Raw genomic sequence first — 113630 nt, 5'->3', positions numbered from 1 at the left:
GACTCTCCTGCGCGCCGCCCAGGCGAGCCTTGCGAATGTCTGGCTGCACGCCCACGCCACGTCCGCCGTCGTCAGCCTGGCGTTTCTGGGCAGCGAAGTGACCCTTGACGTGTTCGACGACGGTCGCGGCTTTGAGCCCGGGAAGCTTGCGGACACTGTGGCGGACCGGGCGGACGGGAGCGGCTTTGGCTTGCGGTCCCTGCGCGAGCGAGTGGAGGCGCAACGCGGAACCCTGACGATCGAATCGGCACCGGGCGAGGGAACTGTGGTGGCCCTCCGTCTGCCACTGGAGATCAGTGGCACCCAGGGGGCGGGCGCATGAGCGAGATCCGTATTTTGTTGGTCGATGACCACCCGGTGGTGCGGGCTGGGCTGCGGGCCATGTTGACCGAATTCGAGGGGTTCACAGTGGTTGCGGAGGCGCCCGAGGGAGGCTCGGCCGTCAAGGAAGTGGAACGCCGGCACACCCTGGGGGAGCCTGTGGATGTTGTGCTCATGGACCTGCAGATGGGGGCTGGCATGGACGGGGTGAGCGCCACGCGAGCCATTAAGGCGTTGCCGGATGCGCCCCCCGTGCTGATTCTGACCACCTATGACACCGACTCAGACATTTTGGCTGCCGTGGAGGCTGGCGCCAGCGGATACATGCTCAAGGATGCCCCGCCGGAGCAAATTCGCGCGGCCGTGCAGTCCGCGGCGGCCGGGCAAACGGCACTGGCCCCCGAAGTGGCCGCCCGGCTCATGGGGAGGATCCGCAACCCGGCCCCCGTCTTGTCCGCCCGGGAAGTGGAGCTGGTGGAGTTGCTGGCCACGGGCATGAGCAACAGGGCAATCGCCAGGGCCCTGTTCATTTCCGAGGCAACAGTGAAAACCCACTTGGTGCATATTTACGACAAATTGGGCGTGGACAACAGGACAGCCGCCATCGCTGTGGCGGTGGTGCGGCGGATCATTCGCAGCGCCGGGTCGTAGATAGTTTAGCTCGGGACACATTCTCGTCTTAAAGGCACCAACTTTGCTTAATAGAGGCGTCAAGAGCCACAATGATTTGCTGTGTGATCTCCATAACATTTGCATGAAATGGTAAAAATCTCGGGTTCCCTATTAAATCAAGTCTTTTTTGTAAAAACGCTGTTTGCTTGTGAGGAAGCGGCGTAGGCTCGTCAATACCGCGTGCAAGGAAGCAGGAGGACTCCGAGTGACGTTTTCACCAGGCAAATCACGGCACTATCAGTTGAACATGTCGGTTGTCTGCACACTGTTGGCCTCGGCGGGATTTGTGGGGGCTGGTTATGTTGGTACGTCCACAGCCGACGCTGCCGCCGCGCTGAGCGCCCAGGAGCTCGTACAGACGGGCGAAACCATCGAGGCGGACACGCCCGTGGGGTTCGACGCCTTCGAGACTCAAGGTCTTGGCGTGAAAATCTCCTTCGCAAATACTTTGATCTTGGCCAAGAAGCCTGCCGCCAAGAAGATCATTGACCTGACCGACCCCACGGCAAACACGCCGCACTTGGGCCGTTCCGTCAATGCCATGCGTGGCGACATCCCGGAAATCTCCGCAGAACTGATTTCAAGGGTTCGCAGGGATATTCTTGTTGCCGCCTACCAGGGCCTGGGGCACAGCTACGTCTGGGGCGGCACCAGTTTTGAAAATGGCTGGGACTGCTCCGGATTTGTTCAGTGGGCGTACGGACAAGCGGGAGTTGGCCTGCCGCGCACGGAGCAGTGGTTGCCCATGGTGGAAACGACCAATCCCCAGCCGGGCGATCTTGTGGTTCAAAACCCGGACGGCCCCAACCACTGGTCGCACATCGGGATTTACCTTGGCAATGGCAGGATGATCAGCGCACTGAACCCCTCGGTTGGCACCATTTTGCACACACCGGAGTCCACGAGCAGCTCCTCGAGCTACTTCACCATGGCGGCATTTGCCGCCGCTGATGAGAAGGCAAAGACTGAGGCAGCCAAGAACAAGAACACTTCCAGCGCGGGCGCTAGCAAGAGTCCCACCGCCAAGCCAAGCGCCAAGCCCACGCCGAGCAAGCCGGGCACCACCGCGCCGGCTACCACTAAGCCGGGCACCACGCCACCGGCTACCACCAACCCGACCACCACGCCACCATCTACCACTAAGCCGACCACCACGCCGCCAGCTACCACTAAGCCGACCACCACGCCGCCGGCAACCACCAACCCGACCACCACGCCGCCGGCAACCAGCAAGCCGGCAACCACGCCGCCGGCAACGGTAGAGCCCGCGCCAGCGATCACGGTACCGCCGGCAAAGACAGTTCCGCCGACCACCGAATCGAAAACGGTGCTGCCGTCTCCGACAGTTTCACAACAGATGAGCACCCCGGCGATCGAACCCCAGGCAACAGAGAGCCCGTTCCCCACTCAGTAGCTTTCCTCGCCACAGGTCTTCGGCGCGGCGCCTGCCACCAGCTTTTGGGCTGAGGCGGGCGCCGCACCCTTTTAAGCAAGAGAATGCCCGCAACTCAAGCAAATCACCCTCCCGTGGGCCGACCCGAGGAGCGTCGCGCGCTGCCCTTATTGCGTCATCCCCGTGTCATAAATCCGATGGTATCGATAACAAATCTCATTAAACTTCACCTACGTCACACTAAGGAGTGATTGTTAATGAGTGTTTTGCTAAGTGTTTAGTCACGAATCATCGTCAAGGCCTGAAGGAGAGTTCCCATGACATTGCTCCATGAGACAAGCTCGGCGAGATCGCCGCTTAAACCACCCGGTCGGCGGGCAATGAGCCGGCGCGCCACGGCCGTTGCCGGCTCTTCGATCACTGATACCGCCAAAAATCTGGCTGCGGGTGAGTCCTATGAACTGTGGATTCACTCCGAGCCGGTCAAACTGGCCACAGTGAAGACTAGCGCCAACGGCACAGTATCGGTAACGGCAACCATTCCGGGCGCACTTGCCGCCGGAGCCCACGAGCTGACACTTCAGCTGGCGGGCACAGTGGTGGCCCGCACCGCACTTGTGGTTACGGCTGCCGCGGTGGACCCCACGCCCACGATCCCTGCGACGGCGACGCCCACGGCGAGTACACCGGCGAACAGCACTGGCGGCAACAACGCCGGTGACGCTGACGACTTGGCCAACACCGGCGCGAAGGCCCTGCTTCCGGCAGCCCTGGCCTTGCTGTTGGTGCTGGGAGGCGCCGGCGCTCTGGTCGTCACCCGGCGCCGTCGTGCCTAAGGTCCAGCACGAAGGTGACAGCAGCTAAGTAAAGATGCAGTAATGAAGGGCCCGTTCGCATGGCGCGGACGGGCCCATCACTTTTGCTCGAGTCGAGTTCCCGCGCCAGCTAGTGGCTGCGTTGTAAGAAGCTGAGCACTGCCAGTACGCGGCGGTGGTCGTCGGCGCTTTGGTGCAGGCCCAGTTTGGCGAAAATGGCGCTGATGTGTTTCTCCACGGCGCCGGCGCTGACAACCAGCGACCTGGCGATCCCGGCATTTGTGAGCCCCTGAGTCATCAGCGCCAACACCTGCGACTCGCGGGGGCTGAGGGTGTTGATCGGATCGGCGACGCCGCGATTGGCCAACAGGGCGCCAATGACCTCCGGGTCGATCACTGTCGCCCCGGCTGACACGCGCTCAATGGAGTCGGCAAAGTCTGTAAATCGTGCCACCCGGTCCTTGAGTAGGTAGCCGAGGCCTGCGCCGCCCGGGGCCCCAGCCAACAGCTCGCTGGCGTAGCTCAACTCCACATACTGTGACAAGACAAGGACGGCGACGGAGGGGAACCGTTGGCGGACCTCAATGGCCGTCTTGAGCCCCTCATCCCGGTGCGAGGGCGGCATCCGCACGTCGGTGATCAAGAGATCCGGGACGTGCTCGGCAACGGCCAGTAGTGCAGCCTCGCCATCGCCGACGGCGGCACACACCTGCGCCCCCGTCTCCTCGAGTAGACGGATCAGGCCCTCGCGGAGCAGTACGGAATCTTCAGCCAGAACAACACGCATAACCTCAGGGTAGCCGGTGGTCGCTCCGAGACCGCCCAGGTTCAAGCGCGCAGCGGGATGCAGGCGCGCAGTGTTGTGGGGCCGCCGTCGGGGCTGACAATTTCCAAGGAACCATCCACGCCAGCCAATCTGTCCACCAAGCCGGCCAAGCCATGCCCCTTGCCCACATGGGCGCCACCGTTTCCGTCGTCAAGAACCTCAATATGCAATTCGGCGGCTTCGGCATTGACAGTGATGGCAGCCTGGCTGGCCCCCGAGTGTTTGGACACATTGGCCAACGCCTCGGAGACCACAAAGTATGCGGCATTTTCAGCGCTTTCGGCCAGTCGGGCGCCCTGCTCAAGATTGCTCGTCACCGCCACGGGAACAGCCGATTTCCCGGCCAGCGACTCCATGGCCGCACGCAGGCCCCTGTCTGCAAGCAATGGCGGGGCGATACCGCGGGACAGCGACCGTAGTTCCGCCAGTGCCTCCCGACTTTGCGCCAAGGCGCCGTCCATCAGTTCCCGGGCAGCAGCCGGATCGGAGCTCATGCGCCGTTGGGCTGCTTCAACATCCATTTGCAAACGAATAAGGCGCTGCTGGGGGCCGTCATGAAGATCCCGCTCAATTTTTCGCAAGGTATTGGCTTCCTCGGAAACCACCCGGGCGCGGCTGGCGGCAAGTTCCTCGCCGCGGGCACGCAACGCAGCATTTTCATTGGTGAGCAATCCGCGGGTCATGGCCGCGTCGGTGTGTGCCAGCACATGCGTCACGAACGGGAGCAGGAGGAGAAAAACTACACCGTAGCCCAGCCCCAGCCAACCCTCGGCTGCCGCGGGGCTCAGTCCCCACAATTGGTCCAGGCCAAGGAGTTCCGCCAGCGAAGTGTTATCTGCCGGCAGGAACCTGCCCCAGAACCATTGCGTCAGCCCGCCAAAAGTGGTGGCGAGCCATGTTACGGCGATGCTGAAGGAGATGGTCCGGAAGGCAAACGAGACAACTGTGCCGTGCAGGAGGTCCCGCCAGGGCTGGGGATCTCGCAAACTCCGGAACATGCCGCCAATGGAATATTTGGGGTGCTCTTGGTAGTGCACTGGCGGGACGACGCCAGCCCAACGCACCAACAGCCCCCGGTTGACGTTGGCGAACCAGCGGGCAATGCCAAAACACAGCACCAGGATGGGCAGCCCAATCCAGAGAATGAGTGTGGAGACACCCAATGAAAAGAATGTCACTAAGGCGATGAAGGAGGTCAGGGCCACGAAGAAGCCGGGCAGGATGTAGGCCAGGTCGGATCCGATCTGGCGCCAGGTGGTGGGGCGCAGGATCAACCATGATTTGCGGGGCGTGGTAGTTGCTGAGTTGTTCATAGTCCCAATCCTTGCCGCTGCGCCATCGTGAAACCATCATGCCACCCGGTCAATGCGGGGTGGGGAAAACCCCACCCCGCTAATCCTCGAGCTTGAGTGCCTTGCGCCAGGAGAGGGCACCGCCGGTTTGCATGATGGCCCGCCGGTAGATGCGCTCGCCAAGCAACACCATGGCCCACGCCGCAGCCACCGCCACGGCCAATGCAGCGATTGGTTCCCAGAGTTGCACGTCGGTGCTCAGCAACCGGATGGGCATGGCCACGGAGGAAATGACTGGAACATATGAGGCGATCACCAGAAAACTGTCCTTGGCGTAAATACCAATAAACAACACGGCTATGAGCACAGTAACCACAGGCCCGGTGGACTGTTGCAGGTCCTCCACACGGGATGCCATGGCGCCCAAGGCCGCCCACACGGCCGCAAGGATGAGGAAACCGGCAAGGAAGAATGCCAAGAACCATCCGGAAGTTCCAATGACCACCGAGAGGAACGGAATCGTCGTGGGCATCAACGTCAAGGCAAGCAGGCCGATGCCAACAAACAAGCAGAGCTGACCCATGGCCAGTGTCAGGTTCCCCAGAATCTTGCCCGCCAAGAGTTGCCGGATGGGAATGGCCGTGGCCAAGATTTCCACCACGCGGTTCTGCTTTTCCTCCACCACCGAGTTGGCGATGGGCATGCCGAAGATCAGCGTGGACATGTAGAAGAGAAACGAAAAGATGAAACCCATAACCTGGGCCATCGAGTTGCGTTCCTGACTGCCCTCGAGCAGGACAGTTGAAATGCTCGAACCTGCCGTAAGTGTTGCCGGATCAACGCCAAGCTTTTCGGCGTTGACGCCCAGTGCGTGGCTGGCCGCGGCATCGGAAATTAGCTGTTCCACTGATTGCGGAACGTCGCTCAGCCCGGTGAGACTGTAGCCGTCAGCTGTGGGAACCAGCACCAGGTCAACGTCGCCCGAGCGGAGTGCCGTCATGGCCTGACTGTTGACAGGAAACGATACTGTCGCCAAGTTGATCTTCTGCGAGTTCTCAGCGGCAAGCTCGCTGGCTGAGTCAACGAGCGCGCCAGTGCTGCCGCCCGCAACAATGCCAATCGAGGTGTCGGTGGTCCTATTGGCCAGAAAACCTGAAACGACCACGGATCCCACTATCAGTGCCAACGTCACCAGCGTGGAAATGATGAAGGACTTATCGCGGGTCCTTACGGAAACTTCTCGCAACGTCACTATCAGCCACGGCGGTGACGGTGGTGAGGTCTTCTTTGCAGGTGGCGTGGCGTTTATGGTGCCGGTCATCGGACAGCTTCCCGGTAGATGGTGGCCAACGAGGGGCGCAGTGGCGCAAATTCGCTCACGTCACCACGTTCCAGGGCGAGGCGCAGCGTGCGTTGGGCCACGACGTCGTCGGCGAACTCGACCACAGCACGCGAACCAGCCACGTCAAGAACTTGCACGCCGGGTTGTTCACGCAACCACCCGGCGTCGGGCGGGACTACCACCACATGCTTGTACCTTGCCCGGGCACGCAACTGCTCAGCAGAGCCGGACGCCACAATTCTGCCGTCGGCCAGCACCACCAAGTGGTCGCAGAGCTGGTCCACAAGATCGAGCTGGTGGCTGGAGAACAGGATGGGAACCCCCATGGCGGCGCGTTCGGCAAGCATGGTGGCCATGGCGTCCACCGCCAGCGGGTCCAGCCCGGAAAACGGTTCATCGAGGATCAGCGCCACGGGGTGGTGCATCAAGGATGCGGCCACCTGCACGCGTTGTTGATTGCCCAGCGAGAGGGATTCGAGCTTGTCCTTGGTGCGGTCGCCAATGCCGAAGCGTTCCAAGAGATTCATGGCCTCGACCCGCGCATCGCCGCGTGTCATACCGTGCAGCTGACCCAAATACTGCAGCTGATCCAGGACCGGCTGCTTAGGATAGAGGCCGCGTTCTTCGGGCATGTACCCGAAGCGGGCCCGATCCTGGCCGGTGATCTCCGCCCCGTTAAAACGCACTGAACCGGCATGAGATTTCAGTACACCCATAATGATGCGCATGGTGGTGGTTTTGCCGGCCCCGTTGGCGCCGACGAACCCCGTCATGCCATCGGCCGGGACGGTGAACGAGACGCCCTCCAGCACCGTTCGGTCACCAAAGCGTCGAGTGAGGCTCTCTACTTCTAACACCAGCGGATATTCCTTCGATTGATGCAGCCCCGAACGGGGAAGGTCTTGCCTCCCAATCTATTGGAGGGCAGCGGCCCAACAGATCGGTCAGATGAATGAGATTTTCGCGCGGTGCCACATCAGCCCTCCGTCAAAGGGATGAGCCGGGCCCTGTGGGCGAAGATCACGGCCTGAACCCTGTCCCGCAGCCCTGCCTTGGCCAGGGCATTGGACAGATGCGTTTTGACTGTAGCCTCCGAGACTGAAAGCGTGGACGCAATTTCGGCATTGGACAGGCCCCGGGCAAGCTCCACGAGCACGTCACGTTCGCGCGCCGTCAGCGCATCAAGAACCAGCTGATCCTTGGGCGCAATCCACACGCGGGTCTCAGGCGGGATCCGGGAACCGGTCTGGAGGGCCCGTGCCGTGCCTCGGCGAATAATGCGCAGCGTTACTTCCGGGGAAAGCAGCGCCTGCCCGTCGGCAACGGCGTGAACGGCGTGAAGGAGGACTTCTGGTTCGGTGTTTTTGAGTAGGAAACCGCTGGCGCCCGCGTCGATGGCCGCGAAGAGGTAGTCATCACGGTCGAATGTTGTCAACACGATCACCTTGGCCGCACACGTGGCGGTTATTTGTCCCGTGGCAGCCACCCCGTCGAGAATCGGCATCTGGATGTCCATCAGGACGACGTCGGGATTCAGCGCCCTGGCGGCCGCGACCGCCAGGGCGCCGTTGGTGGCCGAGCCAACCACCTCGAGCGTGTCATCGGTCCCCAAGATCAGCTCCAGGGCGGAGCGGATCAGCGCCTGATCGTCACAGACGAGTACGCGGGTTCGGCTCATGTCAAGGTTTCCTCGGCCTCGGCCTCGGCCTCGGCCTCGGCCTCGGCGTTGGCGCCGGCGTGCTGTTGTGCTGTCCGTGGAATGCGGAGCCGGGCGCGGGTACGCCACCCGGTGGGGGAACGCGGGCCGATGTCCACCATTCCGTGGTGCAGCTCGGACCGTTCGCGGATGCCACGAAGTCCGAATCCGGTGCCGTGGCTTCCCTGACGGGGATTGCCGTCGTCCGTCACCTCGACCTCGACCCAGAACCCGTCACTGCTTTGGCCGCTGCGCAGCGAGAGCACAGCTTTGCGGGCGGTGGAGTGCTTGCGGACGTTGGCCAGAGATTCGGCAGCAATTCGATATACCGCCAAACTCAATCCCGCTGCCAATGTCTCCAGGAAGCCGGGCTCATGCTCCACCACAATCAAATCCACCGACACTCCCGCCCGGGCCGACTGCTGCACGAGCGCCGGAATGTCGGACAATGATGGCTCAGGCGCCCGCCCCGGCACGGTGCCGACGGAAGGCTGGTCAGCGTCCTCGTGGCGCAGCACCCGCAGCAGCGACCGGGTTTCCCCAACAGCCTGACGTGCCGATTCTTCGATGCTGTGCAAAATAGTTGCCGTCCGTGCCGGATCCCGGGGTTGAACCAGGCGGGCCGCGGCGGCCTGCACCCCGACAGCCGAGATGTGGTGCGCCACCACATCGTGGAGCTCCCGGGCAATGCGCAGACGCTCATCGATAACGGCGCGGCGGGCCAACTCGATGGATTGCTGGCGCAGCTGGTCCGACTGGGCCGCCACCAATTCATGCTGCCAGGCGCTTCGCCAGGACATGAGCCCCAAGAAGATGGCCCCGCCAAAGTAGAGCAGGTTCACCAGAAAGTTGTACCCGGCAAAAGCGAGAACAGGGTCAAGGAAACCCGGAGTTTCCGTGGCGGCGGGCAAGTCAAGGTCTGAGCCGTAGAAAAGCTTGGCGTTGGTGATCGAGACCACCAACCACAAGAACATGGCCAGAATAATCCCTGTCATGGCCATGTTCAGGGCGCGCCTGTCCCGCGCCCACGCGACGCCGGAGTAGAGGCCCACGAAGTAGGCGATTTGCGGGGCCAGCTGAACGGTGACTTGCGGCAGCCAGATGCCGAAGCCAACGAAGCAGGCGGACAGCAACAACATCGAACTGATGGGGAAGCGACGGCGCAAGGCCAAAGGGGCCGTCATGGCGCACATGGCCAGGTAGCTCATGGTGCGATCCGTGGCCTGTTCACCGTCTGAAAAGCTGAGAATCATCTCCATGCCCAGGATGGCCAACAGCATCAGCAGCAGCGTTGCCCACACGTCGCGGCGCAGCAGGGCGGAGTCCGGTTGCGGACGGTCCCAGTCCGACGGCGGGAAATTGCCGGGCAGGAAGCGTTCGCGCCATGCCAATAGTTTCATGTCCCCATCCTCACGCGGCTCACAGCGGGCCAGTCCCTTCACGAACCTACAGTATGCAAGAACGACGACGGGTCCGGCAGCCGCTGGCCCGTAGTTCTTGGGTTTTGCTCCTAGATGGGAGACTTGCTGGGTGGGACATATAGACGTTGCAAACATTGACTACTTCCTCTCCGACGGCCGGCAGCTGCTGAACGGGGTGAATTTCCGCGTCTCCGACGGCACCAAGACGGCCTTGATCGGCCCGAACGGCACAGGTAAAACGACCCTGCTGCGCATCATCTGCCAGGACATCAAGGCTGATGAGGGGGCCGTGTCCCGCTCGGGCAGCATGGGGGTCATGCGCCAGTTCGTGGGCCAGGTGCGCGACGACAGCACAGTGCGCGAGCTCCTGCTCTCTGTCGCCTCAGCCAACATTGCCGCCGCCGGCAAGGCCATTGATGAAGCCGAGCTGGCCATGATGGAGCGCGACGACGAGCCAAGCCAAATGGCGTACGCCCAAGCGATCGCCGACTGGGGCGACGTTGGCGGCTACGAAATGGAAACCACCTGGGACGAGGTCACCATGGCCGCGATGGGCGTGGACTTTTACACGGCCCAGTACCGCAAAGCCTCCTCCCTCAGTGGTGGCGAGCAGAAGCGCCTGGTGTTGGAAGCCTTGTTCTCCGGACCCGATGAGGTCCTGCTCCTGGATGAGCCCGATAACTACCTCGATGTTCCCGGCAAGCGCTGGCTGGAGGCGAAAATGGCGGCGTCGGAGAAGTCGGTGCTGTTCGTCAGCCACGACAGGGAACTGTTGGCCAACGCTGCGGACAGGATCGTCACGCTGGAGCCGGGCATCAATGGCGCCTCGAGCTGGACTCACGGCGGCGGCTTCGAGTCCTATGTGAAGGCCCGCGAGGACCGCAACGCCCGTTTTGAGGAGCTGCGAAAGCGGTGGGACGAGGAGCACATCAAGCTCAAGGAACTCGTCATCATGTACAAGACCAAGGCCGCATTCCGCTCCGACATGGCCAACAGGTACCAGGCCGCGCAGAGCCGCCTGGCGCAATTTTTGGAAAAGGGCCCGCCGGAAGCCCTGCCCATCGAGCAGAACGTGAAGATGCGGCTCAAGGGCGGACGCACGGCCAAGCGGGCCGTTGTGGCCGCCAAGCTTGAACTCACGGGGCTGATGAAGCCGTTCAGCACTGAGATCTGGTTTGGTGACAGGGTAGGGGTCCTTGGCTCCAACGGGTCAGGAAAATCGCACTTCCTGCGGCTTTTGGCGGCGGGCGGCTCGGACCCGGACAAGGAACACGAGCCCGTGTCCGACGTCGAGATTGCCCATGTCCCGCACGAAGGGTCGGTGAAGTTGGGCGCCCGCATTCGGCCAGGCTTCTTCGCCCAGACCCATGCCCGCCCGGACCTTTTGGGCAGGAGCCTGCTGGACATTTTGCACCGTGGGGATGAGCACCGCTCAGGGTTGGGGCGAGAAGCAGCAGCCGGCGCCCTGGACCGCTACGGCCTGGCGTCCAGCTCCGAGCAGAAATACGATTCCCTCTCGGGTGGGCAGCAGGCGCGGTTCCAAATTCTGTTGTTGGAGCTTTCCGGCGCCACATTGTTGTTACTTGATGAGCCAACAGACAACCTTGACCTGCACTCCGCGGAGGCGCTGGAAAAGGCCATCGACTCCTTCGAGGGAACAGTTCTGGCCGTTACCCACGACCGCTGGTTTGCCCGTTCCTTTGACAGGTTCCTGGTGTTTGGCTCCGACGGCAAAGTGTACGAATCCGACGAACCCGTCTGGGATGAAAAGCGGGTCGAGCGCGCCCGTTAACCCCTCCTCGAACTGACCCGCAGAAAACGCCGAAAATCACGGGAAAACCGTGAATTTTCGGCGTTTTCTGCGGGTCAGTTCGAATTGGGGCGTTAGAACTGGCTGAACGTCTTCTTGGCCAGGCCAAAGGAGATGGTCATGCCGATTCCGGAGGTGACCGAGACCGCCGTGACGTTCGGTGCAACGTCCTTGATCAGGAAACTCTGCTGCGGGCTCGAGGCGTAGATTCCCTGCCAGCGTTGGAGAACCTGGAAGTCCCCCGCACCAAGGAGCTGGCTGGCTGCGTTCAGCAAGGTGTCCTGGGTTTGTTCAATCAGGAAGGGATCCTGGGTGGTCTCCGTGTGGTGACTGTCGCCAATCAGCAGCGTGCCGTCGGGGCGCTGGGTCAGCATTACATTGGCGTCAATGGCCAACAGCTCGGGGTTGCTGGCGGCCAGTTCCTTCTTAAGCTCCGCGGCTGCAGCCGTTTCAGCGAACGCCGGGTAGCGCAGCATGGAGGTCCCCGTGAGGACGGCGCGCCTGATGGTCAGCGGTGCGCTTGGGCGCACTAGCGCCATCTGCAAGGAACAGCGGTTCACCTTAAAGGGTTCGGCAATTTCCGGGTGGACGTAGTCAAGATCGTGGCCAACGCAGACGATGACCCGCGACGCCGTGAGTGTGCCGCGGGAGGTGCGCACGGTGACGTCGGAAAGGTGGGAGGTGCCGGCGTCGAACGCGGCACTCGGAACAGAACCTTGCGAATCAGTGCCGAAGTACGAGGTGCGCCACGAGATGGTGACGTTGGGCTGCTTTGCCAGCCAGGCGGCCAGCTTGGCAACCGCCTCACGGGGATCTACCCGGATGTCATCACGGATCAGGGCGCCGGCCAGAATTGCCGGATCGCCACTGCCGGAGAGCTCCTGGCGGACCTGCGCGGCATTGATCAGCTGCACCTGGTCGGAGCCGCGCGTGGCGGCAAGCTCCTCCAGGACGGCAAGCTCCGCACTGCTGCGGGCCACGCCCAGACCGCCGGACTCCACGGAGAAGAAGCCCGCAAGCTCGCTGTGGCGCAACCAGCCTTCGCGGGCCACCGTGGCGAGCTCGCGCAGTTCACCGGTCTGGGCGCCCACGCAGCAGTGCCCAAAGTTACGGATGGAGGCGCCGACCGCCCGGGCGTCCCGGTCAATGATGTGCACACTTAAACCGCGGGCAACAGCCTCGGCGGCGTGTGCCAGCCCGGTGATGCCGGCCCCCACAATCAAGACGTCTGTGGGCTGCAGGTGAGTTTTGGATTGGTTCATGACAACGACTGTGCCGTGGAGTAATCAGCTAAATCAAGTGGAAATGGCACTTGTATGGACAAGTTCTTTAACGGTTCATTTTGCTCCCCAAGTGTTTGCCACTTGTTCAATGAGTGCGCCGGATTTTTAGCGGTTTTTAGCCATTTTCCGCTTGTACACTCAACGTATGAAAATGGCCATGCACGAACAGCTTCGAGACGAATTTAGGCACCGGATTGACTCCGGGAGCTGGCCCGAGGGCGCTCCCTTGCCGTCCGAAGCTGTGCTGTGCCAGGAGTTTGGCGCGTCCCGCGGACCTATCCGCCAAGCATTGGCGGCGCTTCGCTCCGACGGCGCCATTTCCGGCGGGCGTGGTAAGCCTCCCGTGGTGCGCCGGGCGGTGATTTCCCAGTCAGTGGAGACGTTCCTGTCCTTCACCGAATGGGCCGAGTCCATGGGCAAGGTGCCGGGCCAGCAGACACAGGAGATCACCCGCCGGCCGGCCGGGCCCATTGTGGCCGCGCAACTGGGGTTGCAGGGCGGCGATCCCGTGGTGAGTCTCTTGCGGTTGCGCTTGCTCGACGGCGAAGCTGCCATGGTTGAACGCTCACACTTTGTGCCATCTGCTGGGCGGGCGCTCTTTGATTTTGACACCGACTCCGGCTCAACGTTCAGGTATCTTTTGCGCGCCGGTGTGGACCTGCACAGCGCCAGACACACCATCGATGCGGTGGCAGCTGACACTGTGGACGCCGATCTATTGGGCGTTGCCGTGGGAGCGCCGCTCCTGCGTGAACGGCGTGTGACGTTTTCCAGTGACGGTGACCCGCTGGAGTACGCCGATGACAGGTACCGGCCAGAACTTGCCAACTTCATGATCAACAACACCTTGCACGGCCGGACCCCCGTGGCCCGCGTCCAAAGCACCACCACTTCCTAAGGAAAGAACACCATGATTGAACTTGCCGTCTTTGATATGGCCGGAACCACTGTGGATGACCACGGCATCGTCTATGTTGCGCTGCAGGACGCCGTGGAGGAAGCCGGGGCTCGGGTGGCCGCAGCTGCGCTGCAGGAATGGATGGGGGCCGATAAGGTCAGTGCCATCACCGCATTGCTGGAGCTCGGCGGCCAGGAGGCCACCGAACAGCGGGTTGCCGCGGCGTTTGTCCGATTCCGTGAAATCCTGGCCGAACGCTACGCAGCAACACCGCCGGTGGCCTTGCCCGGCGCCGCGGCAGCCATTGCCACGCTGCGTGGGCGGGGCATCAAAGTTGCCCTGACCACCGGCTTTGACGACGACGTTGCCTACCCCTTGCTGGAATCGTTGGGCTGGACGGTGGGTGCCGACGCTGGCTCCACGGTCGATGCTGTTGTCACCACAACCGAGGTGGCTGCCGGACGCCCTGCCCCGTACATGATTCACCGCGCCATGGAGAAAACCGGGGTGCTCAATGTCCGCAACGTGTTGGCTGCCGGTGACACAGTGGTGGATGTGCAGGCCGGGCGCAATGCCGGGGGCATCTCGGTGGGCGTCCTGACGGGAAAATTGAGCCGGGCAGAACTTGCCGCCCATTCGCACGACTACATTCTCACCGGCGTGGTGGAAGTGCCCGAACTCGCCGAGACTCAGCTTCCTGCCTGAACAGTCGGGCCGGCGACACTAGAGTGGTTCTAAGGAATTTTGCCGCCCATCGTTAGAAGCGTAACTCCACCATGAACCAGCAAGCGGTCCGTTCCGCGGCTATTGCCACCTTTGCCATATTTGCCATCAATGGCTTTGTGTTTGCCAGTTGGGCAGCACGCATCCCGGCCGTGACCCGCATCCTGGGCCTCACGGCCGGTGAAATGGGCCTGCTGTTGCTCACCATTGCCGCCGGTTCTGTGGTGGCGCTGCCCCTGGCCGGATCTGTTGTGGCTCGGATAGGTACGGCGAGCACCGTGCGGACCGGCGGGTTCACCTCGGCCTTTGGCGGGTTGATTGTGGCGTTGGCTTTGGGCCAAGGTTCGGTTACTTTCACCGCCGTTGGGCTGGTCTTCTTCGGTGTGGGCATTGGCTTGTGGGATGTGGCCCAAAACATTGAGGGCGCTGGTGTGGAACGCCATCTGGGCAAGACGGTCATGCCCCAGTTCCATGCCGGGTTTAGCGGTGGGGCACTCATTGGCGCGCTGGTTGGTGCGGGGTTGTCAGCCATCAACGTCAGCATGTCCTTGCACCTCGCTGCCATTGTGGTCTTGGTCAGCACCGCGATGCTGCTGGTGCCGCGCTATTTCCTGCCGGAAACCGCCGCCAGCGCAGCTGCGCTTGTGAGTACCTCGGGGCTGGAGCCCAAGGATCCCATGAAACCAGTGGTCAGGGGGCGCAGCGCGTGGACGGAAAAACGCACACTGCTGGTGGGTCTGGTGGTCTTGGGTGCCGCGCTGACAGAAGGTGCCGCGAACGACTGGATCGCCAAGGCCACAGTGGACGGGCTCGGCGCCACGGAAGCCGGCGGGGCCATCATGTTTGCCGTTTTTGTTGCCTCCATGACCTTGTTCCGTTTCTTCGGCGGCCGGTTCATTGACAGCTACGGCCGGGTGCTTGTCCTGTACTTGAGCCTTGGCGCAGCCCTTGCCGGTCTGGTCACCTTTGTGCTGGCGCCGAACATGCTGGTGGCGGGGGTGGGTGCGGTGTTCTGGGGTGCCGGTGCGGCCATGGGCTTTCCCATGGGCATGTCGGCGGCTGCCGATGATCCGGCCCGTGCTGCGGCCAGAGTCTCGGTGGTGTCAACCATTGGCTACGTGGCTTTCCTGGCCGGGCCGCCCCTGCTTGGCTTCCTCGGTGACCACGTCACCATCCGTTGGGCCCTGCTGGCCATTGGGGTGGCCATCGTGGCCTCCATCCTCACGGCGCCGGCAGCCAAACCGTTGGCCGAGTCGGAGTTTGAGCCGGCCAGTCACTAACGTCGCAAAAACATTCCCCTCAAGGCATTCATGGTTGAGCGTTGACCACAACAAAAGGGTGACGCCCACACCCAGCAACACCCCAGCAACGGTGTCCGATGCCCAGTGCGCGCCAAGGTAGGTGCGGCTGTACATCATGGCCACGCTCAGGATGGCGCCACTGATCCACATCCACAGTCGTCCCAGCACGACGGCGGTTGTCACCGTGGCTGCGACGGTGCCACTTACATGCCCCGAAGGGTATGAACCCGAATCAACTTGCACCAGGCGGCCCTCCGGCCGGGGCCGGGCCACCAGAAACTTGATCAAGTGGGTGAGGACCAACGCGCCCAGATTGGCGCCAGCGGTAAAAAACGCCAGGCGGCGGTGGCGGTTCAAGAGCACCAGAAAAAGGACCGTGCAATAGATGACCATCCCGGCGTTGCCAACAAAGTTCAGGACCAGGTTCGCGGAGGTGAGCCACGGGGTCCGCGAGTCCAGCATGAGCCGGTACCAGCCGCCGTCGAGCGTTTGAAAGGGTGGGTGGTTGCCGGAGACAACGAGCACCACCGCCCCGGCGAGTAGGACCATCAGTGCCGGCACGGAGGCCCACAGCAGACGGCCGCGGGGCCAATCCGCGGGCCGCGGGCCGCGGATTGCCTGAGATTGAGTGGGCATCTGGCTATTCTATTGTGCTGGCACGGAGCCGGGTGCCGGGCGCGGCATCATCCTCAGGGACGACCCTGAATAGACCCCGATTCATCCCTGAGGTAGAGGAATACTGGCCTGTGGTTGCGTACGGTGGTAAGTAGTAGATTCGCAAACCACGCACGATCCGTTCTGAGACCATCCAAAGGGGATGTCCATATGATTGAGGCAGTAAATCTTGCCAAGCACTACGGTGCCAAGACAGCTGTTGGCGGGGTCACCTTCACCGTCAAACCCGGCATTGTCACAGGTTTCCTGGGCCCGAACGGGGCAGGCAAGTCCACCACCATGCGCATGATCGTCGGTTTGGACAAGCCTTCGGCCGGCACGGCCACCGTGAACGGCAAACGCTACGCCGACCACCACGACCCCCTGCACCAGGTGGGTGCGCTGCTCGATGCCAAGGCCGTACACACCTCCCGCAGTGCCTACAACCACCTGCTGGCCATGGCAGCCACCCACAACATCCCCACCAGCCGCGTCAATGAGGTCATCGACATGACCGGGCTGGCTGCCGTCGCCAAGAAGAAGGCCGGCGGTTTCTCCCTCGGCATGGGGCAGCGACTGGGCATTGCCTCGGCACTGTTGGGCGATCCCCAAACGCTGATCCTGGATGAGCCGGTGAACGGTTTGGATCCCGAAGGTGTGCTGTGGGTGCGCAATTTGGCCAAGCATTTGGCCAGCCAGGGCAAAACAGTGTTCCTGTCCTCGCACTTGATGAGTGAAATGGCGCAGACGGCGGATCACCTGATTGTGATTGGCCGTGGCCAGATCATTGCAGATGCCCCCATCGCCGAGATTTTGGCTGGCAGTCAACAGGCAAAAGTGCTTGTCCGCACCGCGGAGGTCACCCGGCTGAGCCAGCTGTTGGGCGGCAACGGCGTCAAGGTTGAGTGCCACGAGAATGAGACCCTAGAGGTTTCCGGCCTGGATGCCCGCCAAGTTGCCGCCGTTGCCATGGATAACAGGGTGCTGGTTTATGAACTGACGCCGCTGACAAATTCCCTCGAGGAGGCGTATTTCAGCCTCACCAAGGATGCAGTGGAGTACCACTCGCAAGAATTTACCGACAATGCGCCGGCCATGGCCGCTGTGAAGGGACGCTAAAGATGAGTACGACGACGATTTCCGCACCCCAGCGGGCGGCTGGCAGCTCACTGAACTTTGCCGGAGTGTTGCGCAGCGAATGGATCAAGTTCCGTTCGTTGACGTCCACCCGCCTCCTGTTGATCTTTACATTTGTGGCGGTTGTGGGTGTTGCAGCCATTGTGGCCTGGGTTCAGGCCATGATGCTTGAAGGTGTCATGCAGAGCACCACCGGCGCACCCGGGGCACCCGCGGTCTCCTTGGCTGAAGCCCAGCAGATGATGGGCTTCTACCTTTACGCCATTCCCAATGCTGGCCTACCAATCGGGGTGTTGATCCTTGGTGCACTGTCGGTCCTGCTGATCTCCTCCGAGTTCGGCACGGGCATGATCCGCTCCACCATGACAGCAGTGCCCAAGCGGTTGCCGGCGTTCTTTGCCAAGGCAGTTGTCCTCGTGGTTGTTTCCTACCTCCTGACCCTGGTTGCCGCTACTGCCTCGACTTTGGTGGCCATGCCGATCTTCAACGCCTATGGCCTTGAGGTGAACTTTGGCACCGAAGGCGTCCTCCACTCGATCCTGATGGGCGGGCTCTATGTAGCAGGGGTATCCCTGATGGGGTTGTCCCTTGGCACCCTGCTTCGCAGCTCGGCCGGCGGCATCCTTGTCCTGATGGCGCTGCTGTTCCTGCTCGAGATGGGTGCCAGCTTGGCGAGTCTGGCGCCCGGGGAATTCTGGAAGCACATCGGCCAGTACATCCCCAGTGTTGCTGGCGGACGCATGTTGGAGATCCATGACAAGGAGGACTTCATCAGCCAGCTCTCCGGCGGCTTGATCTTCCTGGGCTGGATTGCTGTGATGATGATCCCGGCAACCATTGCCCTCAAAAAGCGTGACATCTAAGACACAGTCCTGAGCCCGAATACCATTTCGGGTCCGAGACTCACCCAGATGCGCACACACAGCCAGCCGGGGGCCGCGGAACGAACGGCCGGGGCCCCCGCCGAATTACCTTCCGCAGAGCGGCGGGCCGAGGAGTTTACGGCCCGCCGCCGTGGCAGGCTGCGCACCTACTTGTACAGCCACCCCCGCATCATGGATGTGGTGGTGGTTCTGTCGTACCTGCTGGCCGGGTCCGGGATCTTCCTCAGCTCCCGCGCCGGCGTGAATGTGACCTCCAGCCTTGTCATAGTGTTGGCCTCGGCCACGGTGCTCATGTTCCGCCGCGACAAACCACTGGCCGTGCTGGGGATACTCTCCGTCTTTGAATTGCTCAACATTGCCATGGTGCCCAATTCCGGCAACATTGGCATCAGCGTCTGGTTTGCCTTGTACGCCGTGGCAGTCGCGTACCGCCCGTTGCTGAGCTTCACATTTGCTGTGGTGTCGGCGATTCCCTTGAGCCTGTACACCCTGTTTATCTACCAATATCCCAGCGAATACCTTGTGGCGGATGGACCCACGGCGGCTCAAACAACAGTAATTTCGGCCATCATGTTGCCACTGGCGAACATTATTGCCACAGGGATTGGCGCCTCGGTCCGCAGCGGACGCAAACACGAGGCGGAACTGCGCCTGTGGGCAGTTCGCAACGCCGAGCTGGCCTCCGTTGCCGAGCGCAACAGGATTGCCCGGGAAATGCATGACGTGGTGGCGCATTCGCTCACAGTCATGGTGGCACTTTCCGACGGCGCCGCCGTGGTGGTCAAGCGTGATCCTGCCGAGGCGGGGGAGGTGCTGAGCCAGCTGTCCCAGACGGGGCGCACAGCCCTGAACGACATGCGGCGGGTTTTGGGCGTTTTACGCGCCGACGGCGGGGCCCACCGTTCACCGCAGCCGGACCACACGGATATGGGCGCCCTGATTGAGGGCTTCCGGCAGGCGGGTCTGCCGCTGCGGCTCACCCAATCGGGACCGCCGCTGCCAGCAGACCCGTCCCTGGAGCTGACTGTGTACAGAATTGTGCAGGAATCACTGACCAACGTGCTCCGCTACGGAACAGGTGTTTCCCGGGTCACTGTCACCATCGAAAATAACCTGGCCGACGGGGAACTTTCCGTGCGGATCAGCGACAACGGGCACGGAACCATGAATGCCTCCATGGGCACCGGCCGTGGCATCGTGGGAATGCGTGAGCGTGCGGGGATTTATGCCGGCACTGTCCAAGCAGGGCCGGCACCACAAGGCGGCTGGTTGGTTGAGGCAACTTTGCACCCGAGCGAGAGTGCGTCATGACAGAGGCTTTAGGGGAGAGCACAGTGGATGTAGATGCAATAAGGGTCCTGCTGGTGGATGACCAACCACTGTTGCGGATGGGCTTCCGGTTGATCCTTGAGGGTGAAACGGATCTGCACGTTGTGGGCGAGGCTTCCAACGGCATTGAAGCCGTTGCCGCCGTGGACCGTCTGGCCCCCGATGTGGTGCTGATGGATGTCCGCATGCCACTCATGGACGGCATTGAGGCGACAGGGCAGATCAGTGTCTCCGCCTCGGCGGCCAGGGTCATTATCTTGACCACCTTTGATTTGGACGAGTACGCCTTTGCCGGCCTGCAGGCCGGTGCCAGCGCATTCCTGCTCAAGGATGTGGCGCCACAGGAATTGGTCCAGGCGGTGCGGTTGGTGGCCAGTGGCGATGCCGTGGTGGCGCCGCGTGTCACTCAACGGTTGTTGGAGAACTTTGTGCGCAACCGGCCACCCCGCGCGGCGCATCAACCCGACCCGCTGCTGGAGGACCTCACCCCGCGGGAGTTGGAAGTGGCCCAATGCATTGCGCAAGGGCTCTCCAACGCCGAGATTGCGCACAGACTTTTCCTCTCCGAGGCCACTGTGAAGACGCATGTGCGGCGGATCCTGACCAAATTGCATCTCCGTGACCGCGTCCAGGTGGTTGTGTACGCCTATGAAACAGGCATGGTCGTCCCCAGCAATCCCGACTACTAACAGCTTCATGGTTGAATCAAGCTATGACTTTCGTTGAGCACATCCTGGACCTTCGCGACTTCATTGAGGCGTCGCCGTCGAGCTTTCACGCGGCGCATGAGGCTGGGCGCAGGCTGGAGACAGCGGGCTTTACCCGGCTCGCGGAGGAGGCGCACTGGCCCACGCACGGTAAGTTCTTTGTGATCCGCGACGGCGCCATCATCGCCTGGGTGGCGCCGGAAGACGCCACCGCCACCACCGGCTTCAACATTCTGGGGGCGCACACGGATTCGCCGTCGTTCAAGCTCAAACCGAAGCCCACCACCGGCCGCTTTGGCGCCCTGCAGGCGGGGGTAGAGGTCTATGGTGGTCCGTTGCTGAACTCCTGGCTGGACCGGGAACTCCAATTTGCCGGCCGTTTGGTGGACCGCGACGGCACCGAAACGCTGGTGGCGACAGGGCCCTTGCTGCGCTTCCCGCAACTGGCCATCCACCTGGACCGTGCCAGCAATGACGGGCTCAAGCTCGACAAACAACAGCACATGAACCCGGTTTGGGGGCAGGGGGACCCCGCCGACGACGATCTGCTGGGCCTGCTGGCGAGCCGGGCCGGCGTGGCCGCCAGCACGATTGGCGGCTATGACATTATGGTGGCCGATACCCAGCCGGGCCAGATCTTCGGTGCTAACGACGAGTTCTTTGCGGCAGGGCGGATGGACAATCTGACCTCGGTGCACGCTGGACTGGTGGCACTCATTGCCAGCACGGCGGTGCCGGTGGTGGCCGGTGCGCGGTCCGTGATCCCCGTCCTGGCCGCCTTTGACCATGAGGAGATCGGCTCAGCATCGCGCTCCGGTGCGTGCGGACCGATCCTGGAAGACATCTTGACCCGGGTCTCGGATGGTCTGGGCGCGGGCGTGAGTGAACGGTGCCGCGCCTTCGCCAACTCCTTGTGCATCTCGGCCGACGCCGGCCACGCCGTCCACCCGAACTATGGTGAGCGGCACGATCCGGTGAACCTTCCTGTTCTCAACGGTGGCCCGCTGTTGAAAATCAATGCCAACCAGCGCTACGCCACTGATGCTGTGGGCGCCGCGATCTGGGCGAACCTGTGCGCCAGCGCTGGCGCGCCGTACCAGGAGTTTGTTTCCAACAACGGAGTGCCTTGCGGTTCCACGATTGGGCCGTTGACGGCCACGCGGCTGGGTATTCGGACCCTCGACGTGGGGACGCCGCTGCTTTCGATGCATTCGGCCCGGGAGTTGTGCGGCGTGGCCGATCCCTACTACTTGGCCCGGATCACGCAGACCTTCTTCGGCGCTGCCGTCTAGGAACGCTAGGCGGCGAGGCTGACCACCAGGTTGATGGTGGTGGCCAGAATGCCGGTGCCAAACACAAAGGCCAGCAGGCTGTGCCGCAACGCCGCCGACCGCATGGGCCTACTGGTGATGTTTGTATCGGAGACTTGGTAGGTCATGCCCACGCTGAACGCCATGTACGCAATGTCAGTGTACTGGGGCGGCTCCGCTTGGTTGAAGGAGATGCCGCCGGGCTCCCCGCCATAGTAAATCTCGGCATACCGCAGGGTAAACAAGGTGTGGACGATCAGCCACGACATGGCCGTGCTGCTCATGGCCAACAGGGCCAGCAGCCACCGTCCGGCTCCTGCCACGTCCGTGCTGCCCACAATGACCAGCACGACGGCGGCCAGGGAGCCTAACGCTGCTAACAAAATTAGCAGATCCGAGGTGCGCAGCCCAGGGTCCTCCTCCACAGCATGCGCAGCCGTTCGCTGGGCGTCCATGGGGGCAATCGTGAGCCAGACCGAGGCGTTGTAAATGAGTGCCGCGACAGTCCAACCCACTGCCGGGGCGTAAATCCACGCACCCAAGAGGCCCGTTATCGCTGTGGCGAAGGCACCAAAAACGATCATGCTGAGGATACGAAGTTGCCGGTGCCGTCGGCGCCTGGAGGTCAAGTGGTCCATGCTGTGATCATGCCATGCTGGTCGGTTTCTCGTCTGGGGACGCGCGTGGAATCCCTGGTGCTCCTGGACTCATTTCAGGGCGTACGGTGGGCGTGCGCCATGAGCAGAGATCATCGTTTTGACTCCGTGAGCGCCCTTATCTGGTGGTGAACGCGGCGATTCGTCGGGCCCGCCCTGTCATGGCGACCCACTGCCGCGGCGTCCCCGCCACCAGCATCACCCTGCGCTGCCAAAACGCCAGCGGCCACGGACGTTTCCCACGTCGACGAATGTCCCAGCTTTTGGTTAGACTTCTGAGTGATTCCATTAAATAGTAATTACATCAATTTGAAATAGAAATTGGGGGGGATTCGAGTGACGCAGTCACCTAACGAATCAAATCTTGAACAGGGGTCGTCAGCGCCGCCGGAGCCGGGCCTCGTGCCCGCACCTGCTGTATCCGACGTGCCTGCTGTGCCCGCACCTGCTGTGCCAGGTATGACCGTGCCAGACCTGCCCGGCGTGCCGCCCGCACCGCCCGCACCGCCCGCACCGCCAGCGGCCCAGCCGGTGGCTCAGGCTGGAGGATTGCGATTGCCGGCAAGCATGAAGCCGGCTTCGTGGTGGACCGGCGCAGTGGCTGGAGTAGGAGCCTACTTTGCCGTATTGATCGTCTCTCTCGTGGTGTCCTTGCTGGCCGTCATTGGAATGGCAACCGGCGGATCAGGCAGTTCCGTGGCTGTCCCGGACAACCCCTTCATTTCTGATGGGCAGCTTCCCTCGCCTTGGACCGTGTTGTTCCAGCTGGCCGCGCAACTTCCGGCCATGGGCATGATTGGTAGCTTGGGTGGCAGGATCGACGCTGATCTGGGTGCGTTCGGTGCAATCAATATGAGCGTGGGGATCATCGCGCTACCGCTGCTCATTACCGCGGCTGCGATCGCAGCATTGGTCATCGCCGGACGTTTAGCAGAAAAGCGGTTGCCGTCGACCACTACGGCTGATCGCGTCATGCAATCAGTGGTCTCTGGCGCGGCCTTCTCGCTGTTCCTGAATGTGGTGGCAACAGCTGCGTCTTTGCGTATTCCGGTCATGGAGGACGTTGTTCTTGGCTTCAATGCAGTAGATTTCTCATCCATTGCCGTTTCGGCGCTGGTCGGTGCAGTTGCCAGTTTTGCCGGGCGCAGCTCGGTTGCCGTTCCGAGCGCCGGTAAGAAGGGGTTCGTCGTCTCGCTGGTGCGCGACGCCGGGCTGACGTTGACGCTCCACGCTGGCATCATTCTTGTTGTTGCCATTCCGGCCGCCATCATTGTGATGGGTGTGGAGAATGGCTGGGCGGCGTCGCTCTCGGCTCCGCTGTGGGCCCCCACTGCGGGTCTACTGCTTTTGGGCCTTGGACACTTTGCCGCCTTTGGCACGGCTACAGCTGCCGGAATGGGTAGCGCCGGGATGGGCAAGAGTACTTTTGGATACGGAATGGGCGGATCGCTGGCTGATTTTGGATTCCCTGCCTGGGCCGGTTGGCTCCTAGTATTGCTGGTCCTCGTTGCCACAGTAGCGGCCGCCACGTACTGGTATTTGCGTCGTGGTGCCAAGAACCCCACGAGCATCTCGGGATGGGTGGCGCTACCGGCTGCGTTCTTGGTCTTCGGTGCCCTTGTTTTGTGGCTCACTAGCATCCACGCCTCCTTTAGCATGAGCCAAGGTGCCGGTGGCGCCAGCATGGGCCTGGCATGGTGGACGCCGTTCCTGATGGTTCTGTGGGGTGCTGCCATGGAGGTGGCTTCGCGCTACCTCGCGCCCGCAATTGCGCCTTTGCTCCCCACCGCTCTTGTGGCGAGGGTGCAGAAGTCACCGTCAATCCTGTCCAAGCCGTTGGCGGGAGCGGCCGGTAGTTCCCCCGTGGAACAGCACCAGACGCAGCCGCAACAATTCGAAACTGGCGCCGCCGCCCGGCCTGGTGCCCCCGTATTGATCGAGCGCACGCCCTTGTCGAAGAAACAAAAGCGGAACCTGATCATTGCCGGCGGCGCTGTTGCCCTGGTTGCCGTTTTGGTTGGCGGTGGCGCCATTGCCGTCAATACAGTTCGTGGAGCCAACGGCCCGGACAAAGTCATTGATGCGTACCTCCAAGCCTTGGTTAGTGGCGACGCCGAACGGGCCCTGGAAATTTCTGACCCCAGTATTCCCAATGCCCAGCGGGTCCTGTTGACCAATGAAATCTACGGCAAGGCCACCAAACGTCCGGATGGTTTCACAATTCTGAAAACCACTATGGGCGAGGAACAGGCCAACGTACAGGTGGAACTCCGCCAGAACGGTGAGAAAGTCGAGACCAACTACGTGCTGGTCAAGAGCGATCCTTCGCTGCTGGATGATCACTGGAAGCTGAAGGAAACGAAGCCGGGCACGGTGACAATCTCCAGTAGTTCCTCGCTTTCCTCAGTCTTGGTCAACGGATTCGAGGTCTCCCTAGCGGGGCTGGCGGAGAGTGCTAGCTCCTCCTACTCCTCGTACCAGCTGCCGGCGTTCCCCGGAAACTACGATTTGGACCTGCCGTCCTCATCGAAGTATCTCTCTGCCGAGCCGGCCGCAGCGGTCGTTTCTATTCATCCGGGTAACTCTCACCGCTCAGTAGAGTTGGCGCTTGATACCAATGACGCTTTTGACAAGGCTGTTGGGGAGAAGGTGAGTGCACTGCTAGCAAAGTGCTCTGAGCAAAAGACGCTCGAGCCTGTAGATTGCCCGTTCTCAACCTACGAGTACTCGGACACTCGCAATGTGTCGTGGAAAACGACAACGGAACCGGTTATTGAAACCTACCCGGATATGGATGGCGGCTGGCGATTGCGCACTTCAACTACCGGCAAGGCCACGGCATCTTTTGAAAGGGACACCTCCTATGGCAGCGACTCACCGAAATGGGAAAAGAAAACCTACGACTCTCAGATCTATGTCAGTGGCACAGCGACAGTTGATAAGGATGAGCTTTCTGTGGAGTTTTCAGAGTACTAACCACGTGCTGTGAACCTTAGATGACCATAGCGTAAGGAAACGGGCGGAGTCGGTGAGAACCGGCGTCGCCCGTTTCCATCTAGTGAAGGGGTCATGGTCCGGTCGTGCATAATCCAATGAAGGCGCCCAGCTCCGCCATGCCGGCTGGTTTTGACGGCATGAAGTTGCTCAGTTCCGGTGAGCGGATGATGACGGCCCGCCACTGACCGCGGGAAACAGCCACGTTGATGCGGTTCCTGTTCAGCAAGAACTCCATGCCACGAGGGGCACCCGTGGGATCCGCGCAGGCCATGGTCACCAGCACGACGGGCGCCTCCTGGCCCTGGAACTTGTCCACGGTGCCCACTTTGACGCCCGTGAGTCCGGCGTTGTCCAAGGCGCCACGGACCAGATGGACCTGTGCGTTGTAGGCGGCAACCACCAGGATGTCCGCCTGCGCCAGCGGACGCGGTGTTTCGTCTTCCCCTGCGGTCCACGGCAAGCCGATATGAGCCTTGGCCTGCGCCACCACCTCGGCTGCTTCCTCGGGTGAGGACTGCTTGTTGTCCTTGCCGTTCTCCGGAGACTGCGCCACGAGGATTGTTTCCACTCCGGGCGCCCTGCCCTCGAGATGGCGCAATGACGCAACCGGGGCCGAGAGCAGCTTGCCGTCATAGCTCAGCCGGGACACAGCAGCACACAAATCAGGGTGCATGCGCCATGAATCGGCTAAAAAGTAGCCTAGCTCCGCGGGCAGTGTGGCGTGGCCGGCCGACAGCCATTCCAGCGCTGATTCATCCACGGGTGCCGGGTGCGAGCCCTGGGTGACTTGGGGGAGCTGCTGCGGGTCGCCCAGCAGCAATAGGCGTTTGGCGGATTGCGCCACGGCCAGCGTGTTGGCCAGCGAGTACTGCCCGGCCTCATCGATCACCAGCAGGTCCAAGGCCCCGGCGGGCACATTGGCGCCCGTCATGGTCCAGGCCGTGCCGCCAATCAGCGCACCGTCCGACGAGTTCAGGAGCTTAGCAAATTGCTTGTCGTCGGTGACCTTCCACGGCACCTCGTGAGGTGCTGAGAGCTTCTTGCCCACCCGCTCCGGGTCCACGCCGGCCTTCTCGATGGCCGCGCGCAGCATGTTCTCCACCACCGCGTGCGACTGGCCCACCACGCCGATCTTCCATTTGTGATCCTTGATCAACCGGGTGATGACATGGGAGCCCACATGGGTCTTGCCTGTCCCGGGCGGGCCCTGGACGGCCAAGTATGAGTGGTCCAAATCCTGCACGGCCTCGGTGATTGCTGTGATGTAGTCGTGCTGCTGTGGGCCGTGCCCGTCGCTGTGGACCAGGGCGGAGGGCAGGCTGGCGCCGCTGGTCAGCCGCGGCGCGGCCTTGCGCAAAATCTCGATGCCCGGATGCTTGGGCAGGTGCGGAAGATCGCTTCCAACGCTGTTTGCCAGCGTAGCCAGTGCCTCGCGGATGCTCGCGGTGCGAACGGGTTGATCCGGGGTCAGTGCAATGGGGACACTTCGATAGGGTGTCACCTTGGTGGTGGATTTTTCGGTCACCAGCAAGGTGGTCAGCTCAGGCGTTGACGGCTCGGAAATATCCTCGAGCACTGTGATATTGAACAGCCCTCCGCGGCGCAGGGCATCCCGGGGATTGTCGGATTCCTCGGCCATGCCGTCCGGCAACGGGGCGTCGTGCATGCCGAACCACGAGGATCCCGGGCGGAAGTCCGAGCCCTCGGTGGCGGTGCCGGTGATCTTGAGTGTGCGGATTTCGGTTCTGGCCCGGGGTTTGTCCTCTGGTTTTGCCCAGTCTTCAACCACATCGACGTGCTCGATGCGGAGCATGTTGCGTTCCTCGGCCCAGCCTTCGGGGCCCTTCTCCAGCCGGTCAAAGTGTCCCCACCAGAACTGCTTTTCTTCGCGCCGGTGGTAGCTGGCTGCTGCGGCGACGAGCTCGATGACGCTTTCGTCGTCGCTGAGCTGGTATCCCTTTTGCTTGCGCAGAGTGGCGACGAACTCGTTCAGTCTGGCTTCACCGGGTTCGGGTTCGTAGCTGCCCTTCTTTTCCGCAGGAAGCTTCAGCTTGCCGCTGCCCTCCGTCCAGGCTCCGACCTCAACGGCCGCCCCAATCTCAAACAGCCAGTTCCGCAGGTACAGGGTGGAGAGGCAGTCGTACTCGTTGTAGTCGCTGATGGACGCCAGAACCTTCCCGGCCTCCGCCGCCTGGGGAGTGTCTCCGGCCCGTCCGGCGTCGCGCGCTGCGCAGTAGTTGGCGTACGCAACAACGGAGGCGCCGGCGTCCGTCACCTCGCCCTCACGCCCGGCCGGCATGTAAAACGGTTCAAGCTTCTTAATGGAGTAGGAGGATTCGGAGATCCGCACCGACTGGCGCACGGTGTCCAACAGGTCAACGAGCAGGCCCCCGCGCAGCCAGTCATCCACAATGTCCTCACCCACGCCGTGGAACACCGAGAGGTTCCGTAGCGCTGACTTTTCATACGGGGCGTAATGGTAAACATGCATGTCCGGCCATATTTCCCGACGAGCCTCCACATAGGCGAGAAAAGCCACAAAAGCGGCACGTTCCTCGTCGCGGGAGTGAGCCCAGAACGGCTTGAACACCGGCGGGTTCCCGGAGTCAGCTAAGGGCGCCTCGATGGCACCGAAGAGATACTCGATGCCCCACTTTCCCCTCACGGGGTCCTGCCACAGCGGATCGCCCTCAAAGTCAAAGAAGATGTCGCCGTCGCTGGGAGTGGGCAACGTGCTGAGGCTGCTCCGCAACACCTTGTAACTGATCTCATGGGCGGCCTCGTCCTTGCTGGCAATGGCGGTGCCGTCCGCCACCTCCAGCCCCAGCTGCATCCGGGCCTGATCGCGCAGGCGCACCAGCGGGCCGGACCCGGGTGCGGGCATCTCCGCCAGCTTTTGGACGGTGGTGATGCCCTGCGCCATGAGCTTGCGGCGCTGGGAGCTGGTCACGCCATTGACCAGCAGCAGGTCCTGGTGTTCTTGAACTTGTCGCGCGCAGTAGTCGCACCGTCCGCAATAGCCCACGCCCTCCTGGAGCCAGGCAACGGGCTGAGGCTGGGCGCGGTGCTCCGCCGTCAATGCCAGGAAGTTGTCCCGACGTTCGCGGAACACGGGCAGCAGGTCGGGCATGGGGTGCTCGCTGTGGTCGCGATTGCCCAGCACCAGTGTGGCCACCGGAGCCACGGGAATCCCATAGCGCTGCAGCTGGTCCCCGTAGGCGGCAAGCTGCAGCAGCGCACTGACCTTAGCATGCCGGGCCAGCTTGGTGTCGTGGACTGCGTAAGTGCCGTCGGGTTGTTTCATGAGGAAGTCAGCAAAGCCCACCAGGGAGCCGTCAAAGAAGGTGGCCTGGAAAACCACGTCCGCCCCGGTCCGCAGCGCCTGAAGGGTTTCCTCGCGTTTGGCTTCAAGATCCGCCCAGCTGAGTGTGCCGCGGGCAACGGACTTCACGCCCCTGCCCGTGGCCGGGTTCCAATCACCGAATTCTGCCTTGTACTCGTCAAGGATTTTGTGCTCAAAGGCGTCGCCGAGCTTGGCGGCACGCTCCAGCATGGCGTCCTTGGCGAAGTCGGGCTTGTCCGTGCGGCCCAGTTTTTCATCCAGGATCCGCAAGGTTCTGTACTGGCATTCGCTGGCCGTCACCAGATCCGACGCCGAGAAGATCAGCCGGGAGCCGCCCTCGGGGGAATCAAGTAAAAACATGTCAGTACCTTCCGTACAAGTTGCGTGCTGCACCTTGAATCTAGCAAGGGGCACCGACATTCCTTGGCAAGGAAGGTCCAAGCATGGGGCAAGATGGAGGTGTTACCGACTTTGGAGGCATCATGAGCTCATTTCGCTATGTCACATCCATCCCGTATCCGCGCGCCGATGTCTTCGCCTGGTTTACCCGGCCCGGTGCGCTGGTCCGGCTCACGCCGTCGTTCTTTGGGACAATCCTGGCAGAACCCAGTGACGGAATTAATCCGGGCTCGACGGCGGCCATGGGTGTGGGTGCCCCGGGCGGGGTGGGCATGTGGCTGGGGTCGGCCGCCGGCAGTGTGCGTGGCTTGTTACCCGCCGCGCTGGCGGCAAAAAAGTGGACCCGGCCGGAATTTCGTTGGGATGCGCTGCACACGGAATTGGTGCCCGGAACAAGCTTTACCGACGTCATGGACAAGGGCCCGTTGGCCGCGTGGACGCACCGCCACACGTTCACCGACGGGGCACAGACCGGCACCACGCTGATGGTTGATGAGATCGACTATGAGCTGCCAGCCGTGGCGCGTGGGGAGTGGGCGCGCCAGCGGATGAACGCGGAACTTGAGCGCATGTTTGCGTTCCGGGAACGGCAACTGGTGGCCGACCTGGCATTTCATGCGGCTCATCCCGCGGAGCCGCTGACCATTGCGATATCGGGGGCTTCTGGCTTGGCGGGCGCGCAGCTGGGGGCGCTGCTGGCAGGCGGCGGGCACAAGGTGCTCAAACTGGTGCGCAGGGCGCCGCGGCATGCCGATGAGATTTTTTGGGACCCGGAGGCGGGGGCCATTGATGCCTTAGGCCTAGCCCAGTGCCGTGTGGTGATTCATTTGGCCGGGCACCCCATAGGCGGGCGGTTCACTCAGGCCACCAAGGATGCCATTTACCAAAGCCGAATTCTCGGTACCCGTTTGCTGGCGCAGACTCTGGCCGAGCTGGCGTCCGACGGCGTGGCACGGACACTTGTTGCTGGCTCCGCTGTGGGGTACTACGGGGCGGATGCGCATGCCGCAAGCGGGGTGCGGGCTTTGGTGGAAGCAGACCCTGCGGGCAGCGATTTTCTGGCCACGGTGTGCCGGGATTGGGAGGCCGCCTGCGCGCCGGCGGCCGATGCCGGGGTGAGGGTGGTGAATGTTCGCACGGGACTAGTGCTTTCGGCGGCCGGTGGCGTTTTACAGCGACTGCTTCCGTTGTACCTGGCAGCCGTGGGCGGGCCGCTGGGCGCCGAGCAGTGGCAAAGCTGGGTTGGCATTGATGACATTGCCGGGATTTTTGCCCACGCAGCGTTGACTCCCACAGTGGTGGGGGCCGTGAACGGTGTGGCTCCGCACCCCGTAACTGCCCAAGAGTTCGCACGCACCCTTGGCAAGGTACTGCGGCGGCCCGCAGCGCTGAAGGTGCCAGAACTGGGGCCCAAACTGTTGTTGGGTACTCAGGGGGCCGCCGAACTGGCGCTAGCCAATCAACGGGTTTCGGCGGCCAAAATCGAGGCCAGCGGCTACCAGTTCAGGCATTCAAGCTTGGAGCCAGCCTTGCGGCACATCCTGGGGGAGTAGCCGCTGGGACGGGTAGGGGCTGAGGTAGGGGGCTGGGGCTGATTCGGCACGCGAGGGCTGACTGTAGCCGCGAGATGCGTGGTTACCCGGGCCTCTATGTGGCTAAGGTCAGCGCTCGTGGTCAGCCAAGGGTGCCGGTGACGGACGGTGTTGGGGTTGGCTCCGGCGTCGAACGCAAGGCACGGAAACCAAGCACCACCACGGGAATCAGCACCGCCAAGGCCATGATGTTAACCCAGAGGAAGCCTCCCCAGGCCAGGACGGGGCCGGCAAGGGCCGCCATGCCGGCAGCCCCGAAGTTCATCAACATGTCATTCGCGCCTTGCAGCGGCACGCGCAGCTCGGTGGGGGCTGATTGGTTCAGTAGCGAGGACCCGCCAATCAGGCAGGCGGACCAGCCCAGACCCAGCATGGTCAATGCGAGCGACATCGGCAAGGGGTCGCTGCTGTCCGAGACCACCGCGCCGAGGCTGATGGCGGCCAGAAGTATGCCGCAACCCATGAACACCACCGGGACTGCGCCAAGCTTGTCCACCAGGATGCCAAATACCGGGCTGGCCGCGTACATGCCCAGGATGTGCAAGCTGATGACAATGCCAATGATCTCCAGGGTGTGTCCGTGGTTGTTCATGGCCACGGGTGTCATGACCATGACGCCCACCATGATGGCGTGCCCGCCCGTGACCGCCGCCAAAGCGAAAAGGGCCCGCGGATGGTGGGTGGCCAGCCGCAGCGCCCGCCACGCGCCATGCGTTTTGACGCGCGTTGGTGGTGCCTCCGTGGCGTCCTGGGGTGATGGTTGTGGCGTCAGGAAGAAGACGGCCACAACTAGGGCTGCCGTGACGAAGGAGATGAGCGAGAAAACGAAGGGCCCGGACAGCGGCACTAGGCCCACCTTGAGGCCCAGCAATCGGCCCGGTTCGGAGAGATTGGGCCCCGCCACCGAACCCACGGTGGTGGCCCAAATGACAATCGCCATGGCGCGCCCGGCCTTTTCCGGTGCAGCTCCGTCAACCGCTGCATAGCGTGCCTGCAGACCAGCGGCTGTGGCCGAACCAAAGAACAGCATGCCGGCGGCCATGAGCCAGAACTGGCCAAGACCGGCCGCCAACAAGACCAGGGCTGCACCCACGGCGCCCAGGGCAAAGCCGGCGCTCAAAGCCCAGCGGCGCCCGGCCCGGAGCGCCAAATTGGCCAACGGCACCGCAACCAGCCCGGCACCCAACGCCGAGGCTGTTTGCACAAACCCCGACGCCGCAGTGGTGCCCGCCAGTTGGGCCGCCAGGATGCCGCCCACGGCAACGCCCGAGGCAACACCCACCCCTGACAGCAGCTGGCCGATGACCAGCACGCTTTGGTTGCGGCGCTGGAGGGAAGGGTTGTTCATGGCGGGGATCCTTGGGTGGGTGCTAAGTGGTGGTGTTCGCCGGGAAGGGACGCACAAGGCGCCCCGAGGCAAAGCAAAACTCGTGTGACAGGGCAGTGCCCTGCCATGACTAACGTACAGGCTGGCCGGCCGCAACGAACCGCCGACAAGGTCAGCGCAACGCTCCGCCATTCTGGGCGAGCGCGGCAGCCGCCGTCGAGCGGACGGCCCGCGTCAGTGCGTCCAAGCCGGCTGAACTGACCTTCCAGCGCTGCCAGTACAACTGAACGCTGGACACCTGGCCGGGAACAAGCTCAACCAACGTCCCTGCATTCAGCCCGGCCCGGCAATGCGCTTCAGGCATAAGGCCCCAGCCCAGCCCCAGCGCGACGGCCTGGGCAAATTGGATGGTGTCCGGGATGAAATGCTGGGCGCCACTGAGCGGGGCCCCTGTCATGGTGGCGAGGAAATTGCTTTGGAGGGTGTCGCTACGGTCGAACTGCACGGCCGGTGCCGAGGGGAAAAGTTCGACCGAGAACCCCTGCGGAAACCACCTCTGCATGAAATCTGCGGAGGCCACGGCCCGGTAGGTCATGGCACCCAGCGGCACCACGGAGCAGCCTTGCACGGGGTCGGCGCTTGCTGTGACGGCCGCCATGACTTCGCCGGAGCGCAACAGCGCCACCGAATGGTGCTCGTCTTCGCGCACAATTTCAAAGCTCAGGTGCTCGGTGGGCGGCACGGCCGCCAGCGCCCCCATAAACCAGGTGGCCAAGGAATCTGCGTTGACCACCATGGCAATGGCGCGTTGATGTGCTGCCGTCAACCCCAGCTCCGCTGCCGCATCGGCCTCCAGCGCCAGCAGCTGGCGGGCCAGTTTGTGCACGATGACCCCGGCCGCGGTGACAGCAATCGGAGCGGTGCGTTGCAGCAGGACTTGCCCGGCAGCCTGCTCCATCGCCTTGATGCGCTGCGAAACAGCCGAAGCGGTGACGTGCAAGTGCTGGGCCGCGGCGTCAAACGTGCCGTAGTCCAGCACCGCCAAGAAGGTGCGCAACTGTTCGGTTTGAAAAGCGACCATTAGATTTCCTTATGTATCACGCAAATAATTAGCTGTACTGTCCTGTGTGAGTCTAGTAGTTTCAATACTTATGACGCCACTGGAACTTTTCGCCACTTTTGCCACAGGCCTTGGGGCAGGCCTAGCCCTCATCATCGCCATCGGCGCCCAAAATGCGTTTGTGCTGCGCCAGGGCATTCGGGGTGAACACGTGGTGCTGGTGGTCTTGGTCTGCATGCTCAGTGACATCGCACTGATTGTGGCCGGCATCTTTGGCATTGGCGTGGTGATTACCGCCGTGCCCGCGGTGGTTGTGGTGATCAGGCTGGCCGGGGCCGCATTCCTCATCGCCTACGGAGTCTTGGCCGCCAAGCGGGCAATGCATCCGGGCACACTACGCGCCAGCACCCAAACGGGGACCTTGAGCAAGAAGGCTGCGCTGATCACCGTCCTGAGCCTGACCTGGTTGAACCCGCACGTGTACCTCGATACCGTGCTGCTCCTAGGGACGCTCGCCAATCAGCATGGAGAGTTGCGCTGGTGGTTCGGTGCCGGGGCCGTGCTTGGCAGCGTGATCTGGTTCAGTGCCTTGGGCTACGGCGCCAGACTCCTGCGCCCGGTATTCGCCAAACCAGGTGCGTGGCGCGTGCTGGACGGGCTGATAGCCGCCGTCATGCTGTTCCTGGGTATCAAGATGGCATTGGGCGTCTAACCTGCGGCACAGCTCCGGCCCGTTGCGGGCGCCGAGCGGTGGCCCCTCACGCTAGCCGTTCGACGGCGCCGTTGACGTGCGCGCCACGAGTCGGGTGGGGACCTTTTGCGCTGCGACCGGTGGATTGGTGCCAGAAATCTGTCCCAACAACGCTTCCAGGCAGAGCCGGCCCACCGTCTGGAAGTCTTGATGCACGGCGCGTCATCGGCGGCCGAGTTCGTGCGGGGCCCGCTTGGCGCCGCCGTCCTGGTCGGTGTCTACCCCGACGTATCCGAACCTCGGGTTGGAGTAGCCGGCATCCGCTGCAGCCGACACTACGGCATCGAGTGTCTTGTTGTTGCCGAAGCTTGAAAGCGTAAACACGATGACGCCGATGGACTTGAACGGCCCATTCTTGAGGGCGCGCGCTGCCCTGTTGGGTCTGGAAGCTAGGAACGTCATGGCAAGTTCCACCGTGGCCACGTCAGCAGTTGACGGCCCTCGGCTGGCCCGTGACGCCTTGACGCCGTGACGCCTTGACCGGTGAGGAATCGGGTGTGGGCAAGAATGTGCCAGCAACACTCATCGTGTTCCCGTGCGTAAATGTTTCAAAGATTGATCCAAGGACACAATGACAACGATGTCTGCAGCGACGATTGGCACAGGGGCGGTGCGGCGCGCCAGCAATCTACTCCATCTCTTTGAGCCTATTCGGGGATCGAAGGGTCGAGCACAAGCTTCTGGGCAGGGTGCCACCGCCACGTGTGGTGAGCTGCAGGGTTTGAAAGTCACAAGCGAGTAGTACCACCAGGGAGGGGCCGGATGACGCTCCTCCAAGGCCAATTCGGAGGCTAACCAGAGTTCTAAGCAGCTGAAGGTCTAGATGAAGTCCATCTCCACCTGCAGGAATGATTCGGCCGACATGATGGCCTGGGCAAAGGCTTCGTCCTGAGTGGGGGACTGTTTGGGGGTGCGCAAATACCATTCGTGCGTGGTGGTATGGACGCGCAGCACCCCTCCGCCAGCAGGGGCGTAGAACAAGGCAAACCGTTGCACTGGCCATTCGGCGCTGGTTTCAATTCCGACCAACAGCGCAGCGTTCAGTGCCGGGTTGTACCATTGCGCAATGGGCCGGCGCCGGTCCTCAAAAAACAGTCCCGCAGCGTAGCGGCTGGCCACCGTAGGTCCCAAGTCAGCGCATAACCGTTCACGCCATAACGTCAAGATTTCCGTGTCATGGCGTTGCCACATTGCTGGGACCAAGGGCCGGTCGCTGTGTGAGCTCACACACCAATTTTAGCTATTACTGTGCTAGTTGCTAGGGGGGAATCTAAATTCGGCGCGGAACCGGCCTCCGCGCCGAAACAAAGCTATTCGCAGGCTACGCCGTCGCCGTCGCGGTCCATCGTGGAATTGTATCCCGGCTGGCCGGCAGACAGGGGGGCCGCACCGGCCGCACGCACGGCCGAACAGTTCTTGTAGAAAACATCCGGCACCTGCACCAGCGGGGCGGCGGGGGGCACAATGACCGGCTGTGGCTGCTGCACGGCAGGGGGAGCCGTTTGGTTGGTGGGCACTTCAATGCCCACACAGTTGCCCAGGACCTTCGCCATGGCGTCATGCTCGGCCTGGGTGACCCACAATGAGTAGGTGGCCTTGACGGAAATCTGCCGGGCCACGTAGTCGCAGCGGTAGCTCTTGTTCGCCGGCAGCCATGTTGCAGCGTCACCGGCGCCCTTTTGTTGGTTGGCTGGGCCGTCCGCCGCCACAAGGTTCAAGGGATCGTTGGCGAAGGCGGTGCGCTGATTGGCTGTGAGCTGTTGGGCGCCCTTCTGCCAGGCATCATTGAGCGCCACGACGTGGTCAATCTGGACTGCACTGCTGGTGGCGGTGCCGCGCACAAAATCAATGGTGGCGGCTGTGTACGGATCCGCCAAAATGCCTGTCAGTACCACGCATTCGCTGGTTCCGGGCTTGAAAGTCTTGGCCGTCAGGTCCCTGTTGAGGATGTCATTGCGGGTATCGCAGCCGTTCCTGTCCACATCGGCCCACGCCTGACCAAACTCCTCCCGGCTGTAGCCGGTCTTGGGGGCCCTGCCCTTGATGGGAAGTGTGGCCAACACAGCCACGGCTTTCGCCGCAAAGGCGGGCTGAACGTTGGCGGCAAAATCGGCGCCGCCGGCGTCAGGTACCTGCTCGCCGGCAAGGGCGTCCGTGTCGGTCTGAGTGGGTGTTGGCGCCGGAGCCGGCGTTGGGTCCTGTGGTGGGACGGCCGACGCCGGTGCTGGCGCGGGAGCCGGAGCGCCGCCACACGCTGTGCCTAGGCATAAAACGGCAGCCAGGACCGAGCCAAGGATGGCTTCGGTGGCCCCCAACGAGCGGGTGTTGCGTGCAGGCGACAAGGCAGAGTTCTCCCCAGATAACGGATTGCGGTGAAGCTCCAGACTACCGCCAGCCAGCGCCTAGGCGGCTGTGACCTCGGCCAGGATGCTGCGCAGGATTTCTTCCCCAGCCAAGATGCCCCGCACCGAGGTGAGTCGAAGATGGGCGGCCAGGTAGCCGACGTCGTGCAACTCACCGTGGATGGGCCGGAAGGCAAGGTGGGCGTCGGCGAGCATGTCCCGGTCCAGCAGTGAGTCCCCTGCGGCGATGACAGTCCCGGCCCCGGTGCGGCGGGCAACCTCGGCCAGGGCAGCGCTCTTGTTGATGGGCAGGGGGACGCAATACAGCTTGCGGCCCTGCACCGAGACGGCCCAGCCAGCGGCCGTGCACCTGTGGGTCAGCTCGGTGAGAAACGCCTCGGGCATGGCGTCGCGGTCAATGATCGCGTAGACAAAAAGGTCCTCGGCACGGCGCAACCGCAGGATCCAGGCGGAAAAATCGGGGTTGGCAAGGTAGGCCTCAATGGTCTCCAACGGGGCGCAGGCCGCGGCCATCCGAGCCGTGAGTTGCTCATTCCAGGCCGCATCCGGTGCCCCGTGGTGCAGCAGTACCCCGCCGTTGGAGGTGATGGCGTACTCGGGGACGGGTCCTGGCAGTTGCACGCGCTCATATTGGGCCTGTGTGCGGGTGGTGACGGGCACGAACGTGGCCGCACGCTTGAGCGCCAGTAAGTGTTCCTGGGCTTTGCGGGTCATGAAGGACAGGGGTGCGCCGTCATACACTTCGGCCACCACCATGGCCGGGGCATCCTTGTCGGCGCCCGTAAGCCAGAGGGCGTTCTTGGAGTAGATCAGCGTCCGGTCAAGATCGCAGGCCGCCAAAGTTGTGGTGTTCATGCGTTGTGTACTGCCTTACCGTCGGCGCCCACGGCGCTTTTATCGAAGTGGGGGTGGATCAGCCCAACACAGCTGTAGGGCAGATGCGGCACCTGCTCCACCGGAACCCCGCGTTGTTCGGCCAGCAACAGCACATGGGCCACGTCGGCCATGGCGTCGGGGTTGACCAGCACGCGCCAGGGGACTCGGCGCAACAGCACCCTGGTGGTTTCGCCCACGCCCGGCTTGACCAGGTTGACGTTGTTGATCCCGTATTCGGTACTGATCCGCTCCACTGCCTGCCACCCAAGCCAGGTGGGGGCCGGGTCCGTGGCTGTGTGCTGCGCCAGCTGCTGTGCGACGGCGGGTTGAACGCGGGTGAAGTGTGAGCAGATGGCGGCCAGGAAGTCGTTGGAAACGTCGGCGGGAGACAGTTCCGCATAAAATTTGGCACCGTGAAAATCGTGGGGGCCAATATGGTCCGTGTTAAACACTGTGCGTGAAACCAGGCCGGACACCGTGGAATTCAGGCAGGCCGACGGGATGAGGTAGTCCTCCCGGGTGCCGAACATGGACACGCACTGCCCGGGATCGGCCAACACGGCAAGACCATCGGGAAAACGGACACCGTCACTGGCGGCAAAGGCTTCCAGGGCGTCGCTGAGCTCGCGCGATATGGCGCCCTTGCCCGTCCAGCCGTCTACAAAAAGTATCCGGGCCGGATCAAAATTCGCCGCCAAGTAGCGCAGCGCCGTTTGATCCAAACCCACGCCGCGCACAATGCTCATGGTGAAATGTGGCAGGTCCAGGCCATGAACCTGCTGCGCCCAACGGCGCATCAAAATGCCGATGGGTGTGCCGGCGCGGGCCAGGGACACCAAGACAGGCTGATTATTGCGTGCAGCCAGGGCCAACTCGGTCACCACGCCCACGGCCGTGGCGATCCGCTCCCCGGCGCGCTCCACGGCCTGCTCATACAGGGCCTGGTATTCGGGGCTGGGCATGTACTCAACAGGCAACGATTCGGCATAGTTGGCCGCACCCGATTGGATGGCGTGCTCACGGTCGGCTGTTGGTGCCTCCAGGGCGAGGTGGCTCAAGTCCTTCAGCAACCAGGTGACTTCACTGGTCGGGTAGGAGCCAAAGTCCGGCCCGGTCAGGGGTGATGGAAGGGGGAACTGGCTCATATCTGGTCCTCTGTGGAGGTGGGGGAGGGTGCGTCAACGGGCAGCAGCACCACCACAACGTCGTCGGCGGCCGCTTGCAGGGCCCCCGCCAGCGGTGGAAGACCGGACGCCGGGTCGCCGTGCAGCACGGCGTGGCGATTGGTGCCCGGCTCCGGGAACACCACTATGGTGCCGGGGCGTTGGCCCGCTCCGTTGAGGTTGTACGCGAAACGCACGCCCGGGCCATCGAGGGTTAGGTCGTGGCTGGCAAAGGTCAGCGCCCCGGCGATGGCGTAGTCGTCCCGCTCGAGCGGGACTATGGGGGAGCGGGTGGTGGTGGAAAAACGCACAGCAATGCCCGGGAGCATGGCGGCCAGCACATCGGCAACAGCCAGCGGCAGGAACATGTTTTCCTCGGTCCCCACCACAACCACGGGACCGTGCAAATCCTGGCCACTGAGATGTTCGGCGACCTGGCCAGCAACCAAGGCGATGGTGGCCTCCGACGGCGAGGAGGCATTGCCAAATCTGTCGCTGCGGACAGGGTCAACGTCCCATGCTGAGAGTTCGAGCATGGACAACCTGCCAGCCTTCACCTCCGGGGCAACCGGCTGGGGCAAGGTGGCCATGAGATCTGCGGCTTGTTCCAAAATGCCGTCCTCGAGTTCAACCCGGCCTGTTCCCAGCGCGGCCACGGCGATGCGGCAACCCAGCTGCTGAGCCAACGCCTCAAAGCGTGCCCTGTCGGCATCGCTGCGAAGATCAATCAGGGCCGCCACCACATACACGGGGTGGGGGATGAGGGCGTGCAGCTCGCGGATGGTGTTGATGACTGTCGATCCCGTGCTGAGCTCGTCGTCGACCAGAATCACGGGCCCGGCACCATCAAACCAGTGCGGATCTGTGGGCACCAGATTGTGTGAGGTGGCGTGCGAATGCCCCTCCTCAAAGCCGGCCGCGGACTGGATCCCCGGGGTGGCGTGACGGGTGGAGTGGATATAGTAGGCGCCCAGCGCATTGGCCACCAGCCGCCCCAAGCCTGTCGCCGTTTCTGCATAGCCAAGGACCACGGTGCCCGGACGCTGCGTGCGCATGCCCGCAAACTGCCCGGCAAGAGCGGTGATGGCTTCCTGGCGATGCCCTGCCGGGCTATGCAGGACAGCCGTCAGTTGCGCGGCGGCGTCAGCCAAGGTTTGGTCAGGCCAGGCGTCGACGGGCATGGCCAGGCGATCACCGGCATCGTAGGTGAGCCGCGACAGCTGCTTGGCAACGAAGGCGCCCAACAACTCCCCGGCCGCGATGACCAGGGCAGGCTCGGTGGGGATGTGTTTAGCCAGGACTGTGGAGACCAGAAGGTGTGCCCGCTTGGGGTTGCGGCGCAGGGCCAGACCAACCAGGTCCTGCACTGCTACGGCGCTGGCAGGGTCCGAGTGGATGTGCACGTTGAGCTGCTCGGCGACGAAGCCGCCGCCCCAGGCCGGCTCTGGCCGTGCCGGGTCAGTGGTGGAAGTGTTCATCTCATGCTCGCTTCCAGAAGGTCCACGAACGTGACGTTGGTGGCGGAAACACCAAAGGCGTCGGCTCTCAACAAGGTCCGTTGGGCCCAGGCTTGGTGTGGTTTCATCTCGTTCATCTTGTTCCTGTAGGGGGACGCCGCGGCGCCGCCGCCAACGTTTCCGGCGATGGCCAGCGCGTCAAGGTATTCCTCGTGGCTGACAACGCTCATGGCATGCACCAACGCCACATGGGAGGGGTGGATGAGTGTTTTGCCCAACAATCCGTTGGCCAGATCCAGCTCAATCTCACGTATCAAGGTGTCAAGGTTCGCTGTAATGATGCGCTGGCGCAGTTCTTGTTCCTGTTCGCCGGCAAACGGTGTGACGCGCAGTTGCGGGCGTAGCACCCGCTCGGTGTTGGAGTAATGCTCCCAGACGGGACCGGAGATGACAAAGCCACCCTGTGGCCGCCCAAGCACGTTCACGATGTCGCCAATGACCCCCGCCACCACGTTGACGTCGTAGATGGTCAGGTCGCGGGAGCGGCGCAATCCAAAGGCACTGGACATGTCTGTGGCGCCTATCCGCACCGACAAAATGTCCTCACGGTTGGCGGCCAGCAACTCATAGATGTTCAGCAGCGCAGCGGCGCGGGTCTCCACATGGATCACCGCCGACGATTCCAGGATGGGCATGACGCGCAGCCTGTGTCCCGGCGTGCCATCGGTGCGTTGGGCGCCGTCGAGCCCCAACTCGGTTTGAACAACGTGCAAGGCGTCCAAGAAGGCGGCCCCCGTGCCCGACTCGTTGTCGAACTTGGGGATCACAAAACCAGTGAGCAGGGCTGTGGAGGCACCAGCACGGCGGGCCACCGAGAGCATCTGCTCGGGGGTGCGCACGCGCACAAACAGCAACGGCAGATCGTGGTGGTGCCCGGCCAGCGAACGCAGGGTGGAGATGACGTTGTCCTCGGCCCCGGGCACTTCGCCGTCGGAGATGGAATCTTCAAGGCACAGCACCATGGAAACACAGCCCAGATCGCGTTGCCGCAGGACATCCTTCACCAGATCCAGCCGGTTTGCCGGGGTGTACAGGGTGCCGCCCAGCGCCACCGCGAGAAATTCCCGGGTGCTGTGCGCACTAACCTCCGCGGGGAGGCGGTGGAAGAGCTGGGCGGACTGGGAGTCGGTCAGAGAGCGGAAATGTCGCATTAGCCCTTTCAAGCTGGGGCAGGGTGGGTGACCCTGCGGAGACGGAAACTAGCGCCCGTAGGCGGAGGTGGGTGCCCTGTGTGTCATGGAGAAATCGAATTCCTGCCAGATCTGCAGATCGGGCCAATCGTGCGGCACAGGTTCCGCCCGAAGCTCCAGCACATTGCCGATCCTGTGCACCAGCAGCACTATTTGCGTGCCCTCGGTGGCCGGCGGCACGGCAACGGATGCGCCCGAAAACAGCCTCACACCCATGGCGGCACTGCTTCGGTTGATAAAAATGGCGCGACGCAATTCACGCACATGACGCAAAGTAACCACCGCGTCCTTGCCGTGATACCCCACCAATTCACGGTTTCCGGCTGTCATGACGGGGGTTCCGGCGTGGTGGCCGTCGACAGTTTGCCCGCCCGTCACCCGGCGCACACTTTCCCACGCCACTGCTGAGCAACCGGTGACAACCAGGGTGCCCACGGCCGACTCCATGGCAGATAACCGCAGCACCCGTGCGGCCAGGTTCAGTTCATACAGGTCCGCGATTCCCGGGGCGGGGAAGAGCAGCTGGACCTCGTGGTCCTCGTTCCGGGCCTTCTCACGCTGGGCCGTCAACTTTTGTGCCCGCCCGTCAGTGGCCGACGCCGGGGCCGCGCCTCCCAGCACCAGGCCGGGTGAACGCTGGCGGTCCGGGGCAGCACTGGCCGTTGCGGGACGCAGCGTCAGCGACGGGCTGGCCGCGGCCGGACGACTGGGGGCCGCAGCCGGAGTAGCTGCCGGAGTAGCAGCTGGGGCCGGGGCGGCAGCGGCGGCGTTGGAGGTGCCTTGAGGGCGGCCCGGCTTTATCCGCCGGCGCAGAAAGGGCAGATCGGTGCGCGGGGTTGCGGAAACATTCACCAGGCAGCCCTACAGCCTAATTCCGTAGTCCTTGGCCACTCCGGCCAAGCCGGTGCTGTAGCCCTGGCCCAGGGCCCGGAATTTCCAGTCCGTGCGGTGCCGGTACAGTTCACCAAAAATCATGGCCGTGACAGATGCCAGTTGGATCGCGGCGATGTCAAAGCGCACCAGCTCGCGGTTTTGTGGATTTGCGACACGGATGTGGGAGCTGCGCACCGAGGTAAACGTCCCCTGGCCGCGAACGTCAGGATCAACGTAGGCAAGGAAAATAATCTTGGCAACATCCGCCGGGACCTGGTCGAGCAGGACATCAATCTGCTCTTGATCCGAGTCACCAATGAACGTCATGGACTCATCCGCGCTCACCAGTTGGTTGAAAAAGACCAGATGGTCATTGGAGATGGCCTTGCCGTCCACGTCGCACATGAGAGCAAAAGGCACCAACTCCACCTGCGGGCCATTGCTGGGGATCGTGTCCCAACCCATGGCCACCACTACGTGGTCAAGACCCGGATTTTCAGCTGTCAGGGCGGCATTTGCCCCCGCTACTAGTGCTGCCAACGTTGGCCCTCCAAACGCAATGGGTCCCCTTCTTGAGCTGGTTGTTGAAGTTGCAAGGCAACATCTTGGGCGGAGAATTTATCGGCCAAAAAACGCCCGTGGGTGGAGAGTTCCTCCACGGCGCCAATACGAATCTGGTTCAGCAAGTCCGCAAGAGTCTCCTCAAGGGTGGCCAGCTGCTCCGCAAACATGAACGTTGCCGGTGATTCCTCGTCATGGTGGGCCTGGGGCAAGGCCAGGTACGCCTGCAAGGGGGTCGGCACATAGCTGCAGATCATGGCGTTGAGCAGCACCCGCTGCTCCGTTGAGCAGCCGCGGACACTAATATCGGCCACGGCCTCCTGCATGAGGTCGCCCAGATGGCGCAACTGAGACATCAGCAGTGGAGGCAGTTTGCTTCCCGCCCGGCGCGCGGCAGAGCGCAAGCTGTCCACAGCTACGCCCATCTCGGCAATCTCCTGTGCCACGGGATCTACTGCGGGGAGGTCTGGCACCTGCGGTGCTGAACCGGCACCAAACCTGCCCGCCACAAAACGGCCAATCATCGCACTACCCTTGCTTCGTCGTCGTACGTTCTAGGCTACCTGAACGGCGAGAGTGTTCCATCCTTTAGGGCGGGGGAGAATCGCTTCTAGCGTGTGGGCTTGTTTTGGTTCTCGTTGTACTTCTTGACCGTGTCCAGGGGTGTGCCCTGGGGTGCGCCGCCTACTGATCCTGCGAAGTATGACCAGACGCCCTTGATGTAGTGAACGAGTTTCGTCAGGGAGACCTTGGGCGGGAAGTGCACGAGCAGGTGAACATGGTCTGGCCAGGTGTTGGTATCTGAAAACGCGGACTCCGCTTCTAGTGTCAAGTACCAGATACGTGAGCGGCATCTGGGGACGGTGGCATGGAAGTTCGTTTTCGTCCGTCAATGTCAGAGCCTGGTGATTGACTGGATGCATGCTCCGTTACCGTTACAGGGTGTACCCGACCCTAGACCAACAGCAGGCTATCAGCCGGTTGTTGGGTTGCGTGCGGGTGGCTTTCAACGATGCCCTGGCCCTGCGAAAGGCCAATTACGCCCAGACTGGCATGCACCTTTCCAGCAAAAACGTCAGTGCAGCGTTGACGGCTTCCAAGCGGACACCGGAACGCCAATGGTTGAACGAGGTCTCGGCTGTTCCGCTTCAACAAGCCCTCCGTGACCTGGATACTGCGTACAAGAACTTCTTCTCCTCCGTGGCCGGGAAACGTAAAGGTGCCAGGATGGCCCCGCCCCGATTCCGTAAGAAAACTTCGTCCGGGTCGGCCCGTTTCACCAGCAATGCTCGATTCGGTGTGAGGCAGGTCAACACCAGCAAGGCATTGCTGACTCTGCCTAAGATCGGGGAACTGCGGGTGGCCTACTCCAGAACCTTGCCGGCCCCGCCCACCTCGGTGACACTGATCAGGGAGGCTGACGGACGCTACTACGCTTCCTTTGTCGTCAATCCCGACCCCGCCACCACGGCAGCCCCCACCAGTACACGCGCGGCGGGGTTGGATTTGGGCCTGACCGACTTCGCAGCCATTGTTTACAGTGATGGAACCCGGGAGAAAATTCCGGCTCCCACGTTTTACCGCAAGGCCGCGCGCAAACTGGGCCGTGCTCAACGTGAACTCGCTCGACGCGTGAAGGGTTCAAAGAACCGGGCCAAATCCCGTATCAAGGTCGCCAAGATTCATGCAATGATTCGTGATGACCGCCAAGACTTCACCCGCAAGATTGCAGTACGACTGGCCCGCGAAAACCAAACGGTAGCCATCGAAACACTCAATATCAAAGGTCTGGCCCGTACCCGACTGGCCAAATCCATCCACGACGCTGGGTGGGGTGCCTTCATCAACGACCTCACTCACGCCGGCCAAAAATGCGGGGCCACCATCATTGGCATCAGCCAGTGGGAACCCACCAGCCAGGTCTGTTCAGTGTGTGGCACCAAGAACGGCAAGAAAGCACTCAGCATTAGGGCTTGGGAATGCCCCGAATGCAGCACCCTTCTCGACCGCGACTACAACGCCGCGCTGAACATCATGCTCGCCGCAGGACTTGCGGAGAGCCTAAACGACTGTGGAGGGAACATCAGACTCCAGCTCGCCGGAGCAGTCCCCCAAGAAACAGTAACCACCCGCCTGGTGACCGCCGCCTAACAGCGACAGCCACCAAGGGAATCCTCTTCCTTCAGGAAGGGGAGGACGTCAATCCCGATCGGACTGGCGTGACCGCTCCAGGTACGGCTTGGCCTTGGCCAGGCCATCCTCGAGGGCGTGCACCGTGCCCTCCATGTTCTTGGCGGCGGAGGCCCGGAACGTGTCAATGGCATCCATGGTCTCAAAGACGTTGTCGAAGGCCTTTTGCAGCGTCTCAACACTGACACCGGAGCTGGAAGCCTGCTCGTGAATGCGCACCGTCTGATCCTTGAGCATTTCACTGGTCTTCAAAATCATGTTGTTCGTGGTGGTGTTGATGGCGTCGATCTGATCCAGCACCATCTTCTGGTTGGCCAAGGCCTGGGCAACAATGACGGCAGTGCGCAGCGCCGAAATGGTGGTGGTGCGGGCCCTGTCAACGCCCTTGATCAGTTCAAGGTTGTTTTTGCGGATCAAGTCCATGGCCAGGTAACCCTGAACCGACACTGCCAGCTGGGTCAAGATGTCCTGATGGCGCTGGCGGATGGGGAAAAGCACATCCGCCTCAAGCTTCTGGGCCTGCTCAATCTGGCCGGAGGCGCGGGTGGCGTCGATCTTCTCAACGCAGGCACCATCCAAGGCCTTGGCGAACACGGCATACTCGCTCAGGCTCTGCATGGTCTCCCAGAGTTTGACCTTTTCCCCGGCCAAGGAAGCGTTGTCCTTGAGGAGTTCGTCCTGGCCGGCCATGAGGGACTTGATGATGGCGTCGAGCTGGGTCTGAGCCGACTCATACTTCTGGAAGTACTTGGCTAGCTTGTTCCCGCCCGGGATGAAACCGAGGATCTTCCTGCCAACGCTGAGATCGGCGTTGTTGGGGGTCAGGTCCTCAACGGTTGTGCGCAGATCATTCAAGGTGCCGGCCACATGGGCTTGGGCGCCGTTGCCGCCCTTCTTGGCACCGGCCATGGAGGTGGTGGACCTCTCCAGCATGCGGCTGGAGGCGTCCGAGGAGGTTGTCATCTCCGAGCCGGCCAGCTTGGAAATGCCGTCGACCTTGCTGGTGAATTCGGGGCTGCGCGCATCGAAGCTGGCGATCTCCGCAATGAAATCCTGGGCCTGGCGGCTGATCTCCGCCTGACGGTCTGCGGGGACGGGCACCATGCCGGGGGCCTCTTCGGCCACAACAATGTCGGGGGCGTCGGGGGCCTTCAGGACAAGTGCTGTTTCGGTTTCGGTGGGAGGGGTCAAAGGTGAAGTCATGGTGGGATCCAATTTCCAGTTGCCAGGGGTAACGTGATTGCGTGAGAGGCCGGGAGCGGGTCGATGGTCCTGGGACCGGTCGTCTGGGCCCACGCCTCCGAGGGCCCCACTGCGAGCTTGCGAGCAGTGGGAGGAGGTGGGGACTAGCCCATGGGTACGCCGAAGTCGGAAACAATTCCGGCCAGGCCTGAGGCGTAGCCCTGGCCCACTGCCTTGAACTTCCATTCGGCACCGTTGCGGTAGATCTCGGCAAAGAGCATGGACGTTTCCGGTGCTGCGTCTTCGCTGAGGTCAAAGCGAACGATCTCCTGATCGTTGCTCTGGTTGATGACACGGCAGTATGCTCCGCGAACCTGGCCAAAGTTCTGGCCGCGCGTATCTGCCTGGTCGATGGAGACAACAATGACAACGCGCTCAACATCGGCGGCCACCTTTGTCAGGTCGATCAGGATCTGCTCGTCGTCGCCCGCGCCTTCACCTGAACGGTTGTCACCGAGGTGGGTGACCGAGCCGTCCTTGGCTGCAGGCTGGTTGTAGAAGATGAAGTCATCGGCTGAACGAACCTTGCCGTTGGCGGCGACCATGAGCGCCGAGGCGTCCAGGTCAAAGGACTCGCCCGTTGTGGTGCGCGGGTCCCAGCCCAAACCAACCACAGCCTGCTGCAAGCCGGGATCAGTTTTGGTCAGTGAAAGGTTGTTGCCCTTTGCAAGCGTCAATCCAGCCATGAAATCTTGTCCTTACGTTGTAGATCTTCGGGGTGGCTTTATCTTCTCAAGAAAACCGGTGCCGTGCCCTGAGTTGGGCGAAGCATCAAAAGTTAGTCAAGAGCAATTCCGTAGTCAGTGGCGATGCCGTGCAGCCCGCTCGCATACCCTTGGCCAACGGCGCGGAACTTCCACTCTGCACTGTGGCGGTAGATCTCGGCAAACACCATGGTGGTTTCCGAGGCTGCGTCTTCGGAGAGGTCGTAGCGAACAATCTCCGCGTCGTTGTCCTGGTTAACCACGCGGCAGTAGGCGTCACGGACCTGACCAAAGTTCTGCCGGCGCGCATCAGCTTGGTCAATGGAGACAACAATGATGACGCGGTCAATGTCCGCCGAGACGGTGCCGAGATCAATCAGGATCTGCTCGTCGTCACCGTCGCCTTCACCCGTGCGGTTGTCGCCCAAATGCTTGACCGAGCCGTCCTTGGCTTCGAGCTGGTTGTAGAAGATGAAGTCATCGTTGGAGCGAACCTTGCCGTTCTGGCCAATGAGTAGTGCCGAGGCGTCCAGGTCGAAGGCTTCCCCGCTGGTGGTGCGGGGGTCCCAGCCCAGACCAACCACGGCCTTGCTCAAGCCGGGGTCCGCCTTGGTCAGTGACAGGTTGTTGCCTTTGGAAAGCGTTAGAGATGCCATGAAAACTAAAACTCCTTAGATACGAAGTTGTTGAAACAAATGTCCTGTTGGCGAAACCCTACAGGGCGCTGGCGGCAGGTTGGATCAAATCCATAACTGTGCGGCCGTTTGCACGCTCACCAATGGCTGTGAACGTCCAACCGGCAGCTTCACGGGAGACCTTGGCCATGACCATGGCGGTGTGCGTGCCAGCATCCGTCAGCTGGAAGCGGGCAACCTCGGGCGAACCGGGTGTGGAGTCATCCACCAGACGGCAGAAAGCATTCTCCACTGTGTCAAAGGTTTGGCGGCTGTAGCTGCTGATAACAAACACGATCTGGGTGACAGCCGGTGAAACCTTTGTCAGATCAACCAGGATGACCTCGTCGTCGCCGTCGCCCTCGCCCGTCAGGTTGTCACCTGTGTGTTGGGTTGAGCTGTCCTTGCTTTTGAGCTGGTTGAAGAACACTGTGTCCACGGCGTTGCCGGTGGCGTCGAAGAGGATCGCCGAGGCGTCCAGATCCACCTCGCCGGCCTTCTTCATGCCGAACAGGCCGCGCTTGACTGGCGCAGCCGAATCCCAGCCCAGACCCATGCGCACACGGGTGAGGGAGCCGCCGTCGTTCTTCTTCAGTGAAAGTGACTGGCCCTTTTGTAAGCTGAGTCCCATAACGTTTTGCTCCTTTGAAAATGGTGAGAATTGTCTATTGTGATGTGTCAGTTGGAAAGCTGGTCCACTTTGGGCGAGCCCGCCGCAGCGACACGATTATTGCGAACAATTGAGGAAATGAAGGCCGAGCAGATAAAGATCACGCCGATAAGACCTGTGACGATCTCGTTAACTTCTACGCTAATGGTTAGTAGCAAGATCAGGGCCAAGGCCCCGATGGCCCAGTGCGCGCCGTGGTCCAAGTATTCGTAGTCATCCAAGGTGCCCTCGCGGACCAGGTACACGGTCAGGGAGCGGACAAAGATGGCACCAATCAAACCAAGGCCTAGGGCGATGATGATGGGGTCGGAGGTGATGGCGAAGGCGCCAATGACGCCGTCGAAGGAAAATGAGGCGTCAATGACTTCCAGGTACAGGAACAGCATGAACGCCGCCTTGCCAACAGCCGTGCCCACACCCCTGGTGTCCTTGGAGTTGGCGGCCGGGAGGGGCAACTCCTCGTCCCCGGTCTCAACAGTGAACAAGTCGCCTAGGCCGCGGACCAGGAAGTATGTGACAAGGCCCAGGATGCCGGCGATCAGGACGTCAACCTCTTTGCCCGGGCGGACCATGGAGGCCGACGCCACCAGGACTAGCAGGCCGATGACCAGTGAGGCACCGTTGAGCCGGCCGATGAAAGCCAGCGGCCTTTCCAGCAGGCTCAGCCAGCGCAGTTCACGCTTTTCAAACATGAAGTCTAGGAACAGCATGAGCAGGAAAATGCCACCAAAAGCTGCGATTTGCGGGTGCGCCTCATGCAGGAGGTAGGCGTAGGAGCCGGGCTCATGGATGCTGCCCTTTTCCAGGGCCAGTTGGATGGCCTGAACGGGGTTGAGGTTGGCTGTCACGCCAACAATGAGCAGCGGGAAGGCAACGCGCATGCCCACAACGGCTATCAAAATGCCCACAGTCAGGAACATCTTCTGCCAAAACGCGCTCATCTTTTCCAGGATGCGGGCGTTGACCACGGCGTTGTCGAAGCTCAGGCTGACTTCAAGAACACCCAGGATTGCGCAGAGGATAAGTGCTTCAATGCCGCCATAAATGAACGCAACAATGAGAGCCACTGCGGAGATCGCGAACGACCACCCAAACGTTTTCATGAACACGCGCTGACAAGCTCCTCAGAAGTTCCTCAAACAATGCCGGCTCAAGGAATCATGGTCGATGCTGTTACGGACCCGTCTGCCCCGACGGAGCGGAGGCGAATCGTTCAAACTCAATTATCTCCATTCACGCTACATATTCCTAATGGATTGGGGGTATTAAGGCTGGGAAAACGCTGAACATCTGCCGCGAATCGCTCGGCGCACGCTTAGACTGGCGGGCAAGGCGATCTGACGGCGATTTAGGCAGTGTTGGCGGCTGCCTGTGCCGCGAAAACGATTGAGGGGCATCTATTCATGGAACATTCGGCGATTGATGCAAAATCACGGCTACGACTTCAGGCGTTGAACCGGTGGGCAGCGGACGCAGTCGACTCAGGTCATGAGGTCCCCTCCGCCGCCGTGTTGGAGCAGATTGCCGTGGCCAGGAGTGCCGAGCACGCTGGTATTGACTCGGCCCTGGTTCGTGCCTGGGCGGCAACACTCACCTGGTTGATGCACCAAGCCACCTTCGGAGTTGCCGAACCCTACTTGGAGCTGCCTGACAGTCTTCGCGTTCCGGCCGCTGTGACAGGGGCGCCCCATGCTGTTGCCGTGGCTGTGACAACCCGGGTGAGGCGCGCCAAATCCCCGGCCCAGAGCACCCGGGAGACTTTGCCGGCCGCCCACCTGCCCAAATGGGAATCGGCGGCCAGGGCGCAGGTACTGGAGGCCATCAAGCGCTTTACAAAACCGTTGCATGAGTTGAAGGCGCGGGATGCCAACGAAGGCGACACCCGGCTGGTTGTCACCGACATCCTCTGTGAAGGCTTGGACTACGACAAGTTCAGGGACCTGACCACTGAATACATGGTCAGGCAGGACTTTGCCGACTACGGCGTTCGGATCGACAAGCAGCTTGTGGCGTTCATCGAGGTCAAGCGCATCAGTCAGAAGCTGAATGAAAGGCACCTTCGACAGGTCCAAATGTATGCGGTCAATGAGGGCATTGAGTGGATGGTTCTCACCAACGGTGCCGTGTGGCAGGCCTACCATCTGACTGGCGGGCTGCCCGTGGTGATCAATATGGCCTTCGAAGTTGACCTGCTGGGGCCGGAGTCACTGGAGGAAAAGGCTGACTTGATGTTCCTGCTGCATCGGGATGCCCTCAAGCGCAGGCGCATTGACGAGGCGTGGAAGCACCGGGCGGCGACTGAACCCGGCGCCGTCCTTGAGGTGATCTTGTCCGCGGCCATCCTTGATCAGATGCGCAAGGAAGTGAAAAAGCGGACCGGAACCACCACTACGCCGGAGGCGCTAAGTGAGGTTATCCGTACCGAGATTGTGGACCCGAAACTCATGGCGAAGCTGTTCAAGTCCTAGGCCCCTCCTGGCCGGCCACTGCGATGGTGCGCCCGTAGACTTGCCCCCATGAAAACAGTAGCCACGAAGAACATTGACGTTGCCGCGATGGCAGCCCTGCCCAAAGCCGAGCTGCACCTGCACATTGAAGGGACCCTGGAACCGGAACTGATTCTGAAGCTAGCGGCCCGCAATGGCGTGGCGTTGCCGTTCCCCACCCTGGAATCCTTGCGCGAGCAATACGAGTTCACCGATCTGCAGTCTTTCCTGAACCTGTACTACGCCAATATGGCCGTCTTGATCACGGAGGCGGACTTTGCCGACATGACGCGGGCCTACCTGCGCCGTGCCAAGGACTCTGGTGTGCGCCATGCCGAGATCATGTTTGATCCGCAGGCCCATGTTGGCCGCGGTGTTGAACTTTCGACGGCGGTCAACGGCATTGCGGCGGCGCTGGCTTCCAGCGTGGCCGACTTTGGTGTCACCACTGGCCTGATAGCTGCGTTCCTACGTGACCAATCCGAAGAATCCGCGCTGGAGACCTTCGAGGCGCTGCTGGCCATGAAGGCACCCATCATGGGCATTGGCCTGGACTCCGCAGAGGTGGGGAATCCGCCGTCGAAGTTCATCCGCCTGTACCAGCGGGCCAAGGAGGCTGGCCTGCGCCTGGTGGCCCACGCGGGGGAGGAAGGGCCGCCCAGCTACGTTGCAGAAGCCCTGGATCTGTTGGGTGTTGAGCGCATTGACCACGGGATCAGGGCCATCGAGGACACATCCTTGGTCAAGCGCCTGGTGGCTGAACAGGTTCCGTTGACGGTGTGCCCGCTTTCCAATGTGCGCCTACGGGCGGTGGACACGCTGGCCACCCACCCGCTGCCGCAGATGCTGGCGGCAGGGCTGAACGTGTGCGTCAATTCCGATGATCCGGCCTATTTTGGCGGCTACCTGGCCACCAACTTCGCCGCACTCGTGGCCGAGTTCGCCTGGGACGCGGCCACTGTGGAGACGCTGGCCGCGAACTCCATCCGGGCCTCCTTTGCCGCGCAGGACCGCAAGAGCGAGTTGCTGGCGGAACTGGCGGCTTGGAGTGGCGCCCACGGCTGATTCAGCGATCGACTGCGGACTCGCCAAAGCGCAGAGGCGCACCCAACGCGCTGCCAAAGTTGTCCGCTTTTGGTTCTATCCGCGGGCCATCACGTGCCCGGCCACCTCGACGACGGGGCCAGCCTGCTCCGCCAGCAGCAGCGCACCCAAGGCGCACATGATGATGCCGCTGGAGAGTGTCACACCACGAGCCGCGCCCGGGCGTGAGCGCAAGACCTTGCGTGAGCCGACGGCAATCGCCGAGTAAACGACAGCCGTTGTGGCCACGAACGTCAGGCCGAGAATCACCGATTGCAGCGGCACCGAAAATGCGGCGTCGGAGGTGATGAACTGGGGCGTGAGGGCAACGAACACCAACATGCCCTTGGGGTTGATGCTGCTGGTGCCAACACCTTGAAGGTAGGCGCCCATAGGTGTGCCGGAAGAAGCGGCACCCTGTGCGTCTGCTGACATTTCGCCATGGGGCCCAACACTCACGAAGCCAGCGCTGCGCCAGGACCTGGTGGTTTTGAAGCCAAGCCACAACAAATAAAGCGCGCCAGCCACAGTGAGCCAGCTCAGCAGGCTGGGAACCGCTGCCATGAGGGCAGCAATTCCTGCCGCCAACAAGATGGTGTGCAGCACGTAGCCGCTGCAGAGTCCGGCCACGGCAGGGAAGAAACTGCGCCGGCCAAGGCCTGCGGCAATGGAGTACGCCCAGTCTGGGCCGGGCGTGCAGCTCAAGGTGATGGCAACCATGAGGAAGCCAAAGAGTGCCTGCGGTTCCATACGATGCTCCTTAGTGGTGGTCCAACAGGAGCAAGCTTATGGAATTTGGGCGTGGAAGTGCTTACCTGTTTAGCCCCTTTGGCGGCTCGGCGCGATAAGATTTTGCTGTGATTGATGCCATTGACAGAGAAATTTTGCGCACGCTCCAAAATGACGGCCGCATGAGTGCCACGGCCCTAGCCGCCCGGGTGGGTTTGACTGTGGCGCCTTGCCATCGTCGGCTCAAGGATTTGGAGGCCTCCGGGGCCATTAGCGGGTACCGGGCAGTCATCAGCCCCAGTTCGGTGGGGCTGGGTTTTGAGGGGCTCGTGTTCGTGACCCTGGCCCAGGTGGACAGGGGCACCATCGATGACTTTGAGGCGAAAGTGGCCGCCAACACCCGCATCACCTCGGCCCAGCGCCTCTTTGGTGATCCCGACTACATCTTGAAAGTTATGGCCCGGGATTTGAACGACTACCAAAAGTTCTATGACACCGAGCTGACAAGCCTGCCGGGGGTGTTGCGGCTGCGCTCAACTCTTGTCATGAAGAATCTCAAACCCGGCGCAGGCCTGCCACTGTAACGGGCACCTGGATCGCCGTCAGGAGAAATTGTGGTCCCCGGCGGCACCGTCGATCAGCTCACGCACAATGTCCGCGTGCCCGGCGTGGCGGGCGGTTTCCTCCACCATGTGAACCAGCACCCAGCGCATAGACACCGACTTCTCGTCCCAGCTGCTGCCCGTCTCATCAAGTCCGACGGCGGCGATGGCCTCATCCGCGGCGGCGCAGGCGCGTTGGTAGAAGGCAAGAATGTCGTTGGTGGATTCCGCCGGGGTGGCCGCCATGTCCGACTCCGGATCGGCGTCCACATCGGGCAAGGGTTCGATGGGGCGGCCGAACGTTTCACAAAACCAGCCATACTCTACGGCGGCAAGATGCTTGACGAGCCCAAGCAGGTTTGTTCCCGAAGGGACCATGGGGCGGCGCAGGTCCACGTCACTGACGCCGTCGAGCTTCCATAGGATGGCGGCACGGTGGCGTTGCAGCGCCACATGAAGGCACGTCTTTTCATCGCCTTGCCCCGGGACGCGCAAAGCAGCAGGTGATGCGGACATGGTGATCTCCTTTGGTGGCGATGCCGGCCACGCTGTGCAGCAGATCCGGCAGGGCAAGCATACAGGGCCGTTTCTTCATATATGCCGCTGGCCAATTCGCACGCGTGCCTAGGCTGCGGCGCGCTGGACGTGTCGGTCCCGTGGTTCCATAAACCGGCTCTGCAGTGTCTTACGGACGATCGAGGCAGGCCATCGCACGAACCTGATTCGTGTCCCGGATGAGTAACCTAGGGTGTGGTCAGTCCACATGGTGGCGCTTTTGCCCTACAGTGGGAATCATGAAAATTGCGCTCTTCGCCACTTGCATCGTTGACGCCATGTATCCGCGCACGGCGCAGGCCACTGTTGCCTTGTTAGAACGGCTTGGGCATGAGGTGGTGTTTCCCTCCGGGCAAGCCTGCTGCGGCCAGATGCACGTGAACTCAGGCTATTTCAAGGAAGCCCACGCGGTGGTGGCCAACCATGTTGCAGCCTTCGACAACGACGACTACGACGTGGCCGTGGCACCGTCGGGGTCCTGTGTGGCCAGCGTGAAACACCAACACGAATTGGTTGCCCGCCGTCGCGGTGACGCGGCGCTGGAAGCCCGGGCCGCCGTCGTGGGGGCAAAAACCTATGAACTCTCGCAGGTGCTGACAGATGTCCTGGGCATCACCAACGCGGCCGAGCAGCTGGGGTCCTACTTCCCGCACAAGGTCACCTACCACCCCAGCTGTCACGGCATGCGGCTGCTGCGTCTGGAAGACCGGCAGCTGAACTTGCTGGCGAGCGTGGGTGGCATCGAAATGGTGGAGTTGCCCGAGGCTGAGCAGTGTTGCGGCTTCGGCGGCACGTTCTCCATGAAGAACGCCGACGTCTCCAGCGCCATGAACGCTGACAAGGCGGCGAACATTTGTAGCACCGGCGCCGAGCTGTGCTCCGGTGGTGACGCCAGCTGTCTCCTGCACGTTGGCGGCGGGCTGTCCCGCCAGGGAAGCAATGTGGGCACTCTCCACTTTGCCGAGATTCTGGCCAGCACGCGGCAAAATCCGGCAACCGTCTCAGGTGCCGTCAAACTGGCAGGGAGCAAGCGATGAGCAACACGTTTCTTGGCATGCCAACACTGCCAGTTTTTGGCCACGGCAACATCAACGCCACAGAGTCCTTCCCCAAGGCTGCGCGCAGGGAACTGGCCAACACCCAGCTGCGCGCCAACTTGGGTCACGCAACCCACACCATCAGGGACAAGCGCCTAAAAGTAGTGGCGGAGCTTCCCGATTGGGAGGACATGCGCAATGCCGGCAGCGCCATCAAGGACGCCACCATGGCCAACCTGCCGGCGCTGTTGGAGCAGTTCGAAGCGAACTTCACAGCGCGCGGGGGCATCATCCACTGGGCCCGCGACGCCCAGGAAGCGAATGAGATTGTCACCGCCCTGATCCGGGAAACCGGTGAAACCGAGGTGGTGAAGGTCAAGTCCATGGCCACCCAGGAGATCGGCCTGAACGAATACCTGGAGGAGGCGGGCATCGCCGCCTATGAGACGGACCTGGCCGAGCTCATTGTGCAGCTTGACCACGACAAGCCCAGCCACATCCTGGTGCCCGCCATTCACAAGAACCGCAGCCAGGTCCGGGAGATCTTCCTGCGCGAGATGCCCGTGGTGGATCCGAACCTCACTGACGAGCCCGCCCGCCTAGCCGAGGCGGCCCGGACGCACCTGCGCAAGAAGTTCCTCTCCGCCAAGGTGGCCGTCTCCGGCGCCAACTTCGGCCTGGCAGATACGGGCACGCTGACTGTTGTGGAATCCGAAGGCAACGGCTGCATGTGCCTGACCCTGCCCGAAACCCTCATCACAGTCATGGGCATTGAGAAGCTGCTGCCCACGTGGAGCGACCTTGAAGTGTTCATGCAGTTGCTGCCGCGGTCCTCCACGGGTGAGCGCATGAACCCCTACACCTCGCTGTGGACGGGCGTGACCCCCGGCGACGGCCCGCAAAATGTGCACCTGGTCATGCTGGACAACGGCCGCACGGCGGCACTCGCCGACGAATACGGCCGTACCGCGCTGAACTGCATCCGTTGTTCAGCCTGCATGAACGTGTGCCCCGTGTACGAGCGCACGGGCGGCCACGCCTACGGATCCACTTATCCGGGCCCCATCGGCGCCATTCTTTCCCCACTCATGACGGGTATCAAGAGCGAGGAAAACAGCTCCCTGCCCTACGCGTCCTCACTCTGTGGCGCATGCTTTGACGCCTGCCCCGTGAAGATCAACATCCCCGAAATTCTGGTCCACCTGCGCGGTGAAGACGTGGATGCCAAGCGCGCCAAACTCAAGGTGCCCTCCCAGATGGACCTCATGATGAAGGGGGCAGAATGGGCGTTCTCCAGCGGTTCGCACCTGAATCTACTGGAAAAGGGCCTGCCCCTGGGCAAGTTGGTGGCAGGCCCCGACAAGGTCATCAAAAAGTTGCCCGGCATCGCCGGTGGCTGGACCCAAAGCAGGAACATTCCCGCCCCGCCCGGCCAATCGTTCCGCCAATGGTGGGACAAGGAGCACAAGCCGGGCGCCGCCGTCGTGCCCGGCACCACAGCAAGCGAAGGGGAGCAGGCATGAGCGCCCGCGAGGACATCATGAACCGCATCAAGTCGGCGCTGCGTGACGCCCCGGAGATGCCCGTGGTGCCCCGGGAGTACCGCCGCAGCTCCGAGATGACCGATGCGCAGCGGCTCGAACAGCTGGTGGACAGGCTGCGGGACTACAAGGCGAACGTTTTTGTCACACCCGCCGCGGCGGTGCCCGCCAAGCTGGCCGAACTGCTGGCCGGCACCACCTCCATTGTGGTTCCGCATGGGCTGCCCCCGGAGTGGCTTGCGGCCCTGAAGAACGACGCCGGGGCGCCAGCTGTGCACGTTGACTCGCCGGAGCGTCGCCTCACCGTGGCGGAGCTGGCTGCCGTGGACGCCGTGGTGACATGCGCGGCCACGGCGGTTTCCGAGACCGGCACCATCATGCTCGACGGCAGTGACGATCAAGGACGCCGCATCATTTCGCTGCTTCCAGACAGGCACATCTGCCTGCTGCGCGCCGCCGACATTGTGGAGGTGCTGCCCGAGGCCATTGCGCGCCTGGAAGCGACCCGTCCGCAGACCTGGATCAGCGGGCCCAGTGCGACGAGCGACATTGAGCTTGAACGCGTTGAGGGTGTTCATGGCCCGCGCACACTCGACGTCATCATCTGGACGTAGCTTACGCGGCTTCTAGCTGCCGGGCCCGGGCCGGGTTACTTCTCCCAGGGCGCCTTGAACGGGAAGTACTTCTCTAAAAAGTCGGTGACCAGCTCGCGACGTTGGGCTGGCGTCGCGTCGCCAGAGCTGCCGTCGTTGAGGCAGAGAAAGTCGGCGTTTCTCCCCGCCAGCACCTGTCCCAGTGACGCCAGGCCGGCAGTACTGGCGGTGTCCACGTAGATGCCCGCGCCGTCGGCGTGCATGACAGCGCGCCCCGTCAGCAGGGCGTAGTAGTGGTACAGCGAGTTTGTGACGGAAATGTTCTCCGCGGCGCGGAAGGTGCTGGCAGCCGTTGCGGCAAACTCCTTGGCAAATTCTTTCTCCAACTCGGCCAGCACTGATCTGCGTAGTGGTGCGGCGCTGTGTTCAAGATGGTGGGTGGTGAAGGTGCCGAAGCGGTCCCATAGGAGGCGGCGATTCACCCGGGCGGAGTTCTCAAATCCGCTCCGCTGCTCATCATTTTCGCCGAGCCCGATGCGGTTGGGGGACAGCATGAAACGGGTAATTCCGCCCGCAGTAAAGAACAAGTCCGGTGACAGGGGCCGGGCAAAGAACATGTCGTCATTGGAATACAGGAAATGTTCGCTTAACCCGTCAATATGGTGCAGCTGAGATTCCACGGCCATGGAATTGTGAGTTGGCAGAACTGTCGGATCGGCAAAGTGTTCGTGACTGCGGACAAGGGTGACCTTTGGGTGGGCAGCCAGCCACTCCGGGGCACGGGAATCTGTGGCAACGAAGATGCGCCTGACCCACGGCGCAAACATATGCACCGAACGCAAAGCATATTTGAGTTCATCCACGTGGCGGAACCGGGATTCATGGTCATCGCCCTCACCCAGGAGTGCCGTTGCTTCCAAGGCCCGGCGGGAGGCTTGATACGACGCGGCGCTGCCGTCCACCCAGGAAAACACCATGTCGATCTCAAAGCGAACATCAAAAACGTGGTCGATGAACATGTTTTCAATGGTGGGCCAGCTTTGCCCATAAAGGTCCACTGTGCTGCGCCGGGCCTCGAGGGGGGCAAGAGTGCGCCGGGTAATGGAGTTCTCCCGGGGCAGCTCAATCCTGGTGGGGGAGAACCGCCACAGTTCAATTTGGACGCCCCACGCAGCGCCGTAGTACAACCCTCCCCGAGGTTCCAGCCTGGGCCGAAAAAGCCGGAAGATCCGGGTTTTCGCTGACTGTGTCAGGGAGCCCTCGGCGAGGAGGGTGGTGGACTTCTTGGTGTCAACGCTGCGGGCGTAGAAGGGTTCCGTGGCGAAGGCCCCGGCTAGGGCCCGCTCCAAGACGGCCCGCAGTGACGTGTCGATGGCCAGTACCGGCCGCTCATCGTTGCCGCGCACCAGAAGATACTCAATGCCGTATGTATCTAGAACGTGCCGTACTGCCAGCAGATCTGCCACCATGGCCTCATGCGGTGTGAGCGCGTTGCGGCTGCCGGCACTGTTGAGTAAGGCCAGCCGTCCACGGTGAAGCACAGTGTCGGGGCGCGCCAAGATGGCGGCCATGGCCGGTGTTAGTGGGGCCGATGCCTTGGCTCCGGGGGTGCTGGGCATGGCAGGCTCCTTCCAAGGCGGCGGGCGGGCAAACGCGTGCCAGCCCTGCAGTGAGCTTACCGCGCCGGAACCTGGCCTAAACGGAACACGTGCGCCGGGTCAAAGTGCTGGGCCAAGGCGGTCAATCGTTCCAGCACGGGGTATGTGTAGTTGGCGGCGAAGCCAGCATGTCCGGCGGCGGCTGAGAAGTTGGGCAGGGTGCCAGCAAATGCCCAGGGTGACATGGTTTGCAGCAAACTGGCCGAATGTGCGCTGACGGCCGGCAGCTCCGGTGGCGCGGCCACGCCTATCGTGTTCATGCCGAAAGCGGCACTGCGGTGGCACAGGGCACTGGGCACCGGTGGGTCCTGAGCGAAGGCGCCACCAAATTGCCGGATTTCGACCATCATTTGCGGCGAGGCGCTGCCCGGGCCGGCGGCTGCCAACAAGGTCTCTGCCGCAGCTGTGCTGAATTCGCGCAGAAGAGCGCCCCCTTCGGCGGCCGGCAAGGCATCGTCGGGATCCGAATGAACTAAACCGATCATGGATGCTGGCATGAGTCCCACAGCATCCATGAGCGGCCTCGCGGCTGAGCGCATCGGCGCAAGCCAGGTGGCGCCGTCGTCCGGGCCGCCCGTATAGACGTACCTCACGGCGATGGTGAACTTTCCGGCTAGGGGCTCGGGGACTCCGGGCATGGGCGGCAATTGCATCAGCGCGACGGAGGTGGTGGCTGCCCGGGGCAGCGTGGGGCACCATTGCGCCCACGTCCGCAAGACAGTGGCCACGTCGGCGCTGCCGAAAAAGAGTGCACCGGCGTAGATCTGCCGGAGTGGGAGCAGACTGAACTCCAGCGCCGTGATGACGCCCAATGAGCCCTTGCCGCCGCGTAGGCCCCAGAAAAGTTCGGGCTCGGATTCGGCGCTGGCATGGCGCAGTTCGCCGTCGCCGGTCACCACGTCCAAGGAGATGACCTTGTCCGAGGCCGCACCAAAGGTTCTGGCCATGGGGCCGAGCCCGCCGCCGCTGGTGTACCCGGCCACGCTGACTCCCGGTGCCGAACCGCTCAGACCCGTCAAGCCCAGCCCCTCACAGCTGGAGAGCACAGTTTTCCACGTGACCCCGGCCCCCGTGGCGGCGATGCCCCCGCCGCCCACCGATTCGGCCACCGTGCACCCGCCCAGTGAGCGGGTGTGGATGAGCAACGCGCCGTCCAGGTCACTGGCAATGCCGTGGCCGGTGGCTTGCACGGCCACGGGAAGGCTGTTGGCGGCGGCGAACTTCACTGCCTTCACCACGTCGGCCGCGTTGGCTGCCTCCACCACTGCTGCCGGGCTGGTGGCCACGGCAATGTTCCACGGTGTGGCCAGCTCAACATATTTGGCTTCGCCAGGCTCATACAGTGGCCCGGACAGGGTGCGGCGCAAGGACGCAAAACTCGGTCCGGATGAGGTTGTCGGGGCTGACGTGTCGCTGGGTTCCATGCTGACCTCCGCGCTAAGGCCGCTGCACAGTGCGCAAGGCCCCCAGACGACCTACGTTAAAGAGTGCCATCGCGAAGGATCTCTGGCTAGCCCTTTTTGGTGTTCGACGCCGGGCGGGCCCCTTAGCTGCTCCGTGCCGAGCGTTTGCGGTTGAAAATGAGCGCCACAGCAATCCCGGCGAGCCAAAAATCCTTGGCCATGGCCGTTCCTGCCGGTGTTGGGCGGATGCTGTCCGGCTCGGTCAGGCCGGGAGTCTTCAGATACGTGGCCAACAGGCCGGTGGAGAACGCGCCCAACGCCAACCCGGCCAGCCGGGTGGGAACCAGGGGCGTCAATACCAGCGCACCCAGGGCGATCTCAGAGAAGCCCAAATAGTTCCCGAACTTTTCCGGCGCCAATTCTCCCAGCTGCGGGACGACGCGCTGTGCCGAACTTTGCAAGCCGGCAGCCTGTTCCGGGGTGAGGCTGAGTTTGCCAATCCCGGTGTTGAGAATGAAGGCTCCGGAGACGATCCGAAGTGCGACGTTGCTGATACTGATTCCCATAATTTACTCCCGTGCATTTTGCTGGCGGTCTGGGTTTCAGCCTATGGTTCCTTTCCTGCCGTGGCTAGTGCCGGTGGCGGCCGCCAGATTACCGGCATGACCCGGATACGAGGCGGACTTGGCCAATTGGACTGATTTGCAGCATTTTAAGGTCACGATTTGATAACGGGACTATCGGGATCGTGCGGCATAGGGCAACCTCAGCAGGGTGGAATGGCTCCCGGTTGGGAGCAGACTAAAGGAGAAATCATGCAAGCAAGAGCATTGCTGGTAGCCGGGGTGGTCGTCGCGGCCATGTTGGTTCCGGTAACGGCCGCGTCTGCCGTGGATGACGTCAACACCAACAAATTGCGCAAATCGGTAACGGTGAGCGGAATCCTGGCGCACGAACGCGTGCTGCAACGAATTGCCAACAACAATGACGGAACACGAGCCTCGGGGACGCCCGGCTATGCTGCTTCCGCCGACTACGTCAAGAAGCAGTTGAAGAAGGCCGGCTACAAGGTCACAGAGCAGGCCTTTGAGTTCCCGTTCTATCAGGAGGTCAGTCCGGCCACCCTGAGCCAAGTCTCGCCGTCGTCGGCTTCCTATGAGACCGAATCCATGCAGTATTCCGGAAGTGGAGCCGTGACCGGCACGCTGGTTGCTACCAACAATGTGGTGATTCCGGCAACCCCGGAACCCAGCTCGGCGTCCGGCTGTGCGGTGGCAGACTTTGTCCCGGCCTCCGCGACCACCCCCCAGGTGGCGCTCATCCAGCGCGGCACCTGCACCTTCGCGGTCAAGGTCGCCAACGCGGTGGCTGCCGGGTATGACGCGGCAGTGATCTTCAATGAGGGCAACCCCGGCCGGACGGAGCTGCTGAGCGGTGTCACCCTCGGGGAGCCGGCGGCCATTCCCGTGGTTGGCATCAGCTACGCGGACGGGGTGGCGCTCTACAACGCCTCCGTGGCTGGGGCAACAACCGTTGCCGTCACCACCGACATCATCAATGAAACCCGCACCACCACCAACATCATCGCCGATTCCCCGAAGGGCGACCCCGCCAAAACAGTGGTGGTGGGCGCTCACCTGGACTCCGTGCTGGGGGGTGCCGGAATCAACGACAACGGCAGCGGCACGAGCGTGATTCTCGAAACCGCCATCCAGATGCAGAACTTGAAAATCAAGCCACGCCAGCAAGTCCGTTTCGCCTTCTGGGGTGCCGAGGAGTCCGGCTTGCTGGGTTCCACGCACTACGTCAACAATCTCAGCGACGAGCAGTTGTCAACCATTTACGCGAATTTGAACTTCGACATGCTCGGTTCGACCAACTTCGTGCGATTCGTCTATGACGGTGACGGTTCCACCGATGGCTTGGCAGGCCCTCCCGGGTCAGCACAGATCGAATCGGTCTTCAACGACTACTTTGAAGCGCAGGGCCTGGCAAGTTCCCCGACGGCGTTTGACGGCCGATCCGACTACGGGCCATTCATCGCCGCCGGAATTCCTGCCGGCGGACTCTTCAGCGGAGCGGAGGACCTCAAAACCGCCGAGGAGGCGCTCATTTACGGTGGCACGGCCGGCGCCCCCTATGACCCGTGCTATCACCAAGCCTGTGACAACGCGAACAATTTGAGCACGGCGGCGTTGAACGAGCTCGGTGACGCAGCGGCGCATGCCGTGATGACCCTGGCTACCACCAAGTCCGGGTTCTTCGAGGATGGCAGTCGGCGTGCCGCACGCTCCGAGATCTCCGCGGACGACCTCCCGTACTGGGGTAACGGGCTGGTTCGCTGAGTCAAGGCTAGGGATCCGGTCCGCTGCTGCCGCAGCGGGCCGGATCTCTGTTGCGTGTCCGCTCGGGCGGCGGATTCATTCCCTCTAGCCTAGGGTTGCCGCAAGCCCGGCGATCATGGCCTTGAGCCCGAGGGTAAAAGCGGCATCCGCATCATTGCGTTTGGCTGCCCCGGCTGACCCGGCTGGATCGGCGAGGCTTAGGCCCCGGCGGGCGACGGCGGCGCTGAAGTTGGGAACCTCCGGCCCCATGGCCCCGACATCGAAAATATTCTCTGGCGCATTGACGTCGTAGGCCGAGCCATAGATGAAGGACTCAAGAGCCACCACCGCATCAATGACGGCTTCGCGCGGCCAGCCAGCTGCCAGGAAGCCATTGGTGACAGCTTCATACATGGTGATGGTCTTGGGTGCGTTGGTCACTGGCAAGAGGGCAATGACGGGAATTAAGGGCAAGTGTGCGGCAAAGACGTCCCGGTAGGAGTGCGCCCAGATCCTCACAGCCTCTGCCCATGGCTGATCGGTGAAGGCCGACACGTCCACCCGGCCCATCAGGTGGTCCTCCACCAGCAGCAGCACATCCTGCTTGGAGCGCACGTGGTTGTACAGGGCTGACGGCGCAACATTGAGCGAGGCGGCCAAGGCTGCCATGGTCAGGCCCTTGTAACCGGAGTGACTTATCAGCTTCAGTGCCGCCCTGGTAATCCGAGCGGAACTGAGCACCGCTTGTGCCGGGCGGCCTGCCCGGCGTCGTTCCTGAACTGCTTTCTGCGCTGTCTCCACCGGGTCCACTCTCCCTCCTGAATGCCACCGGGCGCAAATTTTTCAGCGCACCTCTTTACCTGTGGCGGTGATGTCCGTTACAGTCTATTCTAAATGAACATCATTCATTTAGTGAAGCGCCTCACTGGAAGCTTCTCAGGAGAGGGAAATATGGCAGCGGAAGCAAATCCACTAACTATTGAACGCGACGTGGTCATCATTGGCGCCGGACCGTCAGGGCTGACGGCGGCCCGTGAGCTGAAGAAGGCAGGCCTGAGTGTTGCAGTTGTTGAGGCCCGTGACAGGGTTGGCGGCCGCACCTGGAGCAACACCATCGACGGCGCGTGGCTGGAAATTGGCGGTCAGTGGGTCTCGCCGGACCAGTCCGCCCTCATTGGCTTGCTCGATGAACTTGGCTTGGACACCTACTCGCGCTACCGCGACGGCGACAGCGTCTACGTGGCCCCCGACGGCACCCGCACTCGCTACACGGGCGAGATGTTCCCGGTATCGGCGGAAACCGAAGCAGCCATGAACAAACTGATTGACACCCTTGATGCGCTCGCAGCCCTCATGGATCCGGAAAAGCCCTGGGATCACCCGAGCGCCCGCGAACTGGACATCATCTCCTTCCATCACTGGTTGCGCACCCAGTCCAGCGATGAAGAGGCGTGCAACAACATTGGCCTGTTCATCGCCGGCGGCATGCTGACCAAGCCCGCGCACGCCTTCTCGGCCCTGCAGGCAGTGTTCATGGCCTCCTCGGCTGGCTCCTTCTCCAACCTGGTCGATGACAATTTCATCCTCGACAAGCGCGTAGTGGGCGGCATGCAAGGCGTCTCCCTCGCCATGGCCGCGGAGCTGGGCGAGGACGTCATCCTCAATTCCCCGGCCCGCACCGTTCGCTGGAGCGAGAACAATGGCGACTCCCGAGTCACGGTGATTGCCGACGGCGCCACGGTGACAGCCAAGCGCGTGGTCATGGCCGTCCCGCCGAACCTCTACAGCCGTGTCTCCTTTGACCCGCCGCTGCCGCGCCGCCAGCACCAGATGCACCAGCACCAGTCGCTGGGCCTGGTCATCAAGGTCCACGCCGTCTACGACACCCCGTTTTGGCGTGCGGACGGCCTCTCGGGCACCGGGTTCAGCGCCTCCTCGCTGGTCCAGGAGGTGTATGACAACACCAACCACGAGGACCCCCGCGGCACCCTGGTGGGCTTCGTCTCGGACGAAAAAGCCGACTACGCCTTCACCCTCACGGCCGAGCAGCGCAAAAAGGAAATCACGGCATCCCTGGCCGAATTCCTTGGCGACGCAGCCGCCGAACCCGTCGTCTACTACGAATCGGACTGGGGTTCTGAGGAATGGACTCGCGGCGCCTACGCCTCCTCCTATGACTTGGGCGGCCTGCACCGCTACGGACCCGACCAGCTCACCCCCGTTGGCCCCATCCACTGGTCCTGCTCCGACTTGGCCGCTGAGGGCTACCAGCACGTTGACGGCGCGGTCCGCATGGGCCAGTTCACCGCCAACAAGCTCATCGCAGAGCTGGAGTAACACCTGCCACCGTCCCAGCAGCCGCCGCGGCTAAGACCCGAACAGCTCAGATTGATATCTTTTGTCCTTAAGGAGGACCTATGCGGTACGTAGTTGGATATACGGCCAATGCCCGTGGCGGCGATGCCGTTAACTTGGCTGTGGCCTTGGCTCGCCGGCAGGGTGCCTCCCTGGATCTGGTGATGGTCATGCCCGAGGATTCGCCCTACAACGGGGCGTATCCGCCGGTGGCTGGTTTTGAAAGCATCCTGACCGAGCAGGTCTCACAGTGGCTCGACGGCGGCCTGGCCTTGGTCCCTGCCGACGTTCCGGCAGGCGCGCATATCCGGCGCGGCGAGTCGGAGGCGGAGGCGCTCATTGCCGCCGCCAACGACCTGGGCGCCTCGCTTCTGGTGATTGGCGCCAGCGCCACCGGCTTGTTCAAACGCTTCAGTGTTGGTTCGGTGGCCAGCGCCTTGTTGCACGCCTCAAACGTGCCCGTGGTGCTTGCCCCGTCAGGGTACAGCCGCACGGAGCCCATCACGCGGCTGACGTGCGCGCTGGGCACCAGGGAAGGCGCCAGCCAGGTCCTGGCTGCCGGCATCGCCATGGCCAAGCGCCGGCACCTGCCGTTGCGGCTCGTTTCCCTGGTGGCGCTCGGGAATGACGACGCCGGCACAACTGTGGGGGACGCCGTGGAGCACCTGCGCGCGCTTTCGGAAGCCAGCCAGGCGCCAGACCTCGACGCCTTGGACAAACTCGAGATCGACGTGGTGGTTGGCAGTGGACGAACCATTGAAGATGCCGTTGACCGCCTGGACTGGCAGGACGGGGAACTGCTCATGATCGGTTCCAGCCGCCTGGCCCAGACAAAATCAATTTTCCTCGGCGCGACGGCCAACCGGATCCTGCGCGCCCTGCCGGTGCCCATGATTGTGGTCCCGCGCGACTTTGAACTCCCAAGCGATGAGGTGACGGCATGAGTGCCATAGAAACTGTCAGAAGTGCCCCCGGCGATCACGGGCTGAGCGCGAAGGGTCTTAAAGCCGGGTCGGTGGGCCTGCTTGGCGCCGTCGTTATCGGCATTTCCTGCATTGCTCCGGCGTATACGCTGACAGCCGCGCTGGGCCCCACGGTTTCGGAGGTGGGTGTGCATCTGCCAGCCATTTTCCTGGTGGGTTTCATCCCCATGCTGCTGGTGGCGCTGGGCTACCGGGAACTGAACAATGCCATGCCCGACGCCGGCACCTCCTTCACATGGGCATCGCGCGCCTTTGGCCCGTGGCTGGGCTGGATGGGCGGCTGGGGGCTGATCGCCGCCACCATCATTGTGCTCTCCAACTTGGCGGCCGTGGCCGTGGACTTCTTTTATCTGATGCTGGCGCAAATTTTCCAAAATGATTCGCTGGCGGACCTGACCACCGTGCTGCCGTTGAACATCGCCACCACCTTGGTGTTCATTGCCGGTGCCTGCTGGATCTCATACCGGGGCATGGAAACCACCAAGACGTTCCAATACGTTTTGGTCGCATTCCAGCTGCTGGTGCTGGGCTGGTTCGCCATTGCCGCCTTCGCCCACGTGGCCAACGGCACGGCCTTTGATGCCACAGCCATTACGGCCGATTGGTTCAACCCCTTCGCAGTCGAGTCGTTCTCACAATTTGCTGCGGGTGTTTCGCTGTCCATCTTCATTTTTTGGGGCTGGGATGTCACCCTGACCATGAATGAGGAAACGAAGAACCCGGAGAAGACACCGGGCCGGGCCGCTACGGCAACAGTTGTTGTCATCATGGTCATCTACATGACAGTGTCCCTGGCCACGCTGGCGTTCGCTGGCATTGGCACCGAGGGGCTGGGTGCCGGAAACCCTGACAACCAGGGCAGCATCTTTGCGGTCTTGGCAGGACCTGTCATGGGCCCGTTCGCCATTTTGATGTCACTGGCCATCCTGAGCTCCTCGGCAGCATCCTTGCAGTCAACGTTTGTCTCACCGGCACGGACCCTGCTGTCCATGGGCCACTACCAGGCCCTGCCCAAGAGTTTCAGCAAGATCAGCCCCACGCACAAGTCACCCAGCTACGCCACCATTGCAGCAGCCATTGCTGCCGCGGCGTTCTACGTGATTACCCGCACACTTTCCGAGAATGCGCTGTGGGACACCATCACTGCCCTGGGCATGATGATCTGCTTCTACTACGGCATCACTGCACTGGCCTGTGTCTGGTACTTCCGTGCGGAGGCCTTCCGGGGTGCACGGAGCTTCTTCTTCAAGTTCCTGGCACCCTTGGTGGGTGGAGTCATCCTGCTGGTCATGTTCTTCAAGACGGCCTACGACTCCATGGACCCTGACTACGGTTCCGGCTCCAACATTGGCGGGCTGGGCTTGGTCTTCATCCTCGGTGCGGGCGTGATCTTGTTGGGTGCTGTGTTGATGTTCTTCATGTACCTGCGTAACCCGGCGTTCTTCAAGGGCCAGGTCCTCAGCAAGGCCAGCCAGAGCTACAACCCTCAAACAACTGACCGGCCTTAAACAACTGACCCGCAGAAAACGCCGAAAAATCACGTCTTACGCGTGATTTTCGGCGTTTTCTGCGGGTCAGTTGCTTAATTGTGAGGGCTAGCTTTGGGGGCGGCGGGCGGCTTCGCGCTCTTTAGCCAGCTGAGCCTCAGCACGGGCCTTGGCGTGCACTGCACGTTCCTCAACCAGCCATGCGGGGGGAGCCTGCAGCAGCGCCGTAATCTCCGCCGTCGTGAGGGCGTCGGTGATGTTTGAACGGCTCAGACCGCCAATGGAAATGTTCAGTTTCTGCGCCATGACGGCACGCGGGTGGGGTCCATTGCGGCGCAGCTCGGCCAACCATTCCGGCGGATTCTCCTGCAAAACCTTGAATTCCTCCCGGCTTAGCGCGTTCTCTTGGAATTCTGCGGGGGCAGCCGGCAGGTGGATGCCCAGCTTCTTGGCCGCCGTGGCGGATTTCATGGCTTGGGGGGAAGGTTTAATGCTCATACCTCTAAGGGTACCGTCGGGCGCAGGGTGCGCTAGGGTAAACAAGTGCCTGAACACAGCGAAATTACAGTGACCTTTGTCCCGGGTGTGACTCCTGGAAAGTGGATCTACCGCTGGCAGGAGCGCATGCCGGACGTGCCTCTAGTGGCAACCCCCGTCCCGGAGACCCGCCAACTCGATGCTATGCGCGCCGGTGAAGTGGACATGGCCTTTGTCCGACTGCCCGTGGATAAGACCGGCCTCAACGTCATTCCGCTCTACAGCGAGCTATCGGTGGTGGTGGCGCCCAAGGACCACCCCATCGCCGCCTTCGAAGAACTGGACGTGGCCGATCTGGCCGACGAGTACCTCCTGGCCGATCCGGATGACTTCCCGCAGTGGCGCGATATTTCCAGTGAAATTCAGGCCGGAACCCGCAAACCGCTGCCGCCCATGGCAACCATTGAAGAAGCGCTTGACCTGGTCGAGGCCGGACTGGGCATACTGATCCTGCCCATGTCGGTGGCGCGGCACTACAGCCGCAAAACCCTGCGATCGCGCCTTCTCCATGGCGTGCCGGAGACGAGCATTGGCCTGGCCTGGCTATATTCGGACACGCCGTTGCCGGACGATTTCGATGAAGTCATACAAGAATTTGTTGGCGTGGTGCGCGGCCGCAGCGCCAACAGCTCCCGCCAGCCATCGGTTCAGGCAAAACAGGATGCTGCGCCCAAGAAGGGCGCAAAAACAGGGAAAAGTTCGACGACGGCGCGCGGTAACGTGGCCAAGACCAAGTCGACGCCCAATCTGCGCGGCGGTGGCCGGGCAGGCGGAAAGGCCCGCGCCCAAAAGCGGGGCAGGCGCTAGTCCCCGACTCCTCCCACTGCTCGCAAGCTCGCAGCGGGCCCCTCGGAGTCGGGGGCCCACCCTCCTCCGCCCGAAGTGCGGCCGCAAGCTCGCAGCGGGCCCCTCGGAGTCGGGGGCCCACCCTCCTCCGCCCGAAGTGCAGCCGCACGCTCGCAGCGGGCCCCTCGGAGGCTGTGCACGCAAAAAACGCTGGTTCCCTGCCCGGAGGCGAGGAACCAGCGTTTTTGTGGCGTACCCACACATCCCGAAGGGGTGTTAGTTAGAAGCCTCGATCTGCTGCTGCTTCTGCTTGGCCACAAGCGTCTTGACGTCGTTCAGGTCGGCGATGACTCGAGCCAACTGCTGCTTGGACGTGGGCCACTGAGTGCCCTTGAAGCGAGTTGCATCGGGGCCTTCCCAGCGAACGGACTGAGCCTTGCCATCCAAGGTGGTCATTGCCTGGGTGATCTGCTCAACGGCAGTTGACAGCTTTGAAACCAGTTCGCCCATGTCCTGGGGGTCATTACCAATCATTCCGGCCATGATGCACATCCTTATGTTAGAAGTTTGCGGGGTTGCCGCGGCTGGTTCGCTGTGTCCGGGAAATTCCGGTTGAGCGACTACTAAGAATCTATCCCGATCCGATCAACGCCGTCGATGGGGCGAGCTACCCATGCAGAGCTGCCCATCGTGGCCACCCGCCGACGCCGCCTGTCCAGGTGGGCGCTGCCCCCGGTGGAGGGCGAATCATTGACAGCCCAATGGTGCCGTGCCATATTGACGGCAGAAGGCTAAGACCGGCCCAAGCCAGCGGTTGCCAGCTCAAAGGAGATCCGAGACGTGAAAGCGGCATTGTGGGAAATAGAAACCTTTGACTATCACGCGGCCGGGGAGCCGTTCAGGATCGTGCCGACGCTGCCCTTCCTCATCCCTGGAAGCACTGCCGCCGAACGCCGTGAAGCAGCCATGGTGGGCGATGCCAACAAACTCCGCCAACTTCTTGTCAATGAACCCCGCGGGCACGCCGAGATGTATGGCGGGTTTGTGCTGCCCCCCAACGATGACGGCGCCCATTTCGGGGCCTTGTTCTGGCACCGCGACGGATTCTCAACCGCTTGTGGCCACGGAACCATGGCCCTGGGGGCCTGGGCCGTCCGCAGTGGACTTGTCAGGGCCCCGGACGACGGCGACACGGATATTGTCATTGACGTCCCCTCGGGGCGTGTCACGGCTCGGGTGAGCATGGCTTCGGGCAAGGTGGCCCAGATAGCCTTCCAGAATGTGCCCTCCTATGTTGTGGCCAGGGACATCGAGATCAAGACGGCTGATTTTGGCCGCCTGCGCGTTGACCTCGCCTGGAGCGGTGCCCTGTACGCCTCCCTGCCTGCCGCGGCTGCGGGCCTTGAGGTCACGCCGTCGAACTTGGCCAAAGTGATTGCCGCCGGGCATCAGGTGCGGTCGGGCCTGGCCCACCATGACGCCGTCCACCAGCTGCCAAACAACGGGCGGGACGGAGTGTTCGGCACAATTTTTCACGAGCCGATGGAGCATGCCGGCGCAGGGCTCACACAACGCAATGTGAATGTTTTTGCCGACGGCCAGGTGGACAGGTCACCCAGCGGATCTGGCACGGCGGCCCGGGTGGCCTTGCTCAGCGACGCGGGCGAATTGGCCGACGGCGAGGTGCTGGAGCACTACTCCATCATTGATTCGCGGTTTGCCGCGCGTGTGGTGGACACAGTGAGTGGCCCCGGTGGCGGCCTGGTGGTGGACGTCAGTGGGCGGGCGTTCCCTGTGGGGGAGGGGAAATTCACTCTCGATGCTGACGACGAGCTGGGGCTGGGGTTCCTGTTGCGGTGAGTTCCGGCAGCGGTGCCAGTCGTGGCATGATGGCAGGCGCTCCCGCGGCAATATGCGCCGTTCACTGACTCCCAGCAGATACCATGGCGACATGCACGTTGACCCCGCCCCGCACCCAGCCGCCGTGATGCCCCGGAAAAGGCAGTTCTGAGGTGCGTGTCCGGACGCGCAAGGCATGGCCGAGCTTTAACCTAGCCGGTGCACTGAGCATTCGCAGTTCACCGCTGCCGTCCTGGGCCTCAATTCTCATTGCCCTGTTTGTCACGGTGTCAGCGTTTGATGACCTTCGACTCTTCGTCCAGCTGGGTCAGGACTGGGATTCGCGGTGGTGGGAACTTGCGGGCACCATCTGCTATTGGGTGCTGTGGATGACCCTGGCCTTCCGGCCGCAGCTGACGGCCGTTGCCTTTCTTGCCCTATTGACAACCATGTACGTGCACGAACAGCCAGGCGGCGCCCTGTTGGTGGCGTTCTCGGCGCTCGCTGTCGCCGCGTACCGTGTTTCCACTCGCAATCTTGCCGTGATGGTGGGCGGTTTTCTTGCGTGGCAGCTTGTCTGGGTGTTGGGCGTTTCCTCGCTGGGCTCGGCAGCACTGTGGGGTTACTTCCCGGCCACCTTGCTAATCACCACCCCGGGGCTGGCAATAAAACTGCTGCGGGAAAAATCCGTCCAGACCGAGCAGGCTCAACGGGCTGCCAAGGAGACGGCCGCAACGGCTGCCTTGGCGCAACGCACAGAACTGGCCCGGGAACTCCATGACGTAGTCACCCACGGGCTGACAATGATCGCCGTGCAGGCGAACCTTGGCAAGATCTCCACGGAAGGGCAGGCGCAGGATCATGCGTTGACGGAGATTGGGTCCATGGCCAGAAGTTCGCTCGATGACCTTCGCAGGCTCCTGCAAACAATGCGCAATGACGACTCGCCCGTGGCGTCCGGAGCGGATACCAGCGTCTCACCCAGTTCGGCAACCATCGATTTGGCGAGGAGCGTCGCCGAATCACAAAAGCAGCTCAACAACTTGGGGTTCCCCACCCGCGTCACAACCACGGGGGAGCTGGACCGGACACCCAACGGACTCCGTTCCACTGTGCTGCGGATCTTGCAGGAAAGTGCCACCAACGTGGTCAGGCATACCGGTGGCAGCAGCGAATGCGAAATTTCCATGAACGTGCAGGATGAACATATTGAATTGATTATTCGCAATCGCATGACGCCGGGCAAACCGCGGCTGCCCATCTCGGGGACGGGTCTCATTGGCTTGAGAGAACGCGCCTCCCGGCTCGGGGGAACCCTTGATGCCGGCCCGGTGGACGGGTGGTGGAACGTTCGCACCGTACTGCCCTTCAAAGGCCGGCAGTTACTCCGCTAGCAGTAGTCGGCTGGGCGCCTTGAAACCCTGGGCCAAACGGCTAGTCCTTGCCAATACGGTGCGTATTCCCTCATCCGTTCGGGCAGACCTGTCCTTGAGGCGTTGAAAGTGCCCTCACGTCTCCGTAACGTCGAAAGAGTTCGGTAGGTAGGTATTCTGCTGAACATATTTGAAAGGTGTGGCGCATGCCTCGCCTCATTTCAAGGAGATTGTCATGAATGCATCGGAATTCTCAGGATCCGCCACCACAGCACAGCTTGGCAGTGCCAAGTCGGTCGGCATCTGGCCGTCCGGATCCTTCCCGTCAATTACCCGCTGATTCTTGGGAACAACGCCCCTGAGCGGTCCCGTGTCGGGCCGCCCCGGCCATACGTGGTTGGAGTTCCGTGCAGCATGAGTCAAGTTACGTAGACTGTCAGCATGAGTGAGATTGTTGAAGCATCCGAGCCCATTAACGTGGTCATCGTCGATGATGAAAAATTTGTCCGAGGCGCGTTGCGGACGTACCTGTCCCAGGCCCCGGATCTGGTGGTCCTGGAAGAAGGTGAGAACGGCGCTGATGCCGTCCGACTAGCGCACGAACTTCATCCCGATGTCATGCTCATCGACATCCAGATGCCCGTCATGGACGGCATCGCTGCGATCCGCCACATAGTGGCGGAGATCCCGGAAATCCGGATACTGGTGGTGACAGGCCATATTTCCGATGTCTACTTGAAGGCCGCGCTCATTGCCGGGGCGAGCGGTTATGTGGTCAAGGACGCTGAACCGGAACGAATCGTTGCAGCTGTCCGGGAGGTCCACGCCGGGGACTGCCCCATTGATCCGGCCGTCACTCACCTCCTTGTCGCAGATGTTCGCAGGAGCCGGCCCGCTACCCGCGCAGAGTCATCTGTTGAACTTTCGGACCGTGAAGAAGACGTACTGAAGCTGCTGTGTGAGGGGCGCAGCAACAGTGAAATTGCTTCCTCACTGTTCCTTTCTGAATCCACAGTCAAATACCATCTGGCCCGTTTGGGGCGCAAGTTCCAGGCCCGGGACCGTTTGCAACTTGTCATCACTGCACTTCGCACAGGGGTTGTTGCCTAAAATAAGAGGTCGGGGACACGCCACGGAGAAAGACTGTCCAAAAGGACAGGGGCTCACGGGTGTCGTGACTATATCCCTGTCGATGAGGGGGATCTATGCTAAAAACAGCCATGTCATGGTGATCCATACCACTCCTTTGAAAGGCACTGTCATGAAAGCTCCTTTTACGTCCGTCGGTGTTGCTGCCGTCCTCGCTGCGGGCCTTGTTCTGGCTCCCGGGTTGTCCCCTGCACAGGCTGACGGCACTACTTCCAGTGCTACCAGCATCAGTTCAGTGGCCAAGGGCAATGTGGCCACAACTCTCGGCCTGTGGTATCAGCCGTGCAACCTGTTTGGCTTTCGCATTTGCTAGATGGCGCCCAACGCCAAGTCTAAAAAGTTCTGCGCTGGACAACGGAAGTTGTCCAGCGCAGAACGCTTTTAAGCGGACCGCACTAGAACCCTTGAGTCTTGCGGAATCGCTGCATTTGTTGATGGCGGCGGACCAGGCTGTCGCGGCGGGGTGTTTGCTCCGTGGACTCCTCCTCGGCCGTCAAATCTATATGGCTTATGCCAAACTGCCACAGCAGCAAGTCATCGAGCAGTCTGTCTGGACCGGGGGAGTACTTGTGGTCCAGTGCCTTGCGGACGTTGGAGATAATCTTCGGCTGGAGGAGGGCAGCCAGGTCCACTGTCTTGCTCAGGCCGTGGGCGGCCACCAACTCCGCAGCCCACCCCCAGTCGTCGTCGGCCTTCCTGTCAACATGGGGCAACAGGGTCTGCCAGACGGCCTTGATTCTGTTGGGAGTCAGCGAAACCTTGCCTTCCCCCTCAACGTCCCAGTAGCTGGTGACAGTTTCGTACCTGTCGTGGAGCTCGGAAAACGCTGACTCAACCGTCTCCAACATGGCGGCCGTGGCGGTGAACTGCCTGTCAAAGTAGGGGCTCCAGGCGCGCGGATCCTGAGACTTGAAGCGAATATCATGTTCAATCTCGCTCCACGCGTGCGCAAAGATGGTGCGGATCTGGCATTCGAAAAAATAGCTGCCATTGGGCTTGTTTTCCGGGTCAAGGAGCTCCTGGTACGCGCGCACCACATCGTTTTGGATGGTGCGCAGAATCAGGTGCCGGCTGGAGTAGCCGTAGGTGCCTGACTCAATGGAGCCAATGTCCTTTTCCGTATCGCCACGGCAGTCAAAGATGTTCCGTCGCCGCTTAATCAAGTTGGCCGCCTGGGCGTTCTCACCGGGAAGCGTGGTGATGACGCGAACCCCCACCATGTCCGTGAGGTTCCTGAGCGGATCAGGGAACTGCAGGGTCGGGGCTGAATCGGGCTCCTGCACCATGCGGGAGGCCTTTTCGCGGAACGATTCCACCGACTTGGTCCGGCTCGTGACAAAGAGGGGCTCGTCGTCGGCCTCGGCCAAAACGTCGCGGACAAGTGTTTCCAGCTCCGCCGTGACCTTCTCCAGCGCCGGCCGCGTCCGCTCAAAGTCGGCCACAGATGCGCTGACGGCCGGTCGCAGCGATTCATCGAGTCGATCCCAATTACTACCCATGCCCTCGAGCCTAAACGTCTCGGTGGTGCCGAAGCGAGTCGAAGCACCGCAGATGAAGCAAAAAACTGGATCAAGGAGCCGGTGTCGACGGTGTCGCCCCGTTCCCCGGGGGCTGCCATGGCCATCAGCATGCGTGCACCACCAGCCATTCATGCAGCTGCTTTTGCACAGAGTCGATACAAACATGACGGGGAATGAACACGATCCGCGGGTGGGAGATCTTCCATGTCAGTCTCGGCACGGCGGCGTCGTAGGCTAGTGCCATGTTGACTGTTATCGGTGAAGCTCTGGTTGATGAAGTGGTGCGCCCCGGCAAGGACCCTGTCCCGCATGTGGGAGGCAGCCCCATGAACGTTGCTGTGGGGTTGGCACGATTGGGGCATGCTGTGCAGTTCCTTGGCCGGTACGGCCACGACGCGTATGGGGACATGGTGGCCGGCCATCTGCGGACTAACTCCGTCATGGTCCCCCTGGTGCCCGATGCGCTGCCCACCTCGGTGGCCCGGGCGGTGCTGGATGCCGCGGGTGCCGCCAGCTACGAGTTCGCCTTGGACTGGTCCCTGCCGGAATTGACCACCACTGATGGTGCGCCGAGTTTCATGTTTGGCGCCACTACTTTGTTGCATACAGGCTCCATCGCCACCATGCTTGCTCCCGGCGCCCAACAGGTTCTTGCGGCTGTCACGGCCGTGCACCCGCTGGCCACCATTACCTACGACCCCAATTGCCGGCCCAGTATTGTGACCGACGTGGACTATGCGCGCGAGCAGGCGGAAAAGTTCGTTCGCCTGGCCGACGTCGTCAAAGCCTCGGATGAGGATTTGATGTGGCTCTACCCGGGCGTTGACCCCAAGGAGTCGGCCCGCACGTGGCTGGCGCTGGGCGGTACTCAAGGTCCCGCCGTCGTGGTCCTGACCCAGGGCGGGGCCGGTCCGTGGGCTGTGTGCGCCGCGGGCGAGGTTGCCTGCCCGGTTCCTGAGGTGCAGGTTGTTGACACTGTGGGGGCCGGCGACTCATTTATGGCCGCGCTGCTGTCAACCCTGGTGGACAGGGAACTAGATGGCGCACAACGTCGCGGCACCCTGCGTGAGATGAGCACAGCCACCCTGGCCGAAATCCTGGCCTATGCGGCCAGGGCTGCCGCCATCACCGTGTCCCGCGCCGGGGCCAACCCGCCGCGCCGCGACGAATTGCAGAAATGACCTTCCAGTAAGCCGAAGCGCCGTCTTTGACTACGGCCATAGGCCCTGCCGACCCCTGTTCCGGAGTTCACCGTGACCAGCGAGTCATTTGCCGACGCCTGCGCCGAAGTTGGATAGCCTTGGGTATGCGTTTAATTGCCAGCGACATTGACGGAACCATTCTTGGCCACGACGGCACCATCAGCAACCGCACAGTGGAAGCCTTCGCGGCTGCTGCAGAAGCCGGGGTTGACATTGTTTTTGTGACAGGACGCCCGCCGCGCTGGCTGGACCCCATCCGCGAACAAATTGGCCACACAGGAACAGTTATCTGCTCCAACGGCGCGGTGACCTATGATCTCGGTGCCGAAAAAGTCCTTGACTCTCATGTGATCAGCTGGGACACGGTGGCCCGGGTGCGGGACGTCGTCTCCGGACTGGCCCCGGAGGCGCGCTTTGCATTGGAGTCTCTCACCGGGCTGCATGTTGAGGACGGTTTCCTGGGCGATCGGATCCCGGCCGGCAGCCTCAATGTTGTGCCGACGGTGCTGACCGGCGACATTGCCGACGGCGGGATCGTGAAGATGCTGGCCGTACTGCACACCGGAAGTGCCGACGAGTTCTTGCAGGTTGTTGCGCCCGGGCTGGCTTCCCTCATTGCCGTCACACACTCCGCGCCTGAGCTGGCGTTGCTGGAAATGGGCCCCAGGGGTGTCAACAAGGCAGTGACACTCGCCCAGTACGCTGCTTCCGTGGGCATTGCCGCCGCCGACGTTGTGGCTTTCGGCGACATGCCCAATGACATTGAAATGCTTGGCTGGGCGGGTGCCGGCTATGCCATGGCCAGTGGTCACCCGCAGGCGCTCGCAGCCACGTCGCTGACGGCCCCCCGATTTGAGGCCGACGGCGTCGCCCAGGTTATTGAGTCCCGGCTGGCTGCCCTGCGGCTGGCTTAGGCCGCCGCCATGCCGCCGAGGAAATCACACAAACCCTATTTGGACTCCCTCCACCCTGTTGCCATTGCGCACCGGGGGTTCTCCCGTGATGGGCTGGAGAATTCTCTTACGGCGTTCAAGGCGGCGCTTGATTTGGGGTACAGCTATGTGGAAACCGATGTCAACACCACAGCCGACGGCGTGACTGTGGTCTTCCACGATCCAACACTGGACCGGGTGACGGACCACGACGGTGCCATCGCACAACTGCCGTACTCGGTGGTGAGCCAGGCCCGGATCGGTGGCCGGGAACCCATCGCCACCTTGGCCGAACTTGTTGCGGCACTGCCAACGGCGCTATTCAATATTGATGTCAAGGACCAGGGCTCGGTGGTGCCGTTGGCGGAGCTCATCGAGGAATGGGGGCTGCACGATCGGGTGTGTTTGGCCTCATTTTCCGGGAAACGCCGTCGTCAGGTCTTGGCCAGGTTGAGCCGTCCCCTGGCGAACTCCCCGGGCAAGTGGCATTTGGCGAGCTATTTTCTGCTCAGCCCGTGGTTGCCCAGCCCCCTCACCCGGTTTTTGATGCGCGGGGTGGACGTGCTGCAAATTCCGCGCCGGCACGGGAATTTTGAGCTGGTCACGGCCGCGACTGTGCGCCGGGCGCATCGGCTCGGATTGAAGGTCCACGTCTGGACCATTGACGATCCCGAACAGATGCACCACCTTTTTGAGCTGGGAGTGGACGGGATCATGAGCGACAGGGCCGATTTGTTGGCCGAGGTGATGCGCCAGCGAGGGTACTGGACGTAACGATTCAGCACTGTCAGTGACCGGTGGCAGGATGGAGACATGCGTATCCTCATTGCCCCGGACAAGTTCAAGGGGACCCTTACTGGTCCCGAGGCGGCTGCGGCCATGGCCGAAGGGGCGTTGCGCGTTTACCCCGACGCAGTGGTGACCACCCTCCCCATTGCCGACGGTGGCGAAGGCACGGTGGACGCCGCCGTGGCCGCTGGCTTTAGTGAACGCCTGAACGCTGTGGTGGGGCCCATCCTCAAGCCTGTTGGTGCGGCGTGGGGGTTCCATACCCAGACCGGGGTGGCAGTCATTGAAACGGCGCAAGCCAGCGGCTACCTGCTCAGCGAACCCACCGTGGAGAACTCCCTGCGCGCCCATTCCTATGGCTGCGGACAGTTGATTTCTGCCGCGCTGGCCGCCGGCGCCACGGAAATTATTATCGGCCTGGGCGGCTCCGCCATGACCGACGCCGGCACGGGCGCCTTGCGAGCCCTGGGACTTAGGCTCTCCGATGTCAACGGCAATTTGGTGCCCCTGGGCGGTGGCTCGCTGGCGGATGTTGTTGCCGTGGACGCCTCAGACCTTGACCCGAGGCTGGCAAAAGTGAAACTGCGGATGGCAGTGGATGTAGACAACCCCTTATACGGTCCCACCGGGGCTGCCCACGTGTTTGCGCAGCAAAAAGGCGCCGACCCGCAAGCTGTGGAACACCTCGATGCGGGGCTGCGCAACTTGGCCGCCGTGGTGCACGAGGCCACCGGGATTGACATAGACGTTCCAGGGGCGGGTGCTGCCGGCGGCTTCCCGTCCATGTTTGTGGCTTACTCCAATGCCACCATTGAGCGCGGCTTTGACTTGGTAGCCACGATGATCGATCTCGACTCTGCTCTGGCGGACGCTGACTTGGTCATCACGGGCGAAGGGTCCCTTGATGTGCAGTCCCTGTCCGGCAAGGGTCCGCTGGGAGTGGCCGACGCCGCGCACGCACGGGGGATTCCCGTCGTCGTCGTGGCCGGGCGAATCACTGTCACACCCCAGCAACTGGCCGAACACGGGGTGGTGTCCGCCGTCAGTGCAACGGATCTGGCAGGTTCCGCGGAGGCGGCCCTGGCCGACGCCGCATTGTTCACCACGCGGGCCACCTCCGAGGCGCTCAACGGTATCTGAGCGTGTTTTGAGTCCAGCGCCGCCTCATCCAGTGCGCAGTTGCCGGGGTGCTTGTTGCGCATCTCAGTGGGGGCGGGACCAGCGGTACTCCAGTTCGGGCCGTCCGGGGGAGCCGTGGCGGGGCGCCTTGGCGGCGGATCCGGTCTCCGTGAGGTGGTCCAGATAGCGGCGGGCCGTGACCCGGGACATGTTCAGTGCCCCGGCCACTTCCGTTGCTGATGCAGGGGCCTGTGCCGCCCGCAGCCAGTCGGACACAGTTGTCAGGGTTTCGACGATCATGCCCTTGGGCAACTGCAGTTTACCGCTGGGCCGCAGCGTCGCTAGGGCACGGTCGACGGCGTCCTGGCTGGTCATGGTGCGTCCCGCCAGCACGTCGTGAAAGTTGCGATAACTCTCCAGCTTGTCCCGAAACGCGGCAAAGGTGAAGGGCTTGATCAGGTACGCCGAGATGCCCAAAGCAATCGCCGAGCGCACCACCTGGCTTTCCCGCACCGCTGTAATGGCCACGACGTCCGGCACCATGCCCAAGCCGTGGATCCGCCGCAAGAGGTCCAGGCCGTGCCCGTCCAGAAGGTTCATATCCAGCAGGATCAGCTGAATGGGCAAGGTGGCCGGATCGTTCAGCACGGCAAGGGCGGCACCCATGCCGTCGGCCGTCGCGGCAACTTCAAACCCGTCCAGGCGCCGCACATAGTTAGCGTGGGCCGTGCGGGCAACCGGTTCGTCGTCCACCACCAGCACTCGGATGATTGTGGCAGCTGTCATGACCATTCCGTCCGCTTAGTTGTTGACGCCAAGGGGATGACGACGCTCAGCACGGCGCCGCCGTCGTTCTCGGCCGTGATGGTGCCGCCCAGAGCGGCCGTGGCCCGGCGGATCAAAGCCATGCCGTAGCCACGGCCGCCGGGGGCGATGGAGGACTTCGCCGTGGTGCCGATGCGCCCCAGCACATCCAGGTCGGTGGTGGGCAGGCCCGGGCCGTTGTCGGCCACCGTGATGGTGAGACTGCCGTCGGCCACCAACAGATCCGCCCAGACTGTGGCCTGTGTTGAGTCCCCGGCGCCAGCGGCCGCGGCATCAATGGCGTTGTCCACCAGGTTGCCCAGCAGCGTGACCAGTTCGCGCAGGTCCAGCAGCCCCGGCGGCAGCGTACCCCCGCCACTCAATTCCAACGTCACACCCCGTTCCTGCGCCTGGGCGGACTTGCCCAGCAGCAGCGCGGCAAGAAACGGCTCGTCGAGAGTGCCCACGAAAGCACCGCCCAGCCGGACCGATTGGGACAGGTCATTGTTGGCAAAACCCAGGGCTTCCGTGGCCCTGTCGAGTTCTATCAGGGAAATGATGGCATGGAGCCGGTTGGCGTGCTCATGGTTTTGTGCCCGCAGCGCCTCCACCAGGGTTTCGGTGCTGTTGAGGCTGCCCGCCAGACGGGTCAACTCGGTGTGATCGCGCAGGGTTGCCACCGTTCCGGCGGGGGTGTTGGCCCCCGGAACCAGGGCCGCGCGCTGGCTGACCACCAGCAGGCGGTCACCTGCGGAGTGGACCTCATCCGTGGCTGTACGCCCGCTGAGCAGAAGCTCCTTCAGCGATTCGGGCAGCTGGAGCGAAGCCACGGCGGCAGCGGCGCGCACGGTACGGCCGGCGCCCCGGCGGCCGTGGGCCCGCGCCTTAGTCTTCGGGGTGGGGCCTCCAGCGGGGAAGGATGCGGAGTCTCCCGGCGGTGCCATGCCGAGCAGGAGGGCAGCGTGGTCGTTGTACAGGACCACGGTGCCGCCGGTGTCCACCAGGACTATGCCTTCACGCACCGAGTGCAACACCGACTCGTAGTAGACAAACAGTTGGGAGAGTTCCTCCGGGCCCCGGCCCATCGTGACACGGTGAAGGTAGCGGCCAAGGAGCCAGGCTGCCAGCGAGCCTGCCAGTAACAAGGCAGCTGCCAGCCCGAAAAGGGCTGGCAGCGCGGCGTTGACCAGGACCTGGACGTTGCTGACTGTCATGCCGGCCGCCACCATGCCCTTGAGCGTTCCGGCGTCGTCCATGATGGGGACAATGACCCGCACGGAGGGGCCCAGTGTTCCTGCGGTGGTCTCAAAGTGAATGTGGCCGGCCTGCGCCTGCGTGATGGAGCCGGCGTAGGGGCGGCCAATCTGCGCCGGATCCGGGTGGGTCCAGCGGATACCGGAGGGGTCCATCATGGTGATGAAGTCCACGTCTGCGTCCCTCATGACGGCCAGCGCGTAGTCCTCCAGCGCAGCTGAGGGGTCGGGGGAGTCGGCGGCTTCCAACACCAGGGGGCTGACCGCCAGGGTTGTGGCGACCGAAAGCATGCGCTGACGGGTCTGCTCATAGGTGCGGGATCCGGCGTCGGCCACCATCACCGCGGCCAAGGTGGCGCTCAGCAGCAGCACGAACAGGAGGTTTGCGGCGAACAGTCGCCGGGCAATGCTCCATTTGCGCCACAACATTTTGAGTGCCTCTCCTTATGACCAATATGAACACAACAGTGAGATAAGTCACGTCCGGCCGCAATCTTGAGTGAGAGGGGCCACACCCTCCATCCATCAATGCTAATCACCGAAGACCACAAGGAGTGACCATGAGCTCTCAACGACGAGGGGCAGCCGCCACGGCCAAGGCTACGCGCCGCAGAATGGACAAAACCCATTGGCTGTACATTGCAGTCATCGCTGCGGTGGTCCTGGGCACAACCATCGGCCTGCTGGCCCCCGAGGTGGGGATGGCCCTGAAGCCGCTGGGCACCATGTTCATCTCACTGATCAAGATGGTCATTGCGCCCATCATCTTCTGCACCCTGGTGATTGGTGTCGGGTCCATTGCCAAGGCGGCCACTGTGGGCAAGGTGGGCGGGCTGGCACTGCTGTACTTCATGACCATGTCCACCATTGCCCTGGGAATCGGGCTGCTGGTGGGCAACATCATCCACCCCGGCTCCGGGCTGCACCTGAAGCCGTACGAGGCGGCCGCCGGTGCGGAGGTGAACTCCACCGTGAAGTTTTTGATGGAGATGATCCCGGGCGACATCCCCGTCCTGCCGACGCTGGTGCTGGCGCTCATGGTTGGTTTTGCCCTGCAGTCCATGGGCAAATCCGGGGAACCGGTTTTGAACGCCGTCAAGCACCTTCAAAAACTGGTGTTCAAACTGATGACGATGATCATGTGGCTGGCCCCGGTGGGTGCGTTTGGTGCCATTGCCGCAGTGGTTGGCGCCACGGGCTGGGCGGCGATCGGGTCCATGGCCATCCTCATGGCCGCCTTCTACCTGACGTGCGCCCTGTTCATTGTCATCATTCTTGGCAGCATTCTGCGCCTGGTCACCGGCTTGAACATCTTCGCCCTGATGCGCTACCTGGCCCGCGAATACCTGCTGATCTTCGCCACCTCCTCCTCAGAGTCCGCCCTGCCGCGATTGATGGCCAAGATGGAGCATGCAGGAGTCTCCAAGCCCGTGGTTGGTATCACCGTCCCCACCGGCTACTCCTTCAACCTTGACGGCACGGCCATCTACCTGACCATGAGCGCCTTGTTCATCTCCACAGCCATGGGCCTGCCCATGAATCTCGGCGAGCAGATAGGCCTGTTGGTGTTCATGGTGGTGGCATCCAAGGGTGCCGCGGGTGTTACCGGGGCCGGACTGGCCACCCTCGCGGCCGGGCTGGCGGCGCACAAGCCGGTCCTCCTTGACGGCATGGGGGTCATTGTGGGCATCGACAAGTTCATGTCCGAGGCCCGCGCCCTCACCAACTTCACCGGAAACGCCGTCGCCACCTTGCTGATTGGCAAGTGGACGCGTGAGCTTGACATGGACAAGGCCCGCGACGTTCTGGCGGGCCGTGACCCCTTTGATGAGCTTTCCCTGGACGACGACGGCCACGTCGCCCCGCCGTCCGCCGGCATGGACGAGCCAGGCGACGTTGACGCCAAGCGCAGCCCTGTCACCGTCTAAGTGGTACGGAACTGCGGCCGGTGGCCACCTCCTTGAGGTGGCCACCGGCTCTCCTTTGCTGACATTTTTGGTGGGCGGCAGGGCCCGGCCGGGGAAGCCCGGTAGGAATTGGCGCCTTCTACCGCGGCAAGGAATTCACCGGGAGTGGGCTATCAGTGCTTCCCTATCAGTGCTTCCCGAGCGTGACCGTGGCGGGGCCCGTGCCGGGATCGAGTGGGTCTGTGGCAGTGCCGCGCCACTTCGCCAGGGCACTCATGCCGTGGTACACAATCAGTGCCGCCGCCGTGCCCAGCGCAATACCTGCGAACTGCAGGTTGCCGATATTCCAGGTGAAGTCGGCAACGCCGATGATCAGGGCCACGGCGGCGGTGGTCAGGTTGATGTTGTTGGAGAAATCAACCCTATTCTGCACCCAGATGCGCACACCCAACACGCCAATCATGCCGTAGAGCAGGGTTGCCGCACCGCCAAGCACACCAACCGGGACCGTGGCAATGACCTCGCCAAACTTGGGGGAGAAGCTCAGCAGCAGCGCAGCAATGCCGGCAACAAAGTAGGCGGCAGTGGAGTAAACCTTGGTGGCGGCCATGACGCCAATGTTTTCCGCGTAGGTGGTGGTGCCCGAGCCGCCGCCTAGGCCGGCCAGGGTGGTGGCCACGCCGTCGGCGATCAAGGCACGGCCCGCGTAAGGGTCAAGGTCTTCCCCGGTCATCAACGCCACCGATTTCACGTGGCCAATATTTTCCGCCACCAGGACCAGCACCACGGGGATGAACAGGCCCAGGACGGCAAGGTGAAAGGTGGGGGTCTGGAAGTACGGCAGACCCAACCAGTCGGCGTCGTTGATCTTGGAAAAGTTCACCTCGTTGCGCAGCACTGCCACCAGGTAGCCGAGCGCCACGCCGACCAGAATGGCCAGGCGCCCCAGAATTCCGCGGAACAGGACGCTCACCAAGATGATGGTGCCCAGGGTGATGACTGCCGTGACGGGGGCCAGCTTGACGTTGTTCCACGCCGAAGGTGCCAGGTTCAGGCCGATCAACGCCACGATGGTGCCCGTGACAGGTGCCGGCATGAGCCGGTTAATCCAGGCTGCGCCAAATTTTTGCACAATAAAGCCCAGTACGGCCAGCGTCACGCCGGCAACCACCACGCCACCCAGCGCACCGGCCACGCCGAATTGTTGCTGCGAGGCCAGGATTGGCGCAATAAAGGCAAAGCTGGAACCCAAGTAGCTGGGCACGCGGCCCCGGGTGAGCACCAGGAACAGCAGTGTGCCGATGCCGGAGAAGAACAAGGTTGTGGCGGGCGGCATTCCGGTCAGCAGGGGCACCAGGAAGGTGGCGCCAAACATGGCCACCACGTGCTGCAAACCAATGCCAACCGTTCGGGGCCAGCTCAACCGCTCATCGGGGCTGACAACTTGCCCCGGTTCGATCGTTTTGCCGTCCCCGTGAACGCGCCACCTAGTGCCCAACAAATTCATCAATGTGCCTCCAGTCAATGCCATGCCAGTGCACAGCCTGCCGATAAGAATATAGGCACACGGTGTTTTGTGCGTGGTTCGGGGCGCCTAGTCCCTGCGCAGGGTCGAGCTAGGGGTGCGGGATGTGCCCTTCAATCGTCAGCAGGACGACGCCGAGGAGATCATTCAGCGCGTGGGCCAGTTCGGGGTGGGCTAGCTCATACCGTGCCCGGCGTCCCTCGGCAATGGCCACGGCAAGCCCGCAGTCGCGCAGGCAGGAGAGGTGGTTGGAAATGCTTTGGCGGGAAACACCGAGCTCACTGGCCAAATCGGCTGGATACTGTGGCGCCTTGGCAAGGCTCATCAAGATCTCGGCCCGGGTGGGGTCGGAGAGTGCGTAGCCAAACCGTGCCAGCACGGCTGCGTTGCTAATGGGCTTCATTCTCAATATCATACATTAGTGGATGGATTCATCAATGGATGTACTATTGAGTTATGTCTGGTCATGATCACTCCCATTCCCACGCTGGGGCCCCCGGCGAGAGTCACCAGGGACGCATTGCCGTTGCCCTGGGTATTACGCTGGCCGTCTTCGTGTTCCAGGTCATCGGCTCCTTGCTCACAGGATCCTTGGCGTTGCTGTTTGACTCCGCACACGTTCTCACGGATGCCGGCGGACTCGCCATGGCACTGCTGGCCGCACGGTTGATGACGCGCCCGGCAACCAGCAAGCGGACGTGGGGATTTGCGCGCGCAGAAGTGCTCGCTGCTACAGCGCAGGCCGCAATTCTCCTCGCCGTGGGACTTGTTGTTTTGGTGGAGGGCGTTCAGCGGCTCTTCAACCCCACCGAAATAGCCTCCACGGAGATGATCATCTTCGGCGCCATCGGCTTGCTGGGAAACATCATCTCCATGTTCGTCCTGATGGGCGGGCGGGGCAAGAACTTCAATATGCGCGCAGCGTTCCTGGAGGTTGTCAACGACGCCCTTGGCTCGGTGGCCGTCATTGTGGCTGCGATTGTGATTGCCCTGACCGGCTGGATGCAGGCCGATGCCGTGGTGGCCATGCTCATTGGTGCCCTGATTCTGCCGCGCACGCTGAAGCTGCTGTTGGAAACCATTGGTGTGCTGCTGGAATCGACGCCGTCAGGGCTTGACCTGGATGAGGTCCGGGAGCACATTTTGGCCCTCGAGCATGTTCGTGGCGTCCACGACCTCCATGCCAGCCAAATCGCGACAGGCTTGCCGATCCTTTCCGCCCACGTGGTGGTGGATGACGAATGCTTCCACGACGGCCACGTCCCGCTCATGCTCGACGCCCTGCAAAGCTGCGTGGCCAGCCACTTCGATGTCAGCATTGAGCACTCCACCTTCCAACTGGAGCCCGTCAACCACGCCGAACACGAACTAGGCGCCCACCACTAACACCAGTTCGGCGTTGGCGGTGGGGCCAGCATTTTTGTTGGCGACGTAAAGGAGACGCCAAAGGCCGCCCGCGGCCGACGCGTCGGATAGTCGCCGGAAAAATGGTGGGCCACCGCCAACGGCACGTGCGGTTGTTTTAGGAGATGACGCCGTCCACCAGGGCTTTCGCCTCGGCCTGAACCTGTGCCAGGTGTGCGTCGCCCTTGAAGGACTCGGCGTAGATCTTGTACACATCCTCGGTGCCGGAGGGGCGGGCCGCGAACCAGGCGTTCTCGGTGGTGACCTTCAGGCCGCCGATTGCCGCGCCGTTGCCGGGGGCCTCGGTCAGCTTGGCCGTGATGGGCTCACCGGCAAGCATGGTGGCTGTGACGTCGGCCGCCGAGAGCTTGCCCAGGGCCGCCTTTTGCTCACGGCTGGCGGCCGCGTCAATGCGGGCGTACGACGGCGCCCCAAAGCGGGCTGTCAGCTCACCGTAGTGCTGCGAGGGCGACTTGCCGGTGACGGCAGTGATCTCCGAGGCAAGCAGTGCCAGCAGGATGCCGTCCTTATCGGTGGTCCAGACGGAGCCGTCCTTCTTCACAAAGGAGGCGCCCGCTGACTCCTCGCCACCAAAGACGCCCTCGCCGGAGAGCAGGCCCGGCACAAACCACTTGAAACCTACGGGAACCTCAACCAATTGGCGGCCAAGATCGGCCGCAACCCTGTCAATGATGGAGGAAGAAACCAGGGTTTTTCCGACGCTGGCTGTTGCCGGCCACTGTGAACGGTGCGTGTAGAGGTACCGGATGGCGACGGCCAAGTAATGGTTGGGATTCATCAGCCCGGCGTCGGGGGTGACGATGCCGTGACGGTCGGCGTCGGCGTCGTTGCCCGTGGCAATGTCGAAGGGTGCGCCGGCGGCAAGCTTATTAATCAGCGACGCCATGGCCGAGGGGGAGGAGCAATCCATGCGGATCTTCTCGTCCCAGTCCAGCGACATGAAGGCCCACTGGGGGTCAACTGTGGGGTTGACAACCGTGAGGTCCAGATTGTGGCGTTCGCCGATCTCGCCCCAATAGTCCACCGAAGCGCCACCCATGGGGTCGGCCCCGATGCGCACGCCCGCGGCCCGGATGGCGTCAAGATCCAGCACGGAGGGCAGGTCATCAACGTAGCCGGACAGGAAGTCGAACCTGCCGGTGGTGGAGGCTGCCAAGGCATCGGAGAGGAGCACTCGCTTCACTCCACGCAAACCGTTTTCAAGCAGTTTGTTGGCGCGGTTGGCAATCCAGCCGGTGGCGTCGGAATCGGCTGGCCCACCATGCGGAGGATTGTATTTAAAGCCGCCGTCGCCGGGCGGGTTGTGGGAGGGCGTCACCACAATTCCGTCGGCCAATCCCTCCTCGCGGCCCTTGTTGTGGCTGAGGATCGCATGTGAAACAGCCGGGGTGGGTGTGTAACCATGACGGGCGTCAATGAGAACCTCCACGCCGTTGCCAGCCAAAACCTCCAGGGCCGTGTTCTGCGCCGGCTCGCTCAGGGCGTGCGTGTCCTTGCCCATAAACAAGGGGCCAGTGATTCCCTGGCCGTTGCGGTATTCCACAATGGCCTGGGTAATGGCGGCAATGTGGCCCTCATTGAATGACGTCTTCAATGAGCTACCGCGGTGCCCCGAGGTGCCAAAGGCCACCCGTTGCGCCGGATCGCTGAGATCCGGGGTCAGATCATAGTAAGCATCCAGCAAAGCGGAAAGATCAACAAGGTCCTGGGGAAGGGCAGTAGTGCCCGCGCGGCTAGCCATGATCACAGCATGACAGAGCCGACGCCGAAATGGCACGTGATGCCCAGAGTATGAACTCCACGCCAGCATGCGCGGCAAGCTGCACTGGTGCCGGGACTACTATGGAAGGCAGCTTAACTTTCCCCGTTGCGTGCCTGACGGGAAACCAAATCCAGCAGGAGTTAGCAATGTCGAATCAGCCAGAGCAGCCGCAACCAGACGCTGGCCAGCCCGCCAACACCCCGCCGCCCTATGTGGCTCCTGCGGCCCCGCCGACCTATGTGGCTCCTGCGGTGCCCGATAATTTCTTGGTCAAGAACCAACAGTTCCAAAACCCGGTGCCTCCCCAGTATGTTCAGCCGCAGCCGCAGTACGGACAACAGCAGCCGTATGGCCAGCAGCCTGGCGGACAACAACAATATGGTCAACCGCAGTTCGGTGCCCAACAATATGGCGCCCCAAGCTACTACCAGGGCGGCCCGGGCTATGTGGATCCCACGAGTGGCCCACGCGGCATGAGCCTGGCCAGCATGATCATTGGCCTGGTCTCGCTCGTGGCAGGGTTCGGATTTTTCATTGTCCCGCAGATAGTTGGCATCGTCTTGGGCCACATAGGCCTGAAGAAGGAAAGCCCTCAAGGCAGATCATTTTCCATCACCGGGCTCATTACCAACTACTTGGCGCTGCTGATTTACGGCGGACTCTACGTGTTTGTTCTTTTCGTCATCGCCATGGCGGGTTCTAGCTCCTATAGCCCGGCATCAGATGGTTACACCTGGCTGGCTGGTATCGGTTAAGCACGTCACCTAACTGGCGGCGGCACCCACCCAACGCAACTGCGTGAGGGTGAGTGCCGCCGTCGTTCTTTAAGGATCAAGACCTACATGACGCCCGACATCAGTTTCTTGATGGGCTTCTTGACTAGGAACAACAAGATGCCGAACCCGATGGATACCAAGCCAATGACAAGGAAGTACGGGGCCTCGTTGGTGGGGTCGTACCACTGGGCGAGCACACCTGACATGGCGGTTCCGAGCGAGATGGACAGGAAGAACAGGGCCACCATCTGCGTCTGGAATGCGGCCGGGGCCAGCTTCGTGGCCAGTGAGAGGCCCACGGGGGAAAGCATGAGTTCAGCAACCGTGAAGAGCAGCAAGATGAAGACAATGGCCATCATGGGGACGGCGGCCATGCCGGCGAACGGGATGAAGGACAGGTAAGCCAGGCCCATCACGACCAATGCGGCGGAGAACTTCACGGGCGTGCCGGGCTGGCGCGGGCCCCACTTGGTCCAGACGGCAGCAAACACGCCGGCCAGGATGATGATGAACACCGGGTTGATGGAAGTGACCCAGCTGGGCGGCATTTCCCAGCCGAACACCATGCGGTCCAGGCGCTTGTCGGCGTACAGGGCAACCACTGTGAACTGCTGCTGGAACAATGACCAGAAGACGGCGCTGGCCAGGAACAACGGCATGAACGAATATACGCGGCTGCGCTCCACGGCCGTCACCGTCTTGTTGGCAAGGATGACGGCGAAGTAGGTGATGGTTGCCAGGATGACGACTGCCACAATGATCCATTTGAGGTTCTCGGCCGTAATGAGCTTCAAGGCTACCGCTGCCACAATGAGCGCGATTGCAGCGGCGGCCAGGGCGCCAAACGTGCCGTACTGGGACTTCGGCAACGGGTTGGGAACCTCGTGCGCTGTCTCGGGCAGGTTCTTGCGCGTCAAACCGTACTGCAGCAGGCCAAAGGCCATTCCCACAGCTGCCGCGGCGAAGCCAACGTGGAAGCCCCACGTGACCTGCAACCAGCCGGTGACGAGCGGGCCAATGAGTCCACCGATGTTGATGCCCATGTAGAAGATGGAGAAACCGGCGTCGCGGCGGTCGTCGTCTTTGGCGTACAAGGTGCCGACCAGTGAGGTGGCGTTGGCTTTCAAACCACCGGAGCCAACACCAATCAGGATCAAGCCAACCGTCAAGCCCACAGCGCCGGGCAACAGGGCCAGGGACAGGTGCCCGGCCATGATCATGATGGCGCTGTAGAACAGTACCTTCTCGGAGCCGAGCAGACGGTCGGCAACCCAAGCGCCAAGGATGGTGGAGAGGTAGACGCCACCGCCATAGGCGCCAACAATGCCCAGCGCCGTACCTTCGGCAATACCGAGCCCGCCTTGGGTCACGGTGTAGTACATGTAGTACGCCAGAATGCCTTGCATTCCGTAGAAGGAGAACCTCTCCCACAGCTCCACACTGAAGAGATTCAGCAGCATTTTAGGCTGTCCGAAGAAGGATGTGTCGCGGGGCTTTTGGGGTGCCAATGCCGGACCGGCGGGGCTATTTTGTGAACTCACAAGTCCAATTTTTACACTACTCTTGCGGAACATCACATTTTATGGTGGGAAACGTCGTTAGCTCCACGCGCCCTCCCCATCGCTCGCTTCGCTCACGCGGGGCCCCTCGGGCAGTAGCGCCTCCGGCCCTCCCCATCGCTCGCTTCGCTCACGCGGGGCCCCTCGGGCAGTAGCGCCTCCGGCCCTCCCCATCGCTCGCTTCGCTCACGCGGGGCCCCTCGGGCAGTAGCGCCTCCGGCCCTCCCCATCGCTCGCTTCGCTCACGCGGGGCCCCTCGGGCAGTAGGCTTAAGCCGGATTTGTCTTTACCTGCAAGGAGAGAACACATGTCAGACATCATGAGCGTCACTGTTGCCGAGCTAGCTGTGGATGCAGTGATTTTGGATGTCCGTGAAGACTATGAATGGGAAGCGGGCCACATTGCGGGTGCGCTGCACATTCCGCTGGAGCAGTTGCCGGCCCGTCTGGAAGAACTCGACCCGGACACGGATGTCAACATTATTTGCCGCACAGGCGGCCGATCCTTCCGGGCCACCAACTGGCTGACCGAAAACGGCTACAGTGCTTTTAATGTTCTTGGTGGCATGGGTGCCTGGTTTGAATCGGAAAAGCCCATGATTTCCTCCAACGGTGAATCGCCGCGCGTCCTCTAAATCTCTTCCGCTTCGACGAACAGGTGCTCCATGACTTCCTTGCCCGCTGATTCTGCGCTGCCCCTGACCTTCCTTGGGCCCGAAGGGACTTTTACCGAGTCGGCGTTGTTGCAGGTTCCTGGTGCGGCAGATTTGGTGCGGATTCCCTCCAACACGGCCGCCGCTGCCCTGAACAAAGTGCGCAACGGTGAAGCTTTTGCCGCGATGCTGCCCATTGAGAACTCCATTGAGGGCGGCGTGCCGGCAACACTGGACGCCATCGCCAACGGTGTGGAACTGCGGATCATCCATGAAGTTGTGGTGCCCGTCAGCTTTGTACTGGTGGCCCCGGCGGGGGTTGCCCTGGCGGACATCACTGCTGTGGGTACGCACCCGCACGCGTGGGCGCAGACCAGGGAATGGTTTGGCGAAAAACTTCCACTGGCCGACCATGTGCCGGCAAATTCGACGGCTGCTGCTGCTCACCAGTTGTTGGCGGGCACGTCAGCCTTTCAGGCCGCTGTTTGTGCGCCGCTGGTAGCCGAACAAACAGGGCTCAGTATCCTTGCCGCAGGTATTGAGGACAATAGTGGCGCTGTTACCCGCTTCGTGTTGGTGGCCAAGCCCGGCTCCCTGCCCGAACCAACCGGGGCTGACAAGACAACATTGGCGATTCCCCTGCCTGATGACCACCCGGGCGCCTTGATGGCAATACTGGAACAATTTGCCAGCCGCGGCGTGAACCTGAGCCGTATTGAGTCCAGGCCCACGGGGCAGTTTCTGGGCCACTACATTTTCAGTTTCGACCTGGAGGGGCACATTCGTGATGCCCGCGTTGCTGAGGCGCTGCGTGGCTTGCACAGGGTCAGCCCGGACATCCGCTTCCTGGGCTCCTATCCGCGGGCCGATGCGCAGCCGCCGTTGATCCGCGCCTACAATTCTGACGCAGCGTTTGAGGAAGCCGCCACATGGGTTGACTCGCTCCTAGCGTAGGCTCCGGCAGCTAAGCGACGCCCCCACCGGCAACGGCCGGCTGTGGCCTTGTGGTGATTGGCTGGCGCGCATCCCTTTCGCTGCGGCACCCGCAAGCCTATGCTTTGGGTATCTTCATGACCACATGTCTGGAGAGGGAAACGTTGGTCCCAGCAGGGAAGAGGCGAGTCAACCATGGATCCGCATGTAGGCAGGAGCAGCAGCCAAGAAGGCACCATAGTCAATCCTGGTGCCAAAGTAGGCCGCGACACATCGGTGGGGGACGAAAGCGACGACGCCAATGAGTTGCGCTTTGACGAAGAGGAACGCCTCATCAAGGAACAGGCGCTGCGCCCCGAAACTGACTGAATCCTGTGACGTTCAGCCTTCGCACCCGATGCTGTCGAGCCGGGGCCAGAGAGCCTACGCCGGGTTGTTCGGTGCCGGCACGCGCACCAGCACTGCCTTGTGTTCCACACTGACCTTGACACAGGTGGCGGGCCCTGACGGGTCGCCATCGATCTGGGTTTCCACCGGCATGACAGTCCTGATGGTCAGGTTCTGTGAGCGGTAAAAGTCAATGACAGGCAGGCGGTTCTTGTGCCGCAGTACCACTTTTCCGGCCATGGCCAGCCAGCCCAAAGCGCTGCGGGGGCTAATCACCACAACGTCCAGAACGCCGTCGTCAATGAGGGCGCCGGGAACAAAATCAATGCCGCCCGGCAGCATCCCGCAATTGGCAAAGAGCACCGAACGGATCTTGCGCTGCTGGGCGGGTTCGTCATCCAACTCGATGCTGACCTTTTTGCGCGGGCCAGCCATGTGCCGCAATCCGGCCTCGCTGTACGCAAGCCAGCCAACATGTTCCTTCAACTTGGAATTGGTGTCATTCATGACGTCGGCGTCCATGCCAAGACCGGCAATGACCATGAAGGAATGCTTGGCAACGGCGCCAGTGACACTGTCCTCGATTTCCATGAGCCCGGCGTCGATATGCCGTTGGTGCCCGAACAAGGCGATTTGGACGCTGCCGGCAATATCGGTGACATCCAGATTCAGGTTGCGGGCCAGCAAGTTCCCAGTGCCCAGGGGAACAATAGCCAAGGGAACTTCCGTGTGCCGCAAAGTCTGACCCACGGCGCGCACTGTTCCGTCTCCACCGCCCACAATGACGACGTCGGCCTTGGCCTCCAGTGCTGCAGCGGCCATCGAGAAGCCCGGGTCCTCGGCGGTGGTTTCGAAGAGGAGGGGGGCCGGCCAGCCAGCCTTGGACACTGAACGGCTAATGAGCGCTTTTGCGTCACCGGTGCCGTTTTTGGTGGGGTTGTAAATGAAGGCGACCTGCTGTTTCGCCAAGTGAATCTTGTGCGGGGAATCAGCCACGGCGCTGCGTGTGTGCTTCTGGGCAAGCTTGCGCACGCCCAGCCAGCTGACGGCGACGGCGAGCACAACGATGGCCACAATAATGACCGCAAGGAGTTCAGTTTGCATGATTCTCTAACCATAACCGGTCAAGTTGCATTGATTGGATAGGCTTAGGACGTGATCGATGTACGAGACCTCAGCGAAAATCCCGAAACTTACCGTGCCAGCCAGCGTGCCCGCGGTGCCGAACCGTCAGTGGTGGACTCCATCATCGCCGCTGACGCCGCACGAAAGTCTGCGATCACCTCTTTTGAGGCTCTGCGCGCTGAACAAAACGTGTTTGGCAAAAAGGTGGCCAAAGCCAAGGGCGAGGAAAAACAAGCCCTCCTGGCCGAGGTGAAAGAGCTTGCGGTGGCCGTCAAGGCAGCCTCGGCGGCGGCCGATGCGGCCAGCGCCGAGCAGGACGCTTTGGTGCGCAGCATGGCCAACCTGATCTCCGACGGCGTCCCGGCAGGCGGTGAGGACGACTATGTGGTCGTCAAAACTGTTGGCACGCCGCGCGAATTCCCGGACTTCTTGCCCCGCGACCACCTGGAAATTGGCGAACTCATTGGTGCCATCGACATGGAACGCGGCGCCAAGGTCTCCGGTTCACGGTTTTACTTCCTCAAGGGTGTTGGTGCCCGCCTGGAAATGGCGCTGCTGCAGATGGCCATGGACCAGGCCATCGAGGCCGGCTTCACACCCATGATCACCCCCACGCTTGTGCTGCCCGAAACCATGGCCGGCACCGGCTTTGACGTGGAGCACGACGCCGAAATTTACCGCCTTGCCGAGGACAACCTGTACTTGGTGGGCACGTCCGAGGTGGCTTTGGCGGGTTACCACGGCAACGAAATCATCAACGTTGACGAACCGGTCCGCTACGCCGGCTGGTCCTCCTGCTACCGCCGCGAGGCCGGTTCGCACGGCAAGGACACCCGCGGCATCATCCGCGTGCACCAGTTCAACAAGGTGGAGATGTTTGTTTACACCACTGTTGAGAACGCTGCGGCGGAGCACCAGCGCCTGCTGGCTTGGGAAGAGGAAATGCTGGCCAAGGTGGAGTTGCCGTACCGTGTGATCGACACGGCGGCCGGCGATCTTGGCGGTTCGGCCGCCCGCAAGTTCGACTGCGAAGCCTGGGTGCCCACCCAGGATGCGTACCGCGAGCTGACCTCCACCTCCAACTGCACCACCTACCAGGCCCGCCGCCTGAACATCCGCGAACGTCTGGTGGCTGACGACGGCGGCAAGGGCGGCACCCGCGCTGTTGCTACTTTGAACGGCACCCTGGCCACCACCCGATGGATTGTGGCCATCTTGGAGCACCACCAGAACGCCGACGGTTCCGTCAACGTTCCCGTGGCCCTACGCAGGTACATGGGCGGGCTGGAAGTGTTCCCCGTCCTGTAGTTTCTTGGCGCCGCGTGAACGCCGGGTTAATACACACACTGTGCATACAGCTGTGAGTATTAACCCGGCGTTCACGGTTTTAACAGCCAAAATGCGTGGCAGTACCAGCCCAATCTGTTTGACTGGAGACATGACAATGACAGTAAATAATGTAATTCCCGGCATCGATGACCGGACAAATGAAAAAACAAAGTACCTGGTGGCCCTGGATGTAGACGGGACACTCGTTGACCACGACGGCATCATGACCGAGGGCGTCCGTAACGCAGCCCAGGCAGTGGTTGACGCGGGGCATCACGTCATCATCGCCACGGGCCGCTCGCTGGGCGCGCTGCTTCCCATCGTGGAGGCCATTGGTCTTCGCCACGGCTACGGGGTGTGCTCCAATGGCGGTGTGACCATCCGCCTGGATCCGGGGTTGCTTGATGGCTACGAGATTATTGACCGGGTGACTTTTGACCCGGCACCGGCGTTGACAGCCCTGCACGAGCGCATCCCCGGGGCCAAATTCGCCTTGGAGGACGCCGAGGGCAACTTCCTCTCCACCGCCCGTTTTCAGGACAGCAGCTTTGGTATTGAGGCCCGCGGCGTCGATTTTCACCACCTGCTTCAGGCCGAGGCCGTCCGGGTGGTGGTCAACAGCGCCGAGGCATCCACGGCGGAGTTCGCCAACGCCATTGCAGCTGCCGGCCTGCACGGGGTGACTTACGCCATCGGCTGGAGCGCCTGGCTGGACATAGCGGCTGCGGGCGTCACCAAGGCATCCGCACTGGAGGTGCTGCGGACATCCCTGGGGATAGAGAACGCCCTGACAGTGGCCATCGGTGATGGGTCCAACGACATTGAAATGCTGCGTTGGGCCAACCGTGGCGTGGCCATGGGGCAGGCCGAGGATGAGGTGAAGGCCGCCGCCAATGAGGTGACGGCCTCCGTGTACGACGACGGTGCTGCCGCCATCCTGCGCAGCCTGGTCTAGTCCCCACCGGCTCCCACCGCTCGCAAGCTCGCGGCGGGGCCCTCGCCGGCGTGGGCCCATCCACCGGCTCCCACCGCTCGCAAGCGCCGTGAGTGGACAGATAATGCCCTCAAAATCCATTTTTGAGGGCATTATCTGTCCACTGACCGCCGGGTCAGTCCAGTGTTGTCTTGCTTGCAAGGACAACGGGCGGCAACGCTTGCGCCGCGATCCGCTCTGCCCCCGGAATCCGGGCATTCACCATGGCCTGATGGAGGGCCAGAACAAGTGGGCTGGGCTCGCCAGACGTTTCAAACGTCCAGAATCCGGCTTGCGGGGTATCTGTGCTGCTTCCCGCGTCCGGACCCCATGTGGTGGCTGCGGCCTGAAAAACAACACAGTATTTGCCGCGAACACTGAGTTGTGTCAGCCTCTTGGCCACCAGCAAGTGTGTGGGGCTGGAACCATCGTGGCTTGTCACAGCCTTGATGGAGTCCGGGTTGACCTGATTCCAGTAAAAGATCCGCGTCGTGGCCTTTTGGGCAAATGAGGTGACAATTCCGGCGTCGAACACTAGAAGCTTGCGCAAGGCGAACGCGAACGTCAGGGACCAGAGCACCAACCCCGTCAGCAGGGACACCACGATGAACAGCGGAATGTCCTCAAACCGGTCGGGGATCCTGTCCGTGGAGCGCGGACTGCTGATGAATTGGCTGAGGGCGCCATAAATAAAGCCAAGGGCAAGGCACGGCAGCAGCCAGGCCCAGTGGACCCGCCTCGATGCGGCGACATGGCGCAATTGGCCCAGCTCCGGACCCAACCGGCTTTCTGCCCGACGGACCCAAAAACTACGACCGTGCATCCGGGCCATTTCCGTACAGGTGCGGCATCTGGGCGCGGGCCTGAGCCTCGGCCTGGGGTTGGGCTTGCTCCTTCGCAATGATCGCCGGGCCGGGAACCGGCGCACGGCCCTTCGCCACACCCGATTCTAGGTCCAGGGGGATGTATCCGGGGGTATGCTCCACGCCGCCGTCGAACAGGCTGGCAATCATGAAAGCTGCGTACAGCGGCAGGAAAGACCACACGACGGCGCGCCAGCCGCCGATCCACGGCCCGGAAAGGGTCCCGTCGGTGATCCGCACACTGCGCATGCGGGCCGCGCGGTCGCCAAACAGGCCCCACTTGCCCCAGATCATGCCGTAGACGTAAAGCGCAGGGAACCAGAGCAACATCAGGACAAAGATGAAGAAGCCGTCGTCGTAGGCAAGTTCCCACAGGGACGGGCTGTTTTCCATGGCTTTTCGCACGGGGACCGCCAGCAGTGACAGGACTGAGAACGCGGCGAGGAACACTGCCCCATCGAGGACCCTGCCCCAAAAGTGGCGGGTGGCGGCAGCCCGGACGTAGTAGTGCCCGCTCTTGGTGAACTGCCGCACTGGGCGTCCGGTCAGGGGATCGAGCAGGCCGGTGGGCCCGTCAAATTTGGGTTTCTTGGCCATGAATACCTCGTAGGAAGAACGGCGTGCGGGGCACCTGCGGGTGCGCACCGCCACAATGGGTGGCTATTTGGGTGACAGCATGCCCGCCAGAACGTTCGTGAGGGAGGGTGCAGAGACTTCCTGCAGCGCCAACGTCAACGAGCCGTTCACGGCGTGCGGGGTGAGGATGTGCACGGAATCGGGGCCCGTGTAGATGGTGAGTGTTCGCAACGCGTCAGCATTGGTTTCAAAGACCGCCAAGTTGCTGGCCGCCAGCGTCTGGGAGAGATGCTTCGAACCAGCGGCTTCAAACTCTGATTCCGTGTAGTTCGTGGAGTGTGAGTCCTTGGCCGCCGCACCCTGGGGGTCGGCAAAAGCAGCGAGGCGGGCGGGGATCTGATCCACGGTGACCACCGTGAACCCGTGGAGGCCGCTCTCGTCAACTTCCTCCAGGAGTGCGCCGTCGTCGTGGGTGTAGGCAAAGAACCAGCGCTTGCCAGTGGACACTGTCCGCTCCAGCGAGGCAACTTGGCGCGAGGTGCGGCGCAGCGCCAGCGTGCCAGTGATTTCGGGTGTGGTGTGAAGGCGTGTCGGTTCGGTCTCGCCCTCAAAAATCACGGGGTAGGCCAGTTCCTTGGCCAGCAAGCCCCTCAGTGCAACGCCGCACAGGGCATTTCGATCAGCAGTTTGGGCGGAGAGCCAAGGTGTGGGGACAGCCTGCTCGCGCTGCACCCGTCCAGCGCTACCACTTCCTCATCGGTCAGCGTGGGCAGCGGCGTGCCGTCGGCACTGGCCATGGCAAGCACTTGGGCTGCGGACTCCACATCGCGTTCAGTCCACTGGATAGTATTTGTGCTCATCCGAAAATTCCCTTCAAGAATTTGCCAGTCGATTTGGCTGCGTCACCTACGCCGTTCACCACTTTACTGCCTACGTTCTTGGCAAAGTTTGTGACCTCTTTGGCCCGTCACTGATGTATTGGCCGGGGTTCTTGGCGAAGTTTGTGATGCTGTCCCAGTTATCCACCACCAGGTTGCCCAAAGCCCAAGCCCCTGCAATCACGCCGGCCGCGACGACTACGGGTGCGCCGATGGGGCCTAACAGGGCAGCGCCCCCGGCCGTCATCAACATGATGCTGCCCACGCCGCCCACCACGGACAGGCCGCCCGCAACCCGGTCCCCGCCGCCACGCCAGCCGTCATGCTCGGGCGAAATTATGTCATGGATACCGCCGGCAATGCTGAGTGGACCTGTCAGCCCGCCAGCTATCCGCAGGCCCTTGGAGAGTTTGCTGGCGTCTTCAAAGGCCTGGCTGTAGGGGATGCCCGCCTTGAGGTCGCTCAGGACATCACTGAGTTTGTCGCCGTTTTTTAGTTGGTCAAGGCCGCCCTTGAGTACACGGCCGGCGTCGTCCCAATTGGTCAGCAGTTCCTTGGTCTTGGCCCAGTCCTCGGCACCGAGCTTGTGGAGCTTCCATGCGTTCACCAAGGGCAGGATGGCCCCCTTGCCGCCCATACCGACGTCGTACACATCCTTCAGGACGGATAACGCCGAGCCACCGCCGCCTGTGTCACCGGCAATGCTGGCCACGGAGCTGGCCGTTTCCTGCTCGTCGGCGTTCTTGCGCAGCTGGTCCGAGACCTGCTGCAAGTTCCGGGCGTTGGAAGCCAGGGTGGGGCGGTGGAACGCGTTCCAGGTTTGACGGAAACGCTCCGCATCGGGGCCCGCCAGCCGCGGTTTTGGTTGACCACGGCGGAGAGCGCTTGGGCCTGTTGCGTCAGTGCATATGAGGCCTTGTCCATGGCCTTGGCAAAGTCCCGGAGGTCCGCGATGTCGGCGCCGATAAAACCGTCCATGACCATCCTTAGAAGCGTTGGGCCGAACGTTTTGGGATCAGTGCGACGAGTGCGTGCGGCCAATGGGCGGCCATGACGAGTTTAGGCAGAGTCGGCCTGCGGCGGCGATGGGCACAACTACCCGCAGCTATGCAGTGCGGGCGATCCGACGTACCGGCGCCAAAAAGGCGGCGCTCCCCACGAAAGGGGAACGCCGCCGTCGAACTTTTACCGCGCCTTCGCCGAATCAGACGGAGCGCCGCGAGACAGATGCGTTTTTGCCACCGATTCGGCGTTCTCCCGTCTGACTCGGCGAGGGCGCCTGAGGTAAAAGCTGGGGATTAGTGCTTGGTGTCTTCGTAGCGCTTGATGGAGGCCGCCAATTCAGCCTCGGCGGCCGCGCGGTCTGCCCAGCCCTCAGCCTTGACCCACTTGCCCGGCTCCAGGTCCTTGTAGCGGCTGAAGAAGTGCTCGATCTCCTTGACCAGGAATCCGTCAACGTCGGAGAGTTCCTGAATGTGGTCAAAACGCTTGTCGTCAACAACGCACAGGACCTTGGCGTCGCCGCCGCCGTCGTCTGTCATGTTGAATACCGCGATGGGGCGGGCATCGACAACTACGCCCGGGTGCAGGTCAAAATCCTGCAGCATGACGAGCGCGTCCAGGGGGTCGCCGTCTTCGCCGAGCGTGTTGTCGAAGAAGCCGTAGTGGGTGGGGTACTGCATCGAGGTGAACAGCACTCGGTCCAAGCGGACGCGGCCAGTCTCATGGTCAACTTCGTACTTGACGCGTGATCCGCGGGGGATCTCGATGGTGACGTCGTGCTTCATCGTTATGCTCCTCATGATGGGGGTGTGCGGGGCCAGGCACGGCCCCGCAGAGTATTTCCGTCTAGTATGAGGATATAGGCGCTTTTTGCTGTGCCGAAACCCGCCCACAGCAACTGGCGCGGATCGCCGATTTGACCCGCCCACTTTGCGCGCCGGGACCACCAGCTTCGAAGGAAACACCTGCTCTATGGGACGCACGTCAAAAGTTGTGACGAGCGGCTTGCTCATCTGCGCGCTGGCCGCCGTGAGCGTTCCGTTGGGTGCGCACCTACTCCCGGCGTTTCTGCCCAAGGATCCGGCCGCCGTGGCTGTTGTGCCGGCAGCCCAAATGCCGCCCACAGTCATCAGCGACGTCGCAGCCGTCACACCATTGAATGACGCGGCGCCCTTACCTGATGCGGCCAAACTTGCCACCGAGTTGACGAAGGCGTTGACGTTCGACGGCGAGGGCACCTTCAGCATGTACGTCGCCGATGCGGCCACCGGCAAGGAGCTGTTTTCCCAGGACAGCGACGAGGCCAGGGTGCCGGCGTCGAATCTGAAGATGCTCACCGCCGGTGCCGCGCTGGGCACGCTGGACCCCGACACACGCTTCAGCACTCGGGTGGTTGCCGGGTCCACAGCCACTGAGCTGGTGTTGCTGGCTGGCGGGGATGCGATGCTCGCTGCCGGCGACGGTGACACGGATGCCGTGATGGGCCATGCCGGACTGGCCGCGTTGGCCACGCAAACAGCCGCGGCGCTCGCAGCTGCCGGAGTTAAGGGCCCAGTCACCCTGAGCATTGACGACACCTTGTTCACGGGGGCTGCGCTGAACCCCAAATGGGCTGACGGAGACGTTGACGCCGGCGAAATCGCACCCATTTTTCCCATGGCACTGAACGCGGGCCGGCTGGCACCGGAGGTTTTGAGCGGACCGCGCCCTCAGGATTCGGCGGTGGCGGTGGCGGAAGCGTTCGTGGCTGCTCTTGAAAGCGCAGGCATTGCCACCACCGGGACGCTGACCCGGGCCAAGGCTCCGGCAGCGGCCAACGCGGCGCCCGCAGGGGCACCGGGCACAGTTCTGGCCTCGGTGGAATCGGCAACTGTTGCCCAACAGGTCCAGTACATGCTGGCCGAATCCGATAACTATGTTGCCGAAGTCCTGGGCCGCATGGTGGCTGTGGAACTTGGCAAGGAAGCCAGTAACGCCGGCGCAGTGTCAGCCGTTCGCCAAGTGGTTACCGAGCTGGGTCTGTCATTGGACGGCGTTGAGACAACTGACAACTCCGGCCTGGCCGTAGGAAACCTGATCAGTTCGGCAAAGTTGACCCAAATGCTGGCCCTGATGCTTGCCGACCCGGCCTCCGACCTTGGCAAGGCGCTGCCTGGGCTTCCCATTGCGGGCCTCAGCGGATCCTTGGCGCACCGTTTTGTCACGGCACCCGCGCTGGACGGCGCCGGCCTGGTGCGGGCCAAAACAGGTTCCTTGAACCTGGTCACGGCATTGACTGGCTACGTCATCAACTCCCAGGGCCGCCTGCTGGCGTTCTGCGTCATGGGCAATGGCCTCACCGGCGGCGCCGCCGCTGCCAGACCAACACTTGACGCTGCTGCCAGCGTGCTGGCACGGAGCTAAACAAACTCGCTGTTCGGGCCAGGGCGTTCTTGAGCGCTGCCGTACGCTTGTCCACAAAGGCGCCAACAGCAGCAGATTTCGCCGCAATATCGGTCTCAGGCCAGGCGTCGCGTACGGACATTGTGGCGGTGATTGTTGCCAAAAGTGACTGCGCGGTTCCTGAATAAACACCTGCGTGTGGAGTTCGTGATGGGCGGAGTCATGGGTTTCCGGATGCACCTGTGCTGAATCTGTGTCGGCAGCCAGCGTATCGTGTGAATTGACGTTTTCCCCGGCGGGGAAAACGGTCAGTGAGGACAGGGGGAACGTCGACGGACGTGCGTAGCTGCGCAGGCGCAGCATGAGCTCCCCCATACTGAAGGGCTTGGTCACGTAGTCGTCACCGCCAGCCGCCAGGCCGGCGATTCTGTCCCGAACGGCGTCGCGCACTGTCCGGGGAGAACTCGCGGATCCGCCCCAACGCCTCAATCCCGTCCAGTCCGGGCATCATGACATCGAGCACCAACACGCCCGGATGGGGCTGCCGTCGGGGTGAGCCAAGGGCGGAAGGTCTGTGAAGGAATTCCGCGCAATCTCAGTCATGGAGACATGTCTTTCATGAAGGCGGGCCAGCACGCGGCCCGTTGTTGGTGGTTCTTACAGTAATTGCCCGTCACCCAAAAGCAACGCAAAACCCAATCACTAGTTCCAAGTGTGGTTGAAAAGTCTAGGTCCTTTCTAGTCCTATCCTGTGCCGGAGCTGTGAGCCAGCGGCCGGCCGAACGGGATCTGTGATCTGATGGTATTCATGAGCCAGCAGAGTAATGCCGCAGCCACCGCACCCACATCCCCCAGCATGGTCAATTGGGAACTGGCAGCAAAAACAGCAGCCAATCTGGCGCCTGCCGGCCCGGCACTCAAGGGTTCAGAAATTTCAGCCGCCGTGGACAATCTGCGTCTCATGGCCGAGCGTTCGGTGCCCCACGTCCACGAAATCAGCCGTCTGGACGCCGCCAAGGACCTGCGCGATTCAGAGGTCCTCGTGGTGGACAGGGCCTCATGGGCCAAGGCCAATACGCAAAGCTTTGCCGTCATGATGGACCCCGTATTGCGGGCTCTGGCGGCCAAACAAGCCCTCGCGGCGAAGACGAAGGGGGACCGTCCAGCACCGGGCGGGCCCGCCGTCGCGCTCAGCGCCACCGTTACGGGGGCTCAGCTGGGCGGGGCGCTGGCATTTCTTTCCAGCAAGGTCCTGGGCCAGTACGATCCTTTTGCGGCGTTGGCGCCGTCAACGCACGGGAGCCAGCCGGCGGCCGGGGGCCGTCTGCTGCTTGTCGCCCCCAACATCATCACGGTGGAGCGTGAGCTCAAGGTGGACCCGGCAGACTTCCGGCTCTGGGTCTGTCTGCACGAACAAACCCACCGCGTGCAATTTGCTGCAGCACCCTGGTTGCGGCATCACATGCTCGGGGAGATTGAAAAGTTGGGCACCCTTTTGGTGGGGGATTCGGAAAACTTTGGTGAGCGCCTCCTGCAGGCAGCCAAGCAGTTGGGCAACAAGTCCGGCCAGGATGCGCCCGCACAAGACCCCAGCCGCGGCGGCGTGCTTGACCTGCTCCAAAACCCGGATCAGAAGGCGGCGCTGTCCCATCTGACGGCCGTCATGAGTTTGCTGGAGGGTCACGCCAATGTGGTCATGGACGGTGTGGACCAGCGCATTGTGCCCACGGTGCGCACCATCCGCCAGCGCTTCAACAGCAGGGGCAAGGACCGGGGGGTCATTGAGAAGTTCGTCAGGAACCTCATGGGCCTGGACGCAAAAATGCGCCAATACAGTGATGGTGCAAAGTTTGTTCGCGAGGTGGTGGCGGTGGTCGGCATGGACGGCTTCAACAATGTCTGGACGCAGGAGCAAAACCTGCCCACCGAGGCCGAAATTCATGATGCACGCCTGTGGGTTGAACGGATGGGCCTCTAAATGGAACCGGCAGTCACCGTGCCGCACCATAGGGCCCGCCGCCGCCTTGACCCCACAGTGGGCAAGGCCCGGGCCATGGTGGGCGAGCTTCTAGGGCTCAAGACCACTGGCAAGAACCTTGTGGTGGAGAACCCGCCACTGATTCTTGTTGGCTGCAGTGGCGGGCCTGACTCCCTCGCATTGGCTGCCGTGTGCGCGTTCTTCGCCAAACGCGGTGAGGTTCGGGTAGGTGCAGTGGTGGTTGACCACCAGATGCAAGAGGGCAGCGCGGGCGTCGCCCAGGCGACGGCCGTGACGTTGCGTGCCCTGGGACTTGACCCGGTGCAGGTCAGGACGGTGAACCTGACGGACGACGGCGTGGGGCCGGAGGCTGCTGCCCGTGCCGCCCGCTTTGCGGCGCTGGAAGCGGCGGCCCAAGAACTGGGTGCCCAGCATGTCCTGCTGGGCCACACCCTGGACGACCAGGCGGAGTCCGTGCTGCTCGGTCTTGCCCGGGGTTCCGGGACCCGATCCTTGGCGGGCATGCGTGAACGCCGCGGCATCTACGTGCGCCCGTTCCTGGGGCTGCGCCGTGATGAGATTTTGGCCATATGTGAAGCCCTGGAACTAACCCCGTGGCATGACCCCAGCAACGCCGATCTTGCGTATTTGCGGGTCCGGGTCAGGCGAAATGTCATCCCGTATCTGAGCGCCGAGCTTGGTCCGGGCATTGCCGAGTCGCTGGCACGGTCGGCACGCATATTAGGCCCCGACGCCGATTACTTGGACGATCTTGCGGCCGCCGAATACAACAAACTGGCAACCCGTCAGCAGGGAAACATTGCGCCAAACGGCGCAGCTGGCGGTGCCGCGGCCGAGATTGTGTTGGCCGAGGACGCGCTCAGGGGGCTGGCACCGGCCCTGAGGATGCGCGTGTTAGCGCTGGCCGTCGTCGAACTTGGCGGCGCCCAGCCAAGCCTTGAACGCCTTGCTGCGGCAGAATCGCTGCTGGCCCGAAAAGGTTCGGCTGGGCCCGTGCAGCTGGCCGGGAAAGTCAGTGCCTGGCGGATCTCGCGCAACCAAAGCGTTCCCCACGACGGTCCCGGCTATGGGAAGCTTGTTCTTAGACGCAGCAACTAAGCGCCAAACAGTACCAAGACCAGTACCACGACCTTCACAATCAGGAGCCCTGGGTGGATTCACAAGACGTCCAAGCCGATCTTAAGCATGTTCTTTATTCCAAGGAACAAATCCAAACGCGTGTAGCCGAATTGGCCGCGCAGATTGATGCAGACTACCAAGGCCGCGACGTCCTCCTTGTTGGTGTGCTCAAGGGTGCCGTCATGATCATGGCTGACCTTTCCCGTGCACTGCACAGCCACGTCACCATGGATTGGATGGCGGTTTCCTCCTACGGCTCCGGCACGCAGTCCTCCGGCGTGGTGCGGATCCTCAAGGACCTTGAAACCGACCTCATGGGCAAGCACGTCCTCATCGTTGAGGACATCATTGACTCGGGGCTGACCCTGTCCTGGCTGCGCGCCAACCTCATGTCGCGCGGACCTGCCTCGGTGGAAATCTGCACCCTGCTGCGCAAGCCCACAGCCGCCAAGGTGGAAATCGACGTCAAGTATGTCGGTTACGAGATCCCCAACGAATTCGTTGTTGGCTACGGCCTGGACTTCGCCGAAAGGTACCGCAACCTTGACTTCATCGGCACCTTGGCGCCGCACGTTTACGAGTAAAACGCGCCGCCCGAAATCGAGAGTACAGATAATGCCGATGTTGATGTCCAACATCGGCATTATCTGTACCCTCGGCGGTGAGAACTGAGATTTCGTTATGCCCTCAGGGAACTAAATGGCATTCCCGTGCGTGTAGCAATGCGAACGGTGTAAAGCTATTACTTGGGGACGTGTCGGCGCACCCTGTACAGGTACGAATTGGTTGAGCGGGAGGGACGAGGCGTAGCCTCGAACACATGAAAGTCAAGAAACTCTTCAAAGGTCCATTTGTCTGGATCGTTGTGGTGGTCGTGCTCATCGGAGCGGGCCTTTTCACGTTGACCGGTACGGGCACCAGCCGCGTCGGCACTTCTGAAGCCCTGAACCTGCTCACGACTGACAAGGTCGCCTCGGCCAAGGTGTTTGGCTCCGAGGGTCGTGTGGACATGATCCTCAAGGACGACTACACGACAGTTGACGGCAAAAAAGCCGGCAAGAACGTCCAGTTCTACTTCGGCGCCTACCGCGCAACCACCATGGTGGACGCCATTGACGACGCCAAGCTGAGCAAGTTTGATGACCAGCCGGCGTCGAACAATTTCTGGTCAAGCATGCTCTCCTTGCTGATCCCCTTCATCCTCATCGGGCTCATCTTCTGGTTCTTGTTCTCCCGCATGCAAGGCGGCGGTTCCAAGGTCATGCAATTTGGCAAGTCCAAGGCCAAGCTGCTCACCAAGGATCACCCGCAGGTCACGTTTAGTGACGTTGCCGGCGCCGACGAGGCCGTGGAAGAACTCCACGAAATCAAGGACTTCCTGCAGAACCCGGACAAATTCACGGCCGTTGGTGCCAAGATTCCCAAGGGCGTGCTGCTGTACGGGCCTCCCGGAACCGGTAAAACACTGTTGGCCCGCGCAGTTGCCGGCGAAGCAGGCGTACCGTTCTACTCCATCTCCGGTTCTGACTTTGTAGAGATGTTTGTCGGTGTGGGCGCGTCCCGTGTCCGCGACTTGTTCGAACAGGCCAAGGCGAACTCCCCGGCCATCATCTTTGTTGACGAGATCGACGCCGTGGGCCGTCACCGCGGTGCCGGCATTGGCGGTGGCAACGATGAACGCGAGCAAACCCTCAACCAGTTGCTCGTGGAAATGGACGGCTTCGACGTCAAGACCAACGTCATTTTGATTGCCGCCACCAACCGTCCCGACGTGCTGGACCCCGCCTTGCTGCGGCCGGGCCGTTTTGACCGCCAAATTCCTGTTGAAGCCCCGGACCGCTTGGGTCGCGAGCAGATCCTCAAGGTTCACTCCCAGGGCAAGCCCATGGCTCCCGGCGTTGACCTGAACGCTGTGGCCAAGAAGACGCCCGGTTACACGGGTGCGGACCTGGCCAACGTCCTGAACGAAGCAGCCTTGCTGACTGCCCGCTCCAACGCCCAACTCATCGATGACAGGGCCCTGGATGAGTCCATTGACCGTGTCATGGCGGGCCCGCAAAAGCGCACCCGCGTCATGAAGGAACTGGAACGCAAAATCACCGCCTACCACGAGGGCGGCCACGCCCTGGTGGCTGCGGCCATGCACAACACGGCGCCGGTCACCAAGATCACCATCCTGCCCCGCGGCCGCGCCCTGGGTTACACCATGGTGGTGCCCGAGGATGACAAGTACTCGATCACCCGCAACGAATTGCTGGATCAGATGGCGTACGCCATGGGTGGGCGTGTGGCCGAGGAAATCGTGTTCCACGATCCGTCCACGGGCGCCTCGAATGACATAGAAAAGGCCACAGGCACAGCCCGCGCCATGGTGACCCAGTACGGCATGAGCGAGCGTATCGGTGCCGTCAAGCTCGGTGCCGCCGCCGGGGAGCCGTTCATGGGCCGCGACGCCGGTCATGACAGGGACTACTCCGAAGCTGTTGCCTCGATGGTTGATGAGGAAGTGCGCAAGCTCATTGACCAGGCCCATGACGATGCCTATGAGGCTCTGATTGCCAACCGCGACATCTTGGACAAGCTGGCTCTGGAGTTGCTCGAACGCGAGACCCTGAACCAGGCCGAGATTGCTGAGATCTTCACGGAAATCCGCAAGCCCGCCCCGCGCCGGGTCTGGCTGTCCAAGGACAGCCGGCCGGTCTCGGCGCTCCCGCCCGTCACCACTGACAAGGAGCGGCGCGAGGCCCTCGCAGCGGGCGAACCGGCCCCCGAGGCTGTGTCCCCGCAGGACCAGCTGGCCAGTGCCCATCTTGACGGTGTTGTTGACGCCCCGAAGGCTTCCCCGGGCATCGACTTGGGCAAGGGAGAGACGCCCTCACTGCCGGAGCAGCCGTAATCAAAGGTAGGATCACATCCGTGACTGATTACGATGACGAAGTAGATTCCACGCAGGGCGGCGCCATGGGTGCCGCCCTTGCGGGCGGCAAACCCACAGTGGATTTGCCGCGCATTGAGGCTGCTGTCCGGGAAATCCTGCTGGCCATTGGGGAAGACCCCGAACGCAGCGGCCTGATCGACACGCCTAAGCGTGTGGCCAAGGCGTACGCGGAAGTGTTTTCCGGACTCCATGGCAATCCGGCGGACATCCTGGGCACAACCTTTGATATTGCCCACCAGGAAATGGTGCTGGTGAAGGACATCCCGTTCTACTCCACCTGCGAACATCACCTGGTGCCATTCCATGGCAGCGCCCATGTAGGCTACATCCCCGGTGACGACGGCCGCGTGACGGGCCTGAGCAAGCTGGCACGTCTGGTGGATGTTTACGCCAAACGACCCCAAGTTCAAGAACGCCTGACCACCCAAATTGCCGACTCGTTGGTTGAACACCTCAAACCACGCGGCGCCATAGTGGTCGTTGAATGTGAACACATGTGCATGTCCATGCGTGGCGTGCGTAAACCAGGAGCCAAGACAGTCACCAGTGCTGTTCGTGGTTCGCTTCACGAGCCCGCAACCCGGGCCGAAGCCATGAGCCTGATTCTCGGAAGGTAACCTTACACACCATGGATTCCCTCGCAGCCGCGCCCGGAACGGGCCCGGCGACATCCCCCCTGCCTGTCCTGCGGGCACGCAAATCGGTGGCGACCTTCGCCACCTTGCCCAAGGACCGCGCAGTTGTCATAGGCATCTTGAACTGCACGCCGGACTCCTTCAGCGACGGCGGGGAGTACAACTCCACCGAGACGGCCATTGCCCACGGACTGCGCATGTTCTACGGTGGTGCCGACATTGTCGACGTCGGTGGCGAGTCCACCCGCCCGGGCGCCCAGGACGTTGATGAGCTGGAGGAGCAACAGCGGATCCTGCCCGTCATTTCAACCCTGGCCAAGGCCGGTGCCCTGGTCAGCGTCGACACCCGCCACGCCTCCACGGCAGCCTTGGCTTTGGATGCTGGTGCCGGGCTGATCAACGATGTCTCCGGCGCCCGCGTCCACCCGGACATGATCGCCTTGATTGCGCAACGCCAGGCGCCCTATGTTTTGATGCACAGCCGTGGTGATTCCCGCTCCATGGACTCGCTTACCCAGTACACAGATGTTGTTGATGACGTGGTGCGGGAGCTTAGCGAAGTTCGCGAAAAGTTCTACGCGGCAGGCGTTTTGCCGGAGAACATCATTGTTGATCCAGGGATCGGCTTCTCCAAAACAGCCGAACAAAACTGGGAGATCCTGGCCAACCTGGAGGTTATTGCGGCCATGGGCAACAAGGTTTTGGTGGGCACGTCCCGCAAACGCTTCCTGGGCTCACTGCTGACCAGCGCAGGCAAGGCGGCCGCGCCGAAAGAGCGTGACGATGCAACCTCTGCCACCACAGCCCTCGCGGCTGCGCAGGGCGTTTGGGGTGTTCGAGTCCACGACGTCAGCGCTAGCTTGGACGCCGCCAAAGTTGCGTCAAGGCTGCTGGCCGGCCAGCGCAGCCGTGTGGCGCGGTTGGGTGCGGATTCGCAGTGACTCGCTCCGACACCATCACGCTGACAAACGTTTCGGCCATTGGCTACCACGGCGTATTCGAGCATGAAAAACGGGACGGACAGCCGTTCATAACAGACGTCGTGCTACACATGGACGTCTCCGCCGCGGCCGCAACAGATGATCTGTCCAAGACCGCCGACTACGGCGCGGTGGCGGAAACGGTGGTGGCCATGGTGACAGGCGAAGCCTTTGACCTGATTGAAACACTGAGCGTTCGAACAGCCGAGAAGATCTTGACCGACTTTGCCGTGGTCAACGCCGTGGAAGTGACGATTCACAAACCTAAGGCCCCCATCCAGGTGCCCTTCGGCGACGTCAGTGTCACAGTTCTGCGCACCCGCGAGCAGCTCGGCGCAGTTAAAGTCGACGCAGCCCAGAACGCAAACGGGAGCCAGAGTTGAGCACCGCCCGCCCGCTCACCCGGGTCATTTTGGCGTTGGGGAGCAACCTGGGCGAGCGTGAAGGAACACTCCAGAGCGCCGTCGCGGATCTCGTGGACCGCCCCGAGATGCGCCTCCACAACGTCTCACCGGTGGTCACCACCCAGGCTGTTGGCGGACCCGCCGGACAACCGGACTTTTTGAACATGGTCATAGCTGTTGACACCACCTTGGCACCGTACGAGCTGCTGGCCCATTGCCAGGATGTGGAACTTGCCCACGACAGGACCCGTGAAGTGCGCTGGGGTGCCCGCACCCTCGATGTGGACATCATCCTCTACGGGGATGAAAGCAGTGAAGACCCCGTGCTGACGCTGCCACACCCGCGCGCAGCCGGCCGGGCGTTTGTGCTGTATCCGTGGTCGCTCATGGATCCGGCAGCCACCTTGAACGGGCAATCGGTGGCGCAATTGGCCGCGGCTGCCCCTGATATGGCAGGCATCGCCCATGTTCAGGACGTGGACGTGGCGCAGGATTCTTAAACGGCGCCGGTGGCACGCTCAAGAATCGGCGAGTGCAAGAAGTCCAATCGTACAAAAAGCCAGTACGGTTAAATGAATAGTTCCAAAGCGAATCGATGAGGCAACCATGAGAAGCACAATGCGGACCATCAGGCCTGCATGGCTAGTGGCCATGGGCATTATTTTGGCAGTTATTGGTTTCGTGGCCACGGAGCTTACCTCCCGTGCCAGCCTGCCCTTGCCTGTTCTGCCGCTGAGTTCCTTGATCACCATGGGTTTGATAGCCATTGTGTGCTTGATTCTGGGGTTGAAGGTGCGCCGTTGGCGTGACGGGAATCGGGACAAGGTCCTTGACCCACTCATGGCGGCCCGGACGGTGGTGCTGGCACAGGCCTGCGCCTACGCCGGGGCGATGCTGTTCGGCTGGCACACGGGCATCTTGATCGACCAGCTGCCCACCATTGCCCTGCGCGTTGAGCTGGCTGTGATTTGGCAGCTGGTTGCCCTCATGGCTGGCGCGCTGGTCATGGTGGTAGTCGGGGTCATTGTGGAACGTTTTTGCAAGCTTCCACCCGAAGACAACGAACCACCAGCCAAAACGCGGCCTAAGCGTGATGGCCGTGGGGAGGAAGAGTTTGCCTAAGCAATACAGCAGCGAAATTGACCCGACGGACGTGCAATTCCTGCGTGTGTCCGAAAAACTGGTGACGGCCCGTTTCATTGAGCGCGGGATTGGTGGACTCATCATCTTGGCCATCACCTGCGTACCGCTGCTACTGCGCCTGACGGGGGTGTGGGGCGGGTACCCTGCCTGGTTGGCGTGGGGCGTGCCTGCGATTGTTGTGGTTTCCGTCATCTGGGACATGATCCTGATCCCTCGCCAGGTACGGGCCATTGGCTACGCCGAACGCAATGAGGACCTGCTGATCCGCGGCGGCATCATGTTCCACCGCGTCATGGTTGTTCCGTACGGGCGGATGCAATACGTTGATGTCACCATGGGGCCCCTAGAGCGCATGCTCGGCTTGAGCACCATCCACCTCCATACCGCCTCCCCGGGCACCAACGCCCTGATCAACGGCCTGCCAGCGGGTGAGGCTGCACGGTTGCGGGAACAGCTTTCTGCTCGCGGTGAGGCGAAACTGGCCGGCTTGTGAGCGATCAACTTGTGAGCGAACAATCCTTCACCACCGATTCCCCGGAACTGTGGCACCGCGTGCACCCCGTCTCACCCCTGGTGCGCGGCTGGGTGGCAGTGGTCGCAGTCATTTTCATCTTCGGGCGGAACTCGCTGGAAACCATGTTTTCCACCAGTTTTGGCGATTCCCCGTCGGGAAACCGGGGTGCGCCGGCACTGGTGGTACTCGCTGTGGTGGGCGCCGCCGTCGTCATTTTCGGGGTGGGCTTTTTCCTGCAATGGCGTTTCACCCGCTACCAAGTCACCGACGACCACGTCCACATCAATTCCGGGGTGATCTTCCGCCAGCAGCGGCGGGCCCGGATTGACCGCGTCCAGGCCATCGACGTGGTGCAACCGCTCGTGGCGAGGGCGTTTGGGCTGGCTGAGCTGAAGTTTGAAGTGGCCGACGGCGGGAAGTCAGCCATGAAGCTCTCCTTCCTGAAGTTGGCGGAGGCCAAGCGGCTGAGGGCGGCCATTCTTGCCCGCGCGGCCGGGGTGGTCATTGACCCGCAATCGCCGCAACAAATACAGGAAGCACCGGAAACCCATGTCCTGGCCCTCAAACCCGGGCGAGTCATCGGGTCAGCAATGCTCAGCGGCACAACAGTTTTTGCGATAGTCGTTCTCGTGGCGACAATTGTTACCGTCGCGTGGACGGGGTATGCCGGCATTGTGGTCGGCGCCATACCCATATTCATTGGCATTGGTGCCTCCTACTGGAAATCCATCACCGGCGATTTCAACTTCCGGGTTGCTGTTTCCCCTGACGGGGTGCGGCTGCACTACGGCATGTTGGAAACCCGTGCCCAAACCATCCCGCCGGGAAGGGTCCAGGCGGTGGGCATTAGCCAGGGCCCCATCTGGCGGCCCTTTGGCTGGTACCGGGTTCACGTGAACGTGGCCGGCTACGGCTCCGACCTTTCGGACAGCGGCTCCCGCACCGTCATGTTGCCAGCCGGAACGCTCGATGAGGTCATGGCAGTGCTGGCCCTGGTGTTCCCGGACCCCGGTGTGAACAACCCCGTCGAGGTGTTCGCCGCAGGCCTGCAAGGCCCCGGCAATGCCCAGGGTTTTGTCCACTCACCACGGTCGGCACGGTGGCTTGACCCCCTCGCTTGGCGTTACAACGCGTTCAGGGCAACGGATACTGCACTGTTGTGCCGGCACGGGATCTTCTTCCGCAGGCTCCAGGTGGTCCCGCACGAGCGCACGCAGTCGTTGGTCCTTGCCCGAGGACCGCTCATGGCGGCACTTGGTTTGGTGAACTTTGAGCTGCACTCCACCGTCGGACCCATCCGGCCTGTCGTGCACCACATGGCGTTGGCGACGGGGCGCCAGCTATTCGATGAACAAGCCGCACGTGCAGCCACTGCCCGGCGCATCCGCACCGGCGAACGCTGGCTGGCGCCGTCGCAGGCTCCCGAAATTCCGTCTCCGAAACCGCAAGCAACAGCACAACAAGCCCTTCCAGAGGAGCAACAACGTGGCGATTAAGCCAGGCCGGCTAGGTATTGGAATCATTGGGGCCGGCAAGGTCGGCGCCGTTTTGGGGCACGCCTTGCGCGCCGCCGGGCACGGCGTGATTGGGGTGTCGGCAGTGTCCGAGGCCTCCAAGGAGCGGGCCGAGTTGTTGTTGCCAGGGGTTCCCATCCTTGAAATCCAGGACATTGTGGAGCGCGCAGAACTGGTGCTGCTGGCCGTCCCCGACGACGCGTTACCGGATTTGGTCAGCGGCCTGGGCGCCATGGGCTCCTGGCAGGTGGGGCAGCTGGTGGCGCACACGTCGGGACGCTTCGGCACGGGCGTTTTGGCCCCCGTCAAGGACGCTGGCGGCATTGCGCTGGCACTTCATCCGGCCATGACCTTCACGGGGATGAGCCTTGACCTCGCCCGCCTGACTGATTGTTGTTTCGGCGTCACCGCGGATCCGGCCATGCTGCCCATTGCCCAGGCCCTGGTGGTGGAGATGGGGGCCGAGCCGGTTGTCATTGCTGAGGCGGACAGGGTCCTGTACCACGCGGCGTTGGCGCACTCGGCGAATCATCTGGTCACCCTCGTGGCCCAGGCAGCCCAAATCTTGGGTGACATTGGCGTCGCGGCACCCAACCAGGTGTTGGGCCCGCTGCTGCGTGCGGCGCTGGAAAACGCCCTGACCAGCGGGGAGTCGGCCCTGACGGGGCCTGTTGCCCGTGGAGATGTTGGTACAGTTGCCGCACATTCGGCGGCCTTGCGTGAACACGCGCTGGATACGTCCGCGACAGACGTCCTCGACGCCTACCTGGCCATGTCGGCGGCCACGGCCACCCGGGCGGCTAAGCGTCGGCTGCTCTCAGCGGAGGCATATCTTGGGGTTCAGGCAGCACTAAACTCCGACGACGGCGAACCCGGCACGGCAGCCCTGCGCTGACCGCCACCTCGATTTCGAAAGCGACTTTCATGAGCACCACTCTCATCTCCACCATTGCCGAGCTCAAGGAAGCTACGGCGGAGCTTTTGGGCCGGCGTACGGCAGGGCAGGGCGGCACCCTTGGGTTGGTGCCCACCATGGGCGCGCTGCACACCGGCCATGCGGAACTGGCAACGATGGCTGTGGCCGAGAACGACGTGGTCGTTGCCAGCGTGTTCGTGAACCCGCTGCAATTTGGTGACGGCACAGATTTGGCAAGGTACCCGCGAACCCTGCAGGCCGATCTTCAGTTACTGGATCAGGCCGGTGTCGATTTCCTGTTTGCACCGTCTGTGGCGGAGATGTACCCGGCTGGCGAACCCATCATTCGGGTAACCGCCGGGCCCATGGGTGAGCTGTATGAGGGGGCTTCCCGGCCGGGCCATTTCGACGGCGCTTTGACGGTTGTGGCCAAATTGTTGCACCTGGGCATGCCGCACTCCGGGCTGGCGGCCCCGGCCGGCGACGGGCGCGCGGCCTATAGGGCGTATTTTGGCCAAAAGGACGCCCAGCAGCTGGCCCTGGTGCGCACCATGGTGTCCGACCTGAACTTTCCGGTGGACATCGTGGCAGTTCCCACCGTGCGGGATGTGGACGGGCTGGCGCTGTCCAGCCGGAACCGTTTCCTCTCCGCTGATGAGCGCGAATCCGCGTTGGTGCTGTTCCGGGCCTTGCGGCTCCTGCAACGGCGCGCCGACGCCCACGAACCCCTGGACATCGCCTCCGCGCAGGCATTGGTGCGCAGCACCCCAGGCGTGGAACTGGACTATCTGGAGGTAGTGGATCCGGTGACCTTGGCCGTACGCGCCGAGAACGGCCAGGACACCCCGTTCACCGGTCAGGCCGTGGCGCTCATCGCGGCCAAGGTGGGCCCGGTCCGGCTGATCGACAACCTGCCCCTAGGCTAAGAAACTTAAGCGACTTACGTAACTGAAGCAACTTACGTAACTGACCCGCAGAAAATGCCGAAAATCGCGCTAAAAGAGGCTGTTGCTTTTCGGTTTGACGGCTTGCCTTGTGTGAATGTGGTCGGCGGCAGCGGGCTGTCGTTTGCGGGTTCGGCGTTGTAGGCCCGTGTTGAAGGGCCGTATCAGAGTCTTTTGGGGCTGTGGTGCGGCCCTTTCGCGTGGGTCCTGAACCCTGCTTGGGGTCTGCCGCGGTTCAGGCTATGGCTGGTAGTCCGATGCCGCGGTTGAAGAATCGGGTGATGTTGGTGGCCATGGCTGCGAGGGTGAGTTGGGCCTGCACAGCGGCTTTGCCTCGGACCGTGAATTGGCGCAGGCCGCGCCCGTCTT

106 protein-coding genes and 2 pseudogenes (1 of these 108 running past the window's edge) are annotated in these 113630 nt (G+C 62.3%); 58 read left to right on the top strand and 50 right to left on the bottom strand.

Annotation, left to right across the window (positions count from 1 at the left end):
• From ACX80E_RS04065 to ACX80E_RS04050, 4 genes are all read left to right on the top strand, one after another.
• A protein-coding gene (locus ACX80E_RS04065) for a sensor histidine kinase (protein WP_459300624.1) crosses the window boundary here: on the top strand, positions 1-322 show its 3' portion. It extends 962 nt beyond the left edge of the window; the window shows 322 of its 1284 coding nt (coding positions 963-1284); the start codon falls outside the window, past its left edge; the stop codon is at positions 320-322.
• Entirely contained in the window at positions 319-972 is a 654-nt protein-coding gene (locus tag ACX80E_RS04060; protein WP_459300623.1) for a response regulator, read from the top strand. The genes ACX80E_RS04065 and ACX80E_RS04060 overlap by 4 nt, the downstream gene beginning before the upstream one ends.
• A 226-nt stretch (positions 973-1198) precedes the next feature.
• The gene (locus ACX80E_RS04055) at positions 1199-2407 is read left to right on the top strand and encodes a C40 family peptidase (RefSeq protein WP_459300622.1); all 1209 of its coding nucleotides are present in this window, start codon (positions 1199-1201) and stop codon (positions 2405-2407) included.
• A 296-nt stretch (positions 2408-2703) separates the two neighbouring features.
• Positions 2704-3222 (top strand): LPXTG cell wall anchor domain-containing protein, encoded by a 519-nt coding sequence (locus ACX80E_RS04050; RefSeq protein ID WP_459300621.1) that lies wholly within the window; start codon positions 2704-2706, stop codon positions 3220-3222.
• 109 nt (positions 3223-3331) lie between these two features.
• Here ACX80E_RS04050 and ACX80E_RS04045 read toward each other — a convergent pair whose 3' ends face one another.
• The 6 genes from ACX80E_RS04045 to ACX80E_RS04020 form a co-directional block, all read right to left on the bottom strand.
• Positions 3332-3988, bottom strand: a complete 657-nt coding sequence (locus ACX80E_RS04045; RefSeq protein ID WP_459300620.1) for a response regulator transcription factor — start codon at positions 3986-3988, stop codon at positions 3332-3334.
• A gap of 41 nt (positions 3989-4029) precedes the next feature.
• Complete coding sequence (locus tag ACX80E_RS04040) at positions 4030-5340, bottom strand: sensor histidine kinase (RefSeq protein ID WP_459300619.1); 1311 nt, start codon at positions 5338-5340, stop codon at positions 4030-4032.
• Between the two features lie 79 nt (positions 5341-5419).
• Positions 5420-6640 (bottom strand): ABC transporter permease, encoded by a 1221-nt coding sequence (locus tag ACX80E_RS04035; protein WP_459300618.1) that lies wholly within the window; start codon positions 6638-6640, stop codon positions 5420-5422.
• Positions 6637-7518 (bottom strand): ABC transporter ATP-binding protein, encoded by an 882-nt coding sequence (locus ACX80E_RS04030; protein ID WP_459300617.1) that lies wholly within the window; start codon positions 7516-7518, stop codon positions 6637-6639. The genes ACX80E_RS04035 and ACX80E_RS04030 overlap by 4 nt, the downstream gene beginning before the upstream one ends.
• A gap of 119 nt (positions 7519-7637) precedes the next feature.
• The gene (locus ACX80E_RS04025; protein WP_459300616.1) at positions 7638-8339 is read right to left on the bottom strand and encodes a response regulator; all 702 of its coding nucleotides are present in this window, start codon (positions 8337-8339) and stop codon (positions 7638-7640) included.
• Positions 8336-9757, bottom strand: a complete 1422-nt coding sequence (locus ACX80E_RS04020) for a sensor histidine kinase (protein ID WP_459300615.1) — start codon at positions 9755-9757, stop codon at positions 8336-8338. Before ACX80E_RS04020 ends, ACX80E_RS04025 begins: the two co-directional genes overlap by 4 nt.
• Before the next feature lie 130 nt (positions 9758-9887).
• Here ACX80E_RS04020 and ACX80E_RS04015 point away from each other — a divergent pair, with 130 nt between their 5' ends.
• Positions 9888-11570, top strand: a complete 1683-nt coding sequence (locus ACX80E_RS04015) for an ABC-F family ATP-binding cassette domain-containing protein (RefSeq protein WP_459300614.1) — start codon at positions 9888-9890, stop codon at positions 11568-11570.
• Positions 11571-11662: 92 nt separating this feature from the next.
• On the opposite strand, the gene ACX80E_RS04010 is transcribed toward ACX80E_RS04015, so the two are convergent.
• Positions 11663-12850, bottom strand: coding sequence for a TIGR03364 family FAD-dependent oxidoreductase (locus ACX80E_RS04010; protein WP_459300613.1), 1188 nt, complete (start codon positions 12848-12850; stop codon positions 11663-11665).
• A gap of 166 nt (positions 12851-13016) precedes the next feature.
• Between ACX80E_RS04010 and ACX80E_RS04005 the strand changes: the two genes are divergently transcribed.
• From ACX80E_RS04005 to ACX80E_RS03995, 3 genes are all read left to right on the top strand, one after another.
• Positions 13017-13769: a GntR family transcriptional regulator gene (locus ACX80E_RS04005; RefSeq protein ID WP_459300612.1), complete on the top strand. Its 753-nt coding sequence runs from the start codon at positions 13017-13019 to the stop codon at positions 13767-13769.
• A 12-nt stretch (positions 13770-13781) separates the two neighbouring features.
• The gene (locus ACX80E_RS04000; protein ID WP_459300611.1) at positions 13782-14474 is read left to right on the top strand and encodes a phosphonatase-like hydrolase; all 693 of its coding nucleotides are present in this window, start codon (positions 13782-13784) and stop codon (positions 14472-14474) included.
• Between the two features lie 71 nt (positions 14475-14545).
• On the top strand, positions 14546-15772 hold the full coding sequence (locus ACX80E_RS03995) for an MFS transporter (RefSeq protein WP_459300610.1): 1227 nt from the start codon (positions 14546-14548) through the stop codon (positions 15770-15772).
• Between the two features lie 51 nt (positions 15773-15823).
• Here ACX80E_RS03995 and ACX80E_RS03990 read toward each other — a convergent pair.
• Positions 15824-16186 (bottom strand): annotated as a pseudogene (locus ACX80E_RS03990) (phosphatase PAP2 family protein); the annotation flags it as partial.
• Between the two features lie 432 nt (positions 16187-16618).
• Here ACX80E_RS03990 and ACX80E_RS03985 point away from each other — a divergent pair.
• From ACX80E_RS03985 to ACX80E_RS03965, 5 genes are read left to right on the top strand one after another with little or no spacing between them, the layout of a single operon-like run.
• Positions 16619-17566, top strand: coding sequence for an ABC transporter ATP-binding protein (locus ACX80E_RS03985; RefSeq protein ID WP_459300609.1), 948 nt, complete (start codon positions 16619-16621; stop codon positions 17564-17566).
• A gap of 2 nt (positions 17567-17568) precedes the next feature.
• Complete coding sequence (locus ACX80E_RS03980; protein WP_459300608.1) at positions 17569-18447, top strand: ABC transporter permease; 879 nt, start codon at positions 17569-17571, stop codon at positions 18445-18447.
• 48 nt (positions 18448-18495) lie between these two features.
• A complete protein-coding gene (locus ACX80E_RS03975) occupies positions 18496-19779 on the top strand; it encodes a sensor histidine kinase (protein ID WP_459300607.1) in 1284 nt (427 codons plus the stop codon).
• Complete coding sequence (locus tag ACX80E_RS03970) at positions 19776-20486, top strand: response regulator (protein WP_459300606.1); 711 nt, start codon at positions 19776-19778, stop codon at positions 20484-20486. The genes ACX80E_RS03975 and ACX80E_RS03970 overlap by 4 nt, the downstream gene beginning before the upstream one ends.
• Positions 20487-20509: 23 nt before the next feature.
• Entirely contained in the window at positions 20510-21796 is a 1287-nt protein-coding gene (locus ACX80E_RS03965; protein ID WP_459300605.1) for a M18 family aminopeptidase, read from the top strand.
• A 5-nt stretch (positions 21797-21801) separates the two neighbouring features.
• On the opposite strand, the gene ACX80E_RS03960 is transcribed toward ACX80E_RS03965, so the two are convergent.
• Positions 21802-22452: a DUF1345 domain-containing protein gene (locus ACX80E_RS03960; protein WP_459300604.1), complete on the bottom strand. Its 651-nt coding sequence runs from the start codon at positions 22450-22452 to the stop codon at positions 21802-21804.
• A 615-nt stretch (positions 22453-23067) separates the two neighbouring features.
• Here ACX80E_RS03960 and ACX80E_RS03955 point away from each other — a divergent pair.
• Positions 23068-25446: a zinc ribbon domain-containing protein gene (locus ACX80E_RS03955; RefSeq protein WP_459300603.1), complete on the top strand. Its 2379-nt coding sequence runs from the start codon at positions 23068-23070 to the stop codon at positions 25444-25446.
• A gap of 91 nt (positions 25447-25537) precedes the next feature.
• On the opposite strand, the gene ACX80E_RS03950 is transcribed toward ACX80E_RS03955, so the two are convergent.
• Complete coding sequence (locus ACX80E_RS03950) at positions 25538-29170, bottom strand: TM0106 family RecB-like putative nuclease (protein WP_459300602.1); 3633 nt, start codon at positions 29168-29170, stop codon at positions 25538-25540.
• Positions 29171-29292: 122 nt separating this feature from the next.
• On the opposite strand from ACX80E_RS03950, the gene ACX80E_RS03945 reads away from it, so the two are divergent.
• Positions 29293-30762 carry a TIGR01777 family oxidoreductase gene (locus ACX80E_RS03945; RefSeq protein ID WP_459300601.1) on the top strand — a complete coding sequence of 490 codons (1470 nt, stop codon included), beginning with the start codon at positions 29293-29295 and terminating at the stop codon, positions 30760-30762.
• A 121-nt stretch (positions 30763-30883) separates the two neighbouring features.
• On the opposite strand, the gene ACX80E_RS03940 is transcribed toward ACX80E_RS03945, so the two are convergent.
• Both ACX80E_RS03940 and ACX80E_RS03935 read right to left on the bottom strand, forming a co-directional pair.
• On the bottom strand, positions 30884-32149 hold the full coding sequence (locus ACX80E_RS03940) for an MFS transporter (RefSeq protein WP_459300600.1): 1266 nt from the start codon (positions 32147-32149) through the stop codon (positions 30884-30886).
• A 151-nt stretch (positions 32150-32300) separates the two neighbouring features.
• A complete protein-coding gene (locus ACX80E_RS03935) occupies positions 32301-33209 on the bottom strand; it encodes a LysR family transcriptional regulator ArgP (protein ID WP_459300599.1) in 909 nt (302 codons plus the stop codon).
• Positions 33210-33279: 70 nt separating this feature from the next.
• On the opposite strand from ACX80E_RS03935, the gene ACX80E_RS03930 reads away from it, so the two are divergent.
• Entirely contained in the window at positions 33280-33900 is a 621-nt protein-coding gene (locus ACX80E_RS03930) for a LysE/ArgO family amino acid transporter (protein ID WP_459300641.1), read from the top strand.
• A 201-nt stretch (positions 33901-34101) separates the two neighbouring features.
• On the opposite strand, the gene ACX80E_RS03925 is transcribed toward ACX80E_RS03930, so the two are convergent.
• From ACX80E_RS03925 to ACX80E_RS03875, 11 genes and pseudogenes are all read right to left on the bottom strand, one after another.
• Positions 34102-34362 carry a helix-turn-helix domain-containing protein gene (locus ACX80E_RS03925; RefSeq protein ID WP_459300598.1) on the bottom strand — a complete coding sequence of 87 codons (261 nt, stop codon included), beginning with the start codon at positions 34360-34362 and terminating at the stop codon, positions 34102-34104.
• 396 nt (positions 34363-34758) lie between these two features.
• Positions 34759-35166: a hypothetical protein gene (locus ACX80E_RS03920; RefSeq protein ID WP_459300597.1), complete on the bottom strand. Its 408-nt coding sequence runs from the start codon at positions 35164-35166 to the stop codon at positions 34759-34761.
• Between the two features lie 83 nt (positions 35167-35249).
• Positions 35250-36281, bottom strand: coding sequence for a GmrSD restriction endonuclease domain-containing protein (locus ACX80E_RS03915; RefSeq protein ID WP_459300596.1), 1032 nt, complete (start codon positions 36279-36281; stop codon positions 35250-35252).
• 60 nt (positions 36282-36341) lie between these two features.
• Complete coding sequence (locus ACX80E_RS03910; RefSeq protein WP_459300595.1) at positions 36342-37157, bottom strand: HAD family hydrolase; 816 nt, start codon at positions 37155-37157, stop codon at positions 36342-36344.
• Entirely contained in the window at positions 37154-38323 is a 1170-nt protein-coding gene (locus ACX80E_RS03905) for a cysteine protease StiP family protein (RefSeq protein ID WP_459300594.1), read from the bottom strand. The genes ACX80E_RS03910 and ACX80E_RS03905 overlap by 4 nt, the downstream gene beginning before the upstream one ends.
• The gene (locus tag ACX80E_RS03900) at positions 38320-39819 is read right to left on the bottom strand and encodes a phosphoribosyltransferase domain-containing protein (RefSeq protein WP_459300593.1); all 1500 of its coding nucleotides are present in this window, start codon (positions 39817-39819) and stop codon (positions 38320-38322) included. The genes ACX80E_RS03905 and ACX80E_RS03900 overlap by 4 nt, the downstream gene beginning before the upstream one ends.
• The gene (locus tag ACX80E_RS03895; RefSeq protein WP_459300592.1) at positions 39816-41009 is read right to left on the bottom strand and encodes an HpcH/HpaI aldolase/citrate lyase family protein; all 1194 of its coding nucleotides are present in this window, start codon (positions 41007-41009) and stop codon (positions 39816-39818) included. Before ACX80E_RS03895 ends, ACX80E_RS03900 begins: the two co-directional genes overlap by 4 nt.
• 48 nt (positions 41010-41057) lie before the next feature.
• Positions 41058-41900, bottom strand: coding sequence for a hypothetical protein (locus tag ACX80E_RS03890; protein WP_459300591.1), 843 nt, complete (start codon positions 41898-41900; stop codon positions 41058-41060).
• Between the two features lie 9 nt (positions 41901-41909).
• A complete protein-coding gene (locus ACX80E_RS03885) occupies positions 41910-42461 on the bottom strand; it encodes a TerD family protein (protein WP_459300590.1) in 552 nt (183 codons plus the stop codon).
• Positions 42449-43006, bottom strand: coding sequence for a hypothetical protein (locus ACX80E_RS03880; protein WP_459300589.1), 558 nt, complete (start codon positions 43004-43006; stop codon positions 42449-42451). Before ACX80E_RS03880 ends, ACX80E_RS03885 begins: the two co-directional genes overlap by 13 nt.
• Positions 43007-43092: 86 nt before the next feature.
• Positions 43093-43329: pseudogene (locus tag ACX80E_RS03875) on the bottom strand (IS200/IS605 family transposase); the annotation flags it as partial.
• Positions 43330-43403: 74 nt separating this feature from the next.
• Here ACX80E_RS03875 and ACX80E_RS03870 point away from each other — a divergent pair.
• Positions 43404-44633, top strand: a complete 1230-nt coding sequence (locus ACX80E_RS03870; RefSeq protein WP_459300588.1) for an RNA-guided endonuclease InsQ/TnpB family protein — start codon at positions 43404-43406, stop codon at positions 44631-44633.
• A gap of 48 nt (positions 44634-44681) precedes the next feature.
• Here ACX80E_RS03870 and ACX80E_RS03865 read toward each other — a convergent pair whose 3' ends face one another.
• The 5 genes from ACX80E_RS03865 to ACX80E_RS03845 form a co-directional block, all read right to left on the bottom strand.
• Complete coding sequence (locus tag ACX80E_RS03865) at positions 44682-45875, bottom strand: toxic anion resistance protein (protein WP_459300587.1); 1194 nt, start codon at positions 45873-45875, stop codon at positions 44682-44684.
• A gap of 143 nt (positions 45876-46018) precedes the next feature.
• Positions 46019-46600, bottom strand: a complete 582-nt coding sequence (locus ACX80E_RS03860) for a TerD family protein (RefSeq protein ID WP_459300586.1) — start codon at positions 46598-46600, stop codon at positions 46019-46021.
• Between the two features lie 92 nt (positions 46601-46692).
• Positions 46693-47274 (bottom strand): TerD family protein, encoded by a 582-nt coding sequence (locus tag ACX80E_RS03855; RefSeq protein ID WP_459300585.1) that lies wholly within the window; start codon positions 47272-47274, stop codon positions 46693-46695.
• A gap of 58 nt (positions 47275-47332) precedes the next feature.
• Positions 47333-47923 (bottom strand): TerD family protein, encoded by a 591-nt coding sequence (locus ACX80E_RS03850; protein ID WP_459300584.1) that lies wholly within the window; start codon positions 47921-47923, stop codon positions 47333-47335.
• 47 nt (positions 47924-47970) lie between these two features.
• Positions 47971-49071, bottom strand: a complete 1101-nt coding sequence (locus tag ACX80E_RS03845; protein WP_459300583.1) for a DUF475 domain-containing protein — start codon at positions 49069-49071, stop codon at positions 47971-47973.
• Between the two features lie 294 nt (positions 49072-49365).
• Between ACX80E_RS03845 and ACX80E_RS03840 the strand changes: the two genes are divergently transcribed.
• Positions 49366-50430 (top strand): hypothetical protein, encoded by a 1065-nt coding sequence (locus tag ACX80E_RS03840; protein WP_459300582.1) that lies wholly within the window; start codon positions 49366-49368, stop codon positions 50428-50430.
• 48 nt (positions 50431-50478) lie between these two features.
• A complete protein-coding gene (locus ACX80E_RS03835) occupies positions 50479-51513 on the top strand; it encodes an adenosine deaminase (protein ID WP_459300581.1) in 1035 nt (344 codons plus the stop codon).
• Positions 51514-51588: 75 nt separating this feature from the next.
• Here the strand turns inward: ACX80E_RS03835 and ACX80E_RS03830 are convergent, their stop codons facing one another.
• On the bottom strand, positions 51589-52281 hold the full coding sequence (locus ACX80E_RS03830; RefSeq protein ID WP_459300580.1) for a LysE family translocator: 693 nt from the start codon (positions 52279-52281) through the stop codon (positions 51589-51591).
• Positions 52282-52388: 107 nt separating this feature from the next.
• Between ACX80E_RS03830 and ACX80E_RS03825 the strand changes: the two genes are divergently transcribed.
• Complete coding sequence (locus ACX80E_RS03825; protein ID WP_459300579.1) at positions 52389-52844, top strand: Lrp/AsnC family transcriptional regulator; 456 nt, start codon at positions 52389-52391, stop codon at positions 52842-52844.
• Positions 52845-52862: 18 nt separating this feature from the next.
• Here the strand turns inward: ACX80E_RS03825 and ACX80E_RS03820 are convergent, their stop codons facing one another.
• The gene (locus ACX80E_RS03820) at positions 52863-53378 is read right to left on the bottom strand and encodes a DinB family protein (RefSeq protein ID WP_459300578.1); all 516 of its coding nucleotides are present in this window, start codon (positions 53376-53378) and stop codon (positions 52863-52865) included.
• A 278-nt stretch (positions 53379-53656) separates the two neighbouring features.
• Here ACX80E_RS03820 and ACX80E_RS03815 point away from each other — a divergent pair, with 278 nt between their 5' ends.
• From ACX80E_RS03815 to ACX80E_RS03805, 3 genes are read left to right on the top strand one after another with little or no spacing between them, the layout of a single operon-like run.
• Complete coding sequence (locus ACX80E_RS03815) at positions 53657-54454, top strand: (Fe-S)-binding protein (RefSeq protein ID WP_459300577.1); 798 nt, start codon at positions 53657-53659, stop codon at positions 54452-54454.
• Positions 54451-55977: a LutB/LldF family L-lactate oxidation iron-sulfur protein gene (locus ACX80E_RS03810; RefSeq protein WP_459300576.1), complete on the top strand. Its 1527-nt coding sequence runs from the start codon at positions 54451-54453 to the stop codon at positions 55975-55977. The genes ACX80E_RS03815 and ACX80E_RS03810 overlap by 4 nt, the downstream gene beginning before the upstream one ends.
• On the top strand, positions 55974-56609 hold the full coding sequence (locus ACX80E_RS03805) for a LutC/YkgG family protein (protein WP_459300575.1): 636 nt from the start codon (positions 55974-55976) through the stop codon (positions 56607-56609). Before ACX80E_RS03810 ends, ACX80E_RS03805 begins: the two co-directional genes overlap by 4 nt.
• 35 nt (positions 56610-56644) lie before the next feature.
• Here ACX80E_RS03805 and ACX80E_RS03800 read toward each other — a convergent pair whose 3' ends face one another.
• From ACX80E_RS03800 to ACX80E_RS03790, 3 genes are all read right to left on the bottom strand, one after another.
• Positions 56645-58207 (bottom strand): stealth conserved region 3 domain-containing protein, encoded by a 1563-nt coding sequence (locus ACX80E_RS03800; protein WP_459300574.1) that lies wholly within the window; start codon positions 58205-58207, stop codon positions 56645-56647.
• A gap of 56 nt (positions 58208-58263) precedes the next feature.
• Positions 58264-59670: an FAD-binding oxidoreductase gene (locus ACX80E_RS03795; protein ID WP_459300573.1), complete on the bottom strand. Its 1407-nt coding sequence runs from the start codon at positions 59668-59670 to the stop codon at positions 58264-58266.
• A 122-nt stretch (positions 59671-59792) separates the two neighbouring features.
• The gene (locus tag ACX80E_RS03790; RefSeq protein ID WP_459300572.1) at positions 59793-60215 is read right to left on the bottom strand and encodes a hypothetical protein; all 423 of its coding nucleotides are present in this window, start codon (positions 60213-60215) and stop codon (positions 59793-59795) included.
• Positions 60216-60464: 249 nt separating this feature from the next.
• Between ACX80E_RS03790 and ACX80E_RS03785 the strand changes: the two genes are divergently transcribed.
• Complete coding sequence (locus tag ACX80E_RS03785) at positions 60465-61994, top strand: M28 family peptidase (RefSeq protein ID WP_459300571.1); 1530 nt, start codon at positions 60465-60467, stop codon at positions 61992-61994.
• Between the two features lie 84 nt (positions 61995-62078).
• On the opposite strand, the gene ACX80E_RS03780 is transcribed toward ACX80E_RS03785, so the two are convergent.
• A complete protein-coding gene (locus tag ACX80E_RS03780; RefSeq protein ID WP_459300570.1) occupies positions 62079-62783 on the bottom strand; it encodes a TetR/AcrR family transcriptional regulator in 705 nt (234 codons plus the stop codon).
• A gap of 141 nt (positions 62784-62924) precedes the next feature.
• On the opposite strand from ACX80E_RS03780, the gene ACX80E_RS03775 reads away from it, so the two are divergent.
• The 3 genes from ACX80E_RS03775 to ACX80E_RS03765 all read left to right on the top strand — a co-directional run bounded on the left by ACX80E_RS03775 (position 62925) and on the right by ACX80E_RS03765 (position 66819).
• On the top strand, positions 62925-64310 hold the full coding sequence (locus ACX80E_RS03775; protein WP_459300569.1) for a flavin monoamine oxidase family protein: 1386 nt from the start codon (positions 62925-62927) through the stop codon (positions 64308-64310).
• A gap of 80 nt (positions 64311-64390) precedes the next feature.
• On the top strand, positions 64391-65272 hold the full coding sequence (locus tag ACX80E_RS03770; RefSeq protein WP_459300568.1) for a universal stress protein: 882 nt from the start codon (positions 64391-64393) through the stop codon (positions 65270-65272).
• Positions 65269-66819 carry an APC family permease gene (locus ACX80E_RS03765; RefSeq protein ID WP_459300567.1) on the top strand — a complete coding sequence of 517 codons (1551 nt, stop codon included), beginning with the start codon at positions 65269-65271 and terminating at the stop codon, positions 66817-66819. The genes ACX80E_RS03770 and ACX80E_RS03765 overlap by 4 nt, the downstream gene beginning before the upstream one ends.
• 87 nt (positions 66820-66906) lie before the next feature.
• On the opposite strand, the gene ACX80E_RS03760 is transcribed toward ACX80E_RS03765, so the two are convergent.
• Complete coding sequence (locus tag ACX80E_RS03760; RefSeq protein WP_459300640.1) at positions 66907-67269, bottom strand: DUF5997 family protein; 363 nt, start codon at positions 67267-67269, stop codon at positions 66907-66909.
• A gap of 72 nt (positions 67270-67341) precedes the next feature.
• On the opposite strand from ACX80E_RS03760, the gene ACX80E_RS03755 reads away from it, so the two are divergent.
• Positions 67342-68142, top strand: coding sequence for a substrate-binding domain-containing protein (locus ACX80E_RS03755; protein WP_459300566.1), 801 nt, complete (start codon positions 67342-67344; stop codon positions 68140-68142).
• Positions 68143-68397: 255 nt separating this feature from the next.
• Here ACX80E_RS03755 and ACX80E_RS03750 read toward each other — a convergent pair whose 3' ends face one another.
• A complete protein-coding gene (locus ACX80E_RS03750; RefSeq protein WP_459300565.1) occupies positions 68398-68664 on the bottom strand; it encodes a hypothetical protein in 267 nt (88 codons plus the stop codon).
• A 297-nt stretch (positions 68665-68961) separates the two neighbouring features.
• Between ACX80E_RS03750 and ACX80E_RS03745 the strand changes: the two genes are divergently transcribed.
• From ACX80E_RS03745 to ACX80E_RS03730, 4 genes are all read left to right on the top strand, one after another.
• Positions 68962-69981, top strand: a complete 1020-nt coding sequence (locus ACX80E_RS03745) for a proline racemase family protein (RefSeq protein WP_459300564.1) — start codon at positions 68962-68964, stop codon at positions 69979-69981.
• 152 nt (positions 69982-70133) lie between these two features.
• On the top strand, positions 70134-71354 hold the full coding sequence (locus tag ACX80E_RS03740; protein ID WP_459300563.1) for a sensor histidine kinase: 1221 nt from the start codon (positions 70134-70136) through the stop codon (positions 71352-71354).
• 420 nt (positions 71355-71774) lie between these two features.
• Entirely contained in the window at positions 71775-72443 is a 669-nt protein-coding gene (locus ACX80E_RS03735; protein ID WP_459300562.1) for a response regulator, read from the top strand.
• Positions 72444-72594: 151 nt separating this feature from the next.
• On the top strand, positions 72595-72795 hold the full coding sequence (locus ACX80E_RS03730; protein WP_459300561.1) for a hypothetical protein: 201 nt from the start codon (positions 72595-72597) through the stop codon (positions 72793-72795).
• Positions 72796-72877: 82 nt separating this feature from the next.
• On the opposite strand, the gene ACX80E_RS03725 is transcribed toward ACX80E_RS03730, so the two are convergent.
• The gene (locus ACX80E_RS03725; RefSeq protein WP_459300560.1) at positions 72878-73981 is read right to left on the bottom strand and encodes a GTP pyrophosphokinase; all 1104 of its coding nucleotides are present in this window, start codon (positions 73979-73981) and stop codon (positions 72878-72880) included.
• A gap of 263 nt (positions 73982-74244) precedes the next feature.
• Here ACX80E_RS03725 and ACX80E_RS03720 point away from each other — a divergent pair, with 263 nt between their 5' ends.
• The 4 genes from ACX80E_RS03720 to ACX80E_RS03705 all read left to right on the top strand — a co-directional run bounded on the left by ACX80E_RS03720 (position 74245) and on the right by ACX80E_RS03705 (position 78065).
• Entirely contained in the window at positions 74245-75183 is a 939-nt protein-coding gene (locus tag ACX80E_RS03720) for a carbohydrate kinase family protein (RefSeq protein WP_459300559.1), read from the top strand.
• Between the two features lie 125 nt (positions 75184-75308).
• A complete protein-coding gene (locus ACX80E_RS03715; RefSeq protein ID WP_459300558.1) occupies positions 75309-76118 on the top strand; it encodes an HAD family hydrolase in 810 nt (269 codons plus the stop codon).
• A gap of 39 nt (positions 76119-76157) precedes the next feature.
• A complete protein-coding gene (locus ACX80E_RS03710) occupies positions 76158-76910 on the top strand; it encodes a glycerophosphodiester phosphodiesterase (RefSeq protein WP_459300557.1) in 753 nt (250 codons plus the stop codon).
• 39 nt (positions 76911-76949) lie between these two features.
• Positions 76950-78065, top strand: a complete 1116-nt coding sequence (locus ACX80E_RS03705; protein ID WP_459300556.1) for a glycerate kinase — start codon at positions 76950-76952, stop codon at positions 78063-78065.
• Positions 78066-78128: 63 nt separating this feature from the next.
• Here the strand turns inward: ACX80E_RS03705 and ACX80E_RS03700 are convergent, their stop codons facing one another.
• Positions 78129-78830: a response regulator gene (locus ACX80E_RS03700; protein ID WP_459300555.1), complete on the bottom strand. Its 702-nt coding sequence runs from the start codon at positions 78828-78830 to the stop codon at positions 78129-78131.
• Positions 78827-80530, bottom strand: coding sequence for a sensor histidine kinase (locus ACX80E_RS03695; RefSeq protein ID WP_459300554.1), 1704 nt, complete (start codon positions 80528-80530; stop codon positions 78827-78829). The genes ACX80E_RS03700 and ACX80E_RS03695 overlap by 4 nt, the downstream gene beginning before the upstream one ends.
• 131 nt (positions 80531-80661) lie before the next feature.
• On the opposite strand from ACX80E_RS03695, the gene ACX80E_RS03690 reads away from it, so the two are divergent.
• Positions 80662-82029, top strand: a complete 1368-nt coding sequence (locus ACX80E_RS03690) for a cation:dicarboxylate symporter family transporter (RefSeq protein ID WP_459300553.1) — start codon at positions 80662-80664, stop codon at positions 82027-82029.
• Between the two features lie 166 nt (positions 82030-82195).
• Here ACX80E_RS03690 and ACX80E_RS03685 read toward each other — a convergent pair whose 3' ends face one another.
• Both ACX80E_RS03685 and ACX80E_RS03680 read right to left on the bottom strand, forming a co-directional pair.
• Complete coding sequence (locus ACX80E_RS03685; protein WP_459300639.1) at positions 82196-83515, bottom strand: uracil-xanthine permease family protein; 1320 nt, start codon at positions 83513-83515, stop codon at positions 82196-82198.
• 109 nt (positions 83516-83624) lie between these two features.
• Positions 83625-83936: an ArsR/SmtB family transcription factor gene (locus ACX80E_RS03680; protein WP_459300552.1), complete on the bottom strand. Its 312-nt coding sequence runs from the start codon at positions 83934-83936 to the stop codon at positions 83625-83627.
• Between the two features lie 53 nt (positions 83937-83989).
• Between ACX80E_RS03680 and ACX80E_RS03675 the strand changes: the two genes are divergently transcribed.
• Positions 83990-84919, top strand: a complete 930-nt coding sequence (locus tag ACX80E_RS03675; protein ID WP_459300551.1) for a cation diffusion facilitator family transporter — start codon at positions 83990-83992, stop codon at positions 84917-84919.
• A gap of 136 nt (positions 84920-85055) precedes the next feature.
• Here the strand turns inward: ACX80E_RS03675 and pgm are convergent, their stop codons facing one another.
• Positions 85056-86699, bottom strand: a complete 1644-nt coding sequence (gene pgm / locus ACX80E_RS03670; protein ID WP_459300550.1) for a phosphoglucomutase (alpha-D-glucose-1,6-bisphosphate-dependent) — start codon at positions 86697-86699, stop codon at positions 85056-85058.
• A 167-nt stretch (positions 86700-86866) separates the two neighbouring features.
• Here pgm and ACX80E_RS03665 point away from each other — a divergent pair, with 167 nt between their 5' ends.
• Positions 86867-87475, top strand: coding sequence for a DUF4190 domain-containing protein (locus ACX80E_RS03665; RefSeq protein WP_459300549.1), 609 nt, complete (start codon positions 86867-86869; stop codon positions 87473-87475).
• Positions 87476-87558: 83 nt separating this feature from the next.
• Here the strand turns inward: ACX80E_RS03665 and ACX80E_RS03660 are convergent, their stop codons facing one another.
• A complete protein-coding gene (locus ACX80E_RS03660) occupies positions 87559-88956 on the bottom strand; it encodes a peptide MFS transporter (RefSeq protein WP_459300638.1) in 1398 nt (465 codons plus the stop codon).
• A 406-nt stretch (positions 88957-89362) separates the two neighbouring features.
• Between ACX80E_RS03660 and ACX80E_RS03655 the strand changes: the two genes are divergently transcribed.
• From ACX80E_RS03655 to ACX80E_RS03645, 3 genes are all read left to right on the top strand, one after another.
• Positions 89363-89689, top strand: coding sequence for a rhodanese-like domain-containing protein (locus ACX80E_RS03655; RefSeq protein WP_459300548.1), 327 nt, complete (start codon positions 89363-89365; stop codon positions 89687-89689).
• 30 nt (positions 89690-89719) lie between these two features.
• Entirely contained in the window at positions 89720-90661 is a 942-nt protein-coding gene (gene pheA, locus ACX80E_RS03650) for a prephenate dehydratase (protein WP_459300547.1), read from the top strand.
• 174 nt (positions 90662-90835) lie between these two features.
• Positions 90836-91009, top strand: coding sequence for a hypothetical protein (locus ACX80E_RS03645; RefSeq protein WP_459300546.1), 174 nt, complete (start codon positions 90836-90838; stop codon positions 91007-91009).
• Between the two features lie 54 nt (positions 91010-91063).
• Here ACX80E_RS03645 and ACX80E_RS03640 read toward each other — a convergent pair whose 3' ends face one another.
• On the bottom strand, positions 91064-92131 hold the full coding sequence (locus ACX80E_RS03640; protein WP_459300545.1) for a diacylglycerol/lipid kinase family protein: 1068 nt from the start codon (positions 92129-92131) through the stop codon (positions 91064-91066).
• Positions 92132-92182: 51 nt separating this feature from the next.
• Between ACX80E_RS03640 and serS the strand changes: the two genes are divergently transcribed.
• Both serS and ACX80E_RS03630 read left to right on the top strand, forming a co-directional pair.
• Entirely contained in the window at positions 92183-93460 is a 1278-nt protein-coding gene (serS, locus tag ACX80E_RS03635; protein WP_459300544.1) for a serine--tRNA ligase, read from the top strand.
• A gap of 130 nt (positions 93461-93590) precedes the next feature.
• A complete protein-coding gene (locus ACX80E_RS03630; RefSeq protein WP_459300543.1) occupies positions 93591-94436 on the top strand; it encodes an HAD family hydrolase in 846 nt (281 codons plus the stop codon).
• A 154-nt stretch (positions 94437-94590) separates the two neighbouring features.
• Here ACX80E_RS03630 and ACX80E_RS03625 read toward each other — a convergent pair whose 3' ends face one another.
• From ACX80E_RS03625 to ACX80E_RS03600, 6 genes are all read right to left on the bottom strand, one after another.
• Entirely contained in the window at positions 94591-95277 is a 687-nt protein-coding gene (locus ACX80E_RS03625) for a hypothetical protein (RefSeq protein WP_459300542.1), read from the bottom strand.
• Entirely contained in the window at positions 95264-95914 is a 651-nt protein-coding gene (locus ACX80E_RS03620) for a hypothetical protein (RefSeq protein ID WP_459300541.1), read from the bottom strand. Before ACX80E_RS03620 ends, ACX80E_RS03625 begins: the two co-directional genes overlap by 14 nt.
• A 63-nt stretch (positions 95915-95977) precedes the next feature.
• Positions 95978-96538, bottom strand: coding sequence for a hypothetical protein (locus ACX80E_RS03615; protein ID WP_459300540.1), 561 nt, complete (start codon positions 96536-96538; stop codon positions 95978-95980).
• Between the two features lie 5 nt (positions 96539-96543).
• Entirely contained in the window at positions 96544-96753 is a 210-nt protein-coding gene (locus ACX80E_RS03610; RefSeq protein WP_459300539.1) for a hypothetical protein, read from the bottom strand.
• Positions 96754-96823: 70 nt separating this feature from the next.
• Complete coding sequence (locus tag ACX80E_RS03605; protein ID WP_459300538.1) at positions 96824-97543, bottom strand: hypothetical protein; 720 nt, start codon at positions 97541-97543, stop codon at positions 96824-96826.
• Positions 97544-98069: 526 nt separating this feature from the next.
• Complete coding sequence (locus ACX80E_RS03600; protein ID WP_459300637.1) at positions 98070-98558, bottom strand: inorganic diphosphatase; 489 nt, start codon at positions 98556-98558, stop codon at positions 98070-98072.
• Between the two features lie 187 nt (positions 98559-98745).
• On the opposite strand from ACX80E_RS03600, the gene dacB reads away from it, so the two are divergent.
• From dacB to panC, 14 genes are all read left to right on the top strand, one after another.
• The gene (gene dacB / locus ACX80E_RS03595) at positions 98746-100176 is read left to right on the top strand and encodes a D-alanyl-D-alanine carboxypeptidase/D-alanyl-D-alanine endopeptidase (RefSeq protein WP_459300537.1); all 1431 of its coding nucleotides are present in this window, start codon (positions 98746-98748) and stop codon (positions 100174-100176) included.
• A 787-nt stretch (positions 100177-100963) separates the two neighbouring features.
• Positions 100964-102133 carry a zinc-dependent metalloprotease gene (locus ACX80E_RS03590; protein ID WP_459300536.1) on the top strand — a complete coding sequence of 390 codons (1170 nt, stop codon included), beginning with the start codon at positions 100964-100966 and terminating at the stop codon, positions 102131-102133.
• Positions 102134-103252, top strand: coding sequence for a tRNA lysidine(34) synthetase TilS (tilS, locus tag ACX80E_RS03585; protein ID WP_459300535.1), 1119 nt, complete (start codon positions 102134-102136; stop codon positions 103250-103252). It begins immediately after the preceding gene.
• 53 nt (positions 103253-103305) lie between these two features.
• A complete protein-coding gene (hpt, locus tag ACX80E_RS03580) occupies positions 103306-103857 on the top strand; it encodes a hypoxanthine phosphoribosyltransferase (protein WP_459300534.1) in 552 nt (183 codons plus the stop codon).
• Between the two features lie 236 nt (positions 103858-104093).
• Positions 104094-106169: an ATP-dependent zinc metalloprotease FtsH gene (ftsH, locus tag ACX80E_RS03575; protein WP_459300533.1), complete on the top strand. Its 2076-nt coding sequence runs from the start codon at positions 104094-104096 to the stop codon at positions 106167-106169.
• Positions 106170-106234: 65 nt separating this feature from the next.
• The gene (gene folE / locus ACX80E_RS03570) at positions 106235-106828 is read left to right on the top strand and encodes a GTP cyclohydrolase I FolE (protein WP_459300636.1); all 594 of its coding nucleotides are present in this window, start codon (positions 106235-106237) and stop codon (positions 106826-106828) included.
• Positions 106829-106839: 11 nt separating this feature from the next.
• Positions 106840-107787, top strand: a complete 948-nt coding sequence (gene folP, locus ACX80E_RS03565) for a dihydropteroate synthase (protein ID WP_459300532.1) — start codon at positions 106840-106842, stop codon at positions 107785-107787.
• Positions 107784-108209, top strand: coding sequence for a dihydroneopterin aldolase (gene folB, locus ACX80E_RS03560; protein ID WP_459300531.1), 426 nt, complete (start codon positions 107784-107786; stop codon positions 108207-108209). Before folP ends, folB begins: the two co-directional genes overlap by 4 nt.
• Positions 108206-108730 (top strand): 2-amino-4-hydroxy-6-hydroxymethyldihydropteridine diphosphokinase, encoded by a 525-nt coding sequence (gene folK, locus ACX80E_RS03555; protein WP_459300530.1) that lies wholly within the window; start codon positions 108206-108208, stop codon positions 108728-108730. Before folB ends, folK begins: the two co-directional genes overlap by 4 nt.
• Before the next feature lie 106 nt (positions 108731-108836).
• Positions 108837-109352, top strand: a complete 516-nt coding sequence (locus tag ACX80E_RS03550) for a DUF3180 domain-containing protein (RefSeq protein ID WP_459300529.1) — start codon at positions 108837-108839, stop codon at positions 109350-109352.
• Positions 109345-109866 (top strand): PH domain-containing protein, encoded by a 522-nt coding sequence (locus tag ACX80E_RS03545; protein ID WP_459300528.1) that lies wholly within the window; start codon positions 109345-109347, stop codon positions 109864-109866. The genes ACX80E_RS03550 and ACX80E_RS03545 overlap by 8 nt, the downstream gene beginning before the upstream one ends.
• Positions 109863-111383, top strand: coding sequence for a PH domain-containing protein (locus ACX80E_RS03540; RefSeq protein WP_459300527.1), 1521 nt, complete (start codon positions 109863-109865; stop codon positions 111381-111383). Before ACX80E_RS03545 ends, ACX80E_RS03540 begins: the two co-directional genes overlap by 4 nt.
• On the top strand, positions 111373-112296 hold the full coding sequence (locus tag ACX80E_RS03535) for a Rossmann-like and DUF2520 domain-containing protein (RefSeq protein WP_459300526.1): 924 nt from the start codon (positions 111373-111375) through the stop codon (positions 112294-112296). The genes ACX80E_RS03540 and ACX80E_RS03535 overlap by 11 nt, the downstream gene beginning before the upstream one ends.
• 29 nt (positions 112297-112325) lie before the next feature.
• Positions 112326-113243, top strand: a complete 918-nt coding sequence (gene panC, locus ACX80E_RS03530; protein WP_459300525.1) for a pantoate--beta-alanine ligase — start codon at positions 112326-112328, stop codon at positions 113241-113243.
• Positions 113244-113630: the final 387 nt, after the last annotated feature.

The sequence above is a fragment of the Arthrobacter sp. TMN-49 genome, assembly GCF_054511095.1.
Note: the sequence above shows the minus strand (reverse complement) of the source record. Positions and strands in the feature narration are given on the sequence as shown.

What these genes read in the sequence shown, in the direction of transcription:
- ACX80E_RS04060 (WP_459300623.1), top strand. Translation starts at nt 319, where the DNA reads ATGAGCGAGATCCGTATTTTGTTGGTCGATGACCACCCGGTGGTGCGG.
- ACX80E_RS04050 (WP_459300621.1), top strand. Translation starts at nt 2,704, where the DNA reads ATGACATTGCTCCATGAGACAAGCTCGGCGAGATCGCCGCTTAAACCA.
- ACX80E_RS04045 (WP_459300620.1), bottom strand. Translation starts at nt 3,988, where the DNA reads ATGCGTGTTGTTCTGGCTGAAGATTCCGTACTGCTCCGCGAGGGCCTG.
- ACX80E_RS04040 (WP_459300619.1), bottom strand. Translation starts at nt 5,340, where the DNA reads ATGAACAACTCAGCAACTACCACGCCCCGCAAATCATGGTTGATCCTG.
- ACX80E_RS04035 (WP_459300618.1), bottom strand. Translation starts at nt 6,640, where the DNA reads ATGACCGGCACCATAAACGCCACGCCACCTGCAAAGAAGACCTCACCA.
- ACX80E_RS04025 (WP_459300616.1), bottom strand. Translation starts at nt 8,339, where the DNA reads ATGAGCCGAACCCGCGTACTCGTCTGTGACGATCAGGCGCTGATCCGC.
- ACX80E_RS04020 (WP_459300615.1), bottom strand. Translation starts at nt 9,757, where the DNA reads ATGAAACTATTGGCATGGCGCGAACGCTTCCTGCCCGGCAATTTCCCG.
- ACX80E_RS04010 (WP_459300613.1), bottom strand. Translation starts at nt 12,850, where the DNA reads ATGAACCAATCCAAAACTCACCTGCAGCCCACAGACGTCTTGATTGTG.
- ACX80E_RS04005 (WP_459300612.1), top strand. Translation starts at nt 13,017, where the DNA reads ATGAAAATGGCCATGCACGAACAGCTTCGAGACGAATTTAGGCACCGG.
- ACX80E_RS04000 (WP_459300611.1), top strand. Translation starts at nt 13,782, where the DNA reads ATGATTGAACTTGCCGTCTTTGATATGGCCGGAACCACTGTGGATGAC.
- ACX80E_RS03995 (WP_459300610.1), top strand. Translation starts at nt 14,546, where the DNA reads ATGAACCAGCAAGCGGTCCGTTCCGCGGCTATTGCCACCTTTGCCATA.
- ACX80E_RS03985 (WP_459300609.1), top strand. Translation starts at nt 16,619, where the DNA reads ATGATTGAGGCAGTAAATCTTGCCAAGCACTACGGTGCCAAGACAGCT.
- ACX80E_RS03980 (WP_459300608.1), top strand. Translation starts at nt 17,569, where the DNA reads ATGAGTACGACGACGATTTCCGCACCCCAGCGGGCGGCTGGCAGCTCA.
- ACX80E_RS03975 (WP_459300607.1), top strand. Translation starts at nt 18,496, where the DNA reads ATGCGCACACACAGCCAGCCGGGGGCCGCGGAACGAACGGCCGGGGCC.
- ACX80E_RS03970 (WP_459300606.1), top strand. Translation starts at nt 19,776, where the DNA reads ATGACAGAGGCTTTAGGGGAGAGCACAGTGGATGTAGATGCAATAAGG.
- ACX80E_RS03965 (WP_459300605.1), top strand. Translation starts at nt 20,510, where the DNA reads ATGACTTTCGTTGAGCACATCCTGGACCTTCGCGACTTCATTGAGGCG.
- ACX80E_RS03960 (WP_459300604.1), bottom strand. Translation starts at nt 22,452, where the DNA reads ATGGACCACTTGACCTCCAGGCGCCGACGGCACCGGCAACTTCGTATC.
- ACX80E_RS03950 (WP_459300602.1), bottom strand. Translation starts at nt 29,170, where the DNA reads ATGTTTTTACTTGATTCCCCCGAGGGCGGCTCCCGGCTGATCTTCTCG.
- ACX80E_RS03945 (WP_459300601.1), top strand. Translation starts at nt 29,293, where the DNA reads ATGAGCTCATTTCGCTATGTCACATCCATCCCGTATCCGCGCGCCGAT.
- ACX80E_RS03940 (WP_459300600.1), bottom strand. Translation starts at nt 32,149, where the DNA reads ATGAACAACCCTTCCCTCCAGCGCCGCAACCAAAGCGTGCTGGTCATC.
- ACX80E_RS03935 (WP_459300599.1), bottom strand. Translation starts at nt 33,209, where the DNA reads ATGGTCGCTTTTCAAACCGAACAGTTGCGCACCTTCTTGGCGGTGCTG.
- ACX80E_RS03930 (WP_459300641.1), top strand. Translation starts at nt 33,280, where the DNA reads ATGACGCCACTGGAACTTTTCGCCACTTTTGCCACAGGCCTTGGGGCA.
- ACX80E_RS03910 (WP_459300595.1), bottom strand. Translation starts at nt 37,157, where the DNA reads ATGAACACCACAACTTTGGCGGCCTGCGATCTTGACCGGACGCTGATC.
- ACX80E_RS03905 (WP_459300594.1), bottom strand. Translation starts at nt 38,323, where the DNA reads ATGAGCCAGTTCCCCCTTCCATCACCCCTGACCGGGCCGGACTTTGGC.
- ACX80E_RS03900 (WP_459300593.1), bottom strand. Translation starts at nt 39,819, where the DNA reads ATGAACACTTCCACCACTGACCCGGCACGGCCAGAGCCGGCCTGGGGC.
- ACX80E_RS03895 (WP_459300592.1), bottom strand. Translation starts at nt 41,009, where the DNA reads ATGCGACATTTCCGCTCTCTGACCGACTCCCAGTCCGCCCAGCTCTTC.
- ACX80E_RS03880 (WP_459300589.1), bottom strand. Translation starts at nt 43,006, where the DNA reads ATGATTGGCCGTTTTGTGGCGGGCAGGTTTGGTGCCGGTTCAGCACCG.
- ACX80E_RS03870 (WP_459300588.1), top strand. Translation starts at nt 43,404, where the DNA reads ATGCTCCGTTACCGTTACAGGGTGTACCCGACCCTAGACCAACAGCAG.
- ACX80E_RS03865 (WP_459300587.1), bottom strand. Translation starts at nt 45,875, where the DNA reads ATGACTTCACCTTTGACCCCTCCCACCGAAACCGAAACAGCACTTGTC.
- ACX80E_RS03860 (WP_459300586.1), bottom strand. Translation starts at nt 46,600, where the DNA reads ATGGCTGGATTGACGCTTGCAAAGGGCAACAACCTTTCACTGACCAAA.
- ACX80E_RS03855 (WP_459300585.1), bottom strand. Translation starts at nt 47,274, where the DNA reads ATGGCATCTCTAACGCTTTCCAAAGGCAACAACCTGTCACTGACCAAG.
- ACX80E_RS03850 (WP_459300584.1), bottom strand. Translation starts at nt 47,923, where the DNA reads ATGGGACTCAGCTTACAAAAGGGCCAGTCACTTTCACTGAAGAAGAAC.
- ACX80E_RS03840 (WP_459300582.1), top strand. Translation starts at nt 49,366, where the DNA reads ATGGAACATTCGGCGATTGATGCAAAATCACGGCTACGACTTCAGGCG.
- ACX80E_RS03835 (WP_459300581.1), top strand. Translation starts at nt 50,479, where the DNA reads ATGAAAACAGTAGCCACGAAGAACATTGACGTTGCCGCGATGGCAGCC.
- ACX80E_RS03830 (WP_459300580.1), bottom strand. Translation starts at nt 52,281, where the DNA reads ATGGAACCGCAGGCACTCTTTGGCTTCCTCATGGTTGCCATCACCTTG.
- ACX80E_RS03820 (WP_459300578.1), bottom strand. Translation starts at nt 53,378, where the DNA reads ATGTCCGCATCACCTGCTGCTTTGCGCGTCCCGGGGCAAGGCGATGAA.
- ACX80E_RS03815 (WP_459300577.1), top strand. Translation starts at nt 53,657, where the DNA reads ATGAAAATTGCGCTCTTCGCCACTTGCATCGTTGACGCCATGTATCCG.
- ACX80E_RS03810 (WP_459300576.1), top strand. Translation starts at nt 54,451, where the DNA reads ATGAGCAACACGTTTCTTGGCATGCCAACACTGCCAGTTTTTGGCCAC.
- ACX80E_RS03805 (WP_459300575.1), top strand. Translation starts at nt 55,974, where the DNA reads ATGAGCGCCCGCGAGGACATCATGAACCGCATCAAGTCGGCGCTGCGT.
- ACX80E_RS03800 (WP_459300574.1), bottom strand. Translation starts at nt 58,207, where the DNA reads ATGCCCAGCACCCCCGGAGCCAAGGCATCGGCCCCACTAACACCGGCC.
- ACX80E_RS03795 (WP_459300573.1), bottom strand. Translation starts at nt 59,670, where the DNA reads ATGGAACCCAGCGACACGTCAGCCCCGACAACCTCATCCGGACCGAGT.
- ACX80E_RS03790 (WP_459300572.1), bottom strand. Translation starts at nt 60,215, where the DNA reads ATGGGAATCAGTATCAGCAACGTCGCACTTCGGATCGTCTCCGGAGCC.
- ACX80E_RS03785 (WP_459300571.1), top strand. Translation starts at nt 60,465, where the DNA reads ATGCAAGCAAGAGCATTGCTGGTAGCCGGGGTGGTCGTCGCGGCCATG.
- ACX80E_RS03775 (WP_459300569.1), top strand. Translation starts at nt 62,925, where the DNA reads ATGGCAGCGGAAGCAAATCCACTAACTATTGAACGCGACGTGGTCATC.
- ACX80E_RS03770 (WP_459300568.1), top strand. Translation starts at nt 64,391, where the DNA reads ATGCGGTACGTAGTTGGATATACGGCCAATGCCCGTGGCGGCGATGCC.
- ACX80E_RS03765 (WP_459300567.1), top strand. Translation starts at nt 65,269, where the DNA reads ATGAGTGCCATAGAAACTGTCAGAAGTGCCCCCGGCGATCACGGGCTG.
- ACX80E_RS03760 (WP_459300640.1), bottom strand. Translation starts at nt 67,269, where the DNA reads ATGAAATCCGCCACGGCGGCCAAGAAGCTGGGCATCCACCTGCCGGCT.
- ACX80E_RS03750 (WP_459300565.1), bottom strand. Translation starts at nt 68,664, where the DNA reads ATGGCCGGAATGATTGGTAATGACCCCCAGGACATGGGCGAACTGGTT.
- ACX80E_RS03735 (WP_459300562.1), top strand. Translation starts at nt 71,775, where the DNA reads ATGAGTGAGATTGTTGAAGCATCCGAGCCCATTAACGTGGTCATCGTC.
- ACX80E_RS03730 (WP_459300561.1), top strand. Translation starts at nt 72,595, where the DNA reads ATGAAAGCTCCTTTTACGTCCGTCGGTGTTGCTGCCGTCCTCGCTGCG.
- ACX80E_RS03725 (WP_459300560.1), bottom strand. Translation starts at nt 73,981, where the DNA reads ATGGGTAGTAATTGGGATCGACTCGATGAATCGCTGCGACCGGCCGTC.
- ACX80E_RS03720 (WP_459300559.1), top strand. Translation starts at nt 74,245, where the DNA reads ATGTTGACTGTTATCGGTGAAGCTCTGGTTGATGAAGTGGTGCGCCCC.
- ACX80E_RS03715 (WP_459300558.1), top strand. Translation starts at nt 75,309, where the DNA reads ATGCGTTTAATTGCCAGCGACATTGACGGAACCATTCTTGGCCACGAC.
- ACX80E_RS03705 (WP_459300556.1), top strand. Translation starts at nt 76,950, where the DNA reads ATGCGTATCCTCATTGCCCCGGACAAGTTCAAGGGGACCCTTACTGGT.
- ACX80E_RS03700 (WP_459300555.1), bottom strand. Translation starts at nt 78,830, where the DNA reads ATGACAGCTGCCACAATCATCCGAGTGCTGGTGGTGGACGACGAACCG.
- ACX80E_RS03695 (WP_459300554.1), bottom strand. Translation starts at nt 80,530, where the DNA reads ATGTTGTGGCGCAAATGGAGCATTGCCCGGCGACTGTTCGCCGCAAAC.
- ACX80E_RS03690 (WP_459300553.1), top strand. Translation starts at nt 80,662, where the DNA reads ATGAGCTCTCAACGACGAGGGGCAGCCGCCACGGCCAAGGCTACGCGC.
- ACX80E_RS03685 (WP_459300639.1), bottom strand. Translation starts at nt 83,515, where the DNA reads ATGAATTTGTTGGGCACTAGGTGGCGCGTTCACGGGGACGGCAAAACG.
- ACX80E_RS03680 (WP_459300552.1), bottom strand. Translation starts at nt 83,936, where the DNA reads ATGAAGCCCATTAGCAACGCAGCCGTGCTGGCACGGTTTGGCTACGCA.
- ACX80E_RS03675 (WP_459300551.1), top strand. Translation starts at nt 83,990, where the DNA reads ATGTCTGGTCATGATCACTCCCATTCCCACGCTGGGGCCCCCGGCGAG.
- pgm (WP_459300550.1), bottom strand. Translation starts at nt 86,699, where the DNA reads ATGGCTAGCCGCGCGGGCACTACTGCCCTTCCCCAGGACCTTGTTGAT.
- ACX80E_RS03665 (WP_459300549.1), top strand. Translation starts at nt 86,867, where the DNA reads ATGTCGAATCAGCCAGAGCAGCCGCAACCAGACGCTGGCCAGCCCGCC.
- ACX80E_RS03660 (WP_459300638.1), bottom strand. Translation starts at nt 88,956, where the DNA reads ATGCTGCTGAATCTCTTCAGTGTGGAGCTGTGGGAGAGGTTCTCCTTC.
- ACX80E_RS03655 (WP_459300548.1), top strand. Translation starts at nt 89,363, where the DNA reads ATGTCAGACATCATGAGCGTCACTGTTGCCGAGCTAGCTGTGGATGCA.
- pheA (WP_459300547.1), top strand. Translation starts at nt 89,720, where the DNA reads ATGACTTCCTTGCCCGCTGATTCTGCGCTGCCCCTGACCTTCCTTGGG.
- ACX80E_RS03645 (WP_459300546.1), top strand. Translation starts at nt 90,836, where the DNA reads ATGGATCCGCATGTAGGCAGGAGCAGCAGCCAAGAAGGCACCATAGTC.
- ACX80E_RS03640 (WP_459300545.1), bottom strand. Translation starts at nt 92,131, where the DNA reads ATGCAAACTGAACTCCTTGCGGTCATTATTGTGGCCATCGTTGTGCTC.
- ACX80E_RS03630 (WP_459300543.1), top strand. Translation starts at nt 93,591, where the DNA reads ATGACAATGACAGTAAATAATGTAATTCCCGGCATCGATGACCGGACA.
- ACX80E_RS03625 (WP_459300542.1), bottom strand. Translation starts at nt 95,277, where the DNA reads ATGCACGGTCGTAGTTTTTGGGTCCGTCGGGCAGAAAGCCGGTTGGGT.
- ACX80E_RS03620 (WP_459300541.1), bottom strand. Translation starts at nt 95,914, where the DNA reads ATGGCCAAGAAACCCAAATTTGACGGGCCCACCGGCCTGCTCGATCCC.
- ACX80E_RS03610 (WP_459300539.1), bottom strand. Translation starts at nt 96,753, where the DNA reads ATGAGCACAAATACTATCCAGTGGACTGAACGCGATGTGGAGTCCGCA.
- ACX80E_RS03600 (WP_459300637.1), bottom strand. Translation starts at nt 98,558, where the DNA reads ATGAAGCACGACGTCACCATCGAGATCCCCCGCGGATCACGCGTCAAG.
- dacB (WP_459300537.1), top strand. Translation starts at nt 98,746, where the DNA reads ATGGGACGCACGTCAAAAGTTGTGACGAGCGGCTTGCTCATCTGCGCG.
- ACX80E_RS03590 (WP_459300536.1), top strand. Translation starts at nt 100,964, where the DNA reads ATGAGCCAGCAGAGTAATGCCGCAGCCACCGCACCCACATCCCCCAGC.
- tilS (WP_459300535.1), top strand. Translation starts at nt 102,134, where the DNA reads ATGGAACCGGCAGTCACCGTGCCGCACCATAGGGCCCGCCGCCGCCTT.
- ftsH (WP_459300533.1), top strand. Translation starts at nt 104,094, where the DNA reads ATGAAAGTCAAGAAACTCTTCAAAGGTCCATTTGTCTGGATCGTTGTG.
- folE (WP_459300636.1), top strand. Translation starts at nt 106,235, where the DNA reads ATGGGTGCCGCCCTTGCGGGCGGCAAACCCACAGTGGATTTGCCGCGC.
- folP (WP_459300532.1), top strand. Translation starts at nt 106,840, where the DNA reads ATGGATTCCCTCGCAGCCGCGCCCGGAACGGGCCCGGCGACATCCCCC.
- ACX80E_RS03550 (WP_459300529.1), top strand. Translation starts at nt 108,837, where the DNA reads ATGAGAAGCACAATGCGGACCATCAGGCCTGCATGGCTAGTGGCCATG.
- panC (WP_459300525.1), top strand. Translation starts at nt 112,326, where the DNA reads ATGAGCACCACTCTCATCTCCACCATTGCCGAGCTCAAGGAAGCTACG.